Origin of the sequence: Mammaliicoccus sp. P-M59 (genome assembly GCF_022386135.1) — a bacterium.
GTDB classification, from domain to species: domain Bacteria; phylum Bacillota; class Bacilli; order Staphylococcales; family Staphylococcaceae; genus Mammaliicoccus; species Mammaliicoccus sciuri_A.
The window spans coordinates 461,372-576,714 of sequence record NZ_JAJNJJ010000001.1 but is presented as its reverse complement, the minus strand read 5'-3'; the positions used below and the strand labels follow the sequence as shown (position 1 = coordinate 576,714).

Below are 115,343 nucleotides of genomic sequence, written 5' to 3'. Positions count from 1 at the left end.
TAAACACAAGATTTGATTTAATAGAAAGCTCTTTAAAAGAAGTGAAAAATGAATTGAAGAATGATATTAAAAGTGAAAGTCATCAAAGAATGAGAGAATCTGAATCTTTAAAAGAAGATATTATCAATTTAGTAGATCAAAAAATTAGCGCCAACATTAGTAATATGAAAGACGCTCAGAATAAATGGTTTATAGCAACCATACTCGTCGTACTCGGATTAGCAGGAAGAATATTTGGTGTTTATTGATTATTTAGGAGTTAAAATATGAAATATAAATCACTTAAGTCGATTTTTCTATTATTTGGAACAGATGTTATGCAAGCAGAATATGATATGAGAATCAAACATTATTTAAGTTATTTATTAGATATAAAAATTAGTCCTATGCAAGATGAGAAACAATTACTCGATATACAATATCCATTATTTTATTCAATAAATAAAAGTTTGTTTAAGCAGTATGAAAGAATTCTATTAAATTCATCTAAAATCAAACAATTATCTGCTAATCTCCCTACAATAGCAACACATGCATATATTAATAAGTTATTAATTAACGAATTACAAAGTACGAACGAAATTGAAAATATTAAAAGTACTAAAAAAGAAATAGCTGAAGCATTAAATAATACAAGTAAGAAAGATAAAAGGTTTACTGGATTAGTCACTCAGTATTTAATGATGGAATTTGGAGAACTTGAACTAAATTCTGTTGCAGATTTTAGAAAAATATACGATGAAATTGTTTCTGATGAAATCAAAAAAGATGAACATCCTGACGGTAAGATGTTTAGAGCTAGTAGTATAGGTGTATTTGATCATTCTAAAAATAAATGGGTTCATAGAAATGAATATAGTGAATCGAAAGTAATAGAATTATTAACAAAGCTTATAGATTATATAAAAAGTCATGAATCACCTGAACTCATTAAAATTTTAGCAAGTCATTATATTTTTGAATATATACATCCATTTTATGATGGGAATGGGCGTATTGGTAGATATATAATAGCTAGAAAATTAAACGATTTATTAGACCCATATACAGCACTTTCATTTTCATATTCTGTAAATAATAACAAATCTAAATATTATAAAGCTTTTGTTGATACTTCGAATTATTTCAATAAAGGCGAATTAACTAATTTTATTGATGATATGTTGAGTATTTTAATCGAAGGACAAGAAAATATAATCGATAATTTTGAAGAGAATATAAACATTATCAATAAAATACAACTTGCATTACACAACAAACATTATGATAAATATGAATATAAAATATTATATATTTTGTTACAAGATAAAGTATTTGGCAGTAAATATTCAAGAATTACTTTGAAAGAACTACAAACAGCTTCAGGTTATTCTAGAGGAAAGATTAATAATGTTATTTCTAGCCATGAAGAAAAATTAATCAAAATTAAAAGTAAACCTGTTATATATGAAATTAGTGATCAATTTATGTATAGCTTACTATCTGAGAATATTAGTAAGTAAAAAACTCCCTTATGATTAATGTTTCAATTAGTCATAAGGGAGTTTATTTATTTATGTTGCTCTACAATATGATTACTTGTATTTAAACCAACTTCTGGTACTTGTATTGCAGGTTGATTATCGTGTTCATATGTTCCTGGTGTTTGGTAAGCTTCTTCACTTGTTTCTATACTAACTTTAGAGTGGGGTGTTCTAATCCAAGTTTGTTGATTTGGCCATGTAAATAAACCAAATAATTGTACGATAAAATCAGTTATCATAAACCATTGTAAAGATAGTACAATTTTGATTGGATTAATATTTCTAAGTTTTGCATAGACACTATACATAGGTAAAATGACGAAACTATAAATAATAAGTAATGCGTTTATTCCTGTAATATAAAACATGTAATCATTCAATAAATGCAATGCACCTAAAATATTCAAAGCTGCTAATGTTGATACCAACATGTGATGATGGGTTAATAATATAATATTAATGATGAGCACTAAAAATATTAAGAGTATATGAAATGCTTTACCCATACTCATTAAGAAGAATATTTTGTCTAAATATTTAATATTTAAAGTCATTATAAATCTCTTAGTTAAAGGTAAAATTTGTTTGAAAGCAACGTACCAATGACCTTTTATCCATCTATGTCTTTGTATCATACTCACTTTTGTTTTTTCTGGCTTTTCATCATAAATAGACGCATGGTCATTCCATAATATACGTCCGCCATCATTGATAATCTCAATTTCCATTTCTAAATCTTCTGTAAGTGAATCAAACTTGAAGCCACCTTTATCAATTAGCCAATCTGTTTTCACAAAAAAGCCTGTACCACCAATAGAATTAGGTAAGTTTAATTTATATTTTGCTAATTGCATAAACCGATTGTTTGTCCAAAATACAACTGAGTAGGCTAAACTCATAAATTTAGAGTAGTTTTTACTATCAAGATAAGTTTGAATTGCCGTTGGTCTACCTTTAGTAATAAATTGTGAATTGACTTCTTTTAAAATATTTTTACTAACAAAATTATCAGCATCTAAAACCATAATCATGTCATATTGACGTTTAACATTTTCAAAACCTAATTTTCTAAGTGCGTATTGAATACCTGCCGGTTTACCAACACCTTCTCGTTCAAATTCATTTTTAATAGTATCTACAACAAGTACATTTTCATTCAAAGCAATTTGTGTTGTAAGATCAGTGGAGTTATCACTAACGATGCATATATCATATAAATTTTTATCGTAATTAATTTGTTTAAGATTTCTAATTGTTTCCCGAATCACACTTTCTTCATTATGAGCTGCAACTAAAATTAAAAACTTTGTTCTATCTTGTTTAATAAGATAATCTCTTTTTATGTTTTTAAATCCAAAAAATGAAACAACCATATTATATGAATATACAATTGTGAAATAGAATGATAAAAGCATTAATCCCGTAAATATAATAACTAATAAACCTTGCCCTCCCCAAAGCATTGGTATAATCGTTATCAAAGCTAAAAAACACAACCAAAATAGATGATTTAATTTTTTCATAATTTGTCTCCTTAAAATAATAACTTTTGTAGTATACATTTGGGGATATGTTCTAGGCAAGATAAATAATTTAATAAATTGTGGTTTATTGAATATATGCTCACATTAAAATTTCATAAATATTATAAAGTCACTTAATGATGAATAAATAAACATGTATTTATTGTAAATACAAGAGAGGGAGCTTGAAAAATGAATTTATATTCGTTGTGTCTAAAATGTGACATTTTAAAAAAGTGAAATTTTTAGAAGAAGGTAAAATTCATAAGTTATAAAGTTAAAATTGTATGTATGTTAATATAATGATTAAGTTGGAATTAAAATTAATACAAGTCAAAATAATGGGGAAGGTATGTAATGAATATAAAAAAGATTTTTAATGAAGTTTGTTTAATAGAAAAAAATACAAATGATTTTTTAAAAATTAAAATGTTTGATAGCGATGAATTTTTCTATATCACTTCAAAATATTTAGATTTACGAGAACATGCCATTAAAAAGACTAATTTTGAAGATAACATTTTAATGATATTAGAAATCGATCAAAAGATTTTATATGTTCATATTAAAAATGGCATGATTTATATTTCACCTTATTTAAATGGTAATACAGAAAAAAGTTTAGATATTAGCATTGAATCATATTATGACAAATTTAAAATTCAAAAGACTAAATACGCTTATGAAGTATTAGATGAGAACAATAATAAATATGAATTAAATGAATCAATTTTTTTGAAGGGATACTCAAAAATCGATTCATTAGAAAGAATTCATTCTAATGAACCTTATATTTATTTAAAGATTAGATATCATCACATAGTGAGTTTTTTAGAGTATACGATTTCTAAAAAGGAATTTTCGTTAAAAACGTCATATGTTCAGATGATAGATTTGGAAGGGAACTTAGGTTTTAATTTGATATCTAACAACACTTTTGAACTTTCTAATTTATCACATGAAGTCATAAGGATAAGCGAACTTATTAAAGAAAAACATTTAAAAATAAAATCAAAAATTGCTTTGCAAAATTTTAATCCTATCATTGTTAAATTAAATAATAGACTATTTACTATTTCGTACAATAGTCCTGATTTAATAAATATTGAACAAGATCTTGTTGAAAAACCGACATTTCATGTTTCACATATTAATTCGAGTAATACAAGACAAGGAATTAAATTTAGTGGGCATATAGATTATAAGTATCATTTTAATAATCTTTTTAATAATGTTGTGACACGTGATGGACTTATCTTAGCCAAAATTCAATGGGAAGATAACGGGGATTTTGAATTTGAAGTTTCCAAAAATAAACTAAAGGAATTAAAAGAAGTTCATAATAATTTATACTTTGCATATAACGAAATCATCATACATCCGCTTATAGTAGAAAATCCAGATAATCTAAAGAATACAGTATTATGTACAAAAAATCATAAAAAAACATCATATATTTCAAGAATAAGTGCAGTTGATAAAGCGGTTATTACATCAATACCTAAATTACCTATTTATAATCAATTCAATCAATTTAAAATTAGCTTATCGAAAAAAATTGCTGATTCTGTTTTGAAATTTAAAAAGAAAAATGTAAATTTGTATTTTGAAAAAGATGCTTCAAGTGCTTCTGAATCAGGGTTTGTAATGTTTGAAGCAATTAAAAAATTAGAACATTTAAACTCAGTGAATAAATTTGTTATCGATAAGAAATCTAGTAGTTATGAGATTTTACGAAAGCAATATAAACACGATATTTTAAAACGTTTTTCATTTAAACATTATTATTATGTGTTTATGGCTGATCATTTTATTTCAAGTGAACTTAGCAATCATGTCATAGCAACCAAAACTTTTGATAATCTACTTTCTAATAAAATAAAAAAGACACCATTGTACTTTTTACAACATGGTATTATGTTTGCTAAACCTGTAGAAAATCCACAAGGTAGGAGTTTTTATAAAGAAAATCAAAATAATAATTTAGTAAAGAGTGTTATTAGTTCTGATTTAGAAGCTTTAGAATTTTATAAAATGGGATATGATAAACAGGATCTTATGAAAACAGGATTGCCTAAATTAGATCATGCATATCTTAATAAAAATGCAAATAAAATAGCATTTATGCCAACTTGGAGATATTGGGAAGAGATGTATGTTGTAAATAATGAGATAGAAAAAACTTCATACTATCAATCAATTATTGAAGTAATCGATGCATTTGAAAAAGCAGGTTTACTCGATAGATTATTGATCGTACCTCATAATAAATTTGCCCAGTACTTTAAAGAAAACTTTAAAAAGTATGCTCATATTATTGATACTAATCCAACAGAAGCATTAAAAAATTCTATTGTTTTTATTACAGATTATTCGTCGATTATATATGATGCTATTCATAGAGGTGCATATCCAATATTTTATTGGAAAGAAAAAGATTACTTAATCAAAAATTATAAAGCAACACCACCCCTAAATGAATCAAATGCACCAGGACCAATTGCTTACGATGAAGCGGAATTAATTGACGTGATAAACAAAGCAATTGATGAAAATTATATTCTAAATGAAGAATATAATCATAAGTATGAAGAAATTAACGAGTTTAAAGATAATCAAAATACTAAAAGAGTTATTGAAAAGTTGATTGAAGATAAAGTTTTATAGTATTAGATAGGGTATAGTAATTATATAATATTTTTAGTGGAATATAGGAGGGAGATATAATGGTTGATCTGTTAAAACAGTTGATATCTTTTCTTATGGATACTTTCTCTGTATGGAGTGGTACACCTAAACTAAATATTAATTTTACTAAAAGAAAAAAAGTAAAGAAATAGCTTATGTTTAAGTATTTACATGAGTAAATAAATATATAAACTCAATCACACTTTGTACAAAAAAACATCGCATGCCATTCGTTTATGAGTGACATGCGATGTTTTGTTTTACATACTATATTTTATAACCACATTTTTGTTAAAGTTTCTGCAAATCCTTCTGGTTTTTGAACATAACCTAAGTGTCCACCTGGTATGTCTACGATTTTAATACCTGTTTGTTCTTCTATATAGAAGTTAACGTCTTGTGGGAATGAACCTACTGAATCTGTACCGTTTAATAATGTGACAATATCTTTATGTTTTGATAAATCTCCTAATGTAATATCTGAATGTGTATATTGTCTGATTTCATAATTTGCCCAGAAAATCATACGTTCGTATTGTGCTTTTTGTGCTTCATCGTCTTCTGAAACTGGTTTAGACATGTCTTTAGCATCAATTGCCGAGATGTTTAATGTTTCTCCAAATGTTTTCATGCCTTTTTGTAATCCTTCAGATGCAATTTGTTCTACGATTTGATCATTTTTTTCTTTCCAATATTGACTATCTGGAAGGAAAGTATTGATTGGTGGTTCATGGAATGCAATTTGTTTAACAACTTCTGGATAATCTTTTAATACGTACATCGTAACGATTGATCCTGAGCTTGAACCTAATATATATACTGGCTCATCACTTAAATGTTTCGCAAGTTCTGCAACATCTTGTGCGTCTCGTTTAACACGATAGTCATCGTCTGGATTTTGTGCACGTTCTGGAAGCGGCTCTGTTAATTCACTATGTCCGTAATCTCTTCTATCTATAGCAACAACTGTAAATCGATCTTTCAATTGTTCAGCTAAAGGTAAGAATATATCTCCAGTACCGTTAGCACCTGGGACAAGTATTAAAACAGGTCCTTCTCCAACTTTATAGTAATTCAAGTTTGCGCCTTGCAATTTTAATGTATTCATTATATTGCCTCCATTTTTAAAGTTTTAATAATTTTTGTGCATTTTTAAAACTAATCTTTTCTTTTTCTTCAGTTGTTAAGTCTAATTCATCTAAGAATGTACCTAATTCTTCAGGTTGAATATAAGGATAATCTGCAGAATATAATATGTGATCAACACCGACAGCATTTTTAACCATTTCAAATTGAGGTTTAGTTAACATACCACTTGGTGTAATAAAGAAATTATTTTTGAAGTAGTGACTTGGTTTATGTTTTAAGTTTGGTGCATAAATTGTTTCATCCATTCTTTCATAGAAGAAAGGCGTAAACTCTCCCCAATGTCCAATAATCATTTTTAAGTTTGGATATTTGTCCATAATACCACTTAAAATAATACGCATTGCATGTACACCAACATCAACATGCCAACCATAACCAAAGCAAGCAAATGATCCAGCAGTTGCATCTGAATATTGATCACTTTGATAATAAGCTTGATATGCTTCGTCACTTATTGGCGCTGGATGTAAATAAATAGGTACATCTAAAGCTTCTGCAGTTTCAAAAATAGTATGAAATTCAGGACTATCTAAAAACTTACCATTTGGACGACCAAAGATGAGCGCACCTTTAAAGTTGAGTTCATTCACACATCTTTTAAATTCTTCAGCAGCTGCTTTTGGTTCGTTAATAGGTAATGTAGCAAATCCAAGAAAACGATCAGGATATTGATCAATATATTTTTTTAACGTGTCATTTGTATATCGGCATAATTCGATTGCTTTATCACCAGTAAGAAGGGAAGGTGAGCCATTACCATAAGACAACACTTGCATTTGAACATTTTGTTCGTCCATAAACTTAATGCGTTGCTCATGTTGATTAATTTCATCTTCATTCGTAAAACCAGTTTGATGTTCCAATGCTTCTAACATCGCTTTTAATGGCACACCGTTTTCTGATGGTTGAATAATTTTACTCATTTGTTCTTGAACTTCTTTTAATACGAAATGTTCTTCGAAATTAATACTTTTCATTGTTAGAACTCCTTTTAAAATTCATTAAATGCATTATAATTTTTTAGTATTACCAAGGCATTATTCCATTAGCATCTATAAATGTACCTGTAGGACCGTTTTGATCTATTGTCGCAAGTTCAATAATTGCTTTAGCGCCTTCAGATACTGGTTTCGATTGGTTACTTGCATCTCCAACTAAGTCTGTATTTGTTGAACCTGGGTCTGCTGCATTTATTTGAATATGTGGTAATCCTTTTGCATATTGTACCGTTAACATTGTGACAGCAGATTTTGAAGAGCAATAAGCGAGTGAGTTAACTTTAGATTCCATCGTTTCTTCATTTGTAACCATTCCAAATGAGCCTAATCCACTGCTAACATTCACAATAACAGGTTGCTCAGATTTCTCTAATAATGGAATGAATTGATTTGTCACACGTACGATACCAAATACATTTGTTTGATATACTTTTTCCATATCTTCAGGTTTAATATCTCTAACTTTAGTGAAACCACCAGAGATACCTGCATTATTAATGAGAATATCTAAATGTCCTTCTTGATTAAGAATTGTTTCTGCAGCAGATGTAACTGATTGATCATCTGTTACATCTAATTGAACGTAATCAACACCAATATCCTCAGCTGCTTTTTTACCACGTGATTCATCGCGAGAACCGATATATACCTTATAACCTTGTTCTTTCAATACACGCGCTGTTTCAAATCCTAAACCTTTGTTTCCACCTGTAATCAGTACATTTCTCATTGTTCATCGTCTCCTTGATAATCGTTATAAAATAATTGGACAAGTGCATTACGAAGTTCTTCATTAGACATTTTCCTATTTTCTGTTAAAAACTCATAATTTTTAGTCGTAAGTGCATTTAATAGGATATCTACTTTGAATGTAATAAAGTGTTTATTTTCTTCATAATTAAATAGGTTTGAATAATAGTCATGTAACAGTTGATAGAATTCAGTTTGTTTGAAATCCTTTTTACTTGTACTATTTTCAACACACTTCAGTAATGCTTGATGTTCCATTTTGAACTGTAAAAATCTGTCGATTGACTGTATAAAAATCATTTTGTTTGAATGCTCTTTTTGTGAAATAGTGTTTAGATCTATCATGAACATTTCAAAATCATTTGAGATTAATTTGTAGCAAAGGGCACTTTTATCTTCAAAATGCCTATAAAGTGTTCCCATACCTATATTGAGCTCATTTGAAATTCGTTTCATGCTAATATTTTCAACACCAAATTCAGTAAAAAGTGCTTTAGCTTTCGTTTCTATACGATATTTATTTTCTTCGGCATCTCTCCTCATGTTGACGCCTCCTTGCTTTTAAATTGACAATCGGATACCTGTCCGTTTATTATATGAAATATAAAGTTAAAGTTCAAAGAATTTGAATTGAAAGAAGGAATATCATGTCTTTAAATAAAGAACAAAGAAAAGTTACGAGTGAAGAATTAATTGAGCATTTTAAAGCATCTCATTTAACAGAGGAAGAAATTGCTGAGGGATTGAATGTAACACCTAAAGATATTCATAAAGCATTGCATATGGAAGCACCAAATGGATTAATGAGAAATAGATTAATGGATTTTATTCATTTAGTATGGGACGTTCGAGATTATATAAATAAAGAAATTAAAGCACAAGGAAATGAACCGATTGAGTATACGTATTTAAAAGGCAATAAAGAGGATTATAGTTTCTTACAAGGGAGAGGAAATAGATGACTCAAAGTATATTAGTAATAGGATCTACAGGTAAGCAAGGTAATGCGGTCGTTCGAGAATTACTAAGTGATGGATGGAAAGTTCGTGCATTTACGCGTAACAAACATAATGAAAAATTTGCAAATATTAAAGATGACAATTTAGAAATATTTGAAGGTGATTTAAGTAATCAAAGTGATTTAGAACAAGCTATGAAAGAACAATATGGTGTATATTGCGTTCAGCCAATTATACCGAATGATGTAGAACAAGAATTACAACAAGGTAAAGCTATAATCGATACAGCAGTAAAACAAAATATTTCTTATGTCGTATATAGTACTGCAGGAGGCGTAAATAGAAATCGTACAGGTCCACACTTCGAAGCGTTAGCTAAAATTGAAGACATGCTTAGTGAATCCCCATTAAATTATACAATTATTAAACCATCATTTTTCATGGATAATTTTCTGCGCATTGTCAAAGTAGAAGCGGATAACATATATATTCCAGAATTTATTTCACCTGATATAAAATTTGCGATGATTCCTTCTGAAGATATTGCTAAAATAACTGCTCAAATATTTAAAAATGAAGATGAATATAATCATCAATCTATTGAAATTGCTTCTGATGAATTAACATTAAACGAAGTTGTTGATACGTTTACAAATGTAACAGGCATAAAAACTGAAATAAAAGGTCAATTTTCTAGTCAAACTGCTGAAAAAAGTTGGCTAGAAGAAAAAGGATATGTTGTAGACTTTGGACAAATGGATCATATCAATCCAAATAGATTACGTTTAAATAAATGGATAGAAAAACATTTCAAATAATAATATTATGTTAACAAATTCGTATTGTTAAATAATTGTACAGTCATGTCAGTTATATTCACATAAATTTGTGTGATTGTATTCTTTATGTATACTAAATATAAATTAAGGAGGATGGAAAGATGATTAGATTAGCAAAAGAAGAAGATTTAAAAGATATCCTATATATTTATAATGATGCAATTAAGAATACGACAGCTGTATACACATATGATGAAACAACATTAGAAGAACGTCATAAATGGTTTAATACGAAAGTAGAAAATAACCAACCTGTTATTGTGTATGAAGTGGATGGTCAAGTTGCTGGTTTTGCAACATACGGATCTTTCAGAGATTGGCCAGCATATCAATATACAATTGAACATTCTATTTATGTAAATCCAGATTTTAGAAGACAAGGTATTGCTTCAAAATTATTATTAGAAATTATTGATTTAGCTAAGAAAAATGGCTATAAAACGATTGTTGCAGGAATTGATGGTGATAATCAAGGCAGTATTGATTTACATAAAAAATTAGGATTTAAATATAGTGGTAAAATTGAAAAAGTAGGATATAAATTTGATAAGTGGTTAGATTTAGACTTTTATCAAATATTTTTATAAATGATTTACAACCATACTGAGACAATAATATTTGTTTTAGTATGGTTGTTTTTAATTTTTAAACTTCGGAAGTATTTCCTTTTTTTAATGATATTGTGAGTATTAATACTAATATTAACAATATCCCTAATATTTGAAATGGTAAAAACGCGACATTTAACCAAATTGCACTACTTAATATTGCGATTACAGGTTCAATTGTTCCAAAAAATGCAGTTTCTTTAGCACTTAAATAATTCAAACTAGAAATAAAGAAGAAGAACGCAATCGTTGTACCTGCAATAATCCCAAATAAGAGATAGAAAATAGTTTGGCCATTTAATAGTTGAATATCAATATCCCAAATAGGCGCTTTAAAATTGATAAATATGCCAGATATAAGCATTGACCATCCAACGACGAGAACGGATGGATATTTTTTTAATAAATTACCAACATAAATCGTATAAAAAGCTAATGATAAACCAGATATAATGCCCCAAATAATACTACTTTTAGCAACCATTAAGTTGTGAATACTCCCATTAGTCAATAATAAAAAAGAACCAGCGATTGTTAGAATAATAGCTATTAAATCAAATGCTTTAAAAGTATCTTTCTTTCTTAAGACATACCAAATAATGATATAGACTGGCGCTATATATTGTAAAAGTGTCGCTACTGCTGCATTACCGTAATTGATGGATGCCATGTATGAGTATTGAACGAGAAACATGCCAAAAATTGAAAATAATAACAACTGAATGATACTTGCCTTATCTTTAAATATACTAAACAAACTATGTTGTTCATGCGTTAATTTAAACAAGCATAATAGTAATACACCACTTATAAGCAGTCTTGCTGTTACATACCAATTCATATCAATATGTTGATGTTGAAATAAATAATCAGAAACTGTACCACCTAGTCCCCAAAAGCTTGCACCAACTATTGCTAAAGTTATACCTTTAATGCGATTATACTTGTCCATATGTTTCACCTTCATTTTATAATTATATATTGATTATAGTGACTTAAAACATGATATAATACATAAATATTGTGTAATAATATCAAAATATTGAGGTGATTGTTGATTGTATACTGAAATTATTGTTGAAGAAACAAGAGAAGAATTAATTCAATATCCTTATAAAAATTGGCATCATATTATTTTACATACTATTTTAAACAAAACGTTATACGGATATATCCCCATTCATTGGCACAGTGCTTTGCAATATGTTTATGTCATTAATGGTGAACTTAAAGTTGGGATAGGTGAAGAGTTGATATATATTCCAAAAGGGCACGGGTTATTTATCAATTCTCAAGTTGTTCATGAAATAAATGAAAGTATGTCTGATACTGAATATTTTTGTTGGAATATTGATCTTGCTGATATGCATAAACAGATAGAGATGGAATATTTAACACAAGTATTAGAATTAGCACATAAAATACCTTATATATATTTGTCACCGAATCTCTCTGAACATCAAATGTTGATTAATATTATTAAAGAAGCGGGTGATAAATTTATTAAAAAAGAACAACATTTTAAACTAGATATATCAATTTGCTATTATGAGTCATTGAAATATTTGATAGATATCATGTCGCAAATTGAAACAGATGCACATTACTATTTTGATCAACGTATTAAAACATTGATTAAGTATATACAAGATCACTATCAATCTAAAATAACTTTGAATGATTTAAGTGACAATATCCATATGAGTAAATCTGAGACTGTTCGACTGTTTAGTAAATATGTTCATCAAACGCCATTTCAATATATCTTAAACTATAGATTAGAAAAAAGTGTGAGTATGTTAAACAAACATACAGATAAGTCGATTACAGATATTTCATATGCATGTGGCTTTTCAACAACGAGTTATTTTATACAAAAATTTAAAGAAAGATATGGCCAAACACCGAGACAATTCCTTAAACAAATAAAAAAGTAAACGCTTTCTATTGAAAATTTATAATTATACCGATACAATATTATTAAATAGTTACAAAGTAAAGGGGATAATAAGATGGATATAAAATTAGTTGTTACAGATATGGATGGTACTTTTTTAGATGAGAATAGTGAGTTTGATAGAGAAGCGTTTGGTATATTAAAAGAAAATCTAGATTCACATAATATTAGATTTGTGTTCTGTACTGGGAAACAATGTGAAAGAGTTGAAAATATTGTAGGTGATTTAACGAAAGATACATTTATCATTGGAGATAGTGCAACACGTATAAAATATAACGGTGAATTTCTATACACAGCAACGATACAAAATGAACTAGGATTAAATATTATTGATGCTTTAACAAAAATAGATCCAGAGCAAACAATTATTGCATGTACGGAAGATGTAGCATATGTTCTAGATACTGTTTCTGATGAAGAGAGAAAAGCTGTACATGGGTCATATCAAAATGTTACATACATTAAAGACTTCACAGAAATTAAAAGTGATTTCTTGAAAATTACGGTTCATGACGCTTCAGGTAAATGTAAACAAACAGCACAACAAATTGATTACTTTAACAACGAAGTGTATATTATTGCATCTGAAGATTACTGGATTGATATTACGAAGTTAGGTGTGAATAAAGGAACGACTATTCATAAAATACAAAGCATATTAAACATTGATCCAGCTGAAACAATTGCTTTTGGAGACGGACTTAATGATATAGATTTATTCAAATCAGCTAAATATAAAGTAGCAATGGATAACGCCTATCCAGAATTGAAAAAAGAGGCAAACCTCATCGCTATCAATCATAACGATAGTGGCGTTATTAAAACATTAAATTTATTGCTTTCATTCTGATATCATGAGTGTGAGGTGATAAGATGAAACCGGAGAATCAGTATGATGATCAAGCATTTTTTGATCAATATGCTAAAATGGCGAGAAGTCAGCGCGGTTTGGAAGGTGCAGGAGAATGGGAAACATTACAAAGCAATTTACCTGACTTTAAAAATAAAAAAGTATTGGATTTAGGTTGTGGTTATGGATGGCATTGTAAATATGTTGTTCAGCAAGGTGCTAAGGAAGTCATAGGCATCGATGCTTCTAAAAAAATGATAGAGAAGGCAGAAGCGGTCAATCATGATTCTAAAATAACCTATTTAGTTGATTTAATTGATGAGTATTCAATGGAACCTAATACTTATGACGTAATATTAAGTTCATTAGTGATTCATTATATAGAAGACATTGAGTCACTGTTTAAGAAAGTATCAAAAGCATTAACACATAATGGCGAATTTATATTTTCAGTAGAGCATCCTATATTTACAGCGCATGGTTCTCAAGACTGGATTTATAAAGATGGAGAAATTGAGCATTTTCCTGTTGATCATTATTTTGTAGAAGGAGAAAGAAATACACATTTCTTAGGTAGCGAAATAAAAAAATATCATCATACATTAACTTCATATTTTGCAGCACTTAAAAATAATCAATTTATCATTGAAAATATTGTTGAGCCAATACCACCTCAACATATGATGAATATAGATGGTATGAAAGATGAATTGAGAAGACCTATGATGATCATATTTAAAGCGAAGAAAATAAACTAAATGTAATATAGTGAAAATGAGAGTGGGATAGAAATCTAATTTATTTAAAAAGATTTCCGTCCCGCTTTTTAGTTACGAATCAAAATCCAAATAATAGTAAATATCAAATTTACCTTTTTGTTGTGTGAATTGATATGATTTGGTATTTAGTCCACCAATTTCAAATCCATATTTTAAATAAAAGCGATTAGCATTTAAATTATTGTCTTGAGCAATCGTATAAATCCCTTTCATTCCTTCATCTTTTGCGAATTCTATCGCTGCATTTAACAATGTTGATGCAACATTTTGACCGCGGTAAGAAGAAGAGACTTTTAAATCACTTAAATACAAATATTTATTCCAATCCTTTTCAAAAACACCTAAACCAATACATTTGTTATCATCAAAAGCACCTATTGCAAAACCTTTCTGATCTATTGAATCAAGCTGATAATCTTCATCAGGAAAAATCATCGTATCAGAACCAGTTAACTCTTCATGATATTGCCATGTATCAGCAGTTCTCGTAACGACAAGTTTACCGAACAATTCAAATGGTTCATTAGGTAATTTAAGTGCATGCTCATTATTTTTAGTAATACGTTCAATCGTTATCATAAATGATGCCACCCCCATTTACATATCATAGCATAGGTGGAGAAAATGGTTTATGACTATTCAATACTTACAATACAATCCATGCTCAATCGTACTTTCTTATCCTCTGCAATGACTTCTAATTTTTTATGCTCACTATCAAATTTATTAATTTCACATGCTATTTCTTTAAAATAACCATCTTCCCAATATTTAATAAGTGCTTGTGGATTATAAAATATTTTCTCTGCTAATACGTTATTCAAATCATTTAATGCAGTTTCTTCTAATGTAGGTTTTTCTACTTTTGTTTGATCGGCTATAAATTGTTTAATCATTTCATATTGTTGAGGCATTGTTGCAAATGGTGCCCATTTAATCATGCCTCTTCCTTTAGGAATATTACGTTGTAGATAATGATTAGGAATTTTGCGATAATCTGTCTCATATTTATAAGGTTCTGGTAAGTCAGGATTAATGATTTTCATATACAAGCTCCTTATTCATTTTATTTAAGCAATGAATCGCGTTATTCAAAGAAACAATCATCGTATTTCGTTGTGTTGAAGATGTATAAACATCACGATAAATGACGCGTAAAATCTTTAAATATCCCGTAAATAAAATGAACTTCTCAGTTCGATAATCAAATGATTGAAGGTAGCGTTCAACTTTGTCTATTTCTTTATAAATGACTTCACCATTTAAAAATATCGCCGTATCATTAGTTGGTTCAACGCTATCTAACATGTAAATGTAAGTTTCAAATTTATGAATCATTAAGTTAATATACTTATTCATCACAAACACCTCCCGTAGAATCTTTTCTTTTATTATACGAACAAGTGTTCGTATTTGTAAAGTGAAATGTGAGAGATAAATTTGATTAAATAAATGAAAATCTATTGAAAGCTTGTGTTATATAAAGCATACTTAAGAAAAAATTTTAAAATTAAAGTAGGTGAATAAAGTGACAATTGTGATTGCTGGTGGATCTGGTATGTTGATGGGTGCAACGAAATGGATTAAAGAACATTTTGATGATGATATTTGGCTACTTTCTAGAAATCAAAATAAATACTCAGAGGACTTACTTCATTCAAAAAATATACATTTTAAACAATATGATTATGAAAATGATAATGTGTTAGGTGATGAGCATATACGAGATGTCAATATTATGGTGAGTTGGGTGCATAGTAATGGTTATTTCAATCATCTTAAGTTCATTGAGAAAAATATAAGTATGGATAAGCATGCTGAACCAATTTATGTTCACGTCGTCGGTACAAATAAATTTGATGATGCTGAGTTTATTAATAAGCTTAAGAATAAAGGCTTTAATGTATTCACGGTAAAATTGGGTCATCGAGTAAATGATGATGGAACTAAACGTTGGCTGAATCATGAAGAAATTTCAAAGGGTGTTATTCAAGCTATACAATTCAAAAGAGATGTATTAGTAAGTGATTGATGAGAAAAAGAAATTGAATTTAATATTGTAATATAGAAGATAATCTTATATTAGATTGTCTTCTATTTTTATATTCAATAGAATTAATTATTTCTAACAAATAATTCTGTGTAAAATAATTAAAAATTGTGGAATAAGTATATAAGGAGTGTTAGTATGAATGAAAATTTAATTATAAGATAAAAACAATTACAAAGGGGCGAGATTGAATGAAAATTAAAATTTTAGGGTTCAATCTTTTTGCTAAAGGTGGAACATCAAGAAGTAATATCAATTTAATTAAATCATTTATTAAAGCTAATCATGAAGTTGTTTATTATAATTTTAAAACTTTTGATAAGACAGCGAAATTTAATACAATGATTAATGAACAATTATTTGATAAGCATTTAAGTTTCGAAGAATTTAAAACAAGTGAAGATTTTGTAAATGCAGATCTCGTTATACTAACGAGAGAAACCTTTTTTTATTTAGCAAGAGAAATAAAATCCATCAATCCAAATGCAATGGTCGTAGGGGAGATACATGGACCATTAGCATATATTGATGATAATCAAGATTTAGCTTTTGATGCAATTGATGCATATAGAGTGAGTTCTATTGATATTAAGCATGATTTCATCGAGCGTTATGGAAAAGAGAATGTCTTTAATCAATATGTTGATGCGTCACATATTATTGTGAATAAAGAGCCTAGTGTGACACGAAGGAATTTATTAATTAAAGCGAGATTTGAAGATAATATAAAGGATATTTCATATGTTATAAAAATGATGAATCGTATCATTAATGTTAAGGGGTATGATGATATACATTTATATATCAAGGGGTATGGACCATCTGAAATTTTATATAAGAATTTAATTCATTATTATCAACTAGAGGAACATGTTCATATGAATGAACGTGAACCTAAAAACTATATTTATATATCATCTTCTCCGTATGAAACATTAGGCTATTCTATTTTAGAATCTATAGCAGAAGGTAATAAAGCATTTATTTACGCTGGAGAAGATGGTGTGCTTAAACGTATATATGAACCATATCATGCCGTTGAATTTTTGGAGAAAGATATTCAAAAAGATAGTGAGCGTTTAATTGAGTTTATTGATAACAAATATACAAAGGAAGAACGAGCTGAAGATGTAGCGTTATTGAATGCAACATTTATTGATAGAGACTATGCTTCTGATTTTATTGAAGCATCTAAAGGATGTATGTATGGTTTAAAAGTAGGATCAGGAAGTAAGTCACAAGTTACACAAAAAGTCCATAAAAAATCAAAGCTTGAATATGGTAGAGATTTGTATGAACAATATAAGACTAAACCAGTTATTAGAACAGTGTTAAATAATGAAAAAGTCTTTAATTTTGCTAAAAAGAAATACGAAAAAAGAAAAATGGATAAGCTTAAACAGCAATACGATGCTATTACACCGTTGGAAAATAAAGTATTTATTGAGTCATTTCATGGGAATAACTTTAGTGGAGATCCGAAATATATCGCATTATATATTAAAGAACATTTTCCTGATAAAGAAGTATATGTAAGTTCTAGAAATGCGTTAGTAGATATGGAAATTAGAAATCATAATTTAATACCTATAAGGTTTGGTAGTGCCATCTATAATCAAACATTTAGGTCATGCAAATATGTCGTGGTGAATGGCAATACTTTAGATAGAGTGTTTAAACATAAAGATCAAATATTTGTACAAACATGGCATGGCTTTCCGCTTAAAAGAATGTTGAATGATTTAGAAGATAAAACTGAAAGAAGCGCTCAAGTCGCAGCATTTAAACCAAGAATGAAGAAGTGGAATTACTTATTAACCTCTTCAGCAGTAAACACAATGTTACTAGAGTCATCATTTAACATTCAACCAGAGCAGGACTTACAAATCCTTCAACTCGGTGCACCGAGAAATGAATATTTAATGAAGCATGACGAAACAGAGAAAGAACGCGTGCTTACGAAATATTTCTTTACTAAAAGTAATGATAAAAAATATATTTTGTTCTGTCCGACATGGAGAAAAGAAAAAAGAGCATTATTGTCAAAAATCAATTTAAATATCTTATTAGAACAATTGCCTGAAGAATATGAAATTATTGTTAAATTACATCCTAACGAATCACATTTGAGAGTAACATATAGTGAATTAAGTGATCGAATTCATTGTTTTTATAATGAACTTGTAGACATTCAAGAACTATATTTAATTTCAGATGCCATGATTACAGATTATTCATCTACGATATTTGATTATGCACATTTAAATAAACCCATTTTCTTATTGCAAGAAGATACAGAAGTTTACTCAGAACAAATAGGTTTTTACTTTGATATATTCGAACTTGTCACAATAGAAATAGCAAGTAATGATGAGCGCATACTAGCTAGGCAATTACTAGAAAATAAACAACCAGATTATCAAAATATAACAGACCAACTATTACAAGATGACAAAATAGGTACCACTGAAAATATTGTGAATTATATATTTAAGTAAGTATTATACAAAGTGTCGATTTTAAATAGTTATCTTAGAACTCGTGAGTTAATGAGGACATTAATCCACAAGATTGGGAAAGTCATGAGTTAACGAGGGCATTAACCCACAAGATTAGAAAACTCGTGAGTTAATGAGGACATTAACCCACAAGATTAGAAAACTCGTGAGTTAATGAGGACATTAACCCACAAGATAAGAGAACTCGTGAGTTAACGAAGGCATTAACACACAAGATTAGAGAACTCGTGAGTTAACGAAGACATTAACCCACAAGATTAGAGAACTCGTGAGTTAACGAAGGCATTAACACACAAGATTAGAGAACTCGTGAGTTAACGAAGACATTAACCCACAAGATTGGAGAACTCGTGAGTTAACGAGGACATTAACCCACAAGATTAGAGAACTCGTGAGTTAACGAAGACATTAACCCACAAGATTAGAGAACTCGTGAGTTTATTCATCTTTTAACTCACGTCTATTCAAACATTTTTATTATTACAAACCAAAAACCATCGCTACAGTCTATAGCGATGGTTTTTGATATTAGTATTTTATAATAAATTTAACGTGTTAAGTTCAGTTCTAAATCTAATGCTTCTTTTAAAACGTTGGACGTTTCTTGTGAATTTACGCCACAACTACCATATTTTTCAGCCAGTTTGAATGCTGTAACGTATAGTTCTAAACTGTCTTTCGCGATATCTTCTGCATTTTCTTCTACGGATGGATTTGCTCTAACCACTAATTCTGCAAATTTTTCTGGTTGGATTTCAATTCCCATGTTTAAATAAACACTCCTATTAGATTTTGTAACGTTACTAAACAAATGTGTTTGAATAACGCTCGTATTATGTATACCCTAATAAAAAATTAATAATCATCTCTTTTAAAATTTTTTATTTTGAATTAGAATATAGAGTGAATAGAGAGGATGTCAATATTGAGAATTTTATTTATAGGTGATATTGTAGGCAAACTAGGAAGAGAACAGTTAGAAACATATTTACCAAAAATTAAAGCGAGTTATAAACCAACGTTTACGATTGTGAATGCAGAAAACGCTGCTCATGGTAAAGGTTTAACAGAGAAAATTTATAAGGATATTTTAAGAATGGGTGCCGACTTTTTAACGATGGGTAATCATACTTATGGTCAAAGAGAAATATATGACTTTATTGGACAAGCAAATAGAATGGTTCGTCCAGCGAATTTCCCTGAAGAAGCACCAGGTCTTGGCATGAGAATTATTAGAGTTAATGATAAAGATATCGCAATCATTAACTTACAAGGTCGTTCATTTATGCCAGCAATTGACTGCCCATTCAAAAAAGCAGATGAACTTATAGAACAAGCTTCAAAAATAACGCCGTATATATTTGTCGATTTTCATGCTGAAACAACTTCAGAGAAAAACGCAATGGGATGGTATTTGAATGGTAGAGTTAGTGCCATGGTTGGTACACATACGCATATTCAAACATCAGATGAGCGTGTGTTAAATGAAGGTACTGCTTATATTACTGACGTAGGTATGACAGGTTATTATGATGGCATATTAGGTATTAATAAAGATGAAGTTATAGAAAGATTTATAACAAGTTTACCTCAACGTCATAATTTACCAGACGAAGGTAGAAAAGTATTGTCAGGTGTTATTATTGACCTTGATAGTGCGGGTAAAGCTAAAAAAATACAACGTATATTAATTAATGACGATCATCCATTTGAATAGTATCGTCCATTAGACTGATTTTTACTAAAACCCTTTAATTTCATAGGATTAAAAGGGTTTTTTTGTTATGATATAACATGAGATATTACATGGGGAGGCCATAAAATGAAATCACAAATTTCATGGAAAGTGGGCGGACAGCAAGGCGAAGGAATTGAATCAACAGGTGAAATTTTTGCAACTGCTATGAACCGTCAAGGATATTATTTATACGGATATCGCCATTTTTCAAGTAGAATTAAAGGTGGGCATACAAATAATAAAATTAGAGTATCGTCAAAACCAGTAAGAGCTATTAGTGACGATTTAGATATATTAATTGCATTTGATCAAGAGACGATAGAAGTTAACTATCATGAAATGCTTGAAGGCAGCATTATTATTGCAGATGAAAAAGCGAAACCACAAAATCCAGAAGATAGTAAAGCACAATTGGTTAGTTTACCATTCACAGGTGTAGCAAAAGAATTGGGCACTGCACTTATGAAAAATATGGTCGCAGTTGGTGCAACTTGTGCTGTAATGAATTTAGATACAAAAGTATTTGAATCATTAATAAAAGATCTATTCGGTAAAAAAGGTGAGAGTGTAGTAGATTTAAACATTCAAGCTTTAAATGAAGGATATCGCTTAATGTCTGAACAAATGGACGATTTACAAAGTGAACATACATTAGAACCAACTGACTCAGAAGGTCATTTATTTATGATAGGGAATGATGCAATTGGTTTAGGTGCTGTTGCAGCAGGTGTTAGATTTATGGCAGCATATCCAATTACACCAGCATCAGAAATTATGGAGTATATGATTGATCGTTTACCAGCATTAGGCGGTACGGTTATTCAAACAGAAGATGAAATTGCAGCATGTACAATGGCTATAGGTTCAAACTATGCAGGTGTACGTTCATTCACATCTTCAGCAGGTCCAGGTTTATCATTAATGATGGAATCAATAGGTTTATCAGGTATGACTGAAACACCACTTGTGATTGTCAATACACAACGTGGAGGTCCTTCTACTGGTCTGCCAACGAAACAAGAACAATCAGATTTAATGCAAATGATTTATGGTACACATGGTGACATTCCTAAAATCGTATTGGCACCAACTAGTGCAAGTGATGCGTTCTACTTAACTGTAGAAGCGTTTAACTTAGCTGAAGAAAATCAATGTCCAGTTATTTTATTATCAGATTTACAATTATCATTAGGTAAACAAACTGTCGAATCATTAGATTATAGCAAAGTTGAAATTCGTAGAGGTGCATTGGTTGAAGGTGATTTAGAAAAACAAGAAGATAAAGCGTACTTTAAACGTTATGCTTTAACAGATTCAGGTATTTCACCACGTATCTTACCAGGTACAAAAGGCGGTATCCATCACGTAACAGGTGTTGAACATGATGAAGAAGGAAAACCTTCTGAAAGTGCTGAAAACAGACAAAAACAAATGGATAAACGTATGCGCAAGACAGCTCAATTATTGATAGATGAGCCAGTAGAATCTAATGAAAAATATGAAGAAGCGGATATATTATATGTTGGCTTTATCTCAACAGCTGGTGCAATCGAAGAAGCTATTTCAAGATTGGATCAACAAAATGTGAAAGTTAATCACATTCAAATTAGACAACTTCATCCGTTCCCTTCAGATGTTGTGCAAGAAGCATTTAACAAAGCTAAAAAAGTTGTTGTAGCTGAGCATAACTATCAAGGACAATTATCTAATATTATTAAGATGAATATTAATCATCAAAATAAAATTATTAACCAAACTAAATATGACGGTACACCGTTCTTACCACATGAAATAGAAGATAAAGCGTTAGAAATCGTAAGTAATATGAAGGAGTTGATTTAATTGGCAACATTTAAAGATTTTAGAAATAATGTTAAACCAAACTGGTGTCCAGGTTGTGGAGATTTCTCAGTACAAGCTGCGATTCAAAAAGCTGCAGCTAATGTTGGGTTAGAGCCAGAAGAAGTTGCCATTATTACAGGGATTGGATGTTCAGGCCGTTTAAGTGGTTATGTGAATTCATACGGCGTTCATTCTATACATGGCCGTTCTTTACCATTAGCACAAGGTGTTAAAATGGCAAATAAAGATTTAACTGTTATCGCTTCAGGTGGTGACGGTGATGGATTTGCGATTGGTATGGGTCATACTGTTCATGCATTAAGAAGAAATATGGATATGACTTATATCGTTATGGATAACCAAATTTATGGTTTAACTAAAGGACAAACATCACCAAGTTCTGCTAAAGGATTTGTAACGAAATCAACTCCAAAAGGTAACATCGAACAAAATATTGCACCTTTAGAATTGGCGATATCATCTGGTGCAACATTTGTCGCTCAAAGTTTCTCTAGTGATATTAAAGAATTAACAAGTATAATTGAAGAAGCGATTAATCATAAAGGATTTTCATTTGTAAATGTATTTTCACCATGTGTAACGTATAATAAAATTAATACGTACGACTGGTTTAAAGAAAATTTAACAAAGCTTGCAGATATTGAAGGTTATGATAATACGAATAAATCTCAAGCAATGCAAACTGTATTAGATACTGAATCAATGATTACAGGTATTATTTATCAAGATAAAGATACACCATCATATGAATCACAAATTGAACAGTTTGATGAGCAACCGCTTGTTAAAAAATCACTTAAACTAGAACAAAATCAATTTGATGAACTTGTTTCTCAGTTTAAATAATTATATAATTATACCACTTTAAGCTCATAGATTTATCTATGAGCTTTTATACATAGAAAAGGGGGATTCGAAATGACAAATACATTAATGAGTATTCAAATTATTCCAGAACATCAACAAACAGGTGTTATTCCATTAGTTGATGAGGCAATCAGTATCATCGATCAATCGGGTCTTAAATATGAAGTGCATCCTTTAGAAACAACGATAGAAGGAGATTTAAATGCATGTCTTATTCTTATTGAACAAATAAATGAACGTATGGTTGAACTTGAATGTGACAGTATTATTTCTCAGATAAAGTTCTATCATGTGCCTGAAGGAATAACAATGGATACATTAACGGATAAGTATAAATCATAATTTCAAAATAATGAGTTAGAAGAAAAGGAGAATGTTATAGGAAAATATATTAAAGGGGATATGTAAATTGAAAACGGTACTTAAATTTATTAGACCGTATAAATGGTTGTTTATACTCGGTTTAATATTAATGTTAGTAGAATTAGCGGTTGAACTCATTCAACCCATTTTTATATCAGAAATTATTGATAACGGCATTTTAAAGAATGATTTGAACCACGTATATTTATATTTAATGATTATGCTTGTAACAGGATTAGTAGCCCTTTTATCAGGGATATGGAATAGTTTTGTTGCGGGTCATGTATCACAAGCATTTGCTTATGATTTAAGAACTGAACAATTTAAGAAAATCCAATCTTTTTCTTTAGCAACATTAGAGAGGTTTAAGACTTCAAGTTTAATTACGAGGTTAACAAGTGATGTAACCAATTGTGATCAAGCAGTATATATGTCAATTCGAATCATGTTACGAGCACCTTTAATGATTATTGGGAGCATTATATTAAGTTTTGCAGTCGAACCGAAATTAGCAATTTATTTAGTAATAGGTTCTCCGATTATTTTTATTATTATATTTGTAATTGCGCGAAAAGGATCTAAACTATTCACAAAAATACAAAGAAAATTTGATGAAATGAATAGATTTTTCCAACAGAATTTAGAAGCGGTTAGATTAATTAAAGCAAGCCAAACGAGCAAACAAGAAATCAATCAATTTAATGAAAAAATCAAAGATATTAGAAGCAATTATACATACGCGTTACGCCTCATGGAATTTATCAATCCTTCATTATTATTGATTATAAATGGCAGTATATTAGCTGTTGTATGGTTTGGTTCAGATATGGTCGATCATTCTACTTTAGAAGTTGGTAAATTAGTTGCTATATTAAATTATGGTATGAGAATGCAAGGTGGATTTGGGATGCTTGCTTTCTTAATCATGACACTTAGCAGAATGAAAGCATCAAGTGAACGAATTGAAGAAGTATTAATTACGCCATCAGATGAAAAAGTGTTCAATAATGAAATCGAACATAAGCCAAATTATGCATATCCTATTCAATTTAAAGATGTTTCTTTCACGTATCCAAATAGTCATAAGCCTGTTTTAGAACATATATCATTTGAAGTGAAACCGAGAGAAACTTTTGCCATTATGGGATCTACTGGTTCTGGTAAATCAACTTTACTCAGTTTGATACCTAAAATGTATAAAGTGACATCTGGAGAAATATTGCTTAACAATAAAAACGTAAATGATTGGGAAATTGAATCTTTAAGAGATGCAATTGGATACGTACCTCAAAAAGCATTGTTATTCTCAGGAACAATTTATGAGAATTTACAATTTGGAGATCCATCAGCCGAAAGTGAAATGTTAGAATTATCTTCAGAAAAAGCCCAAATACATCAATCTATCGAACGTTTTGATCATCAATATGATACGATGATTGGCCAACAAGGTGTTACGTTATCAGGTGGTCAAAAGCAAAGACTATCTATTGCTAGAGCACTTGTTAGGAAACCAGGTTTATTAATTTTAGATGATTCAACATCAGCATTAGATATTAAGACGGAATCTGCTTTATGGGATGCTTTGGAAGATGAAGAAACGACTAAATTAATTGTGACACAAAAAATTTCAACTGCTCAAACAGCAGATCGAATTATGTTACTAGTCGATGGACGTATTGAAGCGATTGGGACACATGAAACACTATTAGAAACATCACCATTGTATAAAGAAATTGCAAGTAGTCAAGAAAGTGCGGTGAGTTCATCATGAGTCTAAGAAACCCTTATGGTCATAAATCAGTATTTGAAGATAAAAATCGTACTCAAAATCCAACTAAAAAGAAAAAAAGAGCAAGAGATACGAAAGGTACATTATTAAATATATGGAAATTAATAGATGAAAAGCGAATACAATTGATTGTCGTAATTCTAATGATTATTTGTTCATCCATATTAAGTTTAGTTGGACCGTTTTTAATCGGACATATCATTGATACGAAAATTATACCGAAAGAATTAAATGGGCTGCCACAATATATCATACTGCTTGCTATTGTATATATAATGCTGTCAGTTACATCATATATAGGCTCATTTATGATGGTCAGTATTGCCCAGCGCACGGTATATTTATTAAGAAATCAACTCTTTAAACATTTTCAAACTTTGCCTGTCGCTTATTATGATCAAAAGCAACACGGTGAACTGATGAGTCGAATGCAAAATGATATTGAAAATGTATCACAAGTATTAAATTCATCATTTATACAGTTTACTTCTAGTGTCGTGACACTCATTGGTACACTTTCAATTATGCTTTATTTAAGTCCTTTACTTACACTATTGACAGTTATTATTATTCCAATCATGTTTATAAGCTTAAGATGGATTACTGCACGAACAAGTGTGTTATATGCTTTACGCCAAAAACAATTTGGAATTATGAATGGATATATCGAGGAAATTGTAAATGGACAAACAGTAGTTAAAGCTTTTTCTCAAGAAAAGTATGTTATAGATACATTTAATGAAAAAGCGAAAGACGTGAGAGAATATAGTTTTTGGTCAATCACATTTGGTGGTTTAATACCGAAAGTAATGAACTATTTAAATAATTTAAGCTTTGCCATTGTAGCTGGTATTGGTGGTATATTAGCTCTTAATCAAACTGCTGGTGTTACAGTTGGGGTAATCGTGATTTTCGCTGAATATGCGAGACAGTTTACAAGACCATTATCAGATTTAGCAAACCAATTTAATACAGTATTATCTGCAATAGCAGGTGCCGAACGTGTCTTTGATATTATGGATGAGCCAAGTGAGAAAGATGATAAAGAGGCGCAAGATTATCAAAATATTAATGGAAAAATTGAATTCGAACATGTTGAATTCAAATATGATCCTAACCAAAAAGTACCGACTATAAAAGATTTATCCTTTAAAATTAATAACGGTGAATCTGTTGCATTAGTCGGCGCAACTGGGGCAGGTAAGACGACAATCGTGCAACTTATTCTACATTATTATGAAGTGAACAAAGGACGTATTCTTATAGATGGCATTCCAATTAATAAAATAACGCGTGAATCTTTGAGAAGTTCTATAGGTGTCGTGTTACAAGATTCCTATTTATTTGACGGAACGATTAAAGACAATATTATGTATGGAACGCCTAATGCTACATATGAAGAAGTTGTAGAAGCTGCCAAAAAAGCAAATGCACATGACTTTATAGAAGCTTTAGAAAATGGTTATGATACCGTATTAAAAGGTGAATCTGGATCGTTATCTCAAGGTGAGAAACAGCTTATTTCTATCTCAAGATGTTTACTTCAAGATCCTAAAATACTTTTATTGGATGAAGCAACAAGTAGTATCGATACAGTTACTGAAATTAAAATTCAAGAAGCACTGGATACATTAATGCAAGGTAGAACGAGTGTTATTATTGCGCACCGTTTAAATACAGTTAAAAAAGCAGACTTAGTCTTTGTATTATCTCACGGTGAATTGATTGAATCTGGCTCACAAGATGCGTTAATCGAACAACAAGGCATTTATTATCATATGTTAAATACAAATGATGATGAGCAAATAAAAGAATTAAACTAAAAGGGGATGCGTTTATGGAATTCAGAGAAATAGATAAAGATATTGAATCGTTATTCACAGAATATATAAATGAATGGTATGAAAACGAAGAACCGGTTGTTCCATGGGCGACTGACGTCCGTCAACACGGTGGTTTTGATAAGATGTTAATTATGTTAGAAGAAGCGATAGACCCAGTTGACGCAAACTTTGTAAAAGCAAAAACATATGTACTTATTGATGATGACAAAATTGTTGGCGCTGTAAATATTAGATATGCCTTAAATGACTATTTAAATAAAAAAGGTGGACATGTCGGTTACGGTGTTAGAAAAAGCGAACGAGGCAAAGGTTATGCGACTAAGTTGTTAAATTATGCAGTTAAGAATTTGAATAATGAAGGTGTTCATTCTGTTCTTGTAACTTGTGATGAATCAAATGATGCAAGTGCGAAAGTCATTATAAATAATAATGGTGTAGAAGATGAACCGTATAAATCAGATGAAGAAGAAAATACGAGAAGATTTTGGATTAAGCATCTTTAAAATTAAATATTTGATACATGAAATGAAAGTGCAAAAATGTCGGAACATTTTTGCACTTTATGTTGAACTCTAATATAATATATAGGTATAAATATATGGGCAGAAAGGGTTTTGAAATTGAATGAAGAGCAAAGAAAACATGGGGCCAAAGCGAAGACAGAACCTAATTTAGAGAAGGATTATAGCAAGTACTTCGAACATGTTTATCAACCTCCAAATTTAAAGGACGCTAAACAAAGAGGGAAATCACAAGTTGAATATCATGATGATTTTAAAATAGACGAACGACATAGAGGTATGGGGAAAGGTCGTAAATTCTATATTAGAACATATGGTTGTCAAATGAATGAACATGATACGGAAGTAATGGCTGGTATTTTGCAGGCGTTAGGTTTTGGACCGACGAATTCAGTAGAAGATGCAGATGTGATATTACTTAATACGTGTGCGATAAGAGAGAATGCTGAAAATAAAGTGTTCAGTGAAATTGGGAATTTAAAGCATCTTAAACAAGAGCGACCAGATTGTTTAATAGGTGTATGTGGATGTATGTCACAAGAAGAATCTGTCGTTAATAAGATTCTTAAATCATACCAGAATGTTGATATGATTTTCGGTACACACAACATCCATAGATTGCCTGAAATTTTAGAAGAAGCATATATGTCTAAAGCGATGGTTGTTGAAGTATGGTCTAAAGAAGGCGACGTTATCGAAAATCTACCTAAAGTAAGAAATGGTAGAATTAAAACATGGGTAAATATTATGTACGGTTGTGACAAATTCTGCACGTATTGTATTGTACCGTTTACACGTGGTAAAGAGAGAAGTCGTATGCCTGAAGAAATTATTGCTGAAGTAAGAGACCTAGCTAGACAAGGTTACCAAGAAATATGTTTATTAGGTCAAAATGTAAATGCATACGGTAAAGATATCGAAGGTTTAAATTATGGATTAGGTGATTTGTTAAATGACATCACTAAAATCGATATACCGCGCGTACGTTTTACGACAAGTCATCCTTGGGACTTTGATGATCGTTTAATTGAAGTGATTGCTAATGGTGGAAATATCGTACCTCATATACATTTACCAGTACAATCTGGTAATAACCAAGTGTTAAAAATTATGGGTAGAAAATATACACGTGAAAGTTATTTGGAATTAGTTCAAAAAATAAGAGCAGCAATTCCAGATGTAGCATTGACAACGGATATCATTGTTGGCTATCCTAATGAAACAGAAGAACAATTTTTAGAAACAATAAAGTTGTATCATGAAGTTGGTTTCGAACATGCCTACACATATGTATATTCTCCAAGAGAAGGTACACCAGCAGCTAAGATGAAAGATAATGTGCCTGATAAAGAGAAAAAAGAAAGACTTCAAAGATTAAATAAAGTAGTTGGTGAATATGCTGCAGAATCATTGAAACCATATGAAGGACAAGAAGTATTTGTTCTATGTGAAGGTTCAAGTAAGAGAGATGAAGCGGTATTAGCAGGCTATACTGAAAAGAATAAATTAGTTAACTTTAAAGCACCAAAAGATGTAATCGGCAAAATCGTAAAAGTAAAAATTACTGAAGCAAAACAATATTCATTAAATGGTGAATTTATAGATGTTGTATCTAAAGAAAAGGTGGTACATTAAATGTATACAAAAGATGATATTTTAGAACAAGCGCGTAAACTGGGGAAAATGATGTCAGAAACAGAAGAAGTAGATTTCTTTAAACGTGCAGAAGCGCAAATTCATGAGAATCAAACAGTCAGAGAAAAAATGGCTAGTTTGAAATCTTTACAAAAACAAGCAGTTAATTTCCAAAACTATGGTAAAGATAAAGCTTTAGCTATGGTTGAAGAAAAAATTAAAAACATTGAAAAAGAATTAGATGAAATGCCAATTGTAAGTGAATTTAAAGAAGCACAAGTTGAAGTTAATGAGCTTTTACAAATGGTATCTCATTCAATTAGCCATACAGTTACAAATGAAATTATTGAATCAACAGGTGGTAATCAACTTACTGGTGAAACTGGTGCAGCCGTTAGAAATGCTCCAAATACAAGTAGCTGTTCAAATTAATATTTAACATATTGCACACACGGTGCCTAACAAGGCTGAGAATATACGTGTAGATTTGATCCAGGTAATACTGGCGTAGAGATTGTGCAACTAAAGATTATATATGCTTTTAATCATTAGTCTGCCAATACGTAGACTAATGATTTTTTATTTGGAGGAAATATAATGAAGAAGACAAAATTAATGACTTTAACCGCAATATTAACAACAATAAATGTTGTCTTTAGTACATTTATCACGATACCAATAGGTCCAATAAAAGCATTGCCAATGCAACATTTCATTAATGTAATATCAGCCGTATTTCTTGGACCATGGTATGGCTTAGCGCAAGCTTTGTTATCTTCGTTTATTAGAAACTTACTAGGTTTAGGAACGATTTTTGCTTTTCCAGGTAGTATGATAGGCGTATTATTAGCAAGTTTACTTTATAAATATCGCAAACAATTATCGATTGCATCTTTAGGTGAAGTAATAGGTACTGGTGTGATAGGTAGCTTCGTTTGTATTCCGATTGGTTGGTTACTAGGATTAGGAAAAATTGCATTTTGGCCATTATTTTTATCATTTTTCTTTAGTAGTCTAATAGGCGCTATCGCGAGTTATATATTATTAAAAGCTTTTGAAAAAAGAGGTATATTAAAGAAATTAAAAAATGATAATTAAAGATACATCATGAATTAAAGGGCGTGAAGCATAAATTGCTTCATTACGCTCTTTTTTTAATAAATAAACATACTCGTTTAATAGTAGAAATTTTGATAAAATAGATAAATCGAAAGTTAAAAAAAGGAACGTGAATAAAGATGTCTAAACCAACGCCGATGATGGCTCAATATTTAAAGATAAAATCTCAATATCAAGATACATTATTATTTTTCAGATTAGGTGATTTTTATGAAATGTTCTATGATGATGCAATTGAAGCATCGAGAGTATTAGAAATAACACTAACAAGAAGAGATGCTAAAAAAGATCCAATACCAATGTGCGGGGTACCGTATCATTCTGCTTCTGGATATATTGAAAAACTTATTTCAAAAGGTTATAAAGTCGCGATTTGTGAACAAATGGAAGATCCGACACAAACTAAAGGAATGGTTCGTAGAGAAGTTGTGCAAGTCATTACGCCAGGTACGGTTATGGATCAAAAGGGTATGGACGAAAAAACAAATAATTATATATTAGGATTTATAAAAGAAGACGGAGAGTTTCATTTAAGTTACTGTGATGTCACAACAGGTGAATTAAAAGTAACATCATTTGTTGATGAAACAACTTTAATTAATGAAATTACAACGATTCACCCTAATGAGATTATTGTTAATAAAGTGTTACCAGATAATTTATATAAACAAATTCAGCTTATAACTGAAACAATCACAGTTATTGATAGCTATGAAGAACGAGATTATGAAGTTGTCACGGGTACATCTCACGCTCAAAAAAGGTCATTAAATTATTTATTAAATTATATTCATGATAACGGTAAACGCGATATGCCACATTTAGAAGAAGTTGTCGTATATAGAGCTTTAGATTATATGAAAATGGACTTTTACGCGAAACGAAATCTTGAATTAACAGAAAGTATCAGACTTAAATCTAAGAAAGGTACATTATTATGGTTGATGGATGATACGAAGACACCTATGGGCGCAAGAAGATTAAAGCAATGGATAGATCGACCACTTATAAACCAAAGAGATATCGAGCAAAGATTAGATGCTGTTGAACAATTAGTGAATGGTTTTATTGAACGTGATGAACTTAGAAGTTATTTAAATATGGTTTATGATATTGAAAGATTAGTCGGAAGAGTTAGCTACGGCAATGTGAATGCTAAAGATTTAGTACAGTTGAATTATTCAATAAAGCAAATTCCATATGTTAAAGAAATTATTGAAAGATTAGACTCAAAGTCTATAGATCGATTTAAAGATCTTGAAACATTAAATGATTTAGAACGATTATTAGATGAAAGTTTAGTAGAAGATCCACCGATTTCTGTTAAAGAAGGTGGGATATTTAAAAAAGGCTTTAACGAAACATTAGATCAATATAAAGAAGCTTCAACAAATGGAAAGCAATGGATTGCAGAATTACAATTAAAAGAACGTGAACGAACGGGTGTAAAATCATTAAAAGTAAGCTTTAACAAAGTTTTTGGGTACTATATTGAAATTACAAAAGCAAATTTAAATCATATTGATACAGATGCTTTAGGATATCAACGTAAGCAAACATTATCAAATGCTGAACGATTTATTACTGAAGAATTGAAAGAAAAAGAATCTATCATTTTAGGTGCAGAAGATAAAGCAATTGAACTAGAATATCAACTATTCCTTGATTTAAGACAAGAAGTGAAAGCTTATACTGAAAAATTACAAGCACAAGCTAAATTACTATCAGAAATAGACTGTTTACAAAGCTTTGCTGAAATTGCGCAAAAATATCATTATACTCGCCCAATCTTTAGTGAAGATAAAACATTATCACTTAAATCATCGCGACATCCGGTTGTTGAACGCGTAATGGATCATAATGACTATGTACCAAATGACTGTTATTTAGATAAAGAAGGCTTTATCTATTTAATAACAGGACCAAATATGTCTGGTAAGAGTACGTATATGCGTCAAATAGCTATTATTAGTATTATGGCTCAAATGGGAGCATATGTGCCTGCAGATTATGCGCAATTGCCAATATTTGATCAAATCTTTACAAGAATTGGTGCAGCAGATGATTTAGTATCAGGCAAAAGTACATTTATGGTCGAAATGTTAGAAGCTGAAAAAGCTATGGTTGGTGCAACTGAAGATAGCTTAATTATATTTGATGAAATTGGAAGAGGTACATCTACATTTGATGGTCTAGCGCTTGCACAGTCTATGATTGAATATGTACATCATCATACAAAAGCAAAAACATTATTCTCTACACATTATCATGAGTTAACACATTTAGATGAAACGTTATCTGGACTTAAAAATATTCACGTTGCTGCACAAGAATATCAAGGAGAATTGATTTTCTTGCATAAAGTAAAAGAAGGCGCAGTTGATCAAAGTTATGGTATTCATGTAGCAAAGTTAACGGATTTACCTGATGAAATTATTGAAAGAGCTCATACTATTTTGCAAGAACTTGAATCTCATACAAAAGTAGAAAAAGAAGCAGATAAGTATGAACAACCGTCATTCCAATTATTTGAAGAACAAGGGCAATCTGAAATTGAAAAGAAACTTAAATCAATTGATTTAATGAACATAACACCTATTGAAGCATTATCAAAACTGCATGAATTACAAAAACAACTTAAATAGAAAGTGTGAGTGCATTGGGAAAAATTAAAGAACTCGAATTATCTTTAGCCAACAAAATAGCTGCAGGTGAAGTGGTTGAAAGACCAGCTTCTGTCGTGAAAGAATTGTTGGAAAATGCAATTGATGCTCAAGCAACTCAAATTGATATTTCGATTAAAGAATCAGGTATTCAATCTATTAGAGTCGTAGATAATGGAACAGGCATTGAAGAAGAGGATATTGCCAAAGCATTTGGTAGACATGCGACAAGTAAAATTAATAACGATTATGATTTGTTTCATATTCGTACACTTGGCTTTAGAGGAGAAGCTTTGGCGAGTATTTCATCAGTGAGTAGAGTGACGATGAAGACTTGTACAGATGGTATGCTTGGACATGAAGTGCGCGTTGAAAATGGTGAAATTACGAAAAAACAACCTGCTAAAGCTAAAAAAGGTACAGATATTCTTGTTGAAGATTTATTCTATAATACGCCAGCAAGACTAAAATATGTTAAAAGTTTGTATACTGAACTGGGTAAAATTACGGATATAGTCAATAGAATGGCAATGAGTCATCCGAATATTGCATTTAATCTCGTATCAGATGATAAAACAGTTATTTCAACGAATGGTTCGGGAAGAACAAATGAAGTAATGGCTGAAATTTATGGCATGAAAATTGCGAAAGACCTTGTACCAATAAATGGAGAAACAGATGATTACGTCGTAAACGGATTTATTTGTAAACCTGAGCACACGAGAAGCAATCGACATTATATTTCTATATTTATCAACGGGCGATATATCAAGAACTTTGTACTTAACAAAGCGATTATAGAAGGTTATCATACACTCTTACCAATCGGTAGATATCCTATCGTTTATTTAAATATTGAAATGGATCCGATTTTAGTAGATGTTAACGTACATCCGACTAAACTTGAAGTAAGGCTTTCTAAAGAACAACTACTTTATGATTTGATTAATCAAAAAATTAAAGAAGCATTTAGAGGTATGTCATTAATTCCAGACACATCTTTAGAAAAACAAAAGCCAAAAAAATCACAAAAAGAAATTTTTGAACAACAAAAAATAGATTTTGAAGCTAAAAGAAATCAAAATACAACTCAACATCAGCATATATCTCATAATACTAAAAGTGTTGAAGAAATTGAAAAAACAAATGACATTGCAAGCAGAGAACCTTCACCTTCTTGGCAATTTAAAGATAAGACAGAACATCATTCGGTTATACAAGAAGATACTATCAATCAGGAAACTAATAGAGATATAGATGTTCAAAATGATGAACCCGAGCATATTGAAAATAATGAAGAAACTTATGAAGTTCAAGATACAGTAGAACATGTCGATACACCATATCAAGCGCCAATTGAAGAAGAACAAGTATCTGAAGCGCCACGTGTACCGTATATGGAAGTTGTAGGTCAAGTTCACGGAACATATATTGTGGCACAAAATGATACAGGCATGTTTATGATTGATCAACATGCTGCACAAGAACGAATTAAATATGAATTTTTCAAAGAAAAAATTGGTGAAGTCACAAACGAAACACAAAGTTTGTTGTTGCCACTAACATTTAATTTTTCTAAAGATGAGCACATGATTATTGAAAAATATTTACAATCACTTGCAGAAGCGGGCGTATTTTTAGAACCAATTGGTCATCATGACTATATGGTGAGCGAATACCCAGTTTGGTTGCCAAATGTTGAGGCTGAAGAAATTATTAAAGATATGATCGATTACGTGTTAAATCATGAAAAAGTTGATATTAAAAAATTAAGAGAAGATGCAGCAATTATGATGAGTTGTAAGAAATCTATTAAAGCTAATCATTATTTAAGAAATCATGAAATGAGTCATTTAATTGATGAATTAAGAGAAACAACTGACCCGTTTACTTGTCCGCACGGAAGACCAATTATTATTGAATTAACGACGTATGAATTAGAAAAATTATTTAAACGCGTTATGTAGGAGGATAAAATGAATAAGCATATATTACCGGCTATTCGCTCTATGAAAGATATGGAAAAATTTTTAAAAATGGATTATGAAAGATGCGTTTTATTAGATACACATATCGGTCATTTGCAAGGCATTTTAGAGCAAATGAAAAAGCATCAAAAAGAAGTGATGCTACACATTGATTTAATAAAAGGTTTATCAAATGATGAAGCGGCTGTTGAATATGTTATACAACAATATAAACCACATGGCATTATATCAACGAAATCAAAAATTATTAAACGTGCCAAAAAATTAAATACGTTAACGATATTACGTGTGTTCATTCTTGATAGCACAGCGTTAAGTAGAAGTATTGAACTAATTAAACAATCAGACCCTGATTTAGTGGAAGTATTACCAGGTGTTGCTACTAAAGTAATCAAAGAAATCAATGATAAAACAGGTAAGCGAATTATTGCAGGTGGATTAATTAACACGAAAGAAGAAATTGATTTAGCAATTGAAAGCGGTGCACAATATGTTACATCTAGCGATATTACAATTTGGTAAATTGATTTGACAACGTTTTCATAAAGTATTATACTTCTAATTAAGTTAATATATGAGATGAGTAAATGAGACCCTCTACGAAAAGAAACTATGCGTTAAATTTGTATAAATTACTATATGAATATGATGTGTAGTTCAACGTAGGGGGCTTTTTATGTATTAGCATATTATATTTAGGAGGGTGTTTAATATGAGTGAATTTTTAGGTGAATTAATCGGTACAGCCATCTTAATATTATTTGGTGGCGGTGTATGTGCTAACGTCAATCTAAAAGGGGCACTTGGTAAAGGTGCAGACTGGATTGTTATTTCATTAGGTTGGGGGCTAGCTGTTATGCTTGGTGTTTATGCAGTTGGTAATGTTTCCGGGGCACATTTAAACCCAGCTGTTACGCTTGGCTTTGCAATTGACGGATCATTCCCATGGTCTAAAGTTGTTCCATTTATTGTGGCTCAAATGCTTGGTGCTATGATTGGTGCATTTTTAGTATGGGCTACTTATTTACCACATTGGAAAAAAACTGAAGATCAAGGTGCTAAGTTAGGTGTATTCTCAACTGGTCCAGCTTATCCAAACTATGTAGCAAACTTCTTAAGTGAGATTATTGGAACTATGATCTTAGTTATGGGATTATTATTTATAGGAACTAATAAATTTACTGATGGCTTAAATCCTTTAATTGTTGGTTTATTAATCGTAGCAATTGGTTTAAGTTTAGGTGGTGCGACAGGTTATGCGATTAACCCAGCTCGTGATATCGGACCACGTATCATGCATATGCTATTACCAATTCCGGGTAAAGGAAGTTCAAATTGGAAATATGCAATTGTGCCAATTTTAGGACCGATTTCAGGCGGTATGTTAGGTGCAGCATTATTTAATATTTTATTTAATGGGGTTGTAAACGGTTTCGTTATATTCTCAATCATCTTTACAGTGATTGTCGTATTGTCTGGTATTTTCTTAAATAAATCAATACTTAAAGACGAAGTTTCAGAAATTCTGTAATATACAAATTTATAGGAGTGTTTAATATGGAAAAATACATTTTATCAATTGACCAAGGTACAACAAGTTCTAGAGCAATACTTTTTGATAAAGAAGGTACTATCAAATTTGTGAGTCAAAGAGAATTTAAGCAATACTTCCCTAAAGGTGGTTGGGTTGAGCATGATGCGAATGAAATTTGGACTTCAGTATTAGCAGTTATTTCAAGTGTACTTAATGAAAATAACATTAGTCCAAAGCAAATCGAAGGTATTGGTATCACAAACCAAAGGGAAACTGCTGTCGTATGGGATAAAAATACGGGACGCCCAGTTTATCATGCAATTGTTTGGCAATCTCGACAAACTCAAGACATTTGTACAGAATTAAAATCTAAAGATTTAGAACCAATTTTTAAAGAAAAAACTGGTCTATTATTAGATCCATATTTCTCAGGTACAAAAGTTAAATGGATTCTTGATAATGTTGAAGGTGCTAGAGAAAAAGCTGAAAACGGCGATTTATTATTCGGAACAATTGATACATGGTTAATCTGGAAATTTACAGGTGACGTTCATGTAACAGATTATTCAAACGCAAGTAGAACATTAATGTATAACATTTATGACTTGAAATGGGACGAAGAATTATTAGAATATCTTGATGTACCAGCTTCTATGTTGCCAGAAGTTAAACCTTCAAGTGAAGTATATGGTTATACTCAACAACATCACTTCTTCGGTGAAAAAATTGCAATCGCTGGTGTAGCAGGTGACCAACAAGCTGCATTATTCGGACAAGCTTGCTTCGAAAGTGGAGAAGTCAAGAACACATACGGTACTGGTGGATTTATGTTAATGAACACTGGTGAAAAAGCTGTAAAATCTGAAAGTGGTTTATTAACAACATTAGCTTATGGTCTAGATGGTAAAGTAAACTACGCACTTGAAGGTAGTATTTTCGTATCAGGATCAGCTATTCAATGGTTAAGAGATGGCTTAAGAATGATTAAATCAGCACCAGCATCAGAAGATTATGCAAATCGTGTTAAATCTACAGAAGGCGTATACGTCGTACCAGCGTTTGTTGGTTTAGGTACACCTTATTGGGATGCAGATGCTAGAGGTGCAATCTTCGGCTTAACACGTGGTACTGAAAAAGAACATTTCATTAGAGCAACTTTAGAATCATTATGTTACCAAACTAGAGATGTGTTAGAAGCAATGGAAAAAGATTCTGGTATTAATGTTGAAACATTAAGAGTTGATGGCGGCGCTGTTAAGAATAATTTCTTAATGCAATTCCAAGCTGATATTGTAAATACGCCAGTAGAAAGACCAGAAGTAAATGAAACAACTGCATTAGGTGCAGCATACTTAGCTGGATTAGCAGTAGGTTTCTGGAAATCTAAAGATGAGATAAAACAACGTTGGAAATTAGAAACAGAATTCAAACCTGAACTTGAAGAAGAAGAACGTGAAAAACTTTATAAAGGTTGGAAAACTGCAGTAAAAGCCACTCAAGCTTTTAAATTAGATTAAGTTGTGTTATCATATAGTTAAGTTAATATTTCGTAGAGACATGAGAGGCTTTGTTCGTACATTTTTGTAGGGATAAGTCTCTCATTTTTTTACATTTTATAGGAGGAAATGGTTATGCAACAATTATCAGCATTAAATCGTAATCAAGTTAAAGATCAACTTAAAAATACTGAATATGACGTAGTTGTTATCGGTGGAGGAATCACTGGTGCAGGTATTGCTTTAGATGCAGCGCAACGTGGTATGAAAGTAGCATTAGTTGAAATGCAAGACTTTGCACAAGGTACAAGTTCTAGAAGTACAAAATTAGTTCATGGTGGATTACGTTACTTAAAACAATTCCAAGTTGGCGTAGTTGCTGAAACTGGTAAAGAAAGAGCGATCGTTTATGAAAATGGTCCTCACGTAACAACACCAGAATGGATGTTATTACCTTTACACAAAGGCGGTAGCATGGGTCCATTTACAACATCAATCGGCTTGAAAGTTTATGATTTCTTAGCAGGTGTTAAAAAAGCTGAACGTCGTACAATGTTAAACAGAGAAGAAACAATTAAGAAAGAACCACTTGTAAAACAAGACGGTTTAAAAGCTGGTGGTTACTATGTTGAGTACCGTACAGATGATGCTCGTTTAACAATTGAAGTTATGAAACGCGCACGTGAATTTGGTGCAGATATCATTAACTATGCTAAATCAAATAAATTCTTATACAACAAAAAGAAAAAAGTATCAGGTATCGAAGTAACTGATTTATTACAAAATGAAATTTTCGAAATTAAAGGTAAAAGAGTTATCAACGCGGCAGGTCCATGGGTTGATGAAGTACGTGGTAAAGACTATTCAACAAACAATAAACAACTTAGATTAACTAAAGGTGTTCATATTGTAATAGACCAAAGCATATTCCCATTAGGTCAAGCTGTATACTTTGATACAGAAAATGATGGCAGAATGATTTTCGCAATTCCTAGAGATGGAAAAGCATACGTTGGTACTACTGATACAATTTATGATAATGATAAATCTTCTCCTAAAGTTACAGAAGAAGATCGTCAATATTTATTAGATGCTATTCACTATATGTTCCCAACTGTAAAAGTTGAAGATAAAGATATCGAATCAACTTGGGCTGGTGTTAGACCATTAATCTTCGAAAAAGGTAAAGATCCATCAGAAATTTCTCGTAAAGACGAAATTTGGGAAGGCGATTCAGGCTTACTTACAATCGCTGGTGGTAAATTAACAGGTTACCGTCATATGGCTCAAGATATTGTTGATTTATTAAGTAAACGTCTTAAAGAAGAATATAAATTATCATTCAAACCTTGTCGTACAAAAGAAACTTACATTTCTGGCGGTAACGTTGGTGGTAGTAAAAATTATGAATCATTCGTTGAAAGTAAAGTTAAAGAAGCTAAAAACTACAACTTATCAGAAGATGCAGCACGTTATTTAGCTAGAAAATACGGATCTAATGTAGATGAAGTATTTGCTATTGCTCATGCTACACAAGTTGCAGATGTTAATCTTCCAATCGAAGTATATGCTGAAGTTATTTACAGCATTCAAAAAGAAATGGTTCATAAACCAACTGACTTCTTAGTACGTCGTTCAGGTCGTTTATACTTTGATATTCAATATGTATTAGATCATAAAGATGCAATTGTTGAAGTAATGGCTCAAGTATTAAATTACGATAATGATACTAAACGTGTTTATAAAGATGAATTAGAACAAGCTATTAAAGAAGCGGTTAATCCAAATGATCAACCAGCTATTATTAAATAATTTATAATTTAATTTTTAAACCTGCTGACAATTTTTGTTGGCAGGTTTTTTATATTATATGTGATGGATTTGTGAATATATTTTTAAGCACTATAGATTTTGCTATAATGTCTTATAAGGGAGGCGCATGTCTTTGAGACGATTTAATCATAGAATTACATTATCTACAGAACAAACTTTAGAAGTTACAATTGATAAAACGGATGAAAAACCGTTTGGAATTATACATATACTGCATGGTGTGGCTGAACATAAAGATAGATATGATGCAGTAGCAGAATATTTATGTAAAAGAGGTTTTCATGTTATCCGTCATAACCACAGAGGTCACGGTATGAACATAGAAGCTTCTTCAAGAGGTCATTTTAATGCATTACAAGAATTAGTCGATGATGTTAAAGAAGTAAGTGATACGTTTAAAAATGAACTTAATCCAAAATTGCCATTTATAATGCTAGGACACTCTATGGGTTCGCTAGTTGCGAGACAATTTGTTCACGATTATCCTAATGATGTAGATGCGTTGATACTTTCAGGGACGGTTGTTTACCCTAAAATTCAAGGCAAGTTAAATTTATATGCATTAAAGTTTGTGAATTTATTTTTAGGTAGTCGCACGAAATCAAAATTTATCAATAATATTGCTTTTAAGACAATGAATCGACAACATAAAGATTTAAATAAAGATAATAAATGGTTAAGTCAAAGTGATGAAAATCGCGAGCAATATGAAAAAGATGTTTATTCAGGATTTCCAATTTCACATAAAGTACTTTTAGAAACAGTAAAGGCAGCTGTCCAAACGAAGAAAATCAATTATATTAAAAAACAAAATTTAAATATGCCGATTTTACTAGTATCAGGTAAAGAAGATCACTTTGGTGGATTCGGTAACGGTATTAAACAGTTAGCTTCTATTTATAAACGTTCAGGCGTTAAGCATGTCACAGTACAATTATATAAGAATAAGCGTCACGAAGTTTTATTTGAGACGAACCGTTATGCAGTGTATGAACATTTATATAATTGGTTGATGGTACAAATTAAACAATTAGAAAAAGAGGAAATATCAAATGAATGAAAAACCATTAATTGCAATAGTAGGCCCTACTGCAGTAGGTAAAACAGAATTAAGCATTAAATTAGCAAAATCTTTAAACGGTGAAGTTATCAATGGTGATGCCTTTCAAATTTATAAAGGTCTAGATATTGGTACAGCAAAAGTGACAGAAGAAGAAAAAGAAGGCGTTGTTCATCATTTAATAGATGTTTATGAACCGGATGAACCATATTCAGTTTATCGATTTAAACAAGACTTTGAAAGAATTGTAAAGGATATTCATGCTAGAGGTAAATTGCCGATACTTGTCGGTGGAACAGGTTTATATGTACAGTCAGTTTTATATGATTATAACCTTGAAGAAGAAAAAATCAGTTCTGAAAAAATGGGAATTACAAAAAATAAATTAAATAAATTATCTAAATGCTCAAATATTGAATTGCACAATTATTTATATGAAATCGACCCAGAAACTGCGTCATCAGTGCATCCGAACAATCGTAAAAGAGTAGAACGAGCAATTGAATATTACTTAAATACAAAAAAAACTTTAAGTGAAAGAAAGAAAAGCCAGACATTTTCTGGAAAATATAGTACAATATTAATTGGGATAGAAATGTCGCGCGAAACATTATATCAAAGAATTAATATGCGCGTTGACATGATGTTGCAGCGAGGATTATTAAGAGAAGTGTCTAATCTTGTTGAGAAAGGGTATGAAGATTCACAAAGTATGCAAGCAATTGGATACAAAGAATTGATACCAGTAGTAAAAGGAGAAATAGACATAGAAACTTCTACAGAACAAATCAAGCAAAATTCAAGAAGATATGCCAAACGTCAAATGACATGGTTTAAAAATAAAATGAATGTGACTTGGTTTCAACGGGATAAACAGTCTTTAACAGAAATCGCAGACAACGTAATCCAATTATCCAAGTGAAGGGGAAAGTCATATGGCAGAGAAAGAAAATATTCAAGAAGTTTTACTTAAGAAATTCAAATCAGAAGGAACTGAACTTACAGTATTCTTACTAAATGGATTTCAAATGAAAGGGAAAATTGTCGACTTTGACGACAAAGTTGTATTATTAGATATTCTAGGGAAAGAACATCTAATTTACAAACATGCTATCTCAACTTTCGTAGATGCTCAAGATGATGAAAATCAAGATAGCGAACAATAATCGTGTATGAAAAAATAAGCGGCTAGGACATTTTATTGTCTTAGCCGCTTATTTATGTGTAATCAATTATAATACTGCTTCTATTGAACTTCTCAATTGTTCAGGACTTTTTTGTGGAGAAAATCGATTCACAACTTCTCCGTCTTTATTTACTAAGAACTTAGTAAAGTTCCATTTAATTGATCCATTTAAAATACCTTTTTTAGCAGAAGTAAGATATTCATAAAGTGGATGTTGTTCTGAACCTTTAACTTTTATTTTTTCATGCATTGGGAAAGTTACACCATAATTTAATTTACAATTTTGGTATGCTTCATAAGAGTCACCAGGTTCTTGATTACCAAATTGATTACATGGGAATCCTAGCACCACGAAATCTTGATCTTTATAATCTTGGTATAAAGCTTCTAACCCTTCAAATTGAGGTGTGAAACCACATTCACTTGCTGTATTAACAATTAAAATAGCTTTTCCTTTATACTCAGATAATGAATATTCTTCACCGTTCGTTTTTGCAACAACGAAGTCATAAATTGACATTGCCATCACTCCTTTTCTTAATTCTATTATAATCAAAAATTTATCAAAGTCATATCAATTTGCATGCATGTTTATATGTTAAAATATATTTAAAGTGAGCGTGATAAAAATGAAAAATGATATGAAGTCGACAAAACATGAAACAGAAAAAGTAATCCTGTTAGCAATTCATGATAAAAAAGATGATGAAGCAACATTTAAATCAACAGTTCAAGAATTGGAATCTCTTGCTGTTACAAGCCAACTAGAAGTCATGGAAGTCTTCACTCAAAAAAGAGAACGACCTGATCAACAGTATTATTTTGGTAAAGGTAAAATAGAAGAAGTCATTGAATATATCGAAATGAATGATATTAAAGTGAATGCAGTCATCGCAAATGATGAATTGACAACTGCGCAATCGAAACATTTAGATGAGTTATTTAACACAAAAATTATAGACCGCACTCAATTGATTTTAGAAATTTTTGCGCAAAGAGCTTCAAGTAGAGAAGGTCAATTGCAAGTTGAATTAGCACAGTTAGATTATTTATTGCCGAGATTATCTGGACACGGCAAAAGCTTATCTCGTTTAGGAGGCGGAATCGGTACGAGAGGTCCAGGTGAAACGAAATTAGAAACAGATAGAAGACATATTCGTACTCGAATGAATGAAATAAAGCATCAACTAGAAACAATCGTTTCTCATCGTTCACGTTATAGAGAACGACGTCAACATAATCAAGCATACCAAGTTGCATTAATTGGTTATACAAATGCCGGTAAATCTTCGTGGTTTAATCAGTTATCAAATGATGAAACATTTGAACAAGATTTATTATTTGCGACTTTAGATCCTAAATCTCGCGCCATTACAATAAATGACGGGTTTAACGTCATACTTTCTGATACAGTTGGGTTTATTCAGAAGTTGCCTACAACATTGATTGCAGCATTTAAGTCTACTTTAGAAGAAGCGAAATATGCACAATTACTCGTTCATGTTGTAGATGCAAGTCATCCACACTATATGGAACAGTATGAAACGGTTATGACTTTAGTTAATCAATTAGATATGGGCCATATTCCGATGTTAGTCGTATTTAATAAAAAAGATTTAGCGCCTTCTAATCATTCAGCAATATCAGGACAATCTATATTTGTTTCAGCTAAAGATTCTAATGATAAAGCTATATTTAAAGAAAAATTAGTCGATATGATTAAAGAGACAATGGATTACTATGAAATGGATATTCCATCAAGTGATGCTGACAAATTATATTGGCAAAAAACCCATACTTTAGTTGAAAAAATGGATTTTGATGAAGAAACAGAAACATATCACATAAAAGGTTATAAACAGAAATAAGAGGTAAACAAATGGAACAGAAATTAAAAGAATTAATTATTGATGTAGAAAAAGAATTAAGACCATATTTTGATCAAATCGAACATAATGCATTAATTGCGCAAGAACATGTACTTGATGCATTTCATGAAGTAAAAATCACTGAATCAGACTTAATCGGTACAACTGGATATGGGTACGATGATGTAGGTCGAGATCATTTAGAAGATGTTTATAGTAAAGTATTTAAAGCTGAAGACAGTTTAGTAAGACCTCAAATTATTTCAGGTACGCACGCTATAACATTAGCGCTTAACAGCCAACTGAAATATGGAGACGAATTATTATATATTACAGGAACACCTTATGATACGTTATTAGAAGTAATCGGTATAAATGGTAATGGTATAGGAAGTTTTATCGAACAAGGTATCACATACCGAGAAGTACCATTGAAACAAAATGAAATAGATATAAACTCAGTGTTAGAAAATATTAATGAAAATACTAAAGTCATTGCGATACAAAGATCTAAAGGTTATAGTTCGCGACCTTCATTAACAATTTCACAAATTGAACAAGCGATCAAAGCGATAAAAGAAAGACATCCAGATAAAATTGTCTTTGTAGATAATTGTTACGGAGAATTTGTTGAAGATAAAGAACCCATTGAAATTGGCGCAGATTTAATAGCAGGTTCTTTAATTAAAAATCCAGGAGGTGGTTTAGCTAAAATTGGTGGTTATATTTCAGGAAAAGCTGACCTGATAGAACGTTGTGCATACAGATTAACAGCACCAGGAATTGGTAAAGAAGCGGGCGCATCTTTAGGAAGTTTACCAGAAATGTATCAAGGGTTCTTCTTAGCACCACATGTTGTCAGTCAAAGTTTAAAAGGTGCTTTATTTACTTCTCGCTTGTTAGAAAAATTAAATATGACAACGACACCGCATTATCAAGATAAACGAACAGATATTATTCAATCTGTTACTTTTGAAACAAAAGAACAAATGATTGCATTTTGTCAGTCGATACAACACGCATCACCAATTAACGCTCATTTTAGTCCAATGCCTAGCTATATGCCAGGTTATGAAGATGATGTTATCATGGCTGCAGGTACATTTATTCAAGGATCTTCAATTGAATTAACGGCAGATGGTCCAATTAGACCACCATATGAAGCATACATTCAAGGTGGCTTAACTTATGAACATGTTAAAATTGCGATAACGCGTGCTGTAGAGCATTTAATCAAGCAAAAGCTTGTTGAATTATAAAAGATGTAAGGTTTCCTGACATTCATTTGTTTTCTGAAAATTTATGTGCTAAATTTATAACAAGTTCTTACAAAAGGAGGCGGTCGTGCTGTCAAGAGATATAATCAGAAGAAACATGGCCGTGTTCCCGATTGGTGTCGTAATCAAGTTAACAGAGCTAACAGCCAGACAAATCAGATACTACGAAAGCAATGAGCTCGTTTCGCCCAAAAGGACTGAAGGTAATCAACGGTTATTTTCTTTAAATGACCTTGAACGATTACTGGAAATTAAAAATCTTATCGAAAAGGGATTTAATATGAAAGGGATCAAACAAATTCTTTTAGAAGAAGAAAATGACCTTTCTGATGAAGAACTGAAGATGAGAGAGCGGGTAATTAGAGGAACTTCTAAAACAGAGGGACCACTTAACCGTGGAGATTTATCAAGATTTTTTAATTAAAAACTGGAGGATAATCACATGGCTAAACAAACTTTTACAAAAGAAGATATTTTTCGTTTTGCTGACGAAGAAAACGTACGTTATTTAAGATTACAATTTACTGATATTTTAGGAACAATTAAAAATGTTGAAGTACCAATTGCACAATTAGAAAAAGTATTAAACAATGAAATGATGTTTGACGGTTCTTCAATTGAAGGATTCGTGCGAATTGAAGAATCGGATATGTATTTATGTCCTGACTTAGACACTTGGGTAATTTTCCCTTGGACTGCAGGAAAAGGCAAAGTAGCACGATTAATTTGTGATATTTACAATCCGGATGGCAAACCATTCCCTGGTGATCCACGTACAAACTTAAAACGTGTATTAAAAGAAATGGAAGAGTTAGGATTTACAGATTTCAACTTAGGACCTGAACCAGAATTCTTCTTATTCAAATTAGATGAAAAAGGAGAACCAACATTAGAATTAAACGATAATGGTGGATACTTCGACTTAGCACCTACAGATTTAGGTGAAAACTGTCGTCGTGATATCGTTCTAGAATTAGAAGATATGGGCTTTGACATTGAAGCAAGTCACCACGAAGTAGCACCAGGTCAACATGAAATCGACTTTAAATATGCTGATGCTATAACAGCATGTGATAACATTCAAACATTCAAACTAGTTGTAAAAACAATTGCGCGTAAACATAACTTGCATGCGACATTCATGCCAAAACCATTATTTGGTGTAAACGGAAGCGGAATGCACTTTAACGTTTCATTATTCAAAGGTAAAGAAAATGCGTTCTTCGATCCAAATGGAGAAATGCAATTAACTGATGATGCATATCACTTTATTGCTGGTATCTTGAAAAATGCACGTGGATTTACAGCAGTATGTAACCCATTAGTAAATTCATACAAACGTTTAGTGCCTGGTTATGAAGCACCATGTTATATCGCATGGAGTGGTCAAAACCGTTCACCATTAGTAAGAATACCTGTATCTCGCGGATTATCAACACGTGTTGAAATTCGTTCAGTAGACCCAGCAGCTAATCCTTACTTAGCATTAGCTACTATCCTAGAAGCTGGATTAGATGGTATTAAAAATAAATTAACACCACCAGAATCAGTAGATCAAAACATCTATGAAATGGATAGAGAAGAACGTGAAGCGGTAGGCGTACAAGACTTACCATCAACACTTTATACAGCTGTTAAAGCAATGAAAGAAAATAAAGTTGTTAAACAAGCATTAGGTAATCATATCTATCGCCAATTCATACAATCTAAATCATTAGAGTGGGATTATTACAGAACACAAGTATCAGAATGGGAAAGAGATCAATACATGAAGCAATACTAATTGCTATTAACCCTCAAAGCATAAGCTTTGAGGGTTTTTTTGTGTGGATTTTGGGGGAAGTGAGTGATGGTGATTGAGAAGATAAAGTAATGGGTTGGTGGCAGTATGAATAGGCTGGCTATAGTAACAAAAGTTGGGCGAAATGTAACTAAGGGTGTCTATAGTAACAAAAGTCCGTGGAATTGTAACTAAGGATGGCTATAGTAACAAAAGTCGTAAGAAATGTAACTAAAGTAGAAGACACAAAAATAGGCGTAGTGAAACTTGATTTAAAAATAAATGTATTTTATAATTATATAAAATACAGAGAATAAAATAGACTGAGATATCGTTAGTTAGCTCACACCATAATAAAATAATAATAACAACTAAGAGGTGATAAAATTGGATTTTGTAACAAGACCTGAATTTGAAGAACATAAAAATCATATGGACTCGCGCTTTAATACACTTGAAGATAATATCAAGGAAGTAAAGCAAGAATTGGCTACAACAAGATTAGAATTAAAAACAGATATAAATAATTTAAGGTCAGAGTTTAAGAGCGATATGAATAACTTAAGAACAGAGTTAAAAACTGATATAAAAAATTTGAAAGATGATCTTATATCTTTATTTGATGAAAAAGAAAAGGCAAAAATGGAAGAGATGAAACATACTCAAATAAAATGGTATATTGCCACAACTCTCATTATAATAGGATTTGTAGGAAGAATATTAGGATTTTATTAAATCAAAAAAGACCACCTACAGAGAGATGATCTTTAAGTTTGTAGTTAATTTAAATTAATTTCTGATTTAGAAGTTCCTAATAAATTATTTTGTACTTGCAATATTTTATTATCTTTATTTATTAAATCCTCAGATACATCAAATGCTATTTTACCTGTCATTTCGCTGTCAGGATTTAATTTTTCGAAAATAAAATCATTTTTGATGCTGCCATCTTCCCCTTGATTTGCTGATAAAGAACCTTCTGAATCTGGTTCAAGTGTCTTGTCACCAATTTTTAATTTAAACATATTACTGTCTAAAGTAACAGGGTCATTACCATTGTTTTTAACAGTAATTTCAACAATAAGGTATGTACCTTTAGCTTCATGAGGGGCAAAGCTATTTCCAACAGTTTTGGAGTTATTTACAGACTTAACTGTATAAACTAATTCATCAATTTTTACTTTATCTCCGATTTTAAATGTCTTTTCATCTTTTTGATTTTTCTCCGACGAATTTTTATCTTTGGAACTTGTTGAACTTGAAGATTGATTAGAATTACTACCTCCAATCATAACAGTACATGCTCCTAATAAAACTCCTAAAATAACAATAACTCCTAGACAGCCGAAGCATCCCCAGAGTAACCTCTTTTTATTATTAGGTTTACTATCTTGCATATAAATTACTCCTTTCAAAAGTTATTATATTAATACATATTGATGTATTTAATATCATATATAAATTTTATTTTGTTATTTTTTTCCAATATTGGATAAAAAAATAACGCTTAAACATATCAATAATTCAAGTTAATCATGTTTTGAATTATTGAAGTGTATATAAGCGTTGAAGAAGTTTCTCTATATAAGTTTCAACAGTAGTTTAAAGGAAGTTAAAATTAAATCAGAAATAGTGCAAGATTTAATTATTGATAATTTAATAAATCTAATATACTATATTTATTAAATTATATCAATGCCAGAATTAAGAAATTTGAGATCTAAATCAAAAAAAGACCACCTACAGAGAGGTGATCTTTTAAAGACTATCATTTTTCTACTGATTGTCTTTTTTTCTCGTAATATTCTAATTTCATTTGATGCCATTTATCATAATCAGAACTTGTGATTTGCTTAATGACTTTTGCTGGATTTCCACCTACAACTGTATTGGGTGGCACGTCTTTTGTTACGACTGCTCCTGATGCGATTACAGAGTTTTCTCCTATCGACACGCCTGGTAATACGACTGCATTTCCACCAATCCATACATTATTTCCAATATTAATTTCATGACCAAATTCTAATTGTTCATTTCGAATTGTGGGATCAATAGGATGACCTGCTGTATATAAACTCACTCTTGGACCAAACATAACATTATCACCAATATTGATATAATTAACATCTAGAAATATACAATCCATATTAGCATAGAAATTCTCACCAATATTGATATGTCTACCGTAATCAACATAGAGTGGTGGATGTAAGTATATATTTTCTCCTGTTTTACCAAAAAGTTCTTTTTCTAATTTAATAATTTCATCACTATTTTCAATAGGTGTATGATTAATTTTATCTGCTAACATTTTTCCTTTTTTTGAACCATTAGATTCATGAATATCATGCGCTAAGTATAGTTCGCCTTTAAGCATTTGCATATAATCAAAATCATTCTGCATAACATAATTCCCCTTTATATGAATATGAACATATTATATCTCGTTGAACTTGTATATACAAGTTAAGAGGTTAATGATGTTATTTGATTCATTACATTTATTGCTATAAGTTAGATAAATCTATGAAAAATTCTTTTTGCCAATTTTGAGTTTGACTAGCAGTCTTATTTAAATGATTTTCCCATGGTGGGTAAACTCTCATTGCCATTTTTCCATTTACGTCGTGATTACTTATGATTTTCTGCTTAAGTAGAATATCTTTAGGAAAAATAAACAGCCCTTTTTTATTATTATCTAGTATAGCTATGATGAGTTTTTCTGGTGTTTCTGAATATGTATAAGGTCTGTTTTGATCATTTTGATCTTTAACCCAAAATACGACAAAATAGCCTTTTTTATTAGATGTCTTTTTAGCACATCTACTTCTATAAGTAATATTGTGAATTTGAAAACTACAAGCTTCATACTTAATATTAAGTTCTTCAAGTTTGTAGTCTTCAATTGGTTCATTATTAAAATAGCTTTTTATTAATTCAATTGACTCAAACAATTTCAAACCTCCTTATATGACTTTTCATAATTGATTATAACAAAGATTGAACTATTAAATACGCTAGTAAAATATTCTAGTATTCCCTTGTTTTTATACTCTTTTCATATTTTTTAGTTCTTAAAAAAGGTATAATGGAAGTAGAATATTAATGAGATTTTAACACTTTCTAATGTTTAGAAGGTGTTTTTATTTTATAAACATATAAAAGGGGATTCTATGGATATTACTATTTGGACACTCGTTATTTTTTCAATTCTACTGGGGGCTATGGTACGAATTGTGTTTGGGTTTGGTGAGGCTTTGGTTACGATGCCATTACTCGCTTTATTAAATTTAGATTTTAAATTGTCTATTTCTGTAGTGGCAATTGTAGGATTATTAGTGGCTTTACCTGTGTTTATTAGAAGCCGTGGCAATCTTGATTGGTCTATTATTAAACGTTTATTAATGGGTTCTATTATTGGAACGCCTATTGGTATTGTAATTGTTAAATGGGCAAATGAAGATGTGATTATTAAGTTTTTAGGGGTATTTATAATATTATATGGTACTATTAATCTTGCTAATTATTATAAGAATATATACCAAGTTAAATTGAATATTCCAAAGTTTTATGACTATATTGCAGGTGTTGTTTCAGGTGTTTTAGGTAGTGCATATAATAGTCACGGTGTACCGATTATTATATATGGAACTTTGAAAAAATGGCATGTTACTGATTTGAAAAATATTTCACAAGTACACTTTTTTATTACAGGTTGTTTTATTGTCTTTAGTCACGGTGTTTCAGGATTTTGGTCAATCTCACTTTGGTATTTATTATTGGCCATTTTACCGCTTCTCATCCTAACATTATGGTTGGGTCATACCATCAATAATAAAATTGATCAACGTGCTTTAATTAAATATATTTATATGTTGTTGATTTGTTTCGGAATCATCATGATTGTTAAATAATGAGAGAGGAATTACACAATGCAAATTTTTAGAGTTCATGAGAATCATGAAATAAGCGCAAAATTTCTAGATAACCGACGTCTTTCTAAACAAGTATTAGAACTTTATCAAATCATTAATGTATGTTTAGCGAAGCTTGAATATATTGATGGCAATACACGTTATTTAAGTCATCCTATCGTGAAGCATGTTTATAATGATGGTTTTCCTTATTTAGCTGACACTTATGAATTATTGTTAGAAATGGATAAAGAACATAGAAGAAGAGGTGGGAAAAGGTCAAAAGACTTTGAGCATCAAATTTCAAATATGGGTGATTTGATTGATACTGGTATTAAAGATGGTGTATTTTCTACTGAAAAGTTACCACCTATATTTGTTTATGGTGAAACGAAATTAATGAGTGACGAAGCTTATTTAGAATATGAAAAATTATTATTTATGAAATGGACAGCAGATAAAATTGCACCTCGGTGTAATATAAGTAGGTGATAATATGAGTAAGAGAGCAGATATGGAAAAGTTATGGAGATATGAAAAATATAATGTCATGATGCATAGTCAAAAGTCATATTTAGATATAAGAGAAGCTTTAAAGGGAGATATCACATATGACGATTTACAAAGTATGATTGATGATGCTAAAGCCATAGTTCCGACTAAAGGTTCAATCATCAATACTTATGATCATATGTGGGGGTATTTTAAGAAAATTGCTACTGAAGAAGAACGTAACCAATATTTGCAGTATAAATCTCAATATCAAGAGAATGAAATTCAATACCAATGTTTAATCAAATTTATATACAAGCTTGCTGTGAAATATAATCAAAAATATTTATTAGAATCTACTATTTTACATTGATTTACCATTCAAAGTTTAATGATGATTGTGTAACAATGAAAAGGGTAAATATTATATAGAAAGTAGATTTTCAAGGAGGCTGAATAAAATGGAAGAACGTGTATATCAAAAAATGTGGGACACTTTAAAAAAAGAAGTGCAATTCAATATAGTGGAACTCGAACAAATGGAAGAAGAAAACGAATCTCCAGGATTAAAAAAAGCCCAGAACATGATGGATCATCTAGAAAAAGAGTTTATCAAAAATTCATAATCAATCATAATCATTTAAAAACATTTAAATTTGTTCTGTAAATCTATAAAATATATGTAATTATACATTATTAATAAGTATTTACATCAATTCCCTCTAGATTCGCTTAATATAGTTTTGTAGTATTTATATATTAAGTTTTTTGGAGGCAGTTATGTTTTTTGATAAAAAGATTATCGTATTTGAGAATTTAGAGAATAAATACAATCAAGAAGAAGCAAAAAATATATTTTTGAGACATTCCATTGATTATGACTTTATTACAATAAGTAGCCAATCTATTATTTTAGGTGGATTACAATATCCTTCAGCACAGAACAAAGAACAATTTATTGCTGATTTTAATGACTATTTAGGGAACTAATGCATTTAGCTGTCATCAAGTTTAAAACTTGAGACAGCTTTTTTTATTGATAAGTGACAAAATTGTCATACTATCGCTGATTTTGTTCGTTTATATTTGGGTAATATATGTATATAGAGACTATAATGAATTTATAGTTGAAGGAGGGATATTATGCTCGTAAATAAATGGATTTATATCGCATTAGCTGTGTTATTAGGAAACTTTGGCGTTCATAAATTTTATGCACAAAAACCAGTTGTTGGACTATTACACTTAGCATTCTGTTGGACAGGGATTCCACATGTTATCGCATTCTTCAGTGCTATATTTGCATTGTTTAGACCATCTGATGAACATGGTAATATTCAAGCATAGTATGTTGTGACATGCTTTTATTAAGTTTTTAAAACCCTAGATATCATTATAAATAATTTTTCGAAAAAAGAGTCTCGGACAGAAATGTTCTAGACTCTTTTCATATTTTTAGAAATAGGAAGGGCAGAATATTGCTAGAGGTGTACGACAAGCAATATTCTGGACCTTGTATTTATCAAGACTAGTGAAACAAGATAAATAGTGGCCTTGTATGTATCAAGATTGATCAAACAAGATAAATAGGGGCTTCGTATTTATCAAGACTGACGAAACAAGATAAATAGGCGCCTTGTATTTATCAAGACTGGCGAAACAAGATAAATAGACGCCTTGTATTTATCAAGACTAGCCAAACAAGATAAATATACGCTTTGTATTTATCAAGACTAGCCAAACAAGATAAATATACGCTTTGTATTTATCAAGACTGATCAAACAAGATAAATAGGCGCCTCGTATTTATCAAGACAGGCGAAACAAGCAACATAGGAGCTCCGTATATTGCAAGACTGCCCAAACAAGCAACATAGAAGCTCCGTATATAGTAAGACTCCCCAAACAAGCAACCTAGAACTTCACGTTTACATTGATTTTTCCAAATAAAAGAGACTGGCACATAATGTAATGTCTCAGTCTCTTAAATTTATGCATTATTCAAATCTACATATAGCAATTTAACTTGGTCACGTAATATTTTTATTTCAACAGGTGTTTCGAATAGAATTTCACCGTCTATATCTAATTTGGCTGATGGATCAGTAGATAACGTAGCTGATTCACATGATATATGTTGTATGCTATCACTAATCTCGTTCCAATTCATGCTATCTTTTACTTTAAAGAAGTCATTGATAATACTGAAATTTTGTTTGTCGAAAATAAATATATGCATTTTCCCGTCATTAGGTGATAAGTCTTCTAAAGGAATTCTACTACCACCTACGTGTTGACCATTCGCAATCAAAATCATTGAAGTTTCTCCTGAATATGTTTCGTTATCAGCTGTTAATTTATATTGATAAATTTCTGGGTTAGCTACCGTTTTGATTGTAGAAAAAATATAACTGAATTTACCTAATAATTCTTTTTGATTGGATTCAACATTTTCAGCGTTTTGAACCATTAAACCAATACCTGCAAAGTTAAGGGCATATGTACCATTGACATCTAATACATCAAATGACTTAATTTGACTCGCTAATAAATCTTGAGAAGCTTGCATTGGTTTTTGAGATATATTTAAAGTCTTCGTGAAATCATTGAAAGTTCCACCAGGTAAGACACCTATTGGTATTTGGAGATTGTTTTCTACGACACCATTTATTAATTCGTTTAATGTTCCATCGCCGCCTAGTATAAAAATAACATCATAAGCTTGTTCGTTTGTATCGGCAGCTAATGTTTTACAATAAGAACGAATTTGTCCTTCTTCTTTACTTAATTTTATTGTTAATTCATCACAAAGCTGTGTTAAATTTTCTGTAACTTGTCCCAGTTCTTTATATATATTACCTTGGCCAGCCGCCTCGTGGTAAAATAAAATTCCTCTATGAAAATGTTGTGTCATAATCATGATACCTCCTGTATTGTACCTTTTATTACAATACCATGTATGACGATTGATAAACAATTTTAAATAAAATATTTTAATGTGTTAAAATAAATAAAAGCATTGAAAAGGGGAGTATTATTATCGCTTCACAAAATGATTATATCCATTATGAAATGGAAAAAAGAAAGCAACCTTTACTAGGTGTTGTAATCCATAACGATGCAAGTGAATTAAATGCTAATGAATGGCGTGAAGTATTAATAAACGCACCTGAAGAAAGATATGTTCAAGGTATTGCGCATTATTACATCGATAGAAATCAACAATGGCAAGCGATTGATACTGAGCGTATTGCCTGGCATACTGCTAATCCAATAGGTAATGAACAATATTTAGGGTATGAAGTATTAGAATCTCTCTCGAGTACAGATGAAGAATTTTTATTAAATGAGCAAGAAACGTTAAGAGCAATCGCTTCAGATATGATTGATTATAATTTAACACCTAATCGAGATACGGTTCGATTACATTTGGAGTTTAGTGAAACAGAATGTCCACATCGTTCATTAGAAATTCATACGAATTGGAAGACGACAATAGATGGCATGCCGGATGAGTGGATTATTAATGAAATGAAAGATTATTTTATAGAACAAATTAAACAATATATGTTGAATTAAAAAAAGCGTGTGGATATGAAATCATTTGATTTCAATCCCACGCTTTTTAATTATTGTGCATATTGTTGTTGTATTTGAACTAATGCATTATAGAATAGTTCAGGTTGTTCAGGACCATTGTATGTTCCTTTTTCTAATGCAGTTAATGAAGCTTTTTCAGGATTTGTTAATCCGCCTTCATATTTTTGTCTCCATTCTGCATTAATAGAATTTAAGTAAGGATTTTGACCTGTTTCATTGTAAATTTGTTGAGCTTGTTCTGCACCAAGTGCTGAATTCGACTGACTATTACTTGCAGCATTGTTAGCATCATTGCTAGCTGCGTTATTAGCGTCATTAGCTGCTGAATTATCAGCATTTGAAGCGCCATTGCTATTTTGGTCAGCGTTGCTATTAGCACCATTGTTTGATCCATCAGAATTAGCTGAATTATTGTTATTTGCGTTATCGTCACTATTAGCATTTGAATTGCTTGAGTCAGAGTTAGAAGCACTATTACCGTCTGTGCCACTACTATCATCTGAGCCATTAGTGCCATTTGAATTAGAGTCACTAGACCCGTTATCATCGGAGTTATTACCATCTGAATTTGAACTAGCAGAATCGCCTGAAGCGACATCATCAGAACTACTATCAGAGTCCTTACTGCTGTCTGATTTACTGTCTGATTTATCATCAGACTTTTTATCTGAATCTTTATCAGACTTACTATCTTTAGATTTAGATGCATCATCAGATTTCGAAGAATCTTTATTTGCAGATGAATCATCTTTGCTGCCGTTACTATCATCGTTACCGCATGCTGCTAAGAATAAAAATGAAGATAGTAACAAGATTAAAAATTTCTTCATATATAAACCCCATTTCTTTTTTTGTTTGACACTTATGTATCAACAATAATTCAATACCACTAAATATTAATCTCAAACAAAATTTATTATTATTTTTTTAAACTTTTTATACCGTTTTAATAATAGTATTAAAAATCGTACAAATGTCCTTTTTATAATCATTAAGTGAATCTATAAGACTAAGTGAGTTTGTTTAGATTTTTCTGATAAATCTGTATAATGTTTATATGATTAGAATATGTAGGAGGAATTGAAATGACTAAAAAAATAATCGGCTTTGTAGGTACAGGTGTTATGGGTAAATCTATGGCAACCCACTTAATTAATGAAGGTTATGAAGTAAATGTTTATAATAGAACAAAATCTAAAGCAGATGAATTGGTAGAAATAGGCGCGATTTGGTGTGACACTATTGCAGATTTATCTAAGACTAGTGATGTGATTATATCTATCGTTGGTTATCCTAAAGATGTTGAATCTATTTATTTAGATGAAAGTGGCATTATAAACAATGCAAAAGAAGGCACAACTATTATAGATATGACAACTTCAAGCCCTGCTCTTGCAGAGAGCATTTACAACGAAGCAAAAACAAAAAATATTTACAGTTTAGATGCACCTGTATCTGGTGGTGATGTTGGTGCGAAAAATGCTACATTAACGATTATGGTCGGTGGAGACGAAGAAGTATTTAAGCAAGTTGAAGATATTTTCAATGTTATTGGACAAAATGTTGTCTATCAAGGTAAAAGTGGCAATGGTCAACATACGAAACTTGCTAATCAAATCGCAATCGCAGCAGGTATGTTAGGTGTAGCAGAATCCATTATATATGCTGAAGAAGCGGGATTAGATATTGATAAAGTATTCAGTTCTATTGAACATGGTGCAGCGGGTAGTTGGTCATTATCCAATTTAGGACCAAGAATGGTCAAAGGAGATTATGCACCAGGATTTTATGTTAAACATTTCATTAAAGATATGAGAATTGCGATAGAAGAAAGTGAAAAAAGAGGCTTATATATGCCTGGATTATTAAAAGCAAAAGAAGTATATGATGCATTAAGTGAAGCAGGTTTTGAAGATAATGGTACTCAATCTGTTATTCAATTATTAAAAGATCATATTAAAAAGGGGTAAAACAATGGATTTAAATGAATATCAAAATCTTGCATTAAGAACTATGTCTGATGTTAAAAGAGATCCAGATAAAAGCTTAATTAATGGAGCATTAGGTTTAACAGGAGAATCTGGTGAAGTTGCAGATATTGTTAAGAAATACGTATTTCATGGTCATGACCTAGATAAAGAAGCATTAAAGAAAGAACTAGGGGATGTACTTTGGTATATCGCATGTTGCGCTTCTGCTCTTGATGTAGATCTGGATGAAATTGGTCAGCTAAATATTGAAAAACTTAAAAATAGATATCCAAATGGATTTTCAAAAGAAGATTCACTAAATCGTAAAGAATAATCAACAATTATCTATTGGATAATAATGACAAAACTGTTAGAATGAAAAGGAGTGAAAACGCTTACGTAGGAGGTAGCTATATTGGAAGGAAACGAACAATATTTATCTATAGATGAACTAAAACAGTTAATGTCTGACTATCCATTTCAATATATTGTTTGTGGACAAAGTGCGATTGATTTATTTTTGAACGAATATACGCACACTAAAGAAATCATGAGCATAACAGTAAGCAGAGAAGAAGAGCTTGCTTTAGCAAACTACTTTTTAGAACGCCATTATCAAATAGTAGTTGAGACACCATTGAATGAACTAAAAGAAATTACTGTTGAAGAACTTAGAGATTATAAGAAATATTATATTTATAATAAGAAGAGCGAATGTAAAATTCTTAAAGTTTATATATATGAAACGAAAGATGAGAAATGGCAATTTAGTCATGATCACAATATAGAAGTGGAAGATTACAAAATATACTTTCATAGCTTAGAACATGATGTGAAGTATTTGCGACCAGAAATCCAAATGATGTACAAGCTATATCATGAGCTGAGACAAGATGATATTTATAAATATCAAAAATTAATACAACATTTAAGTTATTATCAATTCTTTATGCTTAGAAAAGTAATAGGTAAAGATAAACTCAATCAGATTATTTTATCAGATACATAAAAGAAGCTGACGATTTAATCGTTGGCTTCTTTTTGTTATTATGCGAGTTGAGTTGTTTTATTTGCGAAGTATTCATCATATATCGCTTGAACGGCTATATCAGAATATTGCTCATCAATCCCAAACATCATAGAAATTTCAGATGATCCTTGGTTAATCATATTTAAGTTAACATTTCTCTTACTAAGTGCTGCAGTTGCTCCAGCTGCTGTTCCAACTGCTTTATTCATTCCTTCTCCGACAATCATTAAAATAGCTAAATCATAGTCAATTGTTAACTCGTCTACAGGAATATTTTCTCGAATTTTATTTAAAACTCTTTCTTCTTTTCCTTTAATTTGAGTCGATCTCATAATAATACTAATGCTATCAATACCAGATGGGATATGTTCGATTGAAATGTTTTCTTCTTCTAAGATACTAAGTACTTTACGTGTAAATCCAACTTCTCTATTCATTAAGTACTTTTTGACGTTGATAATTGTAAAACCTTTATCACAGCTTACGCCAGAAACGATATGAGATAAGTTAGAAATGTTACGTTCACTTACAATGTATGTTCCTTTATCAGTTGGTCTATTTGTATTCTTGATCACAACTGGAATGCGATCTTTATAAAGTGGCTCTAGTGCCTCATCATGAAATACGCCAAATCCGGCATATGATAATTCACGCATTTCTCTATATGTGATTTCTGGAATTACTTCTGGTTGAGATACGACTGTTGGGTTTGCTCTAAAGATACCTGATACATCCGTAAAGTTCTCGTACAAGCTTGCTTTAATACCTCTTGCTAAAATAGCCCCTGTAATGTCAGATCCACCTCTAGGGAAAGTCACGATATCACCATTTTCAGAATAACCAAAGAATCCAGGAATGATTAATTTCTCATCATATTCACGTAATTTATAAATCTTCTCATACGACGATTCTAATATCATTGCGTTTCCTGGTTCATCTGTGACGATGATGCCTGCATCTTTAGGCGATAAGTAACGTGTAGGGAAACCTAACTGACTATTATATTGTGCGATAAGTTGCGCATTGAAATCTTCTCCACAACTTTTTAAACCATCTAGTAAGCGTTCAGGTTTATCATGATACATGTTTATCAAATTTAATAAGTGGTTTTTAATTTCATCTAAAATAGAACGATCCATGTTCAATTCAGTCACAATTTCTTCATAGCGACCAACAATTTGGCTGAGTTTGTTTGAATAATCTAATTGATTAATAACTTTTTCATATAAGCGTATGAGCAAATCCGTTGTTTTAATGTCTTCTTTAAATCTTTTTCCAGGTGCAGATACGACTACAATTTTTCTTTCATCATCAGCGTTAATGATGTTAACGACTTTTTTAATTTGCTCACTGTTAGCGACGGAACTTCCGCCAAATTTTGAAACTTTCATTTTATCAGTCCTTTTACTGGGGGTAATGTAATTGTAGCTCTTTACAAAGCGAGAAATAATGATAATATTACTATTAATTCTAATTATTCAAACTTTACAAAAAACTTTAATGAATTTATACTATAATAAACTTGAGTCTATTTCAAGTAGACATTTGTATTTTTAACAAGAACAATATATTTAAGGTGAGTGAGGAAATGAAAGTATTAAATGTAGCAGTATTAGGTCTTGGCACTGTTGGAACAGGTGTCGTAAAGATTGTCGAAGAAAATAAAAAGCAAATAGAAGACACGATTGGGAAATCTATACATATTAAACATATTCTTGTGAGTTCTATTAACAAGAAACGTGCAATTAATACTTCTAGCTATCATTTAACTGAAAATATTAACGAAATTTTAGAAGACGATGAATTGGATATCGTTGTTGAAGTAATGGGTGGTATCGAACCAACAGTAGAATGGTTGAAAGCATTTCTTTCTAAAGGTATACACGTCATTACTGCAAATAAAGATTTATTAGCCGTACATTTAAGAGATTTAGAAGATTTAGCTGAGAAAAATAAAGTTGCGCTTAAATATGAAGCGAGTGTAGCAGGTGGTATTCCGATTGTGAATGCGATTAATAATGGATTAAATGCCAATAATATTAATCAATTTATGGGTATCTTTAATGGCACATCTAACTTTATTCTTAGTCAAATGACGCGCGAAGGAAAATCATATGATGAAGCATTACAGCTTGCAACAGATTTAGGTTATGCAGAAGCGGATCCAACTGACGATGTTGAAGGAATTGACGCAGCTCGTAAAGTCGTAATTACGAGCTATTTATCATTTAATAGAGTCATTTCGTTAAATGATGTTGAAAGAGTTGGTATTTCTGATGTTGAAATAGAAGATATTAAAGTTGCAGAAAAATTAGGCTATAAAATTAAATTAATTGGTCAAGGTAAATATGAGAATGGCCGAGTTATATCAAGTGTTAAACCAACATTATTACCAAACAGTCATCAAATGGCGCATGTTGAAGATGAATATAATGCTATATATGTTATTGGTGATGCTGTTGGAGATACTATGTTTTATGGTAAAGGTGCAGGTAGTTTAGCTACTGGTAGTGCTGTTGTATCTGATTTATTAAACGTTTCATTACAATTTGAATCAGATTTACATACGTTACCACCACACTTTGAACTTAAAACAGAACGTACGAAAGAAATCGTTGAAGATGAAGTGGTTAAATTCCCACTGAAAAATAGTCATTTTATCATTGTTGAAAGTGACAAAGATGAAGATGTCTTAAGAGATGACATTAAAGCGACAATCGAATTTCATAGAAGTGTTAAAGTAGAACAACGAACTGAAAATACGTATGGTATTGTCATCAGAGGTATTGATGAATTACCTGTTGATCAATTAAAAGAAAATGGCATTAATATTTTGAAATATTATCCAATTGAAGGAGATAAGTAATATGGGCAGATGGCAAGGATTAATTCATAATTATAAAGAATATTTACCAGTAAACGAAGGAACACCTCAACTGACATTAAATGAAGGTAATACACCATTAATTCATTTACCTTATTTATCAGATAAATTGAATATTAATTTATTTGCTAAATTTGAAGGTCTTAACCCTACAGGTTCTTTTAAAGATAGAGGTATGGTAATGGCAGTTGCAAAAGCGAAAGAAGAAGGTAAAAAGATTGTGATTTGTGCTTCTACTGGTAATACATCAGCTTCAGCTGCCGCTTATGCTGCAAGAGCAGGCTTAAAAGCAATTGTTGTTATTCCTGAAGGTAAAATAGCACTTGGTAAATTAGCACAAGCAGTTATGTACGGTGCTGAAATTGTATCAATTAAAGGGAATTTTGATGAAGCATTAAATATCGTTAAAAAAGTAGCAGAAAAAGGTGAAATAGCACTTGTAAACTCTGTAAATCCTTATAGAATTGAAGGTCAGAAGACTGGTGCATTTGAAATTGTTGAGCAATTAGATGGTAAAGCGCCAGACTTATTTGCGATACCAGTAGGAAATGCTGGAAATATCACAGCATATTGGAAAGGTTTCAAAGAATATCATCAATTAAATCAATCAGGTTTACCTGTTATGTGTGGTTTCCAAGCTGAAGGTGCGTCTCCAATCGTACAAGGTAAAGTTGTCACAAATCCAGAGACAGTAGCGACTGCGATTAGAATCGGTAATCCAGCAAGTTGGAAATTAGCTGAGGCAGCACGTGATGAGTCAAATGGACTAATTGATAGTGTAACAGATGAAGAAATCCTTAAAGCGTACAAACTTATGACAAGTAAAGAGGGTGTCTTCAGTGAACCAGCTAGTAACGCTTCAATTGCAGGTTTGTTGAAATTGCATGAGCAAGGTAAATTAGAGCCAAATCAAACCGTTGTCGCAATTTTAACAGGTAATGGATTGAAAGATCCTGATACTGCAATCGATTTACTTGATTCGCCAATTACACCTTTAGAAAATGACGAACAAGCAATTATTGATTATATTGAGCGTGCATTACAATGAAGAAATTAAAGCTTAAAGTACCAGCCTCAACTGCTAACCTTGGGGTTGGTTTCGACTCAATCGGAATGGCTCTAGATAAATATTTAGAAGTAGAAGCACATCTTTCCGAAGATGGAAAATGGCATTTTGAGCATATTGGACCTCATCTTCAAGGTTTACCTGACAACGAGGACCATTATATTACTAAAATTGCACAAACTGCTACAAAGAAATTTTCTAAAGAAATGCCTGCATTAAATTTAAAAATGTATAGCGATATTCCACTTGCGAGAGGGTTAGGTAGTTCAGCATCTGCGCTCGTAACAGGTTTATTTCTTGCTAATTATTTTGCGAATCTAAAGTTATCTAAATATGAACTTCTACAACTTGCAACTGAAATTGAAGGACATCCAGATAATGTTGCACCAACAATTTATGGAGGTTTAGTTTTAGGCGTATATGATCCAGAAGCTAAACATACGGATGTCTCATATATTGATATACCAAAAGTCGATGTAATTGCTACAATACCAGCGTATGAGTTATCAACAGAGAAAGCACGTAAAGTATTACCAGAAACATTATCTTTAAAAGATGCCGTTAAATATAGTGCGATTAGCAATACGATGATCAGTGCGTTAATTCAACATAATTATGAATTAGCTGGAAAGATGATGATGAAAGATGGTTTTCATGAACCTTATCGTCAACATTTGATCCCTGATTTTGAACATATTAAAGCATTAGCTTTAGAACATGGTGCGTATGCGACAGTCATTAGTGGTGCTGGTCCAACTGTATTAACGCTCGTCAAAAAAGAATTGAGTGGTAAGCTTGTGAGAGCCTTACAAGACGAATTCGAAGATTGCGAATCAGAATTGGTAACCATTAATCGATACGGCATTAGCCAAAAAATTATAAACTTATAATTAAAAATGAGATGCTTATATTCTATGTATGATAGAATATAAGCATTATTATATTTAAGGAGATAAACATGACATATAAATACATCGTAATGGATATGGATGATACACTTTTAACTTCAAAGAATGAAATAAGTGAAGTGACATATCAATACTTAATGGAGAAACAAAAACAAGGCATGAAGTTAATACTTGCTTCTGGGCGCCCAACTGCAGGTATGGTTAAGCATGCAGAAGCACTTGATTTAAAGAGTTATGGAGGCTATATCGTAAGTTATAATGGTGCATTTGTCATTAAAGCTGAAGACCAAAGTATCGTATTTAATCAAACAATTAGTCAAAAAGATGCACACGATATTATTGATTATTGTAGAAGTCATCATTTCTTTTATTTAACGTATTTAAATGACCAAATTATTCATGATACAACACATGATTATATGAACATTGAAAGTGAATTAACAGGTCTTCCAATGAATAAAGTTAATGATATTAAAGAAGCTATAACAGGTGACGTTCCAAAAATAATGGGTGTTGATTTCGAGGAAAACATTGCAAGTGCAAATCAAGAGCTGAATGGCAAATTTAATGAACAAGTATCATCAACAATAAGTAAGCCGTACTTTTTAGAATTCATGAATAGTGAAGTATCTAAAGGGAAATCATTACAAAGATTGTTTGATCAAATTGGAGCGGATTTCTCAGAAGTGATAGCTTTTGGTGATAGTTTAAATGATTCTGACATGTTAGAAAGAGCAGCAGTTGGTGTTGCTATGGGAAATGCGAACGATACGATTAAAGGTATTGCAGATGTCGTTACAGACGACCATGACCATGATGGTATCGTAACAGCGCTAGAAAAAATATTAAAAGCATAAAAATAAAGCAGTTCAAACCTTAAAATTTAAGATTTGAGCTGCTTTTTATTATTCGTGACGATCTTCATTAAACGCAATTGAAGTCATTTCAATTACGAGAATTGATTTTGCCCCAAGTATTTTTAATTGTTGTACAATATCATCAATTTCAGTTTTATGTCTTAGTCTTTCAACAAATACGATGATTTGTTCGTATTGATCAATCTCTAAATTATATAAATAATGTGTGATTGTTCTTTCTAAAGGCGACATAAAACTAATCTTTTTATTAGAATGTCTTAATGTACTAGAATCAAAATTAAAGCGTGTTGTACCTTGTACACGTATTTCTTTACCAGGTAAATAACGAGCAATTTGAAGTGGAACGTACATGAATTCTCCTATACCAATGACGAATTTAGGTGAATCATCTAAAAAGTCATTCAATAATTCTCCCATACGTTGAAACAAGTCTTCAGAAACTTGTTGTTCTTTACCATTTAAAGTAAATCTTCCTGTTGAAATAAAGTATGGATTATCGTGAATCGTACCATCACGCAGCATGTTTTGAGCTTTTACAATGAAATGATCATTGATGACATTTCTTAAAGAGTAATATTGAACTTTCGTCTCATGTTTTTGATTATCTAGTAGTTCATTTTGAATTAAATCTTTCGTTTCATGCTCAATAGCTGTGATTTCTACATCAAATGACATGAGTGAAATGATGTTAATTTTAATATTTAAGGATTTTTCCAAACTTGAAAATGCTTCTTTAACACTTTGAGATCTTAAATCAATAGGTGTTAATACAGTAAATGTTTCTCTTTCAGGACATTTGTCATAAATCTTTTTAATGAGATTTAGTACAGAATTACCATTTAATAAATGATTATCAATGATTGCGACACGTTCATCATTATCGAAAAAGTCTTTATCTTTCGTATAGAAAAATAAACGTTCTTGAGGGTCAACAATATCGCTATGATCTAATAATGGTGGATGAGAAATAATCTTATCTCGTGTTGAAGCTAAGAACATCACATCATCATCAAATAAACTAAAAATCGATTGTCCTAAATTGACAGCACGTTCACTTAAACCTAGAAATCTCGTTGGTGGATAGTGACCAAGTTTATTTGATTCAACCATATTTAAAGCTTGAATCATTTTACTGCGATTTTTGCTATTAATAGCTTTAGCAATTGTTTGAATGCGTTCATCCGTTTCGCCTGTTAAAGACTCATGGTATAAGAATCCTAACAATAAACCAACGAGTAAAGGATGCTCTGGATATAACCCTCTAGAATATCCTAAACAAGGAGATACAGGTATAAATGGAAATTCTGAATGTTCTTCTTGTGTAATTGCGAGCATTTCATCTATTTCAAAATCAAATCTATTTTCTTTAACTTTCACTTCAACTTGCTGTTCATTATCTAAAGGAAAAACTTTACTTACTTGGGACATGTGATTACTCCTTTATTTACTTGTGTGCGTCCATTCATGGCTGAATTTCTTTCTCTTAATATGCGCATAAATTTGGTCCGCTGCATAGTCTTGGTTCGTATAAACAGTAATATCAAAAAATGCTTGATTCTCTTCAAATGGTTCATTTAAATATAAATCTTTAAGATGATCAAATAATGATTGCATCTGTTCCCGAGTTAAACTTGTATATTCTCTAAGTGTTTTCTTAACGAGTTGAGCATGTGTGTCATAAATACTTTGAACAACAATGACAAAACGTTCATCTTGTTCCATAACATCATCAAATAAATTTGTTTGACCTGTCATATTTACACCTTCTTTATTCTAAAATTATCATTAATATTTATTATACTATATATATTGCAATATGAAAAAGTAGATTATAGTTAGCAAATTTTTATAAATGTTTTGAATGAGGTAGTTCAGGATTAGGGGAATGATATTTTGTATAGTGTTTATAGTAACAAAAGTGGGCGGAATTGTAACTAAGGGGTGCTATAGTAACAAAAGTCAAGCGAATTGTAACTAAGGAAGCCGTTAGTAACAAAACTAGGTCAAAGTGTAAATAAGACAAGCATATACAAACAAAATACAAAATAAAAATAACGCCACTCAATCAACTTGAGTGGCGCTTTTAATAATTATTTCTTATATTGGTGTTTTGTTAAATCGATGTCTTCTAGTTTGATAATTTTTGATTTCGTTGTGAATTTATGAATAAAGTATACTACGAAACCTAATATAATCGGTAAGAATGATTCGATTAATACTGGGAAGTTCAATGTCATAATGCTATCAAATGATTGACCGATTAATAAGAATGCTATTACAGCGATTACGATGATTGGTCCTAATGGATATAAAGGTGCTTTATATTCAAGTGTGTCTGTCGCTGATTTGCCTTGTTTCTTAATGGCCATTCTTAATCGAATATGACTGATTATACTCATAAGCCAAACTAAAGTAACAAGTGCGCCTAACATATTCAATAATCTATAATAACCATCAGCGTTAATTGTTGCATATACGATTGACACGAATATTAATACGATTGTGACACATAATGAAACGAATGGCATATTGTTTCTATTTAAGTTATTGATAAACTTAGGTGCTTGCTTATGTTGAGCAAGTGAGTAAAGTAATCTACTTGTAGCATATAAACCTGAGTTACCAGCTGAAATAAGTGCTGTTAAAATAACTGCATTAATAATTGAAGCGGCGAATGCTATACCAACTCTATCAAATACGATTGTAAACGGACTTTGTGTTACAGTGTTTGATTTATTTAATAACAATGGATCAGTATATGGAATAATTGCTGCAATCACAGCGATTGCTAAAATATAAAATAATAAAATTCTCCAGAATACTTGTCTAATTGCTTTTGGCATGGATTCCTTAGGATTTTCAGATTCACCAGCTGTTACGGCTACTACTTCTGTACCACCGAAGCTAAATCCAGCTACAAGTAGTACACCTAAGAAACCAGAAATACCATTTACGAATGGTGCTTCTTTATAAGTGAAGTTTGATAATCCTAATGGTTCATTACCACCTAAAATTCCAAATATCACAAGTACACCAACTATTAAGAAGATGATAATAGTTGCGACTTTGATAAAACTTAACCAATATTCAGCTTCACCAAATGCTTTAACAGTAAATGCATTGAGTAAGAATAGAATAACTAAGAAAATAATGCTCCATACAAACGGGTTAATACTTTGGAATATATCCCAGTATGTAATAATTTTTGCTGCAGTTAATATATCGACGCTTGTTACAAGAGCCCAAATTACCCAATAAAGCCAACCAACAGTAAAACCTGCTGATGGATCAATAAATCTACTTGAGTAAGCACTAAATGAACCAGAAACTGGATAAAAAGTTGCAAGTTCTCCTATAGCTGTCATTAAAAAGTAGAGCATAACACCAATAATAGAATAAGCTATAAGTGCACCACCAGGTCCTGCTTGAGTGATGACTGCACCACTGGCCATAAATAAACCAGTACCAATTGAACCACCAATGGCGATCATTGATATGTGCCTAGTCTTTAATCCTCGTTTCATTTCTTCCATATAATTCACCTTGCTTTCTAATAGTACAATTTATCTGTAAATAAAATATACATATTATTTTATTAGTATTTCAGTAAATAAGCAACAAAAACTTTTAACGCATAAATGCTTTAAAGTCATAAAGTGATAGTATATAAAAATAGAAGTCATTTCAAATGTATGAATTGACTTCTTTGTCGTATATTTTCTTATAAAATAAGAAATTATTTAGTTTCGCGGTGTAAAGTGTGACGACCTAATCTTGGACAGTATTTTTTCATTTCAATACGTTCAGGATTTGTACGTTTGTTTTTAGTTGTAATATAATTTCTGTCGCCACATTCAGTACATGCTAACGTGATATTGACACGCATGTTCATCAGCCTTTCTATTCAGTAATCGTTACGTTTTATAATTTTAGCACAATACAAATGAGTTTTCAATGCAAAAATATGTGTATTATATAATTGCGATATGATGTGTAAAAGCGTATATTGTTATAATTAAAACAAATAATCATGTAGGAGTTAAAATATGAAAAAAATATATATTATGGTTGGTGCTTTATTAACGATGGCACTCATCCTTTCAGGTTGTAACACCCAAACATCTAAAGACGACAAAATTAAAATTTATGCAACAAACTTTCCATATGAAAGCTTTGCAAAACAAATTGGTGGAAAATATGTAGATGCAAATTCAATTTACCCAAGCGGTACAGATTTACATAATTATGAGCCAACACAAAAAGAAATGCTTAATATTGCTAAAAGTGATTTGTTTATATATTCTTCAAATGAATTAGATCCAGTAGCTAAAAAAATTAGTTCTACTATTAAAAGTGATGATCACAAATTAGAAGCAGTAGCTAATTTGAAAGAAAGTCATATTTTAGAACATCATCATGAACATGGTGAAGAAGAAGAGCATGAACATGAGCACGAAGATGAAGAAAGTGCTAACGATCCTCATATTTGGTTAGATCCAATTGTTAATAAAGAAGCGGCTAAATCTATTAAAGATAAACTCGTTAAAAAGGATCCAAATCATAAAGATTATTATCAAAAAAATTATCAAAACCTCATTAAAGATATAAACGAGATTGATGAAAGTTTACAAAACGTAACGAAAGATACAAAAAGAGATACTGTATTTATTTCACATGATTCTCTAGGTTATTTAGCTAAAAGATATCACTTTAAACAAAAGGGTGTCACAGGCATGAATAATGAAGAACCAACTCAAAAAGAAATATTAGAAATTATTAAAGATATTAACAACTCGAAATCACCATATATTTTATATGAACAAAATGTTAGTTCAAAAATGACAGATATTATAAAGAAAGATACGAAAAGTAAACCGCTAAAATTTCATAATTTAGAAGTATTAACTAAAGATGAAGCCAAACAAAAAAATATTTCATATCAGTCTTTAATGGAAGAAAATATCAAAACTCTTGATAAAGCTCTAAATAAATAACATTTATAGTATTATTTCGTTTACTTTTACTACTTAACCATGTATAGTAACTAATGGATTATTATTAATAGTTGTGAAAGAGGTTATTGATATGAAAATTTTTGATTATGAAGATGTACAGTTAATACCAAATAAATGTATAGTAGAAAGCCGTTCTGAATGTGATACTACTGTAAAATTTGGTCCAAAGACATTTAAATTACCAGTAGTACCTGCAAATATGCAAACAGTCATGAATGAAGAACTAGCTGAATGGTTTGCTAGTAATGATTATTTTTATATCATGCATCGTTTTGATGAAGAAGGACGTATTCCATTTATCAAAAAAATGCAAAGCCAAAACTTATTCGCCTCAATTTCTGTAGGTGTTAAAGACAATGAATATACTTTTATAGAACAACTTTCTAATGAAGGGCTTGTTCCTGAATATATAACAATAGATATTGCACACGGTCATTCTGAGCAAGTTATTAGAATGATTAAACATATTAAACAACATATTCCTGAATCATTTGTAATTGCAGGTAATGTTGGTACGCCTGAGGGTGTTCGTGAACTTGAAAATGCGGGTGCTGACGCAACTAAAGTTGGTATCGGACCAGGTAGAGTATGTATTACAAAAATTAAAACTGGATTTGGTACTGGTGGATGGCAATTAGCTGCAATTAACGCTTGTAGCAAAGCTGCTAGAAAACCAATGATCGCTGATGGTGGTATTAGAACAAATGGTGATATTGCTAAATCTATTAGATTCGGTGCAAGTATGGTAATGGTTGGTTCATTATTTGCTGCGCACGAAGAATCTCCAGGTGAAACAGTTGAATTAGAAGGTAAACTATATAAAGAATATTTCGGTAGTGCATCTGAATTTCAAAAAGGTGAACGTAAAAATGTAGAGGGTAAAAAGATGTTTGTTGAACATAAAGGCTCTCTAAAAGATACGTTAATTGAAATCGAACAAGATTTACAAAGTTCTATTTCTTATGCAGGTGGAAAAGATCTACATTCTATTACAAAAGTAGACTATGTAATTGTTCGTAATTCAATATTTAATGGTGACAGTGATCGCGGCTAAAACAAGTGAGGTGACGACTTGAGAAAAGTATTCTTTTTATTTATGTTGCTATTATGCTTAACACTTATCAAGCCAGTCCCAGAATCAGATTTGTCTAGACAAATTGGGCAAAAAGTATTGAACGTTCAACAAGGATTACAACACGAAGAAACAGCTAAGAAAGTTGAACTGAAGACACCAGATGACCAAGAATTTGCGATTAATAATATTCAAATCAATCAAACAAAGAATGAAGTAGAAAAGAAACTTGGTAAACCTAAGCGTATAACTGCTAATGAATATAACGAGAAATGGCATGTGTATCATAACGACTACCATGAATTTGTGATGGTAAGTTATGATCATGACAAAGTAACTGGTTTATATACAAACCAAGACCTTATAACTTCTAAAAAAGGTATCACAAGTAAAATGAACAAAGATAAAGTTCGTTCTATACTTGGAGAACCTGAAAAAGCAATAGAAAAAGACAAAGTGAAACTCATACAAAATGATGAAGATTATGATGTTTTCAAATTTGATAACATCTATACAACCGTGTTTTATGATAAACATGAAAATAATCAAATTAAAGGTATCATGCAGATTGCATCATCAACTGAAGATAAACGAACGAATCAGTATCATGCAGCTTCTGATGAATACAAAAAAGCTTTAGAATTACAAAACTTTGATCTTGTAAATGCTGAACGCGTACAGTTTGGACTACCTACATTAGCTTATAATGAGCGTGTTAGTGAAACTGCAAGAAAGCATAGTCAAGACATGGTGAATAATGATTATTTTGATCATAATAACAAACAAGGTATGTCTCCATTTGATAGATTAGATCGAGATGGTTTTAATTATGTTACTGCTGGGGAAAACTTGGTTTATGGTCAAATCAGTAGTATATATGCACATCATGGTCTTATGAATTCACTTGGACATAGAAAAAACATTTTAAATAAAGATTATAAAGAATTAGGTGTAGGTGTCGATATTGGTGAAGAATTACAGCCATATTGGACGGAGAACTACATCACGCAACAATAGAAAAGAGATAAATGATATTATCTTATCAACGTTGATATAATTAAATCGAGAAAAGTCAATATTTCATATTTCCTTAAATGTTTAACACATGTTGTTTCTAGTAATTTTGATTGGTGAAATAACATATAAAGGGGTAGTTTTACATGGAAAATAAAGAAATAAAACGAAAAGATTTAGATGTCTTAGAACGTATTAAAGAATTATTAAATAAAAAAGATGTATCATAAATATATGACAAGTAAAGAAAGAACTCGATAAAGGGAATATGAAAAAAGGAGATGCAATCGCATCTCCTTTTTGTTATGTTACATTTCTCTAAATAATCCAACAACTTTACCTAATACTGTAACGTTATCTAAATAAATAGGTTCCATTGTACTGTTCTCTGGTTGAAGTCTATATCGCGTTTCTTCTTTGTAAAAACGTTTAACTGTAGCTTCATCATCTTCTGTCATTGCAACTATGATATCACCATTCTCAGCGATTGATTGACTACGTACGATTACTTTATCGCCGTCTAGTATACCAGCTTCGATCATGCTATCACCGACAACATCTAATATAAAGATATTGCTATTATGTGTTGATGTGAAATGTGCTGGTAATGGGAAGTATTCCTCTACATTCTCTACAGCTGTAATAGGTATACCTGCTGTAACTTTACCGATAACTGGAACGTGAATGGTGTTCTCTTGGTTAATGTTCTCTCCAACTGTTTCTGTAATTTCTATTGCTCGAGGTTTAGTTGGATCACGTTTAATGTAGCCCTTTTCTTCTAGTCTTGATAAATGACCATGTACTGTAGAGCTTGACGCTAAGCCGACTGCTAAACCAATTTCACGTACGCTAGGCGGATAGCCTTTCGTTTGTACTATATGTTTGATGAATTGATATATTTCAGATTGACGTTTAGTTAATTCTTTCATAGTCGCACGCTCCCAATTAATTATTTAAATTTATTATAGCACATACGTTTCCTTTGAACAAACATTTGTTCGTATTTTTATTGACTACGAACAGTTGTTCTGTTATTATGATAATACAAACAAACGTTCTAGGAGGAATTGAGTATGACAATTACAATTAAGAAGACAGTATTAGTGTATATAGCAGTATTCTTAATGACTCTATTAATTGGATATTTATATTTAGCTCAGTCTAATGATCTTTATAATACAGAACAAACGTACGAAATGACCGATCATCAAATTAAACAACAAAGCGATAAACAACATAACCATATATCTGATTCCAATACATTAGTAGGGTCAATAGATTGAATTTAAACACGAGTAAATCCATTTGGATTTACTCGTGTTTTTTGGTATCTTTTATGTATAAAGAAAGTGGGGATATTATGCTAGAAAAAGCAAAAATAGAAAGAATCAATGAATTAGCGAACAAAAAGAAATCTGAAGGTTTAACAGATAGTGAAGCTAAAGAACAATCAAAATTACGTGCTGAGTATTTACAAGCTTTCCGCGGTAATTTTAAAAATACAATCGAAAATACTAAAATCATAGATCCAGAAGGTAATGATGTAACTCCTGATAAGGTAAAAGAAATTCAAAAAAATAATAATATAAGAAAGTAAGTATAAATTAAGTAATAATAATTAATTTTTGAAAAAATTTCATGTATAATGAAAAGGGATTACAAGAATAAAGGAGACTACATTTATGTTTAACGAAAAAGATCAACTTGCAGTAGATTCAATCCGTGCTTTAAGTATAGATGCTATTGAAGCAGCTAACTCAGGACATCCTGGTTTACCAATGGGTGCTGCGCCTATGGCATATGCATTATGGACTAAGCATTTAAATTTCAATCCTCAATCTAAGAACTATTTTAATAGAGACCGTTTTGTATTATCTGCTGGTCATGGTTCTGCATTACTATATAGTTTATTACACGTTTCAGGTAGTTTAGAACTTGAAGAAGTGAAGAACTTCAGACAATGGGATTCTAAAACGCCTGGACATCCTGAATTTAGACATACTGATGGTGTAGAAGTTACAACAGGACCTTTAGGACAAGGTTTTGCAATGAGTGTTGGTATGGCAATGGCTGAAAAACACTTAGCAGGTAAATTTAATAAAGATAAATACGATGTAGTAGATCATTACACATATGTTTTAGCAAGTGATGGTGACTTAATGGAAGGTATTTCTCATGAAGCAGCTTCATTAGCAGGTCACTTAAACCTTGATAAATTGATCACATTATATGATTCTAATGATATTTCATTAGATGGTGAATTAAATAAAGCATTCTCTGAAAATGTTAAAGAAAGATTCACATCATATGGTTGGAGCTATATCTTAGTTGAAGACGGTAATGACTTAGAAGCTATTGATAAAGCGATTACTGAAGCGAAAACATTAGAAGGTCCAACATTAATCGAAGTTAAAACAGTTATCGGTTATGGTTCACCTAATAAAGCGGGTACTAATGGCGTGCATGGTGCTCCATTAGGTGAAGAAGAACGTGAATTAGCATTAAAAGCATACGGTTTAGATCCTTCTAAACGCTTTAATGTACCTCAAGAAGTATATGACATCTTCAGTGAAACAATGCTTAAACGTGCTAACGAAGACGAAGCAGCTTGGGAAAAATTAGTTGAAGCTTACTCAAATGAATATCCTGAATTAGGTCAAGCATTTAAACAAGCTATTTCTAATGAATTACCAGTTGATTACGATAAAGAATTACCAGTTTATGAAGCTGGAAATAGCAGTGCAACACGTGCAGATTCAGGTGAAGTTATTCAAGCATTAAGTAAATCAGTACCTGCATTCTTTGGTGGTTCAGCTGACTTAGCATCTTCAAACAAATCAAATGTTAAAGGTGAAGCTGACTTTAGTAGCGAAACTCCAGAAGGACGTAACGTTTGGTTTGGTGTTCGTGAATTCGGTATGGCTGCTGCAGTTAATGGTATGGCAGTTCACGGTGGTGTTAAACCATATGGTGCAACATTCTTCGTATTCAGTGACTACTTGAAACCAGCTGTAAGACTTTCAGCAATCATGGGTGTACCTTCAACATTTGTATTCACACATGATTCAATTGCTGTTGGTGAAGATGGTCCAACACATGAACCAGTTGAACAATTAGCTGGATTAAGAGCGATTCCTAACTTAAACGTTATTCGCCCTGCAGATGGTAATGAAACAAGAGTAGCATGGAAAGTAGCTTTAGAATCTGAAACAACACCAACAGCTTTAGTGTTAACAAGACAAAACTTAACAGCTTTAGATGTTGAAGAATCAGTATTAGAAGAAGGCGTTCGTAAAGGCGGATATGTCGTATATCGTTCTGAAATCGAACCTGAATACTTATTAATCGCATCTGGTTCTGAAGTTTCATTAGCTGTAAATGCAGCTAAAGATATCGAAGCACAAGGTAAAGGTGTACAAGTTGTATCATTACCTAACTGGCATGCATTTGATCAACAAGATGCTGAATATAAAGCATCAGTATTACCAGCATCAATCACAAAACGTGTAGCTATCGAAATGGCATCTTCTCTAGGTTGGCATAAATATGTTGGCCTTGAAGGTAAAGTCATTACAATTGATACATTCGGTGCAAGTGCGCCTGGCGACTTAGTAGTTGAAAAATACGGATTTACAAAAGAAAATGTATTAAACCAAGTATTAAGCTTCTAAAGAATGTTAAAAAAGCCTCATCCAAGAAACTTGGCTGAGGCTTTTTCATTTTAAACATTAAGTTTCATCTTGATAAAATGTAATGAATTTAGTAAACTTTTATAGGATACAGAAAGTGGGTGAAATAATGGCAACGTGGTTAGCAATATTATTAATCGTCGTGGCATTAATCGGTGGGCTTGCACTTGGATTCTTCCTTGCACGTAAATATATGATGGATTACTTGAAAAAGAATCCACCAATTAACGAAGAAATGTTACGTATGATGATGATGCAAATGGGTCAAAAACCATCTCAAAAGAAAATTAATCAAATGATGACAATGATGAATAAGAATATGGATCAAAAAATTAAATAATCTTATATTAATCATAAGTAAAAATAAAACGTATAACCGTGATATTTTTAAACGAGTCTCAGACGTACACAATAGTCTAAGGCTCGTTTCTTATTTTGTTTAAGTTTTCACTTATTGTTCAAATAAAGGTGTTTTAACTTAATTGTTATTTGATAAAATAGAATATGAGTGAGAGGGGGATCATTGTGGAAATCACAGTATTTGTAGCTTTTGGTGCAGGCATATTAAGTTTCGTATCTCCTTGCGTATTACCTATTTATCCAGCGTTTATTTCTTATATAACAGGCATGAGTTATGACGACATCAAAACTAAAGGACTTAGTCGTAATGCAATTTTACATACGATTATCTTTTTGCTTGGATTTAGTGTTATATATATGATACTTGGAATGGGTATAGGATATATTTCTGGTATGCTGATTAATTACCAAACGCTAATCAGGCAATTAGGTGCCATTATTATTATAGTATTTGGTCTCATTATATTAGGTGTATTCCAACCACAATTTTTAATGAAAGACCGTAAAATAAATTTCAAGACGAAACCCACAGGTTATATAGGTACTTTTCTTATAGGTATGGCATTTGCTGCAGGATGGACACCTTGTAATGGTCCGATTATTGCAGCGATTGGTACGTTGGCTGCTACTAATTCATCACAAGCATTACTTTATATGTTGTTATATGTATTAGGATTCAGCATTCCATTTTTCGTACTGACATTCTTTATAACTAAATTACAAATTATTAAAAAGTACAATGTTGCTATCATGAAGTTTGGTGGTATAATTATGATAATTATGGGAATATTACTGTTCTTTGATTTATTAACGGAGATCACGATATTCTTCCAATCATTAGGTTTAAATTAAATATTATTGATATTTCGTACTTATAAGGGGTTTTAGATATGTATTTCCTTTTTTCATTTGTAATAGCAGCTTTAATGGGATTGGCAGTTATTGTTGTTAGAATGAAAGCACAAAATTATCCAACGAATGCTAAAAAGATTGTATTACCGCCATTTTTTATGGCTACAGGTGCATTGATGTATGTTGTACCGTACTTTAGATTAAATGGCAGTGAAATTATAGAAGCAATTTTAGTTGGTTTGTTCTTTTCTCTATTTCTTATCTTTACTTCTAACTTTGAAGTTAAAGGAACAGAAATTTATATGAAACGTTCTAAATTATTTCCGGTTATTTTAATATCGTTATTAATCATTAGATCAGTCGGTAAATTTTTCTTAAGTGATTCAATCGATCCGGGTCAATTAGCAGGTATGTTTTTCTTACTTGCATTTAGTATGATTGTACCTTGGAGAATTGCTATGTATGTTAAATATAAAAAATTAAAAGACCGTATGCCAATTGTAAATTAAAAAAACAACGCACATCTCAATTATTGAGTGTGCGTTGTTTTTGCATTTGAAATTTCTTCTCTATGATCAAAGATAGAAAATTTATTCTTCTCATCATCAGCTAATTCGAACAATTTTAAATATGGTGTATAATCTATATTAAGTTCGGTTAGCTTTTTCTTCATGAATTTGTGATCTCTTTTTGGTGTTGCTACGATATATCCTCTCATGATATGGTCAAGTTCGATTGTTGTGGCATGTTCTTCTAATGCAATTTTAGAAACACGACCACCTATCTTTTCTTTCGCAACATCCCTAAATAATTCTGGAACAGGTGAAACGAGTTCGTTTAATAAACTACGCGCTTCATCATTCCATAATGGTAAAGCTTTATTAATGTAGTAGTCTTGCCAATCAAGTTCACTCATACCATTATCTTTAGGCATACGTTTTAAGAATTTACGAAACATAAAGAATCCACCGATTGCAAGTAACGAAATAAATACGATGCACCATAAAATAATAAAAAATATAAATGCGTTACTCAATGAAATCACTCCTTAGATTTAGTATAAATGAAGCGTTTCAACCTGTCTAATAAATATTATAAAAGGAGCTATAAAATGAAAATTTTACATACTGCTGATTGGCACATTGGTAAAACCATCAATGGTCAATCCTTAATAGAAGATCAAAAGTTTATACTTTCAAAATTATTCGATGCAATTAAAGAACATCAACCAGATATTGTTGTGATTAGCGGTGATTTATATGACTTACACTACCCTAATAAAGAGGCAATGGTTGTACTTGAAGATGCCCTTTCAACAATCAATTTAGAACTTAACACGCCAGTAATAGCCATAAGTGGTAATCATGATGGTAAAGAACGTTTAAACTACGGAGAAAGATGGTTTGAAAAAACTGGTTTAAAAATTATAACAGGTTACGATCAGTTGTTTGAACCTATTAAAGTCAATGATGTCAATATATACGTGATGCCTTACTTTACACCTGCTGATATTAGACATGTATTTGAAGTAAAAGATATTCATACACATCAAGAAGCGACTGAATTTATTGTTAATAAAATGAAAGAAGTTATAAACGAAGATGAAACGAATATTTTAATAGGTCATTTATTCGTTGCTGGTGGTGAATCGACAGACTCTGAAAGACCTTTATCTATTGGGACTATAGAAACAGTCAGTGCGCAAACCTTTGATATATTCGACGCTGTATTATTAGGGCATTTACATCACCCGTTTGCAATACAGTCCGATTACATATTTTACTCTGGAACGCCAATGCAATATTCATTTTCAGAGGCAAACCAAGCTAAAGGATATAGACTATTTGATTTTGGTCATAAATCATTTAAACAGTCATTTATACCAATAGAACCTAGAAGAGCATTTCAAGTGATACAAGCAAGCTATGAAGATGTCATACATGAAAAATTAGACATCAAGCATAGAGATGATTATTTTCACTTTAAATTATCTGATATGGACCATGTGACAGATCCGCTCATGAAGATAAGAAGTATATATCCGAACACACTTCAAATATCTAGGCAAGATTATGAAGTTGCAAATGATGAAATAGATGTAGATGTTCATACTTTGACGGATCTAGAGATTATTGAATCTTTTTACGATCATGTAACGGGTGAACCGTTAGAAGGTATAAAAAAAGAGAAAATTATCGCGTTGTTAGAAAATGATTTAAATAAGGGGGCACAAGAATAAGATGAGACCTTTATTATTAAAGATGCAATATTTTGGACCATTTATAAATGAGCAAGTGGATTTTACACATTTATCTAAATCACAATTGTTTTTAATATGTGGTAAGACAGGGTCAGGAAAGACGATGATCTTTGATGCGATGGTTTATGCTTTGTTTGGTAAGACATCGACAGAATCGCGTGAAGAAGTTGATTTACGAAGCCATTTTGCTGATCCTAAGTTACCTACTAAAGTAGAATTTGAATTCGAAATTAAAAATGAGCAATATAGCGTCGTTAGAACTGTGAAATACATTAAAGAAGGTAATAAAAACCCAACGAATGCGACAGTTGAAGTTTATAAAAAAGTAAATGATAAGTGGTCATTAGAAACGAAAAGTATTAATACTAGTAATGATTATTTAAAAGCGTTATTACATATGAATGTTAAACAGTTTAGACAAATATTGATTCTTCCACAAGGTGAATTCAAACAGTTTCTCGTATCGAACAGCACAGATAAAAGAAGTATATTAAGAACACTATTCGATAGTAATCGTTTTGAGAAGTTACAAGTACAATTAGAACTAGAAATGAAGAAAGAAATCGCATTAATCGAAAGTCACTATCAAAAAATCACACAGTATATAAATGATATGCATGATTTTGATGATGAAACGTTACAAGAACATAAACAAGTTGAAGGCTATCGTTATGAAGTGATTCAAGAGGCATTATCATCATATGAAGCGGTAGGACAAGAAAAGTTAAAAGAACTAACAGATTTGAAATCTAAACAACAGCAACAAGTTAGTGAACTTGAAAGTGCCTTTGAAAGAGAGAAGACATTAAAAGAAAACTTTGAAACGTTAAAAGTTAAAGAAGCAGAATTAAATCAGTTGAAAAGTGAAGAAAAAGAAATCAATGATTTAAAGAAACAAGTCAAATACTTAAAAAGTGTACAGTCTTTAACTTATCAATATCATCAACTTAAAGATAAGGAAATCAACCATACAAACGAATTACAAAATGAAGAAGTACTTCAAAAACAAATAAGTGACAATGCGCAAAAATTAGAAGCAATTGTACAACAAATAAATGATCTGCATAAAGAACATGAACAAATTGAAGAATATAGAGCATTTGTTCAAAATACGAAGCATATAAAAGTAAATATTGAAAAATATATAGAAGCAGAACAAGACATAGTAAAACAACGAGAAAAACAAGAAACTTTAAAAAGGGCAATTGAACAAAATAAGCAAGAAACAGATGAACTTCATACTAAGCTTGGAGAAATAACATATGACGAACAAGATGAGCAAACACAATTAAAAGAACAAGAAACAATGAAGTTAACATTACAAGGTCTAGAAACAACACAAAAGCTGTATGCAGATAAACAAGCATTAGAAGAGAAAATACAAGCATATAATCGTCAATTAGTAGAATATGAAAATGAAAAAACATCACTCGAACAACATAAAGATGCCGAAAAGTCATTTGATATTTTGAATGTTGAAGATGAAATATTAAAAATTCAAAAGCATGTTCATAAAGGTGAAGATTGTCCTATATGTGGATCAATCATAGAAACAATTAATGGAGATGTTGATTTTGAAAGCTTAAAACAAGAAAAAGCGAAACAATTAGAAGTTGAAAACCAGTTGCAAGAAGTGAATCAACACATTACGACTTATCAAGAAAGAATTAATTTAACGAATGAACAATTGAACAAGCTAAGTGATGTTAAGGATGTGCAAAAGGATATAGCATCACTGAATGAAAGACTTGAACAAATAGTGAGTACTTTAAAAACATATCAAGAGAATCGTCAGCATATTCAACATCTAAAAAAAGAAATAAGTGCAGCAGAAAAGCAGATGACAGAACACACATTACAATTAAATGATTTAAATCATAAAGTATCGACATATGAGAATGATTTAGCGTACTTTAAAAAAGAGACGGGATACAATGAAGTATCATCATTTGTTGAACGAGTGAATACGCTAGAACACACATTATCTAAGTTTGATCAAAGTATGAAACAATTGAACGAACAACAAGAACAATATCAAAAAGATAAGCAAACATTACAAATGCAACATGCTACAGTAAAAGAACGTTTATCAATGATTGAAGAACAAATTAAATCTACAAAAGATTATTTAAACACTGAAATGAACAAACATGACATTTCATCATATGTTCAGTTAGATGAATTGTTGTTACAAGTAGAGGATATTGATCGATTAGAAGAAAGTGCTCAGCAATATGATAAAAAATATATAGAAGTTGAAGCGGTCGTTAAAGAACTTAGTAAAAAAGTGAAAGATCAAGAAATGCCTGATATCGCTAATAGAGAAGAACAATTAGTAAGTGCTAAAGATTCTCTAAACAATTTAGTTAAACAATTGAATCAACTGCAATTAAAGGTTGAACAAAATGATCAAAAATCTAAAGCAATTCTTAATGTGATTGATAAGATTAATCAAGACCTTAAAGAACAAGAAGAAATGATTGATTTATCGAGAACGATGAATGGGAAGAATAGCCAGAAATTATCATTGGAGAACTATGTGCTGATTTATTATTTAAACCATATATTAGATAATGCAAATAGACATTTTCTTAAAATGACGAATAATCGTTATCAACTCGTGCGTAGAAAAGAGAAATCACAAGGATTAAGTGGTTTGGAAATTGAAGTGTTTGATAGATTTTCAAATAGAACGAGACATATTACGTCATTATCAGGAGGAGAAACATTCCAAGCGTCGTTGTCATTAGCGATAGGATTGTCGAATGTTGTGCAGCAAGAAGCGGGTGCTATTCATTTAGAATCGATGTTTATCGATGAAGGATTTGGTACGTTAGATGCTGAAACTTTAGAAACTGCGCTCGATACACTCGTTAATATACAAATGTCCGGTCGTTTAGTAGGTATTATTTCTCACGTATCTGAATTAAAGACAAGAATTCCTACCATTTTAAATGTAAACAAGAATGGATTTTTAAGTACAACAGCATTCTCAAATAATTGAATGACACATCAAAGACATAATTAGATTAAATTGTGTATTTAAGTTGTGATTTTTATTTGATATATTTTAACTAACAGAGTTATGGGAGTGTTAGGATGAAAAAGGGAATATTTCTAATATTGGTTGCAAGTATGATGATGATAATGAGTGCATGTAGTAATAATGCGATTGAACCCGACAGTCAATTTGGCAATAAAATGCAGTCATTCAATGTAACTGATCAAGATGGTCATAAATTTTCACAAAAAGATATGAAAGGGAAAGTGTATATAGCTGATTTTATCTTTACGAATTGTGAAACAGTTTGTCCACCAATGACATATAATATGAGTACTGTTATTGATCAACTTGAAAAAGATGGCGTTAAAAATTATGGGGTATTAAGTTTTAGTGTAGATCCAGAAAATGATACACCGAAAAAACTTAAAGATTACGTTAAACAATATAATGTACCAGATAACAAATGGACGTTATTAACAAATTATGATTTTAAATTTATTAAACAATACGCACAAGATAACTTTAAATCAATCGTGGCGCCACCACCAAAAGGTAGTACACAAGTTACACATGGTACAAGTTTCTATTTAATAGATCAGAATGGAAAAATCATTAAATCATATAGCGGACAGGATGCTGGGGATAAAAAATTCCCTAAATCAGAAATTGTAGCTGATGTTAAAACATTAGTAGAAGAAGGTCCAGTTGAAGATTAATAAAGATATCAAAAAAACCATCGATTATTGAACAATCAATAATCGATGGTTTTTTAAATATGTAAAACTTACTTTTCGCGTAAAGCGTCGCGGATTTCTGTAAGTAATACAGTTTGTTCGTCAACTTCTTCTTCTTCTTCGCCTTTTTTCATAACAGTATTTGCAATTTTGATGAATACAAATAGTGCGAATGCGACGATTAAGAAGTCAATGATAGATTGGATGAATAGACCGTACTTGATACCCATTAATGACCATTTTTCAGCGAAGTCTACTTCTCCAAAAATTAATCCAATAAGTGGCATTATGACGTTCTCAACTAAAGATGTAACAATTTTGTTAAAGGCAGCACCAATAACAACGGCGATTGCTAAATCTAAAACGTTACCTTGCAAAGCAAAGTCTTTAAATTCTTTTAATAATGACATATTAAACACCTCCTTATCGAATTTTATCATACATGAATATGGCATAAAAAGAAATAGTCAATTTGATTTTAGGTGTAATATTTGTTAAAGTGTTGAATGTTGCTGTTTTCATATATCACTTATTTGAAAATATCACGAATAAAATAAGTTAAAACGGGAATACATATTTTAAAGTTTGTTATTTTGAAAGGAGAATTATAATGGCCAATATTCCAACGTATCCAAATGGAAGAAAAGTTTCAAATGTTTTTACAATTAGTGCCATAGTTGTTGCAATCATTGTTGCACTTGGTGTTATTTTTCCAACTCAGTTTGGTGAGATAACTGGTAATATCAGTGCATGGATTTCAAAATACTTTGGTTGGTATTACATGATTATTACAATTGGTATGGTATTTTTCTGTGTTTTCATTATATTTAGCCCAATTGGAAAGTTAAAATTAGGTAGACCACATGATAAACCAGAATTTAATACAATTTCTTGGTTTGCAATGTTATTCAGTGCTGGTATGGGTATCGGACTTGTATTCTACGGTGCAGCTGAACCAATGTCTCACTTTGTTTCACCACCGAATGCTGATCCAGAGACGAAAGCAGCGATGACTGAATCAATGCGTTCTACATTCTTACATTGGGGTTTCCATGCTTGGGCAATTTACGGAGTAGTTGCTTTAGCATTAGCATATTCTCAATTTAGAAAAGGTGAACCTGGTTTATTATCTAAAACATTAAGACCAATTTTAGGTGATAGAGTTGATGGTCCTATAGGTATCATTATTGATGTGTTATCAGTATTCGCAACTGTTGTAGGGGTTGCCGTATCATTAGGTATGGGTGCTTTACAGATCAATGGTGGATTAGAATATTTATTTGGAATCCCAAATAATATCGTTATACAAGGTATCATCATCGTTATTGTAACGATTTTATTCTTAATGAGTGCATGGAGTGGACTAAGTAAAGGTATCCAATATTTAAGTAACTTAAATATTGTTTTAGCTTCACTATTACTTATCGTCACTTTAATTATCGGTCCAACAATTTTAATTGCAAATATGTTTACATCATCAACAGGTGCGCTATTCGATTCATTCTTATTCAATAGTTTTGATGTAGCACCATTAAATCCTCAAAAGAGTGAATGGTTAAATTCATGGACACTTTATTATTGGGGTTGGTGGATGAGTTGGAGTCCATTCGTAGGTATATTCATTGCCCGCGTTTCTAGAGGACGTTCAATTCGTGAGTTTATTTTAGGTGTTATGCTTGTACCAACAATCATTAGCTTTATTTGGTTCAGCGTATTTGGCGTAACAGGTATTGAAGTAGGTAAGAAGACACCAGAAGTCTTCAAAATGACTACTGAAACTCAATTATTTGGTGTATTTAATGAATTACCAATGGGTGCGATTCTATCAATTATTGCATTAGCATTAATATGTACATTCTTTATAACTTCTGCAGACTCTGCTACATTCGTTCTAGGTATGCAGACAACTTATGGATCATTAGAACCATCAGGTAGAGTGAAGATTGTATGGGGTGTTGCACAATCACTTATTGCATTCGTGCTATTATTATCTGGTGGAGATACTGGATTAAATGCATTACAATCAGCAGCAATCATTTCAGCATTCCCGTTTAGTTTCATTATCATTATGATGATTGTCGCTTTCTATAAAGATGCAAACCAAGAAAGAAAATATCTTGGATTATCGATTACACCGAATAAGCATCGTATGAAAGAATATGTAGAAAAATCTAAACGAGAATATGAACAAGAATTAAAAGAACAACGTCGTTTAGCAAGAGAAATGGAAGATTAATAAGTTAAAGACTGAGACAAATTGATGTCTCAGTCTTTTTTTAAAATTATAGTTGATAATCATTATCAATTAATAACTAAAAATTATGTATATTTGAAAATACATAAGAAAAACTTATAGTATCCTATTATAAACTTGAATGGTAAATATATTCATTTTTAAGCGCAATGTATTGTTTTACTAAAGTATTGATTATACAATTGTATATGAAGCATTAACTTGCACAATTTTAAAGGGGGAACTAATAATGAGCTCAAGTTTAAAAGAACAATCTAAAAAATCTTTTGAATTGAACGGCAAAACATACACGTTTTATAGCTTAAAAACATTAGACGAATTAGGTTTATCTAATGTTGATAAACTACCTTATTCTATTCGTGTATTATTAGAATCAGTATTAAGACAATTTGACGGACGTGTCATAAAAGAAGAACATATTATGAATTTAGCAAAATGGGGTAAATCTAACGATGCTAATGCAGAAGTACCATTTAAACCATCACGTGTTATTCTACAAGACTTCACAGGTGTACCTGCAGTTGTAGACTTAGCTTCTTTACGTAAAGCGATGGATGATGTTGGTGGAGATGTTTCTAAAATCAACCCTGAAGTACCTGTTGATTTAGTTATTGACCACTCTGTACAAGTAGATAGCTATGCATTACCAAATTCATTAGAAATGAATATGAAATTAGAATTTGAACGTAATATCGAGCGTTACCAATTCTTAAACTGGGCAACAAAATCATTTGATAACTATCGTGCTGTACCACCAGCTACTGGTATTGTTCACCAAGTTAACTTGGAATACTTAGCAAGTGTTGTACACATTAGAGAGGAAGAAAATGAACTTGTAACTTACCCAGATACTTTAGTAGGTACTGACTCACATACAACAATGATCAACGGTATTGGTGTATTAGGTTGGGGTGTAGGTGGTATTGAAGCCGAAGCAGGTATGCTTGGTCAACCTTCATACTTCCCAGTTCCTGAAGTTATCGGTGTTAAATTAACAAACGAATTACCACAAGGTACAACAGCAACTGACTTAGCTTTACGTGTAACTGAAGAGTTACGTAAAAAAGGTGTTGTAGGTAAATTTGTTGAATTCTTTGGTCCTGGTGTAGAAAAATTACCATTAGCAGACAGAGCAACAATTGCTAATATGGCGCCTGAATATGGTGCTACATGTGGTTTCTTCCCAGTAGATGATGAATCATTAAGTTACTTACGTTTAACTGGACGTTCTGAAGAACAAGTTAATGTTGTAGAGAAATACTTAAAAGAAAACAACATGTTCTTCAATGCTGAAAATGTAGAACCAACATACACAGATGTTGTTAATCTAGATTTATCAACAGTTGAAGCATCATTATCTGGTCCTAAACGTCCACAAGATTTAATCAAATTAAGCGACATGAAAAAATCATTTGTTGAATCAGTGACTGCACCAGCAGGTAACCAAGGTCATGGTTTCGATAAATCAGAATTTGATAAATCTGTAGATATTGAATTACAAGATGGTACGAAGACTTCAATGAAGACTGGTGACATCGCAATTGCAGCCATTACTTCATGTACAAACACTTCTAACCCATATGTAATGTTAGGTGCAGGTTTAGTTGCGAAAAAAGCAATCGAAAAAGGCTTAAAAGTACCAGATTACGTTAAGACTTCATTAGCACCTGGTTCAAAAGTTGTTACAGGCTATTTACGTGACGCTGGATTACAAGAGTATTTAGATGATCTTGGATTCAACTTAGTTGGTTATGGTTGTACAACTTGTATCGGTAACTCAGGTCCATTATTACCTGAAATTGAAAAAGCGATTGCTGACGAAGATTTACTTGTTACTTCAGTATTATCTGGTAACCGTAACTTCGAAGGTCGTATTCATCCATTAGTTAAAGCGAACTACTTAGCATCACCACAATTAGTTGTTGCTTATGCATTAGCTGGTACTGTTGATATCGACTTACAAAATGATCCAATCGGTAAAGGATCTAATGGTGAAGATGTATTCTTAAAAGACATCTGGCCATCAATTGAAGAAGTTAGAGACACTGTATTATCAGTTGTTACACCTGAATTATTCAGAGAAGAATACAAAACAGTATTTGAATCTAATGAAGTTTGGAATCAAATTGAAACGACAGATCAACCATTATATGACTTTGATCCTAATTCAACATATATCCAAAACCCTACATTCTTCCAAGGTTTATCTAAAGAACCACAAGATATTCAACCTTTAAGTGATTTAAGAGTAATGGGTAAATTTGGTGACTCAGTTACAACTGACCATATTTCTCCTGCAGGTGCAATCGGTAAAGATACACCAGCTGGTAAATACTTGCAAGACCATGATGTAGCAATTAGAGACTTTAACTCATACGGTTCTCGTCGTGGTAACCATGAAGTTATGATGAGAGGTACTTTTGCGAACATTCGTATTAAGAACCAATTAGCACCTGGAACTGAAGGTGGATTCACAACTTACTGGCCAACAGAAGAAGTAATGCCTATCTTTGATGCTTCAATGAAATATCAAGAAAATGGTATTGGTTTATGTGTACTTGCTGGTAATGACTACGGAATGGGTTCTTCTCGTGACTGGGCAGCTAAAGGTACAAATCTTTTAGGTGTTAAAACAGTTATTGCTCAAAGTTACGAACGTATTCACCGTTCTAACCTAGTTATGATGGGTGTATTACCTTTACAATTCAAAAAAGGTGAATCAGCAGATAGCTTAGGTTTAACTGGTAGAGAAGCCATTTCAGTAGATATTCATGAAGGTGTTAAACCACGTGATATTCTTAAAGTAACTGCTACTAGCGAAGATGGTAAAGTTACAGAATTTGAAGCTTTAGCTAGATTCGACTCAGAAGTAGAAATTGACTACTACAGACACGGTGGTATTCTACAAATGGTATTAAGAAACAAATTAGCACAATAATATAAAGCTAATTCATATACGAGCAGTAGATATTCTTTGTAAATTGAATGTCTACTGCTTTTTATATGAAAATTAAATATATGTATTTAAAAGAATATAATCACAGGCGTAATTATATTTATGTTATGATTAGGTTAAGGAATTTAGAAAGAGGGATTGAATCATGATTTATAGTGAAACACCAATAGATGTTAGATATGCAGAGACGGATAAAATGGGCGTTGTTTATCACGCAAATTATGCGATTTGGTTCGAAGTAGCGAGAACAGATTACATTTATAAAGCGGGATTTAGTTACGCAGATATGGAGAATGCGGGGATTATATCTCCTGTAGTTGATTTGAATATTACTTATAAAAAGTCTATAACATACCCTGAAAAAGTTATCATTAAAACGTGGATTTCTCATTATTCACCTATAAGATCAATTTATTCTTATGAGATATTAAATGAACAACGAGAAGTTGTATCAACAGGATCAACAACGCATGTATGCTTGAAAAAAGGTTCAAACAGACCAATTAGATTAGATAAGAGTTTCCCTGAATGGCATAAAGCATATTTAAAAATTCATGAAGAAACTGAACAAGGTGTAGATCGTAAACTATAATAAATAAGCAGATGTGTTTCGCTAAATACACGAAATACATCTGCTTTTATAGTTTATCTTGAAGCTTTGACTTCATATTTAATTTCTCCATTATCATTTAAATCAATTACTAAGTCATTATCATCAAAGTACCATAAATCTTTTTCATCAATAAAAAATGGAATATCGTTTTTCTCGTCTTTAAAACCAACTTCAGAAGAACTTAATTCTTCTACAGTAAATGCGGGTGAGAAGCCTTGTTTTAACTGAAATTCACCGCCATAACGAACGAAAAATCGTAAGGCTTGATCATCATTGAATTCTAATTCGTCTTTAAACCATTCGATAGCTTTTTCAGTAATTTCTAGATTCATAGTGCATTCTCCTTTACATCCATTTGATTTTTGGTTCTTGTCCTTTGAATATTCTTACGATATTTGATTGGTGTCTGACGAGCAGTATAACCAATATTGCAATAGATACGATTAAGAAAGGTATATCACCAATGATAATTGCACCTATAAAACAACTTATACCCGCTACAATACTAGATAATGATACATATTTAGTTAAATATAGAATTACAAAGAATATAATAGCTAGTATAATTAATAGTATCGGATGTACACCTAGAACAGCACCTGCACTTGTTGCAACGGCTTTTCCACCTTTGAATTTCAAAAATATTGGAAATACATGTCCGACTACTGCACAAATACCTACAAATATGCTAGGAATATCTACATTAAACCATATTGGGAAGAAAACTACAATAAATCCTTTGAAGATATCTAAAAACATCACGATAAATCCAGCTTTTTTTCCTAATACTCTAAATGTATTTGTAGCACCTAGGTTGCCACTTCCAAATTGTCGAATATCTTTTTTATAAAATAACTTACCTAACACAAGGCCACTTGGGAAACATCCAACTAAGTAGCTAAGTATAATAACAACAAATGTCATTATTGAAACACTCCTTTGATAGCAGGTACTAATAGTTTACCATAACTGTATATCGGTTACTATTTAAAAATATGATATTGTCTGTACAATGTAAAGGGAAATTGTACCACAATTAGGGATAGGGCTTGCATTTTCTAGGGATTTATAACAAAATAACTATTGTAAAGTAAAAGAAACGAACGTACGTTTGTAGGAGGAGAAATATTGAATAAACAAGCAAAAGTTCAATATGGTGAAGATTCAATACAAGTACTCGAAGGTTTAGAAGCAGTAAGAAAAAGACCTGGTATGTACATTGGTTCAACAGATGTCCGCGGACTTCACCATTTAGTATATGAAATAGTAGATAACTCTGTTGATGAAATTTTAAATGGCTTCGGTACGGAAATCGAAGTAACAATTCATAAAGATAATAGTATTTCTGTTCATGATAACGGTAGGGGGATGCCTACAGGACTACATAAGACTGGTAAACCGACACCTGAAGTAATATTTACTGTCCTTCATGCCGGCGGTAAATTCGGTCAAGGTGGCTATAAAACATCTGGAGGACTACACGGTGTAGGTGCTTCAGTTGTTAATGCTTTGAGTGAATGGTTAGAAGTAACGATTTATAGAGAAGGTCATATTTATAAACAAAAGTTCAAAAACGGTGGTGTACCTGTTACAACATTAGAGAAAAAGGGGAAAACACGTAAAACGGGTACAACGGTTCATTTCAAACCAGATTCTAAAATATTTAAAGCTTCAACACATTTTAACTTTGAAACGTTATGTGAAAGACTTCAAGAATCAGCATTTTTACTGAAAGCACTTAAGATAAAAGTAACGGATTTAAGGGGAGAAGAACCTAGAGAAGTATTTTATCATTATGAAGATGGTATTAAAGAATTTGTAAATTATTTAAATGAAGGCAAAGACGTGTTACATGACGTTGCTATGTTTAGTGGCGAATCAAATGGAATTGAAGTAGATATTAGTTTTCAATTTAATGACCAATATTCTGAAACGATTCTAAGTTTCGTAAATAACGTCCGTACTAAAGACGGAGGTACACATGAAACTGCCTTAAAGACAGCATTTACTCGTGTATTTAATGAATATGCGCGTAAAATTGGTGAACTTAAACAAAAAGATAAAAATCTTGATGGTAGTGACATTCGTGAAGGTTTGACAGCTATAATTTCTGTAAGAATTCCAGAAGATTTATTACAGTTCGAAGGTCAAACTAAGTCTAAATTAGGTACAACAGAAGCACGTGCAGCTGTTGATTCCGTTATGTCAGATCAACTGCCTTTCTACCTAGAAGAGAAAGGTCAATTATCAAAGGCATTACTTAAAAAAGCGATTAAAGCATCTCAAGCACGTGAAGCAGCAAGAAAAGCACGTGAAGAAGCTAGAAATGGTAAGAAAAACAAACGTAAAGAAACTATATTATCTGGTAAATTAACGCCAGCACAAAGTAAAAATACAGAGAAAAACGAACTTTATTTAGTCGAAGGGGATTCTGCCGGAGGATCAGCTAAATTAGGGCGTGATCGTAAATTCCAAGCAATTTTACCGTTAAGAGGTAAAGTTATTAATACAGAAAAAGCTAAACTTGAAGATATCTTTAAAAATGAAGAAATCAATACGATTATTCATACAATAGGTGCAGGTGTTGGTGCAGACTTTAATATTGAAGATAGTAATTACAACAAAGTGATTATTATGACAGATGCCGATACAGATGGTGCACATATTCAAGTATTATTATTAACTTTCTTCTTCAAATATATGAGACCGCTATTAGAAGCAGGTAGAGTATATATTGCGTTACCACCTTTATATAAATTAGAAAAAGGTAAAGGTAAATCAAAACAAGTTGAATATGCATGGACTGATGAAGATTTAGAAGTATTAATGAAGAAAATTGGTAAAGGTTTCACACTTCAACGTTATAAAGGTTTAGGTGAAATGAATGCCGATCAACTATGGGAAACAACAATGGATCCTGAAACAAGAACGTTAATTCGAGTAAGTATTGATGATGAAGTACGTTCACAACGAAGAGTGACTACATTAATGGGTGACAAAGTTGAACCACGTAGAGAATGGATTGAAAGACACGTTCAATTTGGTATGCAAGAAGATCAAAGTATACTTGAAAGTGATGACATTCAAGTACTTGATGATGAAGTAGAAACATTAGAGGAGGAAGTTAAATAATGGTTGAACAAATTCAAAACCTTCCTTTAGAAGATGTAATTGGAGATAGATTCGGTAGATATAGTAAATATATCATTCAAGATCGTGCACTACCTGATGTACGAGATGGATTAAAACCTGTACAACGTAGAATATTATTTGCGATGTATAAAGACGGTAATACGTATGACAGAAACTTTAGAAAAAGTGCTAAAACGGTTGGTAACGTAATCGGTAATTATCATCCACATGGTGATTCTTCTGTATACGATGCAATGGTTCGTATGAGTCAAGATTGGAAATTGAGACACGTACTAATAGAAATGCATGGTAATAACGGTAGTATTGATAATGACCCTCCTGCAGCAATGCGTTATACTGAGGCAAAATTAAGTAAATTAGCTGAAGTGTTATTACAAGATATTGATAAAGAAACAGTTGAACATGTACAAAACTTTGATGATACTGCGATGGAGCCGATGGTATTACCAGCTAGGTATCCTAACTTATTAGTCAATGGAGCTACAGGTATTTCTGCTGGTTATGCAACTGATATTCCACCGCATAATCTAGGAGAAGTCATTGATGCGACATTAAAGCTTATCGATAAGCCAAGTACATCTGTAGATGAATTAATTGAACATATAAAAGGACCAGATTTCCCAACAGGCGGTATTATTCAAGGGTTAGATGGCATTAAGAAAGCCTATAAAACAGGTAAAGGTAAAATCGTTGTTAGAAGTAAAGTAGAAATAGAAAAAATTAGAGGCGGAAGAGAACAAATCGTCGTAACTGAAGTACCATTTGAAGTTAACAAAGGTACGCTAGTTAAGAAAATTGATGAACTTAGAGCTGATAAGAAAATTGAAGGTATTGTAGAAGTTCGTGATGAAACAGATAGAGAAGGTTTACGAATTGCGATTGAACTTAAGAAAGATATTAATAGTGAAGGTGTTCTGAATTACCTTTATAAGAATACAGACTTACAAGTGCTTTATCATTTTAATATGGTAGCAATAAATAATAGAAGACCTGAATTATTAGGCCTTAAACAAATTCTTGAAAGTTATATTGAACATCAAAAAGAAGTCGTAACAAGACGTTCTCAATATGAATTAGCTCAAGCACAAAAACGTATGCACATCGTTGAAGGTTTAATTAAAGCATTGTCTATTTTAGACGAAGTTATTGAAACGATTAGAGCTTCTAAAAACAAACGTGATGCGAAAGAAAATTTAATTGCGAAATATGAATTTACTGAAGAACAAGCTGAAGCAATCGTAATGTTACAACTTTATAGATTAACAAATACAGATATTGTTTCATTAGAAAATGAATTTGATGAACTTAAACAAACTATCGAACGCTTAAAAGATATTTTACAAAATGAAAAATCATTATTTAAAGTGATTAAAAATGAGCTTAGAGCAGTTCGAAAAGAATTTGCAGATGAACGTTTAACTGAAATCGAAGAAAAAATTGAAGAAATAAAAATTGAAAAAGAAATTTTAGTTCCAAGTGAAGAAACTATCGTTTCTGTTACGCATGATGGATACATTAAACGTACTTCTAATAGAAGTTATATCGCAAGTGGTGTTGAAGAAGTAGGACTTAAAGACGGCGACTACTTATTAATGCACGAAAAAATGAATACGCAAGATACTTTAATTGTATTCACAAATAAAGGTAATTACTTATTTATACCTGTACATGAAATTGTGGACTTAAAGTGGAAAGATCTTGGTAAACATATTTCACAAATGATTCCAATTGATGATGACGAACGTGTTATTTCTGTTAATAAAGAAACTGATTTCAAACCATCGTCTAATTATATTATCGCAACGAAAAACGGCATGATCAAAAAGTCTACAAATGATAAATTTAAAGCTAGCAGAATTACAAAACCACTCGTTGCCATTAAACTTAAAGGTGACGATGAAGTTGTGTCCGTACTGAAAATAGTAAATGATGAACTTATAACAGTGATTACTGAAAAAGGTATGAGCTTAACTTATGATACGGATGAATTATCCGACATTGGTTTGAAAGCAGCTGGTGTTAAATCTATCAACTTGAAAGATAATGATAAAGTTGTGATGACAGATAAATTACCAAATGATCAATCTGTCTTTATTGTGACAGATCGTGGTTCAGTTAAAAGAATGAAAGCAGAACAATTTGTACCTGCTAAAAGATCTCAACGCGGCTTAATGATCTTGAAAGAACTAAAATCAAAAGCGCATAGAATTGTATTTGCTAGAACCGTTTCAGAGGATGAAACATGCGTTATTATTTCAGAAAAAGATCAAGTCAAAGTGAATACTAAAGACTTTAACTTTAGTGAACGTTATACAAATGGTCGATTTGTTGTTGACGAGAATGACTTTGGTCAAGTTATTGATGCATATTTTGAAGAAAAAGCTATAGATTAAAAAAATATAGTCATAATGAATGGCACATGGTAAAATCATGATAGCAATTTATTATGACTATATTATTAGAATTGAGGGATTTATTTGAAAGATTTTGATAGTTATATCCCAGATTGGTTTCATAATTTTGTCCAATGGGGTAATGATTTAATTTGGACTCAAAACTTAATTTTCCTATTACTATTAGCTGGTGTATTCTTTACAATAAGTTCTAGAGTAGTACAACTTAGATGGCTACCAGAAATGTTTAGAGTCATTTTCGAAAAACCTGAAACGTTAGAAGATGGAAGAAAAGGTATATCTTCTTTCCAAGCATTTGCTATAAGTGCTGCTTCTCGTGTTGGTACTGGTAATATCGCAGGTGTTGCAACAGCGATTGTACTAGGTGGCCCAGGTGCAGTATTTTGGATGTGGGTTATTGCATTCATTGGTGCAGCAAGTGCATTCTTTGAAGCAACATTAGCACAAGTATATAAAGTTAAAGATAAAGAAGGTGGGTTCCGTGGTGGACCAGCTTATTACATAGAACGTGGTTTAGGTCAGAAATGGCTTGGTGTTGTGTTTGCAATACTTATAACTGTAACGTTTGCATTTGTATTTAACACAGTTCAATCTAATACGATTGCAGCTTCTTTAAATGAACAATATGAATTTTCAAATGTGATAACTGGAGTTATCTTGGCTATTATTACAGCATTAGTTATTTTTGGTGGTGTAAGAAGTATCGCAACAGTATCTTCATTTATCGTGCCAATTATGGCAGTTGGATATATTGGTTTAGTTGGTTATATCTTATTTATGAATGCTGATCAAATTTGGCCAATGATTCAAAATATCGTAAGAAGTGCATTTGGTTTACATCCTGCATTTGGTGGGGCAATGGGATTTGCAATTATGCAAGGTATTAAACGTGGCTTATTCTCTAACGAAGCTGGTATGGGTTCTGCAGCAAACGCAGCAGCAACAGCAGCCGTAAGTCACCCAGTTAAACAAGGTTTAATCCAAGCGTTAGGTGTATTCTTTGATACTATGATTATCTGTTCAGCAACAGCAATCATGTTATTACTTTATACTGACTTACAATTTGGAGCAGATGCGCCTCAAGGTGTGGCTGTAACGCAACAAGCACTTACAACACATGTAGGTGAATTCGGTGGTATATTCTTAACATTAGCTGTATTTATGTTCGCATTCTCTTCAATTATTGGTAACTATTACTACGGTCAATCAAATATTGAATACTTAACAAAAAATAAAATCGTAATGTTTATCTTTAGAGCATTAGTAGTAGCTATGGTCTTTGTAGGATCAGTTGTACAAGTACAAACAGTATGGGATACAGCAGACTTATTTATGGGATTAATGGCAATCATCAATATCGTAGCACTATTCGGACTTGCAACAGTTGTATTTGAAGTTGCTAAAGATTATCGTGCACAAAGAAAGCGTAAGTTAAACCCAGTATTTAAAATTGAAAACTTAAAAGTTAACTATAATAATATCGAAGCATGGGGCGATAACCCTTATACAACATTAAACAAAAAAGAAACAACAGAACAATCATCAGAAGTAAATACAAAGTATGAAGAACCTAAACAAGATACTTTTGACATTATTAAAGATGATGATAAAGATGAAGATAAATAATATAAGAAAAACGCCATGGGCACGAGCCCATGGCGTTTTCAATTTATTTAAATAAGTTTGCAATTGAATTGAAGATATCTTTGATGGCATTTACGATTTTATCCCAGAAACCTTCGTCTTGAAGTTTGTCTTTAATATCGTTACCTAAGTCTTCTGCTTTTTTCTTTGCATCTTTAAATTCATCTGATTTAACTAAATCATTAACATAATCTTTTGAGTTATTAATAAAGTCTTTTGCATTTTCACCGCTAAAGACACCGTCTTTTTGTGCTTTATCAATAACATTAACAATCATATTAATTTGGTTATCATTAATAACATTTGTTAAACCATTGTCTTCAATCTTCTGATTGACGATATTTGTGATTTCATTGATTGTTACATTACCAGATTTTTCAGCTACAGCTTGTTTAGATTCTGCAATTGTTTTGTTTAATTGTGATTGAGAAAAACCTTCTTGACCTTTATTTTCTTCAGTAATTTGGTTAATTGTAGATAATTCTTCTTGAGCGACTTGTGTTCTGCTTGAATCTACTTCTTCACCTTGTTCTTCAAATGCTTTGTATACACCAGCTAAGGCACTTTCGCCAGTTACATCTTCACTTGATGCAATTGTAACATCTGCATCTTGAATACCTGCTGTCATTAAAGCATTTTTATATGTGTCTTTAGTTACTTTTGTAATTTGACCTTGGTCTTGATTGATCGTTAAGTTAAGACCACTGCCTTTAGAAGTCTTTGTAATACGGATACTTGATTTTAAGACATCATTTGATGATTGCATATTTAAGTATTTATTTAAGTCATCAGCCGTAACGTAAGTTGTCTTGTCACTGTTTTTAGTGCCTAATAAGTTAGAAGTTGTATCTTTAGCACTTGAATTGTTTTGTAATGCTGCACCATAAACAGTAACGGCATTATCCCAAGCCTCTTCAGTTACCGCATGGGCTTGATGTTTCGGATATAAAATTGTAGATAATAATAAAACAGCAAGAACACTTATTATATATAGTTTCGTCTTTTTCATATGTTTGCACATCCTCGTATTTATTGATATAAAATATATCTATCATTATATTATCATCAAATGTATAATATGTAATAGGTCTTCAGAATGAGGTTTTAGATATGGGAAAATACATTATCGAAAAAGCATTAAACAATAATGTGTTAGTTGCTAATTATTATGATAAAGAAGTTATATTAGTTGGTAAGGGGATTGGTTTCGGAAAAAAACAAGGTGAAGAAATTAATACAGATTTAATCGAAAAGGTATATTTATTAGAATCTGAAAATGATAAAAATAAATATAAGCAATTATTAGATGGTACTAATGATGAAGTGTTTAATATCGTATTAGAAGTTGTAAATGGTATCGATAAACAGTTAGGTGGAAGTGTTAGTGAAAAGACATTAATATCTTTAACAGACCATATGTTATTTGCGATCAAGCGTATTAAAGAAGGTATACATGTTCATAATCCTTTTTTAAAAGAGACTGAACTGCTTTATCCGAGAGAATATCAAATAGCAGAAAAAGCTGTTAAAGCATTAAATGAAAAATTAAACTTACAGTTTATTGAATCAGAAGCTGGATTTATTGCATTACATATCCACTCTGCTGAAGTAAACCATTCAATTCATGATATACACAATATAAAAGCGATTATTCAAAAAGCAATCATTATAATAGAAGAAGGCCTAGAAGTTGATATTAACAAAAATAGTATTAATTATAGTCGTTTTGTTCGGCACCTTCACTTTGCGATTCAAAGAGTATTGGCAGATGAACGAATTCCAGATGCAACTAATATCGAAACACTATTGAAAGCGCAATATCCATTGTGCTATAATATTTCTGTAAAGATAGTGAAGATGATGCAAACACAGTTGAAGAAGCCGGTATATCAATCTGAATTGGCATATTTAACGATGCATATTCAACACTTTAATAATAACTTATAAATTGCGTGTTACTGATACGATCAGGCATGAGCAAATAGACTTTACCGTAATGGTAAGTTTCTTTGCTCATGCCTTTTTTCATGCCGTGATTTATAAAGTTAAACAATTAGGAGGGTATTAATTATGTTTAAAAAGTTCTTTGGACAATTGCAACGTATTGGTAAAGCATTAATGTTACCAGTTGCGATTTTACCAGCAGCAGGTATTTTACTTGCGTTTGGTAATGCAATGCAAAACGATCAATTCGTTGAAATTGCACCTTGGTTAAAATCTGATGTTATTGTCATGATAGCTTCAGTAATGGAATCATCAGGTCAAATTATCTTTGATAATTTACCATTACTTTTCGCACTCGGGACAGCATTAGGTTTAGCTGGAGGAGATGGTGTTGCAGCATTAGCAGCATTAGTTGGTTACCTTATTATGAATACAACAATGGGTGTTGTTAAAGGTATTTCAATTGATGATATTTATAGCTACGCTGAAGGCGCTAAAACTTTAGGACAAACTGCTAAAGATCCAGCAAACGCATTAGTTCTTGGTATTCCAACACTTCAAACAGGGGTGTTTGGTGGTATTATAATGGGTGCTCTTGCAGCATGGTGTTACAACAAATATTATAATATCAACTTACCACCATTCTTAGGATTCTTTGCTGGTAAAAGATTTGTACCAATTATCACATCTGTAGTTGCAATTATTGCAGGTATTATTCTTTCATTTGCATGGCCACCAATTCAAGATGGCTTAAATAACTTATCTACATTCTTATTAGATAAGAACTTAGCTTTAACGACATTTATATTTGGTATTATTGAACGTGCTTTAATTCCATTTGGATTGCATCACATTTTCTACTCACCATTCTGGTTCGAATTTGGTAACTATGTAAATTCTGCTGGTGAATTAGTTCGTGGTGACCAAAGAATATTCATGGCACAAGTTAAAGACGGTGTACCATTTACAGCTGGTGCATTCACAACTGGTAAATATCCATTTATGATGTTTGGTTTACCAGCTGCAGCATATGCAATCTATCGTCAAGCTCGTCCAGAGCGTAAAAAAGTTGTCGGTGGTTTAATGTTATCTGCAGGTTTAACATCATTCCTAACAGGTATTACTGAACCATTAGAATTCTCATTCTTATTCGTAGCACCAATATTATACGGTATTCATGTTATTTTAGCAGGTACATCATTCTTAGTGATGCATCTTCTACATATCCAAATCGGTATGACATTCTCTGGTGGATTTATCGATTACGTTTTATACGGATTATTAAACTGGGATCGTACTAATGCACTACTTGTTATTCCAGTAGGTATTATTTATGCGTTAGTTTATTACTTCTTATTCACATTTGCGATTAAGAAATTTAACTTAAAAACACCTGGTCGTGAAGATAAAGAATCTGAAACACGCAACAGTTCAGTAGCTGAACTTCCATTCGATGTATTAGATGCAATGGGTGGTAAAGAAAACATCAAACATTTAGATGCATGTATTACGCGTTTACGTGTTGAAGTATTAAATAAATCTGAAGTAAACAAAGATGAACTGAAAAGTTTAGGTGCTTCAGGTGTACTTGAAGTTGGTAATAATATTCAAGCTATTTTCGGACCTAAATCAGATCAAATTAAACACGATATGGCACGTATCATTTCAGGAGAAATTACAAAACCTGATGAAACAACTGTTACTGAAGAAGGCGATCAAGAAAGTGCAACTATTTTAGCTGAAGGTGGCGCAACAATTTATGCACCTATTAAAGGTGAGGTTGTTAACATCTCTGAAGTACCAGATAAAGTATTCTCTGAAAAAATGATGGGTGATGGCGTTGCAATTATTCCTGAAACTGGTGAAGTAGTTGCACCATTTGATGGTAAATTGAAAATGACATTCCCAACAAAACATGCAATCGGTTTAGAATCTAATGACGGTGTTGAATTATTAATCCACTTTGGTTTAGAAACAGTTAAATTAGAAGGTAAAGGATTTGAAATTTTAGCGGAAGCTGATACAGATATCGTTAAAGGTCAACCGTTAATGAAAGTAGATTTAGACTTCATTAAAGAAAATGCTGATAGTACTGTTACACCAATTGTTGTTACTAATCTTGGTGATGCTTCATTAGAAGTATTAACAACAGGTTCAGTTGAACAAGGCGATAAAATATTAGTCGTTAAATAAGACTTTTATGTTTTAGAAGATACACCTTCATGGTGTATCTTCTTTTTATATATTAAAAAAACGATTATAATATTATTATGTAGACTATAATTGTAAATTTTTGTTTTTAAAGTGAAACGATTAGGGTATAATAGATTATAAATCTTTAAGAGGAGGGCTTATTTTGGAAAAAGAAAAGCATTCCAATAATTCTTTAAATAAAACAACACGTTTTATGCAGTTTTTCGGTGGACGTGATATTTATTTCATTTTAGGATTATTGATTTTGATAGGGTTAACAATATTTATTTTCCAACATGTTTCATTTATATTTGAACCTATCGTTACGATTACGACAACTTTAATTGGCCCAATTATTGTTGCGTTTGTTGCATTCTATTTGTTTAATCCTTTAATTAATTTTATGGAAAGGTTTAACATCTCTAGATTATGGGGGATCATCATATTATTATGTGTAATTATCGCAGCATTTACACTAATTGTGACGTTATTAATACCTGTTGTGCAACATCAAGTTGAGAGTTTATCTAAAAATTTACCTACATATTTCGATGAATTTAGTGATAAATTAAAAGAGCTTTCTCAAAATTCATTTGTAGCGGATTACTATACACAAGCTCAAAATTGGTTCCAACAAAACTTTAGTGATATTCCAAAGAAAATATCTAATTCAGTAGGGGATTTCAGTAATAAGTTCCAATCATTTGTATCTACAATTACACATGTTGTTGTGATCATTATTACATTCCCATTTGTATTATTCTTCTTACTTAAAGATGGTGCGAAGTTTAGAAATTACTTTATTAGATTAATGCCACCAAAATTCAGAAAAGATACACACGATTTAATTGATAAAATGAACGTTCAAGTTGGTTCTTATATTCAAGGTCAAATGATTGTTGCTTTCTGTATTGGTGTATTACTATTTATTGGTTATTCAATCATTGGATTAGACTATGCACTAACTTTAGCAAGTATTGCTGCTGTGACAAGTGTTGTACCATATTTAGGACCAATAATTGCGATTTCACCAGCAATTATTTTAGCGGCAATTGATTCACCAATTATGTTATTGAAACTTGCAATCGTTTGGGCTGCAGTTCAATTTTTAGAAGGACATTTTATTTCGCCAAATATTATGGGGAAAACAATGCAAATTCATCCTTTAACAATTATCTTTGTATTGTTATGTGCAGGTAATTTAGCAGGTATACTTGGTGTTATTTTAGGTATTCCAGCATACGCTATTATTAAAGTAGCTGTGACACATCTCTTCACATTATTTAAACGTCGTTATAATAAATATTATCAAGATGACTCAGGTCCATACGAGTTTAAAGATGAAGAAGTTGTATACGAAAAAGAATAAACTATAAATATAGACTGCCTTTAACTTTTGAAGCTTAATGGCAGTCTTTTATTAAACATTTTAATTTATATATTTATATGGTATTATTTGGGAGTATTACAAAATTAAAGAAGGTTGGAATATGAGACTATTAAATCGAAAGAAAATTTTGCCAGTATTAAAGGCTTTATTTATATGTATCGTATTATGCATCGTTGTATTTGTATTGCATAATGAATTAGGGAAAATCGACTTTAAAAAGACAATCGTTCTTTTTAGAGAAATGAATACTTTTTATTTTGTAGGTATCATTATATTAGGTGTACTTTCCGTTTCTGTTTTATCATTATATGACATGATGTTAAAGCAATCTTTAAAGATCAGTTTGCCGATACACAAAGTACTATCTATTAGTTATATTATCAATACATTTAACAGTATTTTAGGCTTTGGTGGCTTAATAGGTGCTGGTTTAAGAATTTACTCTTATAGAAATGACGTTGAAGATAAGAAAGATTTAGTTAAAAGTGTTTCATTATTATTGTTATCCATGTTAAGTGGTTTAAGTTTATTATGTGCACTTATTGTATTTCGTGTTTTTAATGCGGATGCATTACTAGCTGATATTTCATGGGCTAAAATTGTCATTTATATTGGCAGTTTGTTTCTTCCATTATTTATAGTTGTGTCGTATTTAAAACCTTCTATAAGTCGAGATAGATTGCTTGGATTTAAATTTACAATTGTATCTGCACTCGAATGGATCGCGGCGAGCTACTTATTATTTGTTATTTTAAAAGCATTACATATTCACGTAGACTTCGCACACTTAGTCGGTATATTTGTCGTTGCAGCCTTATCAGGGTTAATTAGTATGATACCTGGGGGCTTTGGTGCGTTTGATTTAGTGATCTTATTAGGTATTAAGTCACTTGGCGTACCTGAAGAAAAAGTATTATTAGCGTTGTTACTTTATCGAGTTGCTTATTATTTCTTCCCATTTATAATCGCACTTGGTTTATCTACATTTGAATTTGGTAGTATTGCTAAAAAATATATCGAAGAAAGTAAATTCTATACACCAGCTGTTGATACAACATCGTTTATCAAGTCTGTGCAAAGTGACTTTATGAACAAAGTACCAACATTAGCACTAGGGCTATTATCTGGTATTACAGGATTTGTTCTTTATTTTAATCACATTTTAATTTTATATGATGCTATTTATTCACATCATTATACTTTTTATTCAATTTTATTAGCATTACATACAGCATCTACACTTATGTTACTGATTTGCGCGAAAGGCGTTATGTCTGGTACGATGCGTTCTATACTCATGAGCATTATTTCCGTCATCGTAATGTTAGTTGTATCCATATTAACGAATAGCACAATCATTGCATTTTTATGGCTAGCGATACTTTTAGTATTATTATTTATCGGCTACAAAAATGCACTTGTTGTCAAAAAGATTGTGACACCTATGAAAATAGTTTTAAGTGGTGTATTAATATTAACAATGTTTATTTTCAATAGAATTGTCACTAAAAATTATTTGAATTTATATCCACATGAAGTTACGAAATTTGATAAATATGCTGTTTTTACAATGTTCTTAATTGCTCTTGCGATATTATGTTTAATCGGTATGTGCATAACCTATATTCTTTCAAAAAGATTCCAAAAAAGTTTGTATACAAATGCTACATATGAAACGATACAGAACATTATCGATCAAAATCAAGGTTCTTATGTGAGTCACTTAGCATTTACAGGAGATAAATCATTTTATGTTAATAAAGATGAAGATGTCTTTATTATGTATCGACATAAGATGAATGCAGTTATCGTGTTAGGTGATCCAGTCGGTAACTCAGATAAATATCATGAAGTATTAAAAGAATTTTATGATCAAATGCATTTTTTAGGCCATGATATTATTTTCTATCAAGTACAAAGTAAATTACTATCTTTATATCATGATTACGGAAATGTCTTTTTCAAATTAGGAGAAGAAGCGCTCATAGACCTCGAAACATTCAGTTTATCTGGTAAGAAAAAACGTGGTATGCGTGCAACACATAATAAAATGGCATCAGAAGGCTATCAATTTGAAATCATAGAAGCACCGTATACACAAGATGACATCGATATGTTGAAATCTATTAGTGACGGCTGGTTAGGTGATAAGAGAGAAATGAGCTTCTCAGTTGGATCATTTGATGAAGATTATTTAAATAAAGCACCAATTGCAGTTATAAGAAATGATAATAAAGAAATAGTAGGTTTCTGTTCATTAATGTATACGAACTATAATGAATCCATATCCGTAGATCTAATTAGATGGAACAAGGAAGTAGAACTACCGATGATGGATGCTTTATATATCCATATGTTATTATGGGCACAAGAACAAGGCTATAAACAATTTAATATGGGAATGGCTACATTATCCAATGTAGGGCATAATCAATATGCATATTTAAGAGAAAAATTTGCAGCAAAAGTATTTGAAAATATGAATGGATTATATAGTTTTCAAGGATTACGAAATTATAAACAAAAATTTTATCCAGAATGGGAACCAAGATATTTAGTATATCGTAAATATAGTTCGCTATTATGGAATTTAATAAGAGTATCTTTAACAATTAATCATAAATAAAACAGACTGAGGCATAACACAATGTCTCAGTCTGTTTTTTTATTTTAACCTCACTTTTATTCATTAATAAAAAATGCTTAATGCGGAATAAAGGATTAATAATGACATAACAGTATTAAATATATAATGATATTTATTGAGATATCTTTTTAAATAGTGTCCTAATACGCCCCATACAATAAGGCAAGCCCAACCAATAATAATTGTTAATACCATATATATAAATGGTTTGTTATTAGAATTAGGGATAATAAAGACACCTAGTAACGTGATGTAAAATAATAATGTTTTCATATTTAAAATTTGTAATAAAAATCCTGCTTTAAAAGTAGAATATACATCACCAATTTCATCGTTTTTACTAGCAGTAAACGTTTTATAGGATAGATACAATAAATATACAAATCCAAATATTTTCAGTGTTTGTTCAACTGCTTCTATATATTCTTCAAATAAGTATAAACAAATAGAAGCTAAAATAGCTAAAAATAAAAAACCTGCTAATATACCAAGTATAAATTTTTTTGCACCTAATAAACCATGTTTTTTTGTAGAATTCATAATAAAAATATTACTTGGACCTGGCGTAATAGATGTTACAAAAACATAAATTAAAAACGCAGACATGTTCTTCACCTCTATATAAATTTTAATGTCTTTTTGGTTATAAGTGAAATTAATGTTATTATTAATACATTAATAAAATTAATAGGTGATTGAATGAATATAAAGCAGTTAAAGATTTTAAAGACACTTATAGAAACGAAGAGTTATACAAGAACAGCAGAAATACTAAACTATACGCAATCAAATGTATCTCAACAAATTAATCAGTTGGAAGCAGAATTGAAAAATGAATTATTTATATACTCAAATAAAAAATTGATTGAAAGTGAGTTTCTTTTAAAAATATTACCTTTAGTTAATGACTATATTTCGACACACGATCAAATTATTAAATTATCGAACGAGGACATGTCTCATAAATTAAAAATAGCAGCACCCGAATCACTAGTTACAACAGGATTAAGTGAAGTTATAAAAATATTTTTAGAAAAATTTCCAAATACAGAATTTGATTTGCTTAATAATACTTGTAGTAAAAATCAAGCATTACTTATGAATGGTGAAGTAGATATAGCTTTTGTGATCAATACTGGAATCCAAAATAATGCAATAAAAAAACATAAATTAAGTGATGATGAAATTGTTATTGTGGCACATCATTCTGCTCCAGATACATTAGATGAGTTGTTAAGTAGTAAACGGTATAATCATTTTGTAATAAACGAAAAAGACAGTACTTATCGCACGATGTTTGAAGATTTTTTAAGTAGTAATTTAAAGGAAGTTTCTAAAACAACAGAATTATGGAGTATAGATGCAATTAAGACATTTTTAATAGATGATATGGGATTTAGTGTATTGCCATATAGAACTGTTGAGAAAGAATTAAATTCAAATAAGCTGAAAATCATAGAGGGAAATGATCAATTTCCTACTTTTTATTCATTCGCTTTAACAAGGAAGAAAAATTGGGATAACAATCTCATTGATTTATTTGTTCAAGAAGCAAAAATATATATGGGAAGAAATATGAAAAAGGAGGAGAAATAATGAAAATAGAAGGAATCGATCATATTGTTTTGACTGTTTCTAATATTGAAAAGACATTGGATTTTTATAGCAACATATTAGGAATGGAAATTATTGAATTTGGGGAAAATAGAAAAGCTTTAAAGTTTGGGAATCAAAAAATTAACTTGCATAGCGAACATAATATCATTAAACCTAGCGCTCATAACCCAATGGCAGGTTCAGCTGATATATGTTTAATAACTAAAACTAGTATTGAAGAAGTTGTATCTCATTTAAATAATCATAACGTTAACATTGAGTTAGGGCCAATCGATAAAGTTGGTGCCCTTGGTGAAATCAATTCTGTTTATTTAAGAGATCCTGATAATAATTTAATCGAAATTTCAAACTATAAAAACTAAAAATACATATTTATAGAATACAAAAAACTTTCATAACCAATCCATAAAAAAGGGGTTATGAAAGTTTTATTTTTTATTTAATTAACACGTGTTTCTTTAATGCGTTTATACCATAAGTATAAGACGTACAGTACTGCTATTGCGATAATCACGATAAACACTTTAGAATACATACCTACATATACGAGAATTTGATGCCAGTGATTACCAAGCATTTTACCGAGCATAATTAGAAATATATTCCACATACCTGTACCGATTGCTGTTAAAAGTATAAATACGGGTAAGTTCATTTTAGTTATACCAGCAGGTAATGAAATGAGCGTTCTGACGATTGGGATAAAGCGTCCTAAAAAGATAGCCCAATGTCCATATTTATCTAACCATTGAATGGTCTTATCTAAGTCTTGTGTTTTGATACCTATATATTTGCCTCGTTTATGTATAAATTTATATAAACGTTCTTCTCCTATAAATGCACCAATACTGTATAATACAAGTGCTCCGAGTACGGCTCCTAAAATTGTAAGTAAACATACAATTATGATATTCAACTCTGACTGTGATGTCATGAAGCCTGCAAATGTTAATATGATTTCAGAAGGGAAGGGGTGTATAACATATTCTAAAAATACGAGTATGAAGACACCGATATATCCATAATGCGTCATAAAATCAGTAATCCATTGTTCCATAATGTTCTCCTTTTATATCTTAAATACTGATAGATGTTATATAAAAATAACAGTATAGCATAATTGTATACGATACTGTTATGCTATACTTGTTTATTTTAAACTTTGTCTAATTGTTTGTTCTTCTTGATATCTTTCAGGATTCTTCTTATAGAAATCTTGATGATAATCTTCAGCTTTATAAAAAGGCTTATATGGTAATAGTTTTGTAACGACTGATTTTCCCTCTGGTAATTCTTTATTGAGTTGTTCGATATATTGTTCAGCAAGTTTCTTCTGATCATCATTTGTATAGAAAATAGCTGTTTCGTATTGCGTACCTCTGTCTTGGAATTGTCCATGAGCATCAGTAGGGTCAATAATTGCAAAATATATTTCTAGCAGTCTATTATATGAGAATAAAGCTACATCATATTGGATTTCGACAACTTCATAATGTCCGGTATCACCCTTTTTTACTTCTTCGTATGTTGGATTTTCAGTTGTTCCACCCATATAACCTGAAGTCACTTTATCTATTCCTTCATATTGGTCAAATGGCTTAACCATACACCAAAAGCATCCTCCTGCAAAATACGCTTTATTCATATTCATGATATTTTTACCATCCTTTATTCAGTCTCAAGTCTTATTTTTAAGTTAGCTTTGCAATTTTTCTTGATTTTTAGTATATAAATTGGTTAACTTAATGTATGAGTTTCATTATAATATAATTAGATTCAATTTTGAAGATAAAAGGTTGGTAACAATGACTTCGCATAATCAATCAGAAACTGAAGATAATCGTCAAACGAATATACCTATAAGAAGAAAAAAGCGTAGAATTAAAAAAAGACCTTTTATTTTCTTAGGTATCATCTTACTTTTAATTGGACTTGGATTTTACATTAATGCTTCTTATAAATCTGGTTTGAAAGTTTCATCAGATAACGGTAAAAAGCAACAATTACATAAATTCAATAGTACAACGCGGAATGATGGTAAAGTAAATGTGCTCGTATTAGGTGAGGACCGCAAAGTAGATAATTCACAACCTAGAACAGACTCAATTATGATTGTTCAATACGATTACTTGAAAAAAGATCTCAAAATTGTATCTGTCATGAGAGATATTTATTCAGAAATCCCAGGTGGCTATCGTAATTATAAGATTAATACTGCATATTCATTAGGCGGACCTGAATTATTACGTAAGACATTGAAGAAGAACCTTGATATTGATCCGGAATACTATGCAATTATCGATTTTGATGGATTTGAAGAAATGGTCGATGAAATTGCACCTAAAGGCGTTCCAATCGATGTTGAAAAAGATATGTCTGCAAAAATTGGTGTTACTTTAAAACAAGGGCAACATAATTTAAACGGGAAAGAATTATTAGGTTATGCGCGCTTTAGACACGATGAAGAAGGTGACTTTGGTCGTGTTAGAAGACAACAACAAGTTATGACTGCACTAAAATCAGAATTGATGAGTGTAGATTCAGTTGTTAAAGCACCTAAATTAGCTGGTATTGCTAGAGGTTATGTTAATACCAATTTAGATGATCAAACTATTTACAAAACGGGAGCTAGCTTCTTAGCTAGAGGCGATAAAGATATTAAGACGTTAACAGTCCCTGTTAAAGGTTCTTATACAAATGAGAATGATATTGAAAATGGGGCAGTATTAAAAATCGACAAAGAAAAAAATAAAGAAGCAATTAAGAAATTTCTTAACGATTAATCATTAAGGAAACTAAAAAAGCAATAAATGGTCACTTTGACCATTTATTGCTTTTTATATTGATATAGTTCTTATGAATCAGATTTACGAGTACCAGCAACACCGTAGTGTTCAGGTTTCATTTCTTCAATAATGACATGAATATTTTCTTTTGGTGCTTTTGCATTTTGATGAACAGCTTCTGTAACATCTTTTACAAGACCTTTCAATTGTTCATCAGATCTACCTTCAATTAATTTAATGTTTACGATTGGCATTATAAACGCTCCTTATTATATTGAATATTTGCTGAAGGACCACTATCTCCATTCCAGTCTGTTTGACCGTCATCTTCTATGAATTCAATGTTCACATCTTCAACATGAGATAAGTCTAACAATTTTAATATAATCCGTTTTCTGATATCTGACAACTCTTTAAGTGTATAATTGTGATTAACTTCTAATAAACATTCTATATGAAGTGCTTCTCCTTCTTTAATAACAGCGAGTCTTTTAATATCACTAATTGCTTTATCATCTAATATGACACGTGAAGCATGTATTTCAGATTCATGATCTGCAATACCAAGAACGCCTTGAGCATTTTCAATGAAGATAATACCCACAACGATAAACATCATCACACCAATGATGACTGAAGCAATACCTTCTAACATACCCAATCCTGTTAATCTTGCGATAACGATTGAAAGAACGGCAATAATACCACCACCAGTTGCAACAGTATCTTCCATGAATACTAATTTTGTTGCAGGTTTAGCTTTACCAATCATTAAATAACTTTTAGTAAATGGTGTCAGTAATCCTTTACTGCTTTCACCAGCTTCTTCCAAGATTTCTTTACCAGCTTTTCTTAAAACACTACCTTCTAAAATAATACCGATAGCTAGAACAGCGATATTAATCCAGAAGAATAATATTGGTCCATCAGTTTCATTGGGATGGACAATATGGCGAAATCCTTCTTTAACTGTCTCATAAGATAAAATACCTACAATAATAACAGCTATTAAACAGACGAGGTTAATTAATCTTCCGTATCCAAGTGGAAACTTCTCATTTGGACTTCTCTTAGAAAATGCTGATCCTAAAAATACGAAAAGTTGGTTTGCTGCATCACCGAAAGAGTGCATCATTTCAGCAAACATCGCGATGTTTCCTGTAAAGATAAAAGCGAATAACTTTAAACAACCTAAAATAAAGTTAACAATTGCAGCAGAAAGCGAAGACTTGCTTCCTTTTTTAAGTAAATTAATGAAAGCTTTCATAAAAAACTCCTTTAAAATATTTTTGTTTTGATTATACCACTATAATACCCAAATTTTTTATAATATAAGTATTTTTATGTAAATATCATAATAATATTATGTAAACTATAAATGTTAATAGAATTTTTTTAAACCTTCATTTAGGGAATGTGTTATACTATTTATATAGATATATTAATTAAGTTATACTAATTCTCGACTATTTTAATGTAACTTAATAATAAAATTAACTTATTACACATTGTGCACTTGTTGTCACTTTTTAAATGAAAGTATAAGGTTTATAATAGTAGTAATACATAGATTAATTCATACAAATTATTCATTTGTATATTTTTTATGGACATATATTTAGTCGAAATGGTTAATATTGAAAGGGGCTCTGTAGTTAATTATGAATGCTTTACATAAGAAAACAGATGTAATATTAATTGGTGGAGGCATTATGAGTGCTACTTTAGGTACAATGCTTAAAGAATTATCACCAAACTTAGAAATTAAATTATTTGAAAAATTATCAAAACCTGCTGAAGAAAGTTCTAACGAATGGAATAACGCGGGAACTGGTCATTCAGCATTATGTGAATTGAATTATACTAAAGAAGAGGCGGATGGTTCAGTTAATATTGATAAAGCAATTCAAATAAATGAACAATTTCAATTATCAAAGCAATTTTGGACATATTTAGTAAACAAAGGTAGTTTAACAGATCCACAATCATTTATTCGTCCTGTACCACATATGAGTTTTGTGTATGGAGACAAAAATGTACAATTTTTGAAAAATAGATGTGATGCATTATCAAAAAATCCATTATTCAATGGTATGACGTTTACAGATAATTTTGAAACGTTAAAGCATTGGATGCCACTTATGATGGAAGGGCGTTCTAAAGATGAAAGAATTGCCGCAACTAAAATTGAATCTGGTACGGATGTAAACTTTGGGAATTTAACGCGCTCATTATTAAGTGACTTAAAAGACCAAGGTGTTGAGTTAAATTATAATCATTCTGTTCAGAATATTCGAAGAAATGAAGACAATTCATGGCAATTAAAGATCTATAATGCCGAAACTAAAAAGGTCGAATATCACAATACTCAATTTGTGTTTATCGGTGCTGGTGGCGGTAGTTTACCACTTTTACAAAAGACAGGCATTAAGGAAGCTTCTAATATTGGAGGTTTCCCAGTTAGTGGTTTATTTATGGTAAGTAATAACGAAGAAATTATTGCTAAACATGATGCTAAAGTATACGGTAAAGCAAAAGTTGGTGCGCCACCAATGTCTGTGCCGCATCTAGATACTAGATATATTGAAGGTAAACGTTCATTATTATTTGGACCATTTGCTGGATTCTCACCTAAATTCTTGAAAACTGGCTCTAACTTAGATTTATTTGGCTCAGTGAAACCGAATAATATCTTTACGATGTTATCAGCTGGTTTAAAAGAAATGGGATTAACGAAATATTTAGTAGAACAAGTCTTATTGTCAGATGAAAAGCGTTTAGAAGAACTAAAAGAATTTATACCGACTGCTAAGTTAGAAGATTGGGATATCGTAATTGCTGGTCAACGTGTACAAGTCATTAAAGATACAAAAGAAGGCGGAAAGGGTACATTACAATTTGGTACTGAACTTGTAACAAGTGAAGATGGCTCTATTTCTGCATTATTAGGTGCCTCTCCAGGTGCTTCTACTGCTGTACATGTTATGTTGCAGTTACTTGAAAAATGTTTCCCTAATGAATTTGTAAACTGGGAAGATAAAATTAAACAAATGATTCCTTCATTTAGAACAAATTTATCTGATAATCCAGATTTATTTAATGAAATTAATACATCTACATCGAAAGCTTTAGGATTATATAAGTAAGTTTATGTTGAAAATTGACGTTTGTTAAAAAATATCAATTATAATTAAAAAAATCCTCTTTAATCACTTTAAATTTTAGTTTAATCGAGTTAAACTATCTTTAATGAAGATTAAGGGGGATTTGTATTATGTTTGAAAAGTTACTTACCTCTATAGGTGTCGGTAATCTAACAATCGATACGCGTTTAGAAAAAATGACTTTTAATGAAGAAGAGCCCATAAAAGGTAAAGTAATATTTAAAGGCGGTTCATGTGATTTAGAAGTTAAATATATTGAATTGTCACTTATTGAACGCGTCAATAATCAAAATGAGGATAGTGATTTTTCGGAATTTGATTATGAATTGCATAAGCATAAAGTTAATCAATCCTTCTTGATTAAGAAGAAAGACCATCAAGAATACGAATTTGAATTTAAATTAGAACAAATTGAATTCAAAGGCGAGCCAGAAGAAATATTTTTAAAGACACATGTTCATATTGATCAGTCAATTGGCGCTGACGACGAAGAAAAATTAAGTATAGTACGATAATTTATATTGCAGTCCTATAAAGTTGACCTATAAGAGGTTAATCTTTGTAGGACTTTTTTATTTAGATAAATAAATCTCTTGAAATAGAACATGTGTTCGTATATAATGATAATACAAACAAATGTTCTGGGAGGTGATGTGATGTACAATTACAGTGATTTCCAAGAGAGATATATTTTATGTTTAAGTCATCATAATTTTTTTGCAAATGTGTCGTCTGTTTCAAAAGGTATTAACCCCAATGAATATAAATTGGCTGTTATTTCCGATACGAAAAGGCAAGGTGCCATCGTTATTTCAGCTACTGAGCCATTACAAGAATTAGGAATCAAGACCGGTTCACGTCTATTTGAAATACCACACAGAAATGATATCTTTATCATTAATCCAAATATGAAACAATATATAAACTATGCAAATGCTATTTATAAAGTATTGCTTAATTATGTACATGCAGTTGATATCCAACAACATCGTGTAGACGAAATTTTTATTGATGTGACAGATTATTATAAACAGTATTGTGATAGTCCAAGTGAATTTGCTGCTATTATCCGAGCTGAAATTGAACAAGAAACACAATTGAATTGTCATATAGGTATTGGACCGAATATGTTGCTGAGCAAGTTGGCTTTAGATAACGAGTCTTACCAACATGATCAATCAATTGGAGTATTAAATTATAGCGATATAAGAGATAGAGTGTGGTCGATACATCCATTGCATAAAGTGTGGGGGATAAATGATCGATTAGAAAAGGAATTAAATGAGCTTGGTTTATATACTGTTGGAGATTTAGCACGCTATCCAGTTAATAAATTAACACAATTATATGGAACGATGGGTAAGGAATTGAATTTAATCAGCAATGGAATAGATACTAATACTGTACGAGAAGCACATAGTATTTATAATCCGAACATTAAATGTGAAGTCGCACTTGAGAAACAATACCAATATTATGAGATGAAAGAAATCATTCTTCAACAAGTGGAACGTTTAACAAAGCAATTAAGATCTAGAAATTTATTAGTTAAGACAATTGCTTTTTCACTCAAAAGTAATGCCAATACAATCTCTAAAACTTATACTTTAAAAGATGGCACGAATATTACGATGGATATATTTAGAGTAATCTGGAGTTTTACAGAACAATTATGTGATAAACATGAGAAGTATTCAGCATTAAATATTTCACTTACGCAACTCGTTCCAGAACGAGCTCGTGAACTGAATTTATTTATAGATACATTTGAGCGAGAACGTGATGAAGCATTAGCATTGCTTTCTAATGAAATGAGTGTCAATAACACATATAGTAGACAAAAAGAAAGTAATTATCATCTAGTTAATCATAAGTGAAATATAATAAATAATCATTTTGTGTTTAAAACGTAAATTTTATTAACATTTGACAAACTCTTTGCACATTTATATACTTATTTTGATTAACAATCAAATATGGGGAGTGGTGCATGGTGATTAAACAAGTTACACCTTATCTTTACTTTAACGGAACTTGCGAAGAAGCGTTAGCGTTTTATAGTGAAGCATTAGATGGAAGCGTAAGAGAATCACAAACTTATGGTGACGCAGGTGTAGATGCCTCCGAAGATCCTAATAGAATTATACATGCACAATTAGAAGTTAATGGTCATTTATTTATGTTTTCTGATATACCAAATGACGATGATTCACTTCATAAGAATCACAATATATATGTTGTTTTAGAATTTGAAACAGAAGAACAAATTAATGAAGTTTATAATATCTTTAAAGAAGGTGGACAAGTTCAAATGGAACTTGGACAAACTTTCTGGGGTCAGACATATGCAAAAGTAATAGATAAATTTGGTATAGGTTGGGATTTAACTTATACTCATCAATAAAATAAAGTATAAAGAAAAACCATAAACAATTTTTGAGTAAAGTTTATGGTTTTTTAATCTAGTCATTTAATGAATGAACAATTTCTCCCCACGCTCTTTTTCTGTGAGATTGCATAGCTAATCGTGCTGCATGCTTATCCTTAGCTTCAATACATGCAATAATTGCTTTATGTTCAACGATAGATTGATATGGAACAGGACGATCATTGATTGTGAATAATCTAGCTCTAAATAATTGGTCTGCATGAATATTAATAACGCTACTTAAGCGTGTATTATTTGCAAAACTAATTAAATCTGCATGGAATTGATCATCTAATATCGACCATTCGTATAAATTATTTTGTTCAAGTTGTTCTTGTTGTAATTCTATTAAATGCTTTAAATGTGCTATATTTTCTTCTGTCACTTTAGTTGTCGCTAATTCTACTGCCAAACCATCTAATGTTTCAGTAATTTCATAGATTTCCTTCAAATCATGCTTTTTTATCGGATTGATATGAAAGCCACGCCTCGGAATTAAGGTCAGTAATCCTTCAGTTTGTAGTCTCACTAACGCCTCTCTAACAGGTGTGCGACTCATTTCTAAAGCTTCAGCAATTTCTCTTTCTAAAATTGTTTGACCTGGCTCAAGTATTAAATTTTTAATCGCAATACGTAATATATTATAAGCACGAATAGGTAATCGCTGTTCATCTAACTGTTTAGCGATGTCTAGAAGTTTTCCTTTTAAAGAATCATACTCAATTTGATGCTCTTCTGACATGTCGTATCCTCCTCATTCAAATAATAAAAAATACACGTCTTTCTTAAAATGAGTTTCTCTCATTATAACAGAAAGACGTGCTGTTATATAAAATGATTACGAATAAAATTATTGCTTCACATTTGAATGTAAGTTCTCAATAATTGAATCTGCCATTTCTTTAGTTGTTGTATTGCCACCAATGTCTATTGTAAGTGCGCCAGAACCAGTCGCTTTCTTAATAGCTTCATTGACTTGATTTGCTTCTTCTTTTAATCCTAAATGATCTAACATTAATGCTGCACTACCAATAGCTCCAATAGGGTTTGCGATACCTTTACCAGCAATATCTGGTGCAGAACCATGAACTGATTCAAACATACTTGGATAACGACGATCTGGATTTAAGTTTGCACTTGCTGCAATACCTAAACTACCTGCTAATGCACTACCTAAGTCAGATAAAATATCTGCTAATAAGTTAGATGCAACTACGACTTCTAAATCTTCTGGATGTAACACAAAGTGTGCCGCCATAGCATCAACTAACCATTGATCAGTTTCCACATCAGGATATTCTTTGCTCACGCGCTTAAATACATCATCCCATAATACCATCCCATATTGTTGCGCATTACTTTTAGTAACACTTGTTACTTTTTTACGTTTACGTTTTCTTGCAGTTTCAAAAGCATATCTAATAACACGTTCACAGCCTTTTTCTGTAAATAGAGATGACTGAACAGCTACTTCATTTCCTTCACCTCTACCAGTAAAGTTACGACCACCAACACCTGAATATTCACCTTCAGAATTTTCACGGATGAGTACCCAATTTAAAGATTCAACATCAGGATGATTTAATTTACTTTCAACACCTGGTAAAAATTCAACTGGACGAATATTAGCCCACTGGTCAAATCCTTGGCATATTGCAATTCTCAATCCCCATAAGCTAATGTGATCGGGAACATTTGGGAACCCAACAGCACCAAAGTATATAGCATCATAGTCTTTTAATGTTTCTAGTCCATCTTCAGCCATCATGCGACCATTTT

General features: G+C 31.2%; 110 protein-coding genes, 2 pseudogenes and 1 riboswitch (2 of these 113 running past the window's edge). Of the genes and pseudogenes, 78 read left to right on the top strand and 34 right to left on the bottom strand.

What is annotated here, in order from left to right:
- Both LQ617_RS02810 and LQ617_RS02805 read left to right on the top strand, forming a co-directional pair.
- On the top strand, positions 1-248 hold the 3' portion of the coding sequence (locus tag LQ617_RS02810) for a hypothetical protein (RefSeq protein ID WP_239739460.1). The gene continues 52 nt to the left of window position 1, outside the view; the window shows 248 of its 300 coding nt (coding positions 53-300); the start codon falls outside the window, past its left edge; its stop codon occupies positions 246-248.
- A gap of 18 nt (positions 249-266) precedes the next feature.
- Positions 267-1,502, top strand: coding sequence for a Fic family protein (locus LQ617_RS02805; protein ID WP_239739459.1), 1,236 nt, complete (start codon positions 267-269; stop codon positions 1,500-1,502).
- Between the two features lie 47 nt (positions 1,503-1,549).
- Here LQ617_RS02805 and LQ617_RS02800 read toward each other — a convergent pair whose 3' ends face one another.
- Positions 1,550-3,046: a glycosyltransferase family 2 protein gene (locus LQ617_RS02800; protein WP_239739456.1), complete on the bottom strand. Its 1,497-nt coding sequence runs from the start codon at positions 3,044-3,046 to the stop codon at positions 1,550-1,552.
- Positions 3,047-3,403: 357 nt separating this feature from the next.
- Between LQ617_RS02800 and LQ617_RS02795 the strand changes: the two genes are divergently transcribed.
- Entirely contained in the window at positions 3,404-5,713 is a 2,310-nt protein-coding gene (locus LQ617_RS02795) for a CDP-glycerol glycerophosphotransferase family protein (RefSeq protein ID WP_239739455.1), read from the top strand.
- 295 nt (positions 5,714-6,008) lie between these two features.
- On the opposite strand, the gene LQ617_RS02790 is transcribed toward LQ617_RS02795, so the two are convergent.
- Genes LQ617_RS02790 through LQ617_RS02775 form a run of 4 tightly spaced genes read right to left on the bottom strand, consistent with a single transcriptional unit; the run spans position 6,009 to position 9,174 of the window.
- Positions 6,009-6,842, bottom strand: a complete 834-nt coding sequence (locus LQ617_RS02790) for an alpha/beta fold hydrolase (RefSeq protein ID WP_239739453.1) — start codon at positions 6,840-6,842, stop codon at positions 6,009-6,011.
- A gap of 16 nt (positions 6,843-6,858) precedes the next feature.
- Positions 6,859-7,860 carry an amidohydrolase family protein gene (locus tag LQ617_RS02785; RefSeq protein WP_126476505.1) on the bottom strand — a complete coding sequence of 334 codons (1,002 nt, stop codon included), beginning with the start codon at positions 7,858-7,860 and terminating at the stop codon, positions 6,859-6,861.
- A gap of 49 nt (positions 7,861-7,909) precedes the next feature.
- Complete coding sequence (locus tag LQ617_RS02780) at positions 7,910-8,611, bottom strand: SDR family NAD(P)-dependent oxidoreductase (protein WP_204167711.1); 702 nt, start codon at positions 8,609-8,611, stop codon at positions 7,910-7,912.
- Positions 8,608-9,174 (bottom strand): TetR/AcrR family transcriptional regulator, encoded by a 567-nt coding sequence (locus LQ617_RS02775; protein WP_239739451.1) that lies wholly within the window; start codon positions 9,172-9,174, stop codon positions 8,608-8,610. Before LQ617_RS02775 ends, LQ617_RS02780 begins: the two co-directional genes overlap by 4 nt.
- A 104-nt stretch (positions 9,175-9,278) precedes the next feature.
- On the opposite strand from LQ617_RS02775, the gene LQ617_RS02770 reads away from it, so the two are divergent.
- From LQ617_RS02770 to LQ617_RS02760, 3 genes are all read left to right on the top strand, one after another.
- Positions 9,279-9,593: a DUF2316 family protein gene (locus LQ617_RS02770; protein WP_239739450.1), complete on the top strand. Its 315-nt coding sequence runs from the start codon at positions 9,279-9,281 to the stop codon at positions 9,591-9,593.
- The gene (locus tag LQ617_RS02765; RefSeq protein ID WP_191835507.1) at positions 9,590-10,408 is read left to right on the top strand and encodes an NmrA/HSCARG family protein; all 819 of its coding nucleotides are present in this window, start codon (positions 9,590-9,592) and stop codon (positions 10,406-10,408) included. Before LQ617_RS02770 ends, LQ617_RS02765 begins: the two co-directional genes overlap by 4 nt.
- 122 nt (positions 10,409-10,530) lie before the next feature.
- Entirely contained in the window at positions 10,531-11,016 is a 486-nt protein-coding gene (locus LQ617_RS02760; protein ID WP_037587840.1) for a GNAT family N-acetyltransferase, read from the top strand.
- Positions 11,017-11,074: 58 nt separating this feature from the next.
- On the opposite strand, the gene LQ617_RS02755 is transcribed toward LQ617_RS02760, so the two are convergent.
- Positions 11,075-11,989, bottom strand: coding sequence for a DMT family transporter (locus tag LQ617_RS02755; RefSeq protein ID WP_191835508.1), 915 nt, complete (start codon positions 11,987-11,989; stop codon positions 11,075-11,077).
- Between the two features lie 106 nt (positions 11,990-12,095).
- On the opposite strand from LQ617_RS02755, the gene LQ617_RS02750 reads away from it, so the two are divergent.
- The 3 genes from LQ617_RS02750 to LQ617_RS02740 all read left to right on the top strand — a co-directional run bounded on the left by LQ617_RS02750 (position 12,096) and on the right by LQ617_RS02740 (position 14,605).
- The gene (locus LQ617_RS02750) at positions 12,096-12,974 is read left to right on the top strand and encodes an AraC family transcriptional regulator (protein ID WP_239739449.1); all 879 of its coding nucleotides are present in this window, start codon (positions 12,096-12,098) and stop codon (positions 12,972-12,974) included.
- A 75-nt stretch (positions 12,975-13,049) separates the two neighbouring features.
- Positions 13,050-13,847, top strand: a complete 798-nt coding sequence (locus LQ617_RS02745; protein ID WP_239739448.1) for a Cof-type HAD-IIB family hydrolase — start codon at positions 13,050-13,052, stop codon at positions 13,845-13,847.
- Between the two features lie 23 nt (positions 13,848-13,870).
- Complete coding sequence (locus LQ617_RS02740; protein WP_206167109.1) at positions 13,871-14,605, top strand: class I SAM-dependent methyltransferase; 735 nt, start codon at positions 13,871-13,873, stop codon at positions 14,603-14,605.
- Positions 14,606-14,677: 72 nt separating this feature from the next.
- Here LQ617_RS02740 and LQ617_RS02735 read toward each other — a convergent pair whose 3' ends face one another.
- The 3 genes from LQ617_RS02735 to LQ617_RS02725 are packed head-to-tail and all read right to left on the bottom strand — an operon-like array spanning position 14,678 to position 15,985.
- Positions 14,678-15,205, bottom strand: a complete 528-nt coding sequence (locus tag LQ617_RS02735) for a GNAT family N-acetyltransferase (protein WP_206167108.1) — start codon at positions 15,203-15,205, stop codon at positions 14,678-14,680.
- 56 nt (positions 15,206-15,261) lie between these two features.
- Positions 15,262-15,672, bottom strand: coding sequence for a YolD-like family protein (locus tag LQ617_RS02730; RefSeq protein WP_206167107.1), 411 nt, complete (start codon positions 15,670-15,672; stop codon positions 15,262-15,264).
- The gene (locus LQ617_RS02725; RefSeq protein ID WP_025907213.1) at positions 15,659-15,985 is read right to left on the bottom strand and encodes a hypothetical protein; all 327 of its coding nucleotides are present in this window, start codon (positions 15,983-15,985) and stop codon (positions 15,659-15,661) included. Before LQ617_RS02725 ends, LQ617_RS02730 begins: the two co-directional genes overlap by 14 nt.
- 160 nt (positions 15,986-16,145) lie before the next feature.
- Here LQ617_RS02725 and LQ617_RS02720 point away from each other — a divergent pair, with 160 nt between their 5' ends.
- Both LQ617_RS02720 and LQ617_RS02715 read left to right on the top strand, forming a co-directional pair.
- Complete coding sequence (locus LQ617_RS02720; RefSeq protein WP_239739447.1) at positions 16,146-16,658, top strand: Rossmann-fold NAD(P)-binding domain-containing protein; 513 nt, start codon at positions 16,146-16,148, stop codon at positions 16,656-16,658.
- 209 nt (positions 16,659-16,867) lie between these two features.
- On the top strand, positions 16,868-19,174 hold the full coding sequence (locus LQ617_RS02715) for a CDP-glycerol glycerophosphotransferase family protein (RefSeq protein ID WP_239739446.1): 2,307 nt from the start codon (positions 16,868-16,870) through the stop codon (positions 19,172-19,174).
- A 568-nt stretch (positions 19,175-19,742) separates the two neighbouring features.
- On the opposite strand, the gene LQ617_RS02710 is transcribed toward LQ617_RS02715, so the two are convergent.
- Entirely contained in the window at positions 19,743-19,961 is a 219-nt protein-coding gene (locus LQ617_RS02710; RefSeq protein WP_025905597.1) for a hypothetical protein, read from the bottom strand.
- Positions 19,962-20,120: 159 nt separating this feature from the next.
- Between LQ617_RS02710 and LQ617_RS02705 the strand changes: the two genes are divergently transcribed.
- From LQ617_RS02705 to hfq, 19 genes are all read left to right on the top strand, one after another.
- On the top strand, positions 20,121-20,912 hold the full coding sequence (locus tag LQ617_RS02705) for a TIGR00282 family metallophosphoesterase (protein WP_037587854.1): 792 nt from the start codon (positions 20,121-20,123) through the stop codon (positions 20,910-20,912).
- Positions 20,913-21,017: 105 nt separating this feature from the next.
- Positions 21,018-22,775, top strand: coding sequence for a 2-oxoacid:acceptor oxidoreductase subunit alpha (locus tag LQ617_RS02700; RefSeq protein WP_239739445.1), 1,758 nt, complete (start codon positions 21,018-21,020; stop codon positions 22,773-22,775).
- On the top strand, positions 22,776-23,642 hold the full coding sequence (locus tag LQ617_RS02695; protein ID WP_025905600.1) for a 2-oxoacid:ferredoxin oxidoreductase subunit beta: 867 nt from the start codon (positions 22,776-22,778) through the stop codon (positions 23,640-23,642).
- 72 nt (positions 23,643-23,714) lie between these two features.
- Complete coding sequence (locus LQ617_RS02690; RefSeq protein WP_025905601.1) at positions 23,715-24,005, top strand: thiamine-binding protein; 291 nt, start codon at positions 23,715-23,717, stop codon at positions 24,003-24,005.
- 67 nt (positions 24,006-24,072) lie between these two features.
- Entirely contained in the window at positions 24,073-25,797 is a 1,725-nt protein-coding gene (locus tag LQ617_RS02685) for an ABC transporter ATP-binding protein (protein WP_239739439.1), read from the top strand.
- Positions 25,794-27,638 (top strand): ABC transporter ATP-binding protein, encoded by a 1,845-nt coding sequence (locus LQ617_RS02680; RefSeq protein WP_239739437.1) that lies wholly within the window; start codon positions 25,794-25,796, stop codon positions 27,636-27,638. The genes LQ617_RS02685 and LQ617_RS02680 overlap by 4 nt, the downstream gene beginning before the upstream one ends.
- 14 nt (positions 27,639-27,652) lie before the next feature.
- The gene (locus LQ617_RS02675; protein WP_126477439.1) at positions 27,653-28,162 is read left to right on the top strand and encodes a GNAT family N-acetyltransferase; all 510 of its coding nucleotides are present in this window, start codon (positions 27,653-27,655) and stop codon (positions 28,160-28,162) included.
- Between the two features lie 117 nt (positions 28,163-28,279).
- Positions 28,280-29,815 carry a tRNA (N6-isopentenyl adenosine(37)-C2)-methylthiotransferase MiaB gene (miaB, locus tag LQ617_RS02670; RefSeq protein ID WP_239739436.1) on the top strand — a complete coding sequence of 512 codons (1,536 nt, stop codon included), beginning with the start codon at positions 28,280-28,282 and terminating at the stop codon, positions 29,813-29,815.
- Positions 29,816-30,247 (top strand): YlbF/YmcA family competence regulator, encoded by a 432-nt coding sequence (locus LQ617_RS02665; RefSeq protein ID WP_025905606.1) that lies wholly within the window; start codon positions 29,816-29,818, stop codon positions 30,245-30,247.
- 8 nt (positions 30,248-30,255) lie between these two features.
- Positions 30,256-30,347: riboswitch (TPP riboswitch) on the top strand.
- A 65-nt stretch (positions 30,348-30,412) separates the two neighbouring features.
- Positions 30,413-30,913 (top strand): energy coupling factor transporter S component ThiW, encoded by a 501-nt coding sequence (gene thiW / locus LQ617_RS02660; RefSeq protein ID WP_159315070.1) that lies wholly within the window; start codon positions 30,413-30,415, stop codon positions 30,911-30,913.
- 140 nt (positions 30,914-31,053) lie between these two features.
- Positions 31,054-33,579, top strand: a complete 2,526-nt coding sequence (gene mutS, locus LQ617_RS02655; RefSeq protein WP_239739435.1) for a DNA mismatch repair protein MutS — start codon at positions 31,054-31,056, stop codon at positions 33,577-33,579.
- A gap of 14 nt (positions 33,580-33,593) precedes the next feature.
- Complete coding sequence (mutL, locus tag LQ617_RS02650; protein ID WP_206167098.1) at positions 33,594-35,564, top strand: DNA mismatch repair endonuclease MutL; 1,971 nt, start codon at positions 33,594-33,596, stop codon at positions 35,562-35,564.
- A gap of 9 nt (positions 35,565-35,573) precedes the next feature.
- The gene (locus LQ617_RS02645; protein ID WP_204255091.1) at positions 35,574-36,107 is read left to right on the top strand and encodes a glycerol-3-phosphate responsive antiterminator; all 534 of its coding nucleotides are present in this window, start codon (positions 35,574-35,576) and stop codon (positions 36,105-36,107) included.
- A gap of 190 nt (positions 36,108-36,297) precedes the next feature.
- Positions 36,298-37,116, top strand: a complete 819-nt coding sequence (locus LQ617_RS02640) for an MIP/aquaporin family protein (RefSeq protein WP_191835518.1) — start codon at positions 36,298-36,300, stop codon at positions 37,114-37,116.
- A gap of 26 nt (positions 37,117-37,142) precedes the next feature.
- Positions 37,143-38,636: a glycerol kinase GlpK gene (gene glpK / locus LQ617_RS02635; protein WP_037587871.1), complete on the top strand. Its 1,494-nt coding sequence runs from the start codon at positions 37,143-37,145 to the stop codon at positions 38,634-38,636.
- A gap of 114 nt (positions 38,637-38,750) precedes the next feature.
- Entirely contained in the window at positions 38,751-40,427 is a 1,677-nt protein-coding gene (locus LQ617_RS02630) for a glycerol-3-phosphate dehydrogenase/oxidase (RefSeq protein ID WP_206167097.1), read from the top strand.
- Positions 40,428-40,560: 133 nt separating this feature from the next.
- The gene (locus LQ617_RS02625; protein WP_159315067.1) at positions 40,561-41,508 is read left to right on the top strand and encodes an alpha/beta fold hydrolase; all 948 of its coding nucleotides are present in this window, start codon (positions 40,561-40,563) and stop codon (positions 41,506-41,508) included.
- Positions 41,501-42,430, top strand: a complete 930-nt coding sequence (miaA, locus tag LQ617_RS02620; RefSeq protein WP_239739433.1) for a tRNA (adenosine(37)-N6)-dimethylallyltransferase MiaA — start codon at positions 41,501-41,503, stop codon at positions 42,428-42,430. The genes LQ617_RS02625 and miaA overlap by 8 nt, the downstream gene beginning before the upstream one ends.
- 13 nt (positions 42,431-42,443) lie before the next feature.
- Positions 42,444-42,674 (top strand): RNA chaperone Hfq, encoded by a 231-nt coding sequence (gene hfq / locus LQ617_RS02615; protein ID WP_037587879.1) that lies wholly within the window; start codon positions 42,444-42,446, stop codon positions 42,672-42,674.
- 66 nt (positions 42,675-42,740) lie between these two features.
- Here hfq and LQ617_RS02610 read toward each other — a convergent pair whose 3' ends face one another.
- Positions 42,741-43,214: a glutathione peroxidase gene (locus LQ617_RS02610; RefSeq protein ID WP_037587881.1), complete on the bottom strand. Its 474-nt coding sequence runs from the start codon at positions 43,212-43,214 to the stop codon at positions 42,741-42,743.
- A gap of 109 nt (positions 43,215-43,323) precedes the next feature.
- Here LQ617_RS02610 and hflX point away from each other — a divergent pair, with 109 nt between their 5' ends.
- The 5 genes and pseudogenes from hflX to LQ617_RS02585 all read left to right on the top strand — a co-directional run bounded on the left by hflX (position 43,324) and on the right by LQ617_RS02585 (position 48,354).
- The gene (gene hflX / locus LQ617_RS02605) at positions 43,324-44,562 is read left to right on the top strand and encodes a GTPase HflX (protein WP_206167095.1); all 1,239 of its coding nucleotides are present in this window, start codon (positions 43,324-43,326) and stop codon (positions 44,560-44,562) included.
- A gap of 11 nt (positions 44,563-44,573) precedes the next feature.
- Positions 44,574-45,821, top strand: coding sequence for a methionine gamma-lyase family protein (locus LQ617_RS02600; RefSeq protein WP_239739432.1), 1,248 nt, complete (start codon positions 44,574-44,576; stop codon positions 45,819-45,821).
- Positions 45,822-45,906: 85 nt separating this feature from the next.
- A pseudogene (locus tag LQ617_RS02595) lies at positions 45,907-46,144 on the top strand (MerR family transcriptional regulator); the annotation flags it as partial.
- Positions 46,145-46,281: 137 nt separating this feature from the next.
- Positions 46,282-47,622, top strand: coding sequence for a type I glutamate--ammonia ligase (glnA, locus tag LQ617_RS02590; RefSeq protein ID WP_025905621.1), 1,341 nt, complete (start codon positions 46,282-46,284; stop codon positions 47,620-47,622).
- A 384-nt stretch (positions 47,623-48,006) separates the two neighbouring features.
- The gene (locus LQ617_RS02585; protein WP_204167693.1) at positions 48,007-48,354 is read left to right on the top strand and encodes a hypothetical protein; all 348 of its coding nucleotides are present in this window, start codon (positions 48,007-48,009) and stop codon (positions 48,352-48,354) included.
- A gap of 44 nt (positions 48,355-48,398) precedes the next feature.
- Here LQ617_RS02585 and LQ617_RS02580 read toward each other — a convergent pair whose 3' ends face one another.
- The 3 genes from LQ617_RS02580 to LQ617_RS02570 all read right to left on the bottom strand — a co-directional run bounded on the left by LQ617_RS02580 (position 48,399) and on the right by LQ617_RS02570 (position 50,573).
- On the bottom strand, positions 48,399-49,016 hold the full coding sequence (locus tag LQ617_RS02580; RefSeq protein WP_232193808.1) for a DUF4352 domain-containing protein: 618 nt from the start codon (positions 49,014-49,016) through the stop codon (positions 48,399-48,401).
- Between the two features lie 371 nt (positions 49,017-49,387).
- Positions 49,388-50,023: a sugar O-acetyltransferase gene (locus LQ617_RS02575; protein ID WP_239739431.1), complete on the bottom strand. Its 636-nt coding sequence runs from the start codon at positions 50,021-50,023 to the stop codon at positions 49,388-49,390.
- Between the two features lie 103 nt (positions 50,024-50,126).
- Positions 50,127-50,573 carry a MepB family protein gene (locus tag LQ617_RS02570; RefSeq protein WP_204188642.1) on the bottom strand — a complete coding sequence of 149 codons (447 nt, stop codon included), beginning with the start codon at positions 50,571-50,573 and terminating at the stop codon, positions 50,127-50,129.
- 219 nt (positions 50,574-50,792) lie between these two features.
- Between LQ617_RS02570 and LQ617_RS02565 the strand changes: the two genes are divergently transcribed.
- The 6 genes and pseudogenes from LQ617_RS02565 to LQ617_RS02540 all read left to right on the top strand — a co-directional run.
- Positions 50,793-51,533, top strand: coding sequence for a sulfite exporter TauE/SafE family protein (locus LQ617_RS02565; RefSeq protein WP_204167690.1), 741 nt, complete (start codon positions 50,793-50,795; stop codon positions 51,531-51,533).
- Between the two features lie 18 nt (positions 51,534-51,551).
- On the top strand, positions 51,552-52,025 hold the full coding sequence (locus LQ617_RS02560) for a pyrimidine dimer DNA glycosylase/endonuclease V (protein WP_191835524.1): 474 nt from the start codon (positions 51,552-51,554) through the stop codon (positions 52,023-52,025).
- A 4-nt stretch (positions 52,026-52,029) separates the two neighbouring features.
- Positions 52,030-52,398, top strand: coding sequence for a YbgA family protein (locus LQ617_RS02555; RefSeq protein ID WP_239739430.1), 369 nt, complete (start codon positions 52,030-52,032; stop codon positions 52,396-52,398).
- Positions 52,399-52,486: 88 nt separating this feature from the next.
- A complete protein-coding gene (locus LQ617_RS02550) occupies positions 52,487-52,651 on the top strand; it encodes a hypothetical protein (RefSeq protein WP_162841924.1) in 165 nt (54 codons plus the stop codon).
- A gap of 154 nt (positions 52,652-52,805) precedes the next feature.
- The gene (locus LQ617_RS02545; protein ID WP_037587900.1) at positions 52,806-53,015 is read left to right on the top strand and encodes a hypothetical protein; all 210 of its coding nucleotides are present in this window, start codon (positions 52,806-52,808) and stop codon (positions 53,013-53,015) included.
- A gap of 153 nt (positions 53,016-53,168) precedes the next feature.
- Positions 53,169-53,312: pseudogene (locus tag LQ617_RS02540) on the top strand (TM2 domain-containing protein); the annotation flags it as partial.
- 703 nt (positions 53,313-54,015) lie between these two features.
- Here LQ617_RS02540 and LQ617_RS02535 read toward each other — a convergent pair.
- Positions 54,016-54,939, bottom strand: a complete 924-nt coding sequence (locus LQ617_RS02535) for a diacylglycerol/lipid kinase family protein (RefSeq protein ID WP_239739429.1) — start codon at positions 54,937-54,939, stop codon at positions 54,016-54,018.
- 158 nt (positions 54,940-55,097) lie between these two features.
- Here LQ617_RS02535 and LQ617_RS02530 point away from each other — a divergent pair, with 158 nt between their 5' ends.
- Entirely contained in the window at positions 55,098-55,604 is a 507-nt protein-coding gene (locus tag LQ617_RS02530; RefSeq protein ID WP_224658719.1) for an N-acetylmuramoyl-L-alanine amidase, read from the top strand.
- A gap of 50 nt (positions 55,605-55,654) precedes the next feature.
- Here the strand turns inward: LQ617_RS02530 and LQ617_RS02525 are convergent, their stop codons facing one another.
- A complete protein-coding gene (locus LQ617_RS02525; protein ID WP_126477421.1) occupies positions 55,655-56,455 on the bottom strand; it encodes a hypothetical protein in 801 nt (266 codons plus the stop codon).
- A gap of 255 nt (positions 56,456-56,710) precedes the next feature.
- Between LQ617_RS02525 and LQ617_RS02520 the strand changes: the two genes are divergently transcribed.
- The 3 genes from LQ617_RS02520 (at position 56,711) to LQ617_RS02510 (ending at position 58,604) form a co-directional block, all read left to right on the top strand.
- On the top strand, positions 56,711-57,595 hold the full coding sequence (locus LQ617_RS02520; protein ID WP_239739426.1) for an NAD(P)-dependent oxidoreductase: 885 nt from the start codon (positions 56,711-56,713) through the stop codon (positions 57,593-57,595).
- 4 nt (positions 57,596-57,599) lie between these two features.
- Positions 57,600-57,929 (top strand): nucleoside triphosphate pyrophosphohydrolase family protein, encoded by a 330-nt coding sequence (locus tag LQ617_RS02515; RefSeq protein ID WP_037587904.1) that lies wholly within the window; start codon positions 57,600-57,602, stop codon positions 57,927-57,929.
- 81 nt (positions 57,930-58,010) lie between these two features.
- Positions 58,011-58,604, top strand: coding sequence for a hypothetical protein (locus LQ617_RS02510; protein WP_051575391.1), 594 nt, complete (start codon positions 58,011-58,013; stop codon positions 58,602-58,604).
- A 38-nt stretch (positions 58,605-58,642) separates the two neighbouring features.
- Here the strand turns inward: LQ617_RS02510 and LQ617_RS02505 are convergent, their stop codons facing one another.
- The gene (locus LQ617_RS02505) at positions 58,643-60,016 is read right to left on the bottom strand and encodes an aspartate kinase (RefSeq protein ID WP_239739425.1); all 1,374 of its coding nucleotides are present in this window, start codon (positions 60,014-60,016) and stop codon (positions 58,643-58,645) included.
- 197 nt (positions 60,017-60,213) lie between these two features.
- Here LQ617_RS02505 and LQ617_RS02500 point away from each other — a divergent pair, with 197 nt between their 5' ends.
- The 4 genes from LQ617_RS02500 to LQ617_RS02485 all read left to right on the top strand — a co-directional run bounded on the left by LQ617_RS02500 (position 60,214) and on the right by LQ617_RS02485 (position 64,340).
- Positions 60,214-61,491, top strand: coding sequence for a homoserine dehydrogenase (locus LQ617_RS02500; RefSeq protein ID WP_126477418.1), 1,278 nt, complete (start codon positions 60,214-60,216; stop codon positions 61,489-61,491).
- Position 61,492: 1 nt separating this feature from the next.
- The gene (gene thrC, locus LQ617_RS02495) at positions 61,493-62,557 is read left to right on the top strand and encodes a threonine synthase (RefSeq protein ID WP_025905878.1); all 1,065 of its coding nucleotides are present in this window, start codon (positions 61,493-61,495) and stop codon (positions 62,555-62,557) included.
- On the top strand, positions 62,554-63,465 hold the full coding sequence (gene thrB, locus LQ617_RS02490; RefSeq protein ID WP_126477417.1) for a homoserine kinase: 912 nt from the start codon (positions 62,554-62,556) through the stop codon (positions 63,463-63,465). Before thrC ends, thrB begins: the two co-directional genes overlap by 4 nt.
- Before the next feature lie 68 nt (positions 63,466-63,533).
- On the top strand, positions 63,534-64,340 hold the full coding sequence (locus tag LQ617_RS02485; RefSeq protein ID WP_159316255.1) for a Cof-type HAD-IIB family hydrolase: 807 nt from the start codon (positions 63,534-63,536) through the stop codon (positions 64,338-64,340).
- A 48-nt stretch (positions 64,341-64,388) separates the two neighbouring features.
- On the opposite strand, the gene LQ617_RS02480 is transcribed toward LQ617_RS02485, so the two are convergent.
- From LQ617_RS02480 to rpmG, 4 genes are all read right to left on the bottom strand, one after another.
- A complete protein-coding gene (locus LQ617_RS02480; protein ID WP_159316256.1) occupies positions 64,389-65,789 on the bottom strand; it encodes a phosphoribosyltransferase domain-containing protein in 1,401 nt (466 codons plus the stop codon).
- A gap of 12 nt (positions 65,790-65,801) precedes the next feature.
- The gene (locus LQ617_RS02475) at positions 65,802-66,116 is read right to left on the bottom strand and encodes a hypothetical protein (protein WP_025905885.1); all 315 of its coding nucleotides are present in this window, start codon (positions 66,114-66,116) and stop codon (positions 65,802-65,804) included.
- A gap of 335 nt (positions 66,117-66,451) precedes the next feature.
- On the bottom strand, positions 66,452-67,894 hold the full coding sequence (locus LQ617_RS02470) for an amino acid permease (protein ID WP_107577828.1): 1,443 nt from the start codon (positions 67,892-67,894) through the stop codon (positions 66,452-66,454).
- Positions 67,895-68,097: 203 nt separating this feature from the next.
- Entirely contained in the window at positions 68,098-68,247 is a 150-nt protein-coding gene (gene rpmG, locus LQ617_RS02465; RefSeq protein ID WP_049318964.1) for a 50S ribosomal protein L33, read from the bottom strand.
- Positions 68,248-68,407: 160 nt separating this feature from the next.
- Here rpmG and LQ617_RS02460 point away from each other — a divergent pair, with 160 nt between their 5' ends.
- The 3 genes from LQ617_RS02460 (at position 68,408) to LQ617_RS02450 (ending at position 71,465) form a co-directional block, all read left to right on the top strand.
- Complete coding sequence (locus tag LQ617_RS02460; protein WP_239739423.1) at positions 68,408-69,355, top strand: metal ABC transporter solute-binding protein, Zn/Mn family; 948 nt, start codon at positions 68,408-68,410, stop codon at positions 69,353-69,355.
- 91 nt (positions 69,356-69,446) lie between these two features.
- On the top strand, positions 69,447-70,430 hold the full coding sequence (gene guaC, locus LQ617_RS02455) for a GMP reductase (RefSeq protein ID WP_025905892.1): 984 nt from the start codon (positions 69,447-69,449) through the stop codon (positions 70,428-70,430).
- Between the two features lie 18 nt (positions 70,431-70,448).
- Entirely contained in the window at positions 70,449-71,465 is a 1,017-nt protein-coding gene (locus LQ617_RS02450; protein WP_239739413.1) for a CAP domain-containing protein, read from the top strand.
- A 305-nt stretch (positions 71,466-71,770) separates the two neighbouring features.
- Here LQ617_RS02450 and lexA read toward each other — a convergent pair whose 3' ends face one another.
- Positions 71,771-72,391 (bottom strand): transcriptional repressor LexA, encoded by a 621-nt coding sequence (gene lexA, locus LQ617_RS02445; protein ID WP_025905896.1) that lies wholly within the window; start codon positions 72,389-72,391, stop codon positions 71,771-71,773.
- Positions 72,392-72,535: 144 nt separating this feature from the next.
- Here lexA and sosA point away from each other — a divergent pair, with 144 nt between their 5' ends.
- From sosA to LQ617_RS02415, 6 genes are all read left to right on the top strand, one after another.
- Entirely contained in the window at positions 72,536-72,745 is a 210-nt protein-coding gene (gene sosA / locus LQ617_RS02440) for a DNA damage-induced cell division inhibitor SosA (protein ID WP_025905898.1), read from the top strand.
- Positions 72,746-72,822: 77 nt separating this feature from the next.
- A complete protein-coding gene (locus LQ617_RS02435) occupies positions 72,823-73,059 on the top strand; it encodes a DUF896 domain-containing protein (RefSeq protein WP_126477042.1) in 237 nt (78 codons plus the stop codon).
- Between the two features lie 85 nt (positions 73,060-73,144).
- Entirely contained in the window at positions 73,145-75,133 is a 1,989-nt protein-coding gene (gene tkt, locus LQ617_RS02430; RefSeq protein WP_206167080.1) for a transketolase, read from the top strand.
- A gap of 127 nt (positions 75,134-75,260) precedes the next feature.
- A complete protein-coding gene (locus tag LQ617_RS02425) occupies positions 75,261-75,491 on the top strand; it encodes a YneF family protein (RefSeq protein WP_025905903.1) in 231 nt (76 codons plus the stop codon).
- 185 nt (positions 75,492-75,676) lie between these two features.
- A complete protein-coding gene (locus tag LQ617_RS02420) occupies positions 75,677-76,363 on the top strand; it encodes a cytochrome c biogenesis CcdA family protein (RefSeq protein ID WP_078104443.1) in 687 nt (228 codons plus the stop codon).
- A 38-nt stretch (positions 76,364-76,401) separates the two neighbouring features.
- Positions 76,402-76,872 carry a CcdC family protein gene (locus tag LQ617_RS02415; protein WP_037587925.1) on the top strand — a complete coding sequence of 157 codons (471 nt, stop codon included), beginning with the start codon at positions 76,402-76,404 and terminating at the stop codon, positions 76,870-76,872.
- A 20-nt stretch (positions 76,873-76,892) separates the two neighbouring features.
- Here the strand turns inward: LQ617_RS02415 and LQ617_RS02410 are convergent, their stop codons facing one another.
- Positions 76,893-77,399 carry a DUF2621 family protein gene (locus LQ617_RS02410; protein ID WP_025905909.1) on the bottom strand — a complete coding sequence of 169 codons (507 nt, stop codon included), beginning with the start codon at positions 77,397-77,399 and terminating at the stop codon, positions 76,893-76,895.
- Positions 77,400-77,474: 75 nt separating this feature from the next.
- On the opposite strand from LQ617_RS02410, the gene sbcD reads away from it, so the two are divergent.
- From sbcD to LQ617_RS02395, 3 genes are all read left to right on the top strand, one after another.
- On the top strand, positions 77,475-78,602 hold the full coding sequence (gene sbcD / locus LQ617_RS02405) for an exonuclease subunit SbcD (RefSeq protein WP_191835535.1): 1,128 nt from the start codon (positions 77,475-77,477) through the stop codon (positions 78,600-78,602).
- 1 nt (position 78,603) lies between these two features.
- Positions 78,604-81,627: an exonuclease subunit SbcC gene (gene sbcC / locus LQ617_RS02400; RefSeq protein WP_239739411.1), complete on the top strand. Its 3,024-nt coding sequence runs from the start codon at positions 78,604-78,606 to the stop codon at positions 81,625-81,627.
- A 95-nt stretch (positions 81,628-81,722) separates the two neighbouring features.
- The gene (locus LQ617_RS02395) at positions 81,723-82,343 is read left to right on the top strand and encodes an SCO family protein (RefSeq protein WP_191835537.1); all 621 of its coding nucleotides are present in this window, start codon (positions 81,723-81,725) and stop codon (positions 82,341-82,343) included.
- A gap of 68 nt (positions 82,344-82,411) precedes the next feature.
- Here LQ617_RS02395 and mscL read toward each other — a convergent pair whose 3' ends face one another.
- Positions 82,412-82,771: a large conductance mechanosensitive channel protein MscL gene (gene mscL, locus LQ617_RS02390; protein WP_025905918.1), complete on the bottom strand. Its 360-nt coding sequence runs from the start codon at positions 82,769-82,771 to the stop codon at positions 82,412-82,414.
- Positions 82,772-82,971: 200 nt separating this feature from the next.
- Here mscL and LQ617_RS02385 point away from each other — a divergent pair, with 200 nt between their 5' ends.
- The 3 genes from LQ617_RS02385 (at position 82,972) to menI (ending at position 88,163) form a co-directional block, all read left to right on the top strand.
- Complete coding sequence (locus tag LQ617_RS02385) at positions 82,972-84,597, top strand: glycine betaine uptake BCCT transporter (RefSeq protein ID WP_037587932.1); 1,626 nt, start codon at positions 82,972-82,974, stop codon at positions 84,595-84,597.
- 247 nt (positions 84,598-84,844) lie between these two features.
- Positions 84,845-87,553 carry an aconitate hydratase AcnA gene (acnA, locus tag LQ617_RS02380; protein WP_126477033.1) on the top strand — a complete coding sequence of 903 codons (2,709 nt, stop codon included), beginning with the start codon at positions 84,845-84,847 and terminating at the stop codon, positions 87,551-87,553.
- Between the two features lie 163 nt (positions 87,554-87,716).
- Complete coding sequence (menI, locus tag LQ617_RS02375) at positions 87,717-88,163, top strand: 1,4-dihydroxy-2-naphthoyl-CoA hydrolase MenI (protein ID WP_025905924.1); 447 nt, start codon at positions 87,717-87,719, stop codon at positions 88,161-88,163.
- 53 nt (positions 88,164-88,216) lie between these two features.
- Here the strand turns inward: menI and LQ617_RS02370 are convergent, their stop codons facing one another.
- Positions 88,217-88,516 (bottom strand): HesB/YadR/YfhF family protein, encoded by a 300-nt coding sequence (locus tag LQ617_RS02370; protein WP_025905926.1) that lies wholly within the window; start codon positions 88,514-88,516, stop codon positions 88,217-88,219.
- 13 nt (positions 88,517-88,529) lie between these two features.
- Positions 88,530-89,111, bottom strand: coding sequence for a glycerol-3-phosphate 1-O-acyltransferase PlsY (plsY, locus tag LQ617_RS02365; RefSeq protein WP_025905927.1), 582 nt, complete (start codon positions 89,109-89,111; stop codon positions 88,530-88,532).
- A gap of 201 nt (positions 89,112-89,312) precedes the next feature.
- On the opposite strand from plsY, the gene parE reads away from it, so the two are divergent.
- The 3 genes from parE to alsT all read left to right on the top strand — a co-directional run bounded on the left by parE (position 89,313) and on the right by alsT (position 95,377).
- A complete protein-coding gene (parE, locus tag LQ617_RS02360; protein WP_239739410.1) occupies positions 89,313-91,316 on the top strand; it encodes a DNA topoisomerase IV subunit B in 2,004 nt (667 codons plus the stop codon).
- A complete protein-coding gene (gene parC / locus LQ617_RS02355; RefSeq protein ID WP_239739409.1) occupies positions 91,316-93,730 on the top strand; it encodes a DNA topoisomerase IV subunit A in 2,415 nt (804 codons plus the stop codon). The genes parE and parC overlap by 1 nt, the downstream gene beginning before the upstream one ends.
- A gap of 84 nt (positions 93,731-93,814) precedes the next feature.
- Positions 93,815-95,377 (top strand): glutamine transporter AlsT, encoded by a 1,563-nt coding sequence (gene alsT / locus LQ617_RS02350; RefSeq protein WP_037587940.1) that lies wholly within the window; start codon positions 93,815-93,817, stop codon positions 95,375-95,377.
- A gap of 43 nt (positions 95,378-95,420) precedes the next feature.
- On the opposite strand, the gene LQ617_RS02345 is transcribed toward alsT, so the two are convergent.
- A complete protein-coding gene (locus LQ617_RS02345) occupies positions 95,421-96,404 on the bottom strand; it encodes a DUF1002 domain-containing protein (protein ID WP_037587942.1) in 984 nt (327 codons plus the stop codon).
- A gap of 101 nt (positions 96,405-96,505) precedes the next feature.
- Between LQ617_RS02345 and glcT the strand changes: the two genes are divergently transcribed.
- The 4 genes from glcT (at position 96,506) to mprF (ending at position 103,548) form a co-directional block, all read left to right on the top strand.
- The gene (gene glcT, locus LQ617_RS02340) at positions 96,506-97,342 is read left to right on the top strand and encodes a glucose PTS transporter transcription antiterminator GlcT (protein WP_037587943.1); all 837 of its coding nucleotides are present in this window, start codon (positions 96,506-96,508) and stop codon (positions 97,340-97,342) included.
- 123 nt (positions 97,343-97,465) lie between these two features.
- On the top strand, positions 97,466-99,532 hold the full coding sequence (gene ptsG, locus LQ617_RS02335; RefSeq protein WP_239739407.1) for a glucose-specific PTS transporter subunit IIBC: 2,067 nt from the start codon (positions 97,466-97,468) through the stop codon (positions 99,530-99,532).
- A 214-nt stretch (positions 99,533-99,746) separates the two neighbouring features.
- The gene (locus tag LQ617_RS02330; protein ID WP_078099920.1) at positions 99,747-100,901 is read left to right on the top strand and encodes an AI-2E family transporter; all 1,155 of its coding nucleotides are present in this window, start codon (positions 99,747-99,749) and stop codon (positions 100,899-100,901) included.
- Positions 100,902-101,022: 121 nt separating this feature from the next.
- Positions 101,023-103,548, top strand: coding sequence for a bifunctional lysylphosphatidylglycerol flippase/synthetase MprF (gene mprF, locus LQ617_RS02325; RefSeq protein ID WP_204188631.1), 2,526 nt, complete (start codon positions 101,023-101,025; stop codon positions 103,546-103,548).
- Positions 103,549-103,611: 63 nt separating this feature from the next.
- Here mprF and LQ617_RS02320 read toward each other — a convergent pair whose 3' ends face one another.
- A complete protein-coding gene (locus tag LQ617_RS02320) occupies positions 103,612-104,175 on the bottom strand; it encodes a LysE family translocator (protein ID WP_037587951.1) in 564 nt (187 codons plus the stop codon).
- A gap of 93 nt (positions 104,176-104,268) precedes the next feature.
- On the opposite strand from LQ617_RS02320, the gene LQ617_RS02315 reads away from it, so the two are divergent.
- Positions 104,269-105,165 carry a LysR family transcriptional regulator gene (locus LQ617_RS02315; protein ID WP_204170084.1) on the top strand — a complete coding sequence of 299 codons (897 nt, stop codon included), beginning with the start codon at positions 104,269-104,271 and terminating at the stop codon, positions 105,163-105,165.
- The gene (locus tag LQ617_RS02310; protein WP_107577652.1) at positions 105,165-105,548 is read left to right on the top strand and encodes a VOC family protein; all 384 of its coding nucleotides are present in this window, start codon (positions 105,165-105,167) and stop codon (positions 105,546-105,548) included. The genes LQ617_RS02315 and LQ617_RS02310 overlap by 1 nt, the downstream gene beginning before the upstream one ends.
- Positions 105,549-105,625: 77 nt before the next feature.
- Here the strand turns inward: LQ617_RS02310 and LQ617_RS02305 are convergent, their stop codons facing one another.
- Together LQ617_RS02305 and msrA are read right to left on the bottom strand one after the other, a co-directional pair.
- Positions 105,626-106,243 (bottom strand): DedA family protein, encoded by a 618-nt coding sequence (locus tag LQ617_RS02305; RefSeq protein ID WP_037587958.1) that lies wholly within the window; start codon positions 106,241-106,243, stop codon positions 105,626-105,628.
- Positions 106,244-106,336: 93 nt separating this feature from the next.
- Positions 106,337-106,837: a peptide-methionine (S)-S-oxide reductase MsrA gene (gene msrA / locus LQ617_RS02300; RefSeq protein ID WP_037587960.1), complete on the bottom strand. Its 501-nt coding sequence runs from the start codon at positions 106,835-106,837 to the stop codon at positions 106,337-106,339.
- Between the two features lie 154 nt (positions 106,838-106,991).
- Here msrA and LQ617_RS02295 point away from each other — a divergent pair, with 154 nt between their 5' ends.
- Positions 106,992-107,969 (top strand): LCP family protein, encoded by a 978-nt coding sequence (locus LQ617_RS02295; RefSeq protein ID WP_239739405.1) that lies wholly within the window; start codon positions 106,992-106,994, stop codon positions 107,967-107,969.
- 71 nt (positions 107,970-108,040) lie between these two features.
- Here the strand turns inward: LQ617_RS02295 and LQ617_RS02290 are convergent, their stop codons facing one another.
- Together LQ617_RS02290 and LQ617_RS02285 are read right to left on the bottom strand one after the other, a co-directional pair.
- Entirely contained in the window at positions 108,041-108,226 is a 186-nt protein-coding gene (locus LQ617_RS02290; RefSeq protein WP_037560206.1) for a 2-hydroxymuconate tautomerase, read from the bottom strand.
- Positions 108,226-109,239 carry a cation diffusion facilitator family transporter gene (locus tag LQ617_RS02285; RefSeq protein ID WP_239739403.1) on the bottom strand — a complete coding sequence of 338 codons (1,014 nt, stop codon included), beginning with the start codon at positions 109,237-109,239 and terminating at the stop codon, positions 108,226-108,228. The genes LQ617_RS02290 and LQ617_RS02285 overlap by 1 nt, the downstream gene beginning before the upstream one ends.
- Before the next feature lie 394 nt (positions 109,240-109,633).
- On the opposite strand from LQ617_RS02285, the gene mqo reads away from it, so the two are divergent.
- The 4 genes from mqo to LQ617_RS02265 all read left to right on the top strand — a co-directional run bounded on the left by mqo (position 109,634) and on the right by LQ617_RS02265 (position 113,540).
- Positions 109,634-111,118 carry a malate dehydrogenase (quinone) gene (gene mqo / locus LQ617_RS02280; protein ID WP_239739401.1) on the top strand — a complete coding sequence of 495 codons (1,485 nt, stop codon included), beginning with the start codon at positions 109,634-109,636 and terminating at the stop codon, positions 111,116-111,118.
- A gap of 128 nt (positions 111,119-111,246) precedes the next feature.
- Positions 111,247-111,651, top strand: a complete 405-nt coding sequence (locus tag LQ617_RS02275; protein ID WP_025905962.1) for a sporulation protein — start codon at positions 111,247-111,249, stop codon at positions 111,649-111,651.
- Positions 111,652-111,792: 141 nt separating this feature from the next.
- Positions 111,793-113,013 carry a Y-family DNA polymerase gene (locus LQ617_RS02270; protein ID WP_204170081.1) on the top strand — a complete coding sequence of 407 codons (1,221 nt, stop codon included), beginning with the start codon at positions 111,793-111,795 and terminating at the stop codon, positions 113,011-113,013.
- A 113-nt stretch (positions 113,014-113,126) separates the two neighbouring features.
- Positions 113,127-113,540, top strand: coding sequence for a VOC family protein (locus LQ617_RS02265; protein ID WP_191092286.1), 414 nt, complete (start codon positions 113,127-113,129; stop codon positions 113,538-113,540).
- 58 nt (positions 113,541-113,598) lie between these two features.
- Here LQ617_RS02265 and LQ617_RS02260 read toward each other — a convergent pair whose 3' ends face one another.
- Complete coding sequence (locus LQ617_RS02260) at positions 113,599-114,306, bottom strand: GntR family transcriptional regulator (RefSeq protein ID WP_239739399.1); 708 nt, start codon at positions 114,304-114,306, stop codon at positions 113,599-113,601.
- Positions 114,307-114,414: 108 nt separating this feature from the next.
- Positions 114,415-115,343 carry the 3' portion of a tartrate dehydrogenase gene (locus tag LQ617_RS02255; protein WP_037587972.1) on the bottom strand. It continues 166 nt past the right edge of the window, so only the last 929 of its 1,095 coding nucleotides appear in the window; the start codon falls outside the window, past its right edge; the stop codon is at positions 114,415-114,417.

Coding starts and splice junctions, on each gene's coding strand:
- LQ617_RS02790 (WP_239739453.1), bottom strand. CDS start 6,842: ATGAATACATTAAAATTGCAAGGCGCAAACTTGAATTACTATAAAGTT.
- LQ617_RS02525 (WP_126477421.1), bottom strand. CDS start 56,455: ATGAAGAAATTTTTAATCTTGTTACTATCTTCATTTTTATTCTTAGCA.
- LQ617_RS02755 (WP_191835508.1), bottom strand. CDS start 11,989: ATGGACAAGTATAATCGCATTAAAGGTATAACTTTAGCAATAGTTGGT.
- thrB (WP_126477417.1), top strand. CDS start 62,554: ATGAAGAAATTAAAGCTTAAAGTACCAGCCTCAACTGCTAACCTTGGG.
- LQ617_RS02460 (WP_239739423.1), top strand. CDS start 68,408: ATGAAAAAAATATATATTATGGTTGGTGCTTTATTAACGATGGCACTC.
- rpmG (WP_049318964.1), bottom strand. CDS start 68,247: ATGCGTGTCAATATCACGTTAGCATGTACTGAATGTGGCGACAGAAAT.
- LQ617_RS02530 (WP_224658719.1), top strand. CDS start 55,098: ATGGAAAAAAGAAAGCAACCTTTACTAGGTGTTGTAATCCATAACGAT.
- LQ617_RS02775 (WP_239739451.1), bottom strand. CDS start 9,174: ATGAGGAGAGATGCCGAAGAAAATAAATATCGTATAGAAACGAAAGCT.
- LQ617_RS02575 (WP_239739431.1), bottom strand. CDS start 50,023: ATGCAGAATGATTTTGATTATATGCAAATGCTTAAAGGCGAACTATAC.
- LQ617_RS02760 (WP_037587840.1), top strand. CDS start 10,531: ATGATTAGATTAGCAAAAGAAGAAGATTTAAAAGATATCCTATATATT.
- LQ617_RS02600 (WP_239739432.1), top strand. CDS start 44,574: ATGGAACAGAAATTAAAAGAATTAATTATTGATGTAGAAAAAGAATTA.
- acnA (WP_126477033.1), top strand. CDS start 84,845: ATGAGCTCAAGTTTAAAAGAACAATCTAAAAAATCTTTTGAATTGAAC.
- LQ617_RS02665 (WP_025905606.1), top strand. CDS start 29,816: ATGTATACAAAAGATGATATTTTAGAACAAGCGCGTAAACTGGGGAAA.
- LQ617_RS02485 (WP_159316255.1), top strand. CDS start 63,534: ATGACATATAAATACATCGTAATGGATATGGATGATACACTTTTAACT.
- LQ617_RS02500 (WP_126477418.1), top strand. CDS start 60,214: ATGAAAGTATTAAATGTAGCAGTATTAGGTCTTGGCACTGTTGGAACA.
- glnA (WP_025905621.1), top strand. CDS start 46,282: ATGGCTAAACAAACTTTTACAAAAGAAGATATTTTTCGTTTTGCTGAC.
- LQ617_RS02295 (WP_239739405.1), top strand. CDS start 106,992: ATGACTTCGCATAATCAATCAGAAACTGAAGATAATCGTCAAACGAAT.
- LQ617_RS02800 (WP_239739456.1), bottom strand. CDS start 3,046: ATGAAAAAATTAAATCATCTATTTTGGTTGTGTTTTTTAGCTTTGATA.
- LQ617_RS02630 (WP_206167097.1), top strand. CDS start 38,751: ATGCAACAATTATCAGCATTAAATCGTAATCAAGTTAAAGATCAACTT.
- thiW (WP_159315070.1), top strand. CDS start 30,413: ATGAAGAAGACAAAATTAATGACTTTAACCGCAATATTAACAACAATA.
- LQ617_RS02260 (WP_239739399.1), bottom strand. CDS start 114,306: ATGTCAGAAGAGCATCAAATTGAGTATGATTCTTTAAAAGGAAAACTT.
- LQ617_RS02475 (WP_025905885.1), bottom strand. CDS start 66,116: ATGACAGGTCAAACAAATTTATTTGATGATGTTATGGAACAAGATGAA.
- parC (WP_239739409.1), top strand. CDS start 91,316: ATGGTTGAACAAATTCAAAACCTTCCTTTAGAAGATGTAATTGGAGAT.
- LQ617_RS02765 (WP_191835507.1), top strand. CDS start 9,590: ATGACTCAAAGTATATTAGTAATAGGATCTACAGGTAAGCAAGGTAAT.
- ptsG (WP_239739407.1), top strand. CDS start 97,466: ATGTTTAAAAAGTTCTTTGGACAATTGCAACGTATTGGTAAAGCATTA.
- LQ617_RS02545 (WP_037587900.1), top strand. CDS start 52,806: ATGTTTTTTGATAAAAAGATTATCGTATTTGAGAATTTAGAGAATAAA.
- LQ617_RS02275 (WP_025905962.1), top strand. CDS start 111,247: ATGTTTGAAAAGTTACTTACCTCTATAGGTGTCGGTAATCTAACAATC.
- hflX (WP_206167095.1), top strand. CDS start 43,324: ATGAAAAATGATATGAAGTCGACAAAACATGAAACAGAAAAAGTAATC.
- sbcC (WP_239739411.1), top strand. CDS start 78,604: ATGAGACCTTTATTATTAAAGATGCAATATTTTGGACCATTTATAAAT.
- LQ617_RS02520 (WP_239739426.1), top strand. CDS start 56,711: ATGACTAAAAAAATAATCGGCTTTGTAGGTACAGGTGTTATGGGTAAA.
- menI (WP_025905924.1), top strand. CDS start 87,717: ATGATTTATAGTGAAACACCAATAGATGTTAGATATGCAGAGACGGAT.
- guaC (WP_025905892.1), top strand. CDS start 69,447: ATGAAAATTTTTGATTATGAAGATGTACAGTTAATACCAAATAAATGT.
- LQ617_RS02680 (WP_239739437.1), top strand. CDS start 25,794: ATGAGTCTAAGAAACCCTTATGGTCATAAATCAGTATTTGAAGATAAA.
- sosA (WP_025905898.1), top strand. CDS start 72,536: ATGACAATTACAATTAAGAAGACAGTATTAGTGTATATAGCAGTATTC.
- LQ617_RS02515 (WP_037587904.1), top strand. CDS start 57,600: ATGGATTTAAATGAATATCAAAATCTTGCATTAAGAACTATGTCTGAT.
- LQ617_RS02265 (WP_191092286.1), top strand. CDS start 113,127: ATGGTGATTAAACAAGTTACACCTTATCTTTACTTTAACGGAACTTGC.
- LQ617_RS02725 (WP_025907213.1), bottom strand. CDS start 15,985: ATGAATAAGTATATTAACTTAATGATTCATAAATTTGAAACTTACATT.
- LQ617_RS02310 (WP_107577652.1), top strand. CDS start 105,165: ATGAAAATAGAAGGAATCGATCATATTGTTTTGACTGTTTCTAATATT.
- LQ617_RS02565 (WP_204167690.1), top strand. CDS start 50,793: ATGGATATTACTATTTGGACACTCGTTATTTTTTCAATTCTACTGGGG.
- mqo (WP_239739401.1), top strand. CDS start 109,634: ATGAATGCTTTACATAAGAAAACAGATGTAATATTAATTGGTGGAGGC.
- LQ617_RS02370 (WP_025905926.1), bottom strand. CDS start 88,516: ATGAATCTAGAAATTACTGAAAAAGCTATCGAATGGTTTAAAGACGAA.
- mscL (WP_025905918.1), bottom strand. CDS start 82,771: ATGTCATTATTAAAAGAATTTAAAGACTTTGCTTTGCAAGGTAACGTT.
- LQ617_RS02735 (WP_206167108.1), bottom strand. CDS start 15,205: ATGATAACGATTGAACGTATTACTAAAAATAATGAGCATGCACTTAAA.
- glpK (WP_037587871.1), top strand. CDS start 37,143: ATGGAAAAATACATTTTATCAATTGACCAAGGTACAACAAGTTCTAGA.
- LQ617_RS02560 (WP_191835524.1), top strand. CDS start 51,552: ATGCAAATTTTTAGAGTTCATGAGAATCATGAAATAAGCGCAAAATTT.
- mprF (WP_204188631.1), top strand. CDS start 101,023: ATGAGACTATTAAATCGAAAGAAAATTTTGCCAGTATTAAAGGCTTTA.
- LQ617_RS02480 (WP_159316256.1), bottom strand. CDS start 65,789: ATGTCCCAAGTAAGTAAAGTTTTTCCTTTAGATAATGAACAGCAAGTT.
- LQ617_RS02785 (WP_126476505.1), bottom strand. CDS start 7,860: ATGAAAAGTATTAATTTCGAAGAACATTTCGTATTAAAAGAAGTTCAA.
- LQ617_RS02740 (WP_206167109.1), top strand. CDS start 13,871: ATGAAACCGGAGAATCAGTATGATGATCAAGCATTTTTTGATCAATAT.
- sbcD (WP_191835535.1), top strand. CDS start 77,475: ATGAAAATTTTACATACTGCTGATTGGCACATTGGTAAAACCATCAAT.
- LQ617_RS02550 (WP_162841924.1), top strand. CDS start 52,487: ATGGAAGAACGTGTATATCAAAAAATGTGGGACACTTTAAAAAAAGAA.
- LQ617_RS02535 (WP_239739429.1), bottom strand. CDS start 54,939: ATGACACAACATTTTCATAGAGGAATTTTATTTTACCACGAGGCGGCT.
- LQ617_RS02745 (WP_239739448.1), top strand. CDS start 13,050: ATGGATATAAAATTAGTTGTTACAGATATGGATGGTACTTTTTTAGAT.
- tkt (WP_206167080.1), top strand. CDS start 73,145: ATGTTTAACGAAAAAGATCAACTTGCAGTAGATTCAATCCGTGCTTTA.
- LQ617_RS02285 (WP_239739403.1), bottom strand. CDS start 109,239: ATGAAAGCTTTCATTAATTTACTTAAAAAAGGAAGCAAGTCTTCGCTT.
- LQ617_RS02315 (WP_204170084.1), top strand. CDS start 104,269: ATGAATATAAAGCAGTTAAAGATTTTAAAGACACTTATAGAAACGAAG.
- LQ617_RS02395 (WP_191835537.1), top strand. CDS start 81,723: ATGAAAAAGGGAATATTTCTAATATTGGTTGCAAGTATGATGATGATA.
- LQ617_RS02805 (WP_239739459.1), top strand. CDS start 267: ATGAAATATAAATCACTTAAGTCGATTTTTCTATTATTTGGAACAGAT.
- LQ617_RS02290 (WP_037560206.1), bottom strand. CDS start 108,226: ATGCCAATCGTAAACATTAAATTAATTGAAGGTAGATCTGATGAACAA.
- hfq (WP_037587879.1), top strand. CDS start 42,444: ATGGCAGAGAAAGAAAATATTCAAGAAGTTTTACTTAAGAAATTCAAA.
- LQ617_RS02320 (WP_037587951.1), bottom strand. CDS start 104,175: ATGTCTGCGTTTTTAATTTATGTTTTTGTAACATCTATTACGCCAGGT.
- LQ617_RS02690 (WP_025905601.1), top strand. CDS start 23,715: ATGACAAATACATTAATGAGTATTCAAATTATTCCAGAACATCAACAA.
- LQ617_RS02470 (WP_107577828.1), bottom strand. CDS start 67,894: ATGGAAGAAATGAAACGAGGATTAAAGACTAGGCACATATCAATGATC.
- LQ617_RS02415 (WP_037587925.1), top strand. CDS start 76,402: ATGTATTTCCTTTTTTCATTTGTAATAGCAGCTTTAATGGGATTGGCA.
- LQ617_RS02645 (WP_204255091.1), top strand. CDS start 35,574: ATGAATAAGCATATATTACCGGCTATTCGCTCTATGAAAGATATGGAA.
- LQ617_RS02580 (WP_232193808.1), bottom strand. CDS start 49,016: ATGCAAGATAGTAAACCTAATAATAAAAAGAGGTTACTCTGGGGATGC.
- LQ617_RS02610 (WP_037587881.1), bottom strand. CDS start 43,214: ATGTCAATTTATGACTTCGTTGTTGCAAAAACGAACGGTGAAGAATAT.
- LQ617_RS02425 (WP_025905903.1), top strand. CDS start 75,261: ATGGCAACGTGGTTAGCAATATTATTAATCGTCGTGGCATTAATCGGT.
- LQ617_RS02270 (WP_204170081.1), top strand. CDS start 111,793: ATGTACAATTACAGTGATTTCCAAGAGAGATATATTTTATGTTTAAGT.
- thrC (WP_025905878.1), top strand. CDS start 61,493: ATGGGCAGATGGCAAGGATTAATTCATAATTATAAAGAATATTTACCA.
- LQ617_RS02505 (WP_239739425.1), bottom strand. CDS start 60,016: ATGAAAGTTTCAAAATTTGGCGGAAGTTCCGTCGCTAACAGTGAGCAA.
- LQ617_RS02730 (WP_206167107.1), bottom strand. CDS start 15,672: ATGAAAATCATTAATCCTGACTTACCAGAACCTTATAAATATGAGACA.
- LQ617_RS02780 (WP_204167711.1), bottom strand. CDS start 8,611: ATGAGAAATGTACTGATTACAGGTGGAAACAAAGGTTTAGGATTTGAA.
- mutS (WP_239739435.1), top strand. CDS start 31,054: ATGTCTAAACCAACGCCGATGATGGCTCAATATTTAAAGATAAAATCT.
- LQ617_RS02715 (WP_239739446.1), top strand. CDS start 16,868: ATGAAAATTAAAATTTTAGGGTTCAATCTTTTTGCTAAAGGTGGAACA.
- LQ617_RS02385 (WP_037587932.1), top strand. CDS start 82,972: ATGGCCAATATTCCAACGTATCCAAATGGAAGAAAAGTTTCAAATGTT.
- LQ617_RS02795 (WP_239739455.1), top strand. CDS start 3,404: ATGAATATAAAAAAGATTTTTAATGAAGTTTGTTTAATAGAAAAAAAT.
- LQ617_RS02330 (WP_078099920.1), top strand. CDS start 99,747: ATGCAGTTTTTCGGTGGACGTGATATTTATTTCATTTTAGGATTATTG.
- LQ617_RS02435 (WP_126477042.1), top strand. CDS start 72,823: ATGCTAGAAAAAGCAAAAATAGAAAGAATCAATGAATTAGCGAACAAA.
- lexA (WP_025905896.1), bottom strand. CDS start 72,391: ATGAAAGAATTAACTAAACGTCAATCTGAAATATATCAATTCATCAAA.
- LQ617_RS02770 (WP_239739450.1), top strand. CDS start 9,279: ATGTCTTTAAATAAAGAACAAAGAAAAGTTACGAGTGAAGAATTAATT.
- LQ617_RS02710 (WP_025905597.1), bottom strand. CDS start 19,961: ATGGGAATTGAAATCCAACCAGAAAAATTTGCAGAATTAGTGGTTAGA.
- LQ617_RS02345 (WP_037587942.1), bottom strand. CDS start 96,404: ATGAAAAAGACGAAACTATATATAATAAGTGTTCTTGCTGTTTTATTA.
- LQ617_RS02700 (WP_239739445.1), top strand. CDS start 21,018: ATGAAATCACAAATTTCATGGAAAGTGGGCGGACAGCAAGGCGAAGGA.
- LQ617_RS02305 (WP_037587958.1), bottom strand. CDS start 106,243: ATGGAACAATGGATTACTGATTTTATGACGCATTATGGATATATCGGT.
- LQ617_RS02675 (WP_126477439.1), top strand. CDS start 27,653: ATGGAATTCAGAGAAATAGATAAAGATATTGAATCGTTATTCACAGAA.
- LQ617_RS02640 (WP_191835518.1), top strand. CDS start 36,298: ATGAGTGAATTTTTAGGTGAATTAATCGGTACAGCCATCTTAATATTA.
- msrA (WP_037587960.1), bottom strand. CDS start 106,837: ATGAATATGAATAAAGCGTATTTTGCAGGAGGATGCTTTTGGTGTATG.
- LQ617_RS02555 (WP_239739430.1), top strand. CDS start 52,030: ATGAGTAAGAGAGCAGATATGGAAAAGTTATGGAGATATGAAAAATAT.
- miaA (WP_239739433.1), top strand. CDS start 41,501: ATGAATGAAAAACCATTAATTGCAATAGTAGGCCCTACTGCAGTAGGT.
- glcT (WP_037587943.1), top strand. CDS start 96,506: ATGGGAAAATACATTATCGAAAAAGCATTAAACAATAATGTGTTAGTT.